General features: G+C 66.8%; 82 protein-coding genes, 3 tRNA genes and 3 rRNA genes (1 of these 88 running past the window's edge). 56 read left to right on the forward strand and 32 right to left on the reverse strand.

What is annotated here, in order from left to right:
* The 3 genes in view from ACW18C_RS02425 to ACW18C_RS02435 are tightly spaced (at most 14 nt apart) and all read right to left on the reverse strand, a layout consistent with a single transcriptional unit that may run on beyond the window.
* Positions 1-111, reverse strand: the beginning of a protein-coding gene (locus ACW18C_RS02425; RefSeq protein ID WP_035307799.1) for a DUF1428 domain-containing protein. The gene continues 237 nt to the left of window position 1, outside the view; the window shows 111 of its 348 coding nt (coding positions 1-111); it begins with the start codon at positions 109-111; its stop codon lies beyond the left edge, outside the window.
* Between the two features lie 11 nt (positions 112-122).
* A complete protein-coding gene (locus tag ACW18C_RS02430; protein ID WP_492072623.1) occupies positions 123-581 on the reverse strand; it encodes an SRPBCC family protein in 459 nt (152 codons plus the stop codon).
* A 14-nt stretch (positions 582-595) separates the two neighbouring features.
* The gene (locus ACW18C_RS02435; RefSeq protein ID WP_492072625.1) at positions 596-1,042 is read right to left on the reverse strand and encodes a VOC family protein; all 447 of its coding nucleotides are present in this window, start codon (positions 1,040-1,042) and stop codon (positions 596-598) included.
* Between the two features lie 58 nt (positions 1,043-1,100).
* Here ACW18C_RS02435 and ACW18C_RS02440 point away from each other — a divergent pair, with 58 nt between their 5' ends.
* Both ACW18C_RS02440 and ACW18C_RS02445 read left to right on the forward strand, forming a co-directional pair.
* A complete protein-coding gene (locus ACW18C_RS02440; protein ID WP_492072627.1) occupies positions 1,101-1,808 on the forward strand; it encodes a winged helix-turn-helix transcriptional regulator in 708 nt (235 codons plus the stop codon).
* Positions 1,809-1,880: 72 nt separating this feature from the next.
* Positions 1,881-3,767: a methyl-accepting chemotaxis protein gene (locus ACW18C_RS02445; protein WP_492073958.1), complete on the forward strand. Its 1,887-nt coding sequence runs from the start codon at positions 1,881-1,883 to the stop codon at positions 3,765-3,767.
* A gap of 25 nt (positions 3,768-3,792) precedes the next feature.
* On the opposite strand, the gene ACW18C_RS02450 is transcribed toward ACW18C_RS02445, so the two are convergent.
* The gene (locus tag ACW18C_RS02450) at positions 3,793-4,002 is read right to left on the reverse strand and encodes a flagellar basal body rod C-terminal domain-containing protein (RefSeq protein WP_035306812.1); all 210 of its coding nucleotides are present in this window, start codon (positions 4,000-4,002) and stop codon (positions 3,793-3,795) included.
* A gap of 148 nt (positions 4,003-4,150) precedes the next feature.
* Between ACW18C_RS02450 and ACW18C_RS02455 the strand changes: the two genes are divergently transcribed.
* The 4 genes from ACW18C_RS02455 (at position 4,151) to ACW18C_RS02470 (ending at position 8,321) form a co-directional block, all read left to right on the forward strand.
* Positions 4,151-4,912 (forward strand): SDR family NAD(P)-dependent oxidoreductase, encoded by a 762-nt coding sequence (locus ACW18C_RS02455; RefSeq protein ID WP_492072629.1) that lies wholly within the window; start codon positions 4,151-4,153, stop codon positions 4,910-4,912.
* Positions 4,913-5,074: 162 nt separating this feature from the next.
* The gene (locus ACW18C_RS02460) at positions 5,075-6,979 is read left to right on the forward strand and encodes a DEAD/DEAH box helicase (protein WP_492072631.1); all 1,905 of its coding nucleotides are present in this window, start codon (positions 5,075-5,077) and stop codon (positions 6,977-6,979) included.
* A gap of 38 nt (positions 6,980-7,017) precedes the next feature.
* Complete coding sequence (locus tag ACW18C_RS02465) at positions 7,018-7,341, forward strand: Mpo1-like protein (RefSeq protein ID WP_008260771.1); 324 nt, start codon at positions 7,018-7,020, stop codon at positions 7,339-7,341.
* Positions 7,342-7,430: 89 nt separating this feature from the next.
* The gene (locus ACW18C_RS02470) at positions 7,431-8,321 is read left to right on the forward strand and encodes a hypothetical protein (RefSeq protein WP_492072632.1); all 891 of its coding nucleotides are present in this window, start codon (positions 7,431-7,433) and stop codon (positions 8,319-8,321) included.
* A gap of 74 nt (positions 8,322-8,395) precedes the next feature.
* On the opposite strand, the gene ACW18C_RS02475 is transcribed toward ACW18C_RS02470, so the two are convergent.
* The 3 genes from ACW18C_RS02475 to ACW18C_RS02485 form a co-directional block, all read right to left on the reverse strand.
* Positions 8,396-8,965: a 3D domain-containing protein gene (locus tag ACW18C_RS02475; RefSeq protein WP_008260580.1), complete on the reverse strand. Its 570-nt coding sequence runs from the start codon at positions 8,963-8,965 to the stop codon at positions 8,396-8,398.
* A 155-nt stretch (positions 8,966-9,120) separates the two neighbouring features.
* On the reverse strand, positions 9,121-10,137 hold the full coding sequence (gene dusA, locus ACW18C_RS02480; protein ID WP_492072634.1) for a tRNA dihydrouridine(20/20a) synthase DusA: 1,017 nt from the start codon (positions 10,135-10,137) through the stop codon (positions 9,121-9,123).
* 253 nt (positions 10,138-10,390) lie between these two features.
* Positions 10,391-11,494: a glycoside hydrolase family 5 protein gene (locus ACW18C_RS02485; protein ID WP_492072636.1), complete on the reverse strand. Its 1,104-nt coding sequence runs from the start codon at positions 11,492-11,494 to the stop codon at positions 10,391-10,393.
* Positions 11,495-11,755: 261 nt separating this feature from the next.
* Here ACW18C_RS02485 and ACW18C_RS02490 point away from each other — a divergent pair, with 261 nt between their 5' ends.
* Together ACW18C_RS02490 and ACW18C_RS02495 are read left to right on the forward strand one after the other, a co-directional pair.
* Positions 11,756-12,814, forward strand: coding sequence for a LacI family DNA-binding transcriptional regulator (locus ACW18C_RS02490; RefSeq protein WP_154725651.1), 1,059 nt, complete (start codon positions 11,756-11,758; stop codon positions 12,812-12,814).
* 250 nt (positions 12,815-13,064) lie between these two features.
* Complete coding sequence (locus tag ACW18C_RS02495) at positions 13,065-15,572, forward strand: glycoside hydrolase family 3 protein (protein WP_492072637.1); 2,508 nt, start codon at positions 13,065-13,067, stop codon at positions 15,570-15,572.
* 1 nt (position 15,573) lies between these two features.
* Here ACW18C_RS02495 and ACW18C_RS02500 read toward each other — a convergent pair whose 3' ends face one another.
* Positions 15,574-17,100 (reverse strand): tryptophan halogenase family protein, encoded by a 1,527-nt coding sequence (locus tag ACW18C_RS02500; RefSeq protein WP_492072638.1) that lies wholly within the window; start codon positions 17,098-17,100, stop codon positions 15,574-15,576.
* 130 nt (positions 17,101-17,230) lie between these two features.
* Between ACW18C_RS02500 and ACW18C_RS02505 the strand changes: the two genes are divergently transcribed.
* Positions 17,231-20,296, forward strand: a complete 3,066-nt coding sequence (locus ACW18C_RS02505; RefSeq protein WP_492072639.1) for a TonB-dependent receptor — start codon at positions 17,231-17,233, stop codon at positions 20,294-20,296.
* A gap of 67 nt (positions 20,297-20,363) precedes the next feature.
* On the opposite strand, the gene ACW18C_RS02510 is transcribed toward ACW18C_RS02505, so the two are convergent.
* A complete protein-coding gene (locus ACW18C_RS02510; RefSeq protein WP_492072640.1) occupies positions 20,364-22,091 on the reverse strand; it encodes a glycoside hydrolase family 9 protein in 1,728 nt (575 codons plus the stop codon).
* Positions 22,092-22,451: 360 nt separating this feature from the next.
* Here ACW18C_RS02510 and ACW18C_RS02515 point away from each other — a divergent pair, with 360 nt between their 5' ends.
* From ACW18C_RS02515 to ACW18C_RS02530, 4 genes are all read left to right on the forward strand, one after another.
* Positions 22,452-23,906 (forward strand): tryptophan halogenase family protein, encoded by a 1,455-nt coding sequence (locus ACW18C_RS02515; protein ID WP_492073959.1) that lies wholly within the window; start codon positions 22,452-22,454, stop codon positions 23,904-23,906.
* Between the two features lie 442 nt (positions 23,907-24,348).
* A complete protein-coding gene (locus tag ACW18C_RS02520; RefSeq protein WP_492072642.1) occupies positions 24,349-27,297 on the forward strand; it encodes a TonB-dependent receptor domain-containing protein in 2,949 nt (982 codons plus the stop codon).
* Positions 27,298-27,423: 126 nt separating this feature from the next.
* Positions 27,424-28,098: a response regulator transcription factor gene (locus ACW18C_RS02525; protein ID WP_008262845.1), complete on the forward strand. Its 675-nt coding sequence runs from the start codon at positions 27,424-27,426 to the stop codon at positions 28,096-28,098.
* A gap of 86 nt (positions 28,099-28,184) precedes the next feature.
* On the forward strand, positions 28,185-29,201 hold the full coding sequence (locus tag ACW18C_RS02530; RefSeq protein ID WP_035306791.1) for an AAA family ATPase: 1,017 nt from the start codon (positions 28,185-28,187) through the stop codon (positions 29,199-29,201).
* Positions 29,202-29,290: 89 nt separating this feature from the next.
* On the opposite strand, the gene ACW18C_RS02535 is transcribed toward ACW18C_RS02530, so the two are convergent.
* Positions 29,291-32,041: a M16 family metallopeptidase gene (locus ACW18C_RS02535; protein ID WP_492072645.1), complete on the reverse strand. Its 2,751-nt coding sequence runs from the start codon at positions 32,039-32,041 to the stop codon at positions 29,291-29,293.
* 187 nt (positions 32,042-32,228) lie between these two features.
* Here ACW18C_RS02535 and ACW18C_RS02540 point away from each other — a divergent pair, with 187 nt between their 5' ends.
* The 12 genes from ACW18C_RS02540 to arsH all read left to right on the forward strand — a co-directional run bounded on the left by ACW18C_RS02540 (position 32,229) and on the right by arsH (position 50,165).
* Positions 32,229-33,695 carry a hypothetical protein gene (locus ACW18C_RS02540; RefSeq protein WP_492072647.1) on the forward strand — a complete coding sequence of 489 codons (1,467 nt, stop codon included), beginning with the start codon at positions 32,229-32,231 and terminating at the stop codon, positions 33,693-33,695.
* Positions 33,692-34,657, forward strand: coding sequence for a DUF58 domain-containing protein (locus ACW18C_RS02545; protein ID WP_492072648.1), 966 nt, complete (start codon positions 33,692-33,694; stop codon positions 34,655-34,657). Before ACW18C_RS02540 ends, ACW18C_RS02545 begins: the two co-directional genes overlap by 4 nt.
* A complete protein-coding gene (locus ACW18C_RS02550) occupies positions 34,654-36,363 on the forward strand; it encodes a hypothetical protein (protein WP_492072650.1) in 1,710 nt (569 codons plus the stop codon). The genes ACW18C_RS02545 and ACW18C_RS02550 overlap by 4 nt, the downstream gene beginning before the upstream one ends.
* A 10-nt stretch (positions 36,364-36,373) precedes the next feature.
* Positions 36,374-38,848: a VWA domain-containing protein gene (locus ACW18C_RS02555; protein WP_492072652.1), complete on the forward strand. Its 2,475-nt coding sequence runs from the start codon at positions 36,374-36,376 to the stop codon at positions 38,846-38,848.
* 10 nt (positions 38,849-38,858) lie between these two features.
* Positions 38,859-44,372, forward strand: a complete 5,514-nt coding sequence (locus tag ACW18C_RS02560) for a hypothetical protein (RefSeq protein WP_492072653.1) — start codon at positions 38,859-38,861, stop codon at positions 44,370-44,372.
* A gap of 123 nt (positions 44,373-44,495) precedes the next feature.
* A complete protein-coding gene (locus ACW18C_RS02565; protein ID WP_492072655.1) occupies positions 44,496-45,884 on the forward strand; it encodes a sensor histidine kinase in 1,389 nt (462 codons plus the stop codon).
* A gap of 108 nt (positions 45,885-45,992) precedes the next feature.
* Positions 45,993-46,925 carry an aspartyl protease family protein gene (locus ACW18C_RS02570; RefSeq protein ID WP_008263158.1) on the forward strand — a complete coding sequence of 311 codons (933 nt, stop codon included), beginning with the start codon at positions 45,993-45,995 and terminating at the stop codon, positions 46,923-46,925.
* Positions 46,926-47,140: 215 nt separating this feature from the next.
* Positions 47,141-47,476 carry an ArsR/SmtB family transcription factor gene (locus tag ACW18C_RS02575; RefSeq protein WP_008263976.1) on the forward strand — a complete coding sequence of 112 codons (336 nt, stop codon included), beginning with the start codon at positions 47,141-47,143 and terminating at the stop codon, positions 47,474-47,476.
* Positions 47,477-47,483: 7 nt separating this feature from the next.
* Positions 47,484-47,906: an arsenate reductase (glutaredoxin) gene (gene arsC / locus ACW18C_RS02580; RefSeq protein WP_492072657.1), complete on the forward strand. Its 423-nt coding sequence runs from the start codon at positions 47,484-47,486 to the stop codon at positions 47,904-47,906.
* On the forward strand, positions 47,906-48,997 hold the full coding sequence (gene arsB / locus ACW18C_RS02585; protein ID WP_492072658.1) for an ACR3 family arsenite efflux transporter: 1,092 nt from the start codon (positions 47,906-47,908) through the stop codon (positions 48,995-48,997). The genes arsC and arsB overlap by 1 nt, the downstream gene beginning before the upstream one ends.
* Positions 48,997-49,416 carry an arsenic resistance N-acetyltransferase ArsN2 gene (arsN2, locus tag ACW18C_RS02590; protein WP_492072660.1) on the forward strand — a complete coding sequence of 140 codons (420 nt, stop codon included), beginning with the start codon at positions 48,997-48,999 and terminating at the stop codon, positions 49,414-49,416. Before arsB ends, arsN2 begins: the two co-directional genes overlap by 1 nt.
* Positions 49,413-50,165, forward strand: coding sequence for an arsenical resistance protein ArsH (arsH, locus tag ACW18C_RS02595; protein ID WP_492072661.1), 753 nt, complete (start codon positions 49,413-49,415; stop codon positions 50,163-50,165). The genes arsN2 and arsH overlap by 4 nt, the downstream gene beginning before the upstream one ends.
* A 166-nt stretch (positions 50,166-50,331) precedes the next feature.
* Here arsH and ACW18C_RS02600 read toward each other — a convergent pair whose 3' ends face one another.
* Positions 50,332-50,739, reverse strand: coding sequence for a response regulator (locus ACW18C_RS02600; RefSeq protein ID WP_492072662.1), 408 nt, complete (start codon positions 50,737-50,739; stop codon positions 50,332-50,334).
* A 699-nt stretch (positions 50,740-51,438) separates the two neighbouring features.
* Here ACW18C_RS02600 and ACW18C_RS02605 point away from each other — a divergent pair.
* The 13 genes from ACW18C_RS02605 (at position 51,439) to ACW18C_RS02665 (ending at position 65,808) form a co-directional block, all read left to right on the forward strand.
* Positions 51,439-52,899: ribosomal RNA gene (locus ACW18C_RS02605) — 16S ribosomal RNA — on the forward strand.
* A gap of 207 nt (positions 52,900-53,106) precedes the next feature.
* Positions 53,107-53,183 (forward strand) — tRNA-Ile (locus ACW18C_RS02610).
* Between the two features lie 88 nt (positions 53,184-53,271).
* A tRNA-Ala gene (locus ACW18C_RS02615) sits at positions 53,272-53,347 on the forward strand.
* A 200-nt stretch (positions 53,348-53,547) separates the two neighbouring features.
* Positions 53,548-56,334 (forward strand): 23S ribosomal RNA (locus tag ACW18C_RS02620).
* A gap of 89 nt (positions 56,335-56,423) precedes the next feature.
* Positions 56,424-56,538, forward strand: a 5S ribosomal RNA gene (gene rrf / locus ACW18C_RS02625).
* Together the 16S, 23S and 5S rRNA genes with 3 tRNA genes alongside form the textbook arrangement of a ribosomal RNA operon.
* Before the next feature lie 103 nt (positions 56,539-56,641).
* A tRNA-Met gene (locus tag ACW18C_RS02630) sits at positions 56,642-56,718 on the forward strand.
* 475 nt (positions 56,719-57,193) lie between these two features.
* Positions 57,194-57,277, forward strand: a complete 84-nt coding sequence (locus ACW18C_RS02635) for a potassium-transporting ATPase subunit F (protein WP_081836166.1) — start codon at positions 57,194-57,196, stop codon at positions 57,275-57,277.
* A gap of 18 nt (positions 57,278-57,295) precedes the next feature.
* Positions 57,296-59,005 (forward strand): potassium-transporting ATPase subunit KdpA, encoded by a 1,710-nt coding sequence (gene kdpA, locus ACW18C_RS02640; RefSeq protein ID WP_492072664.1) that lies wholly within the window; start codon positions 57,296-57,298, stop codon positions 59,003-59,005.
* A gap of 18 nt (positions 59,006-59,023) precedes the next feature.
* Complete coding sequence (gene kdpB, locus ACW18C_RS02645; protein ID WP_492072666.1) at positions 59,024-61,090, forward strand: potassium-transporting ATPase subunit KdpB; 2,067 nt, start codon at positions 59,024-59,026, stop codon at positions 61,088-61,090.
* A gap of 23 nt (positions 61,091-61,113) precedes the next feature.
* Positions 61,114-61,830: a TorF family putative porin gene (locus tag ACW18C_RS02650; RefSeq protein ID WP_492072667.1), complete on the forward strand. Its 717-nt coding sequence runs from the start codon at positions 61,114-61,116 to the stop codon at positions 61,828-61,830.
* Positions 61,831-61,840: 10 nt separating this feature from the next.
* Complete coding sequence (gene kdpC / locus ACW18C_RS02655; RefSeq protein WP_492072668.1) at positions 61,841-62,419, forward strand: potassium-transporting ATPase subunit KdpC; 579 nt, start codon at positions 61,841-61,843, stop codon at positions 62,417-62,419.
* The gene (locus ACW18C_RS02660; protein ID WP_492072670.1) at positions 62,420-65,119 is read left to right on the forward strand and encodes a DUF4118 domain-containing protein; all 2,700 of its coding nucleotides are present in this window, start codon (positions 62,420-62,422) and stop codon (positions 65,117-65,119) included.
* Positions 65,119-65,808 (forward strand): response regulator, encoded by a 690-nt coding sequence (locus ACW18C_RS02665; RefSeq protein ID WP_035307971.1) that lies wholly within the window; start codon positions 65,119-65,121, stop codon positions 65,806-65,808. The genes ACW18C_RS02660 and ACW18C_RS02665 overlap by 1 nt, the downstream gene beginning before the upstream one ends.
* Positions 65,809-65,835: 27 nt before the next feature.
* On the opposite strand, the gene ACW18C_RS02670 is transcribed toward ACW18C_RS02665, so the two are convergent.
* Both ACW18C_RS02670 and ACW18C_RS02675 read right to left on the reverse strand, forming a co-directional pair.
* Positions 65,836-68,226 (reverse strand): PAS domain-containing sensor histidine kinase, encoded by a 2,391-nt coding sequence (locus ACW18C_RS02670; protein ID WP_492072672.1) that lies wholly within the window; start codon positions 68,224-68,226, stop codon positions 65,836-65,838.
* Between the two features lie 148 nt (positions 68,227-68,374).
* The gene (locus tag ACW18C_RS02675) at positions 68,375-68,797 is read right to left on the reverse strand and encodes a winged helix-turn-helix transcriptional regulator (protein WP_492072673.1); all 423 of its coding nucleotides are present in this window, start codon (positions 68,795-68,797) and stop codon (positions 68,375-68,377) included.
* Positions 68,798-68,852: 55 nt separating this feature from the next.
* Between ACW18C_RS02675 and ACW18C_RS02680 the strand changes: the two genes are divergently transcribed.
* Positions 68,853-69,182 carry a nuclear transport factor 2 family protein gene (locus tag ACW18C_RS02680; protein WP_492072675.1) on the forward strand — a complete coding sequence of 110 codons (330 nt, stop codon included), beginning with the start codon at positions 68,853-68,855 and terminating at the stop codon, positions 69,180-69,182.
* A gap of 2 nt (positions 69,183-69,184) precedes the next feature.
* Positions 69,185-69,967, forward strand: coding sequence for an SDR family oxidoreductase (locus ACW18C_RS02685; RefSeq protein WP_492073960.1), 783 nt, complete (start codon positions 69,185-69,187; stop codon positions 69,965-69,967).
* 103 nt (positions 69,968-70,070) lie between these two features.
* Here ACW18C_RS02685 and ACW18C_RS02690 read toward each other — a convergent pair whose 3' ends face one another.
* Genes ACW18C_RS02690 through ACW18C_RS02700 form a run of 3 tightly spaced genes read right to left on the reverse strand, consistent with a single transcriptional unit; the run spans position 70,071 to position 72,551 of the window.
* On the reverse strand, positions 70,071-70,769 hold the full coding sequence (locus tag ACW18C_RS02690; RefSeq protein WP_292147267.1) for a VIT1/CCC1 transporter family protein: 699 nt from the start codon (positions 70,767-70,769) through the stop codon (positions 70,071-70,073).
* Between the two features lie 10 nt (positions 70,770-70,779).
* Positions 70,780-71,499 (reverse strand): alternative oxidase, encoded by a 720-nt coding sequence (locus ACW18C_RS02695; protein WP_291752877.1) that lies wholly within the window; start codon positions 71,497-71,499, stop codon positions 70,780-70,782.
* Positions 71,500-71,510: 11 nt separating this feature from the next.
* Entirely contained in the window at positions 71,511-72,551 is a 1,041-nt protein-coding gene (locus ACW18C_RS02700) for a sensor histidine kinase (RefSeq protein ID WP_492072676.1), read from the reverse strand.
* A gap of 165 nt (positions 72,552-72,716) precedes the next feature.
* Between ACW18C_RS02700 and ACW18C_RS02705 the strand changes: the two genes are divergently transcribed.
* The gene (locus ACW18C_RS02705; RefSeq protein ID WP_492072677.1) at positions 72,717-73,034 is read left to right on the forward strand and encodes a hypothetical protein; all 318 of its coding nucleotides are present in this window, start codon (positions 72,717-72,719) and stop codon (positions 73,032-73,034) included.
* Between the two features lie 49 nt (positions 73,035-73,083).
* Here ACW18C_RS02705 and ACW18C_RS02710 read toward each other — a convergent pair whose 3' ends face one another.
* On the reverse strand, positions 73,084-74,469 hold the full coding sequence (locus tag ACW18C_RS02710; protein ID WP_492072679.1) for a metallophosphoesterase: 1,386 nt from the start codon (positions 74,467-74,469) through the stop codon (positions 73,084-73,086).
* 250 nt (positions 74,470-74,719) lie between these two features.
* On the opposite strand from ACW18C_RS02710, the gene ACW18C_RS02715 reads away from it, so the two are divergent.
* From ACW18C_RS02715 to ligD, 4 genes are all read left to right on the forward strand, one after another.
* A complete protein-coding gene (locus ACW18C_RS02715) occupies positions 74,720-76,957 on the forward strand; it encodes a TonB-dependent receptor (RefSeq protein ID WP_492072680.1) in 2,238 nt (745 codons plus the stop codon).
* Positions 76,958-77,097: 140 nt separating this feature from the next.
* On the forward strand, positions 77,098-77,529 hold the full coding sequence (locus tag ACW18C_RS02720; protein WP_008262701.1) for a DUF2231 domain-containing protein: 432 nt from the start codon (positions 77,098-77,100) through the stop codon (positions 77,527-77,529).
* A complete protein-coding gene (locus tag ACW18C_RS02725; RefSeq protein WP_492072681.1) occupies positions 77,529-78,821 on the forward strand; it encodes a PQQ-dependent sugar dehydrogenase in 1,293 nt (430 codons plus the stop codon). The genes ACW18C_RS02720 and ACW18C_RS02725 overlap by 1 nt, the downstream gene beginning before the upstream one ends.
* A 22-nt stretch (positions 78,822-78,843) precedes the next feature.
* Positions 78,844-81,399: a DNA ligase D gene (gene ligD, locus ACW18C_RS02730; protein WP_492072683.1), complete on the forward strand. Its 2,556-nt coding sequence runs from the start codon at positions 78,844-78,846 to the stop codon at positions 81,397-81,399.
* A gap of 9 nt (positions 81,400-81,408) precedes the next feature.
* Here the strand turns inward: ligD and ku are convergent, their stop codons facing one another.
* The 5 genes from ku to ACW18C_RS02755 all read right to left on the reverse strand — a co-directional run bounded on the left by ku (position 81,409) and on the right by ACW18C_RS02755 (position 86,974).
* On the reverse strand, positions 81,409-82,266 hold the full coding sequence (gene ku, locus ACW18C_RS02735; RefSeq protein ID WP_492072685.1) for a non-homologous end joining protein Ku: 858 nt from the start codon (positions 82,264-82,266) through the stop codon (positions 81,409-81,411).
* Between the two features lie 85 nt (positions 82,267-82,351).
* Positions 82,352-82,723, reverse strand: a complete 372-nt coding sequence (locus ACW18C_RS02740) for a hypothetical protein (RefSeq protein WP_492072686.1) — start codon at positions 82,721-82,723, stop codon at positions 82,352-82,354.
* Positions 82,724-82,726: 3 nt separating this feature from the next.
* Positions 82,727-83,554 carry a TIGR02587 family membrane protein gene (locus tag ACW18C_RS02745; RefSeq protein ID WP_492072688.1) on the reverse strand — a complete coding sequence of 276 codons (828 nt, stop codon included), beginning with the start codon at positions 83,552-83,554 and terminating at the stop codon, positions 82,727-82,729.
* Positions 83,555-83,561: 7 nt separating this feature from the next.
* Positions 83,562-85,709 (reverse strand): amylo-alpha-1,6-glucosidase, encoded by a 2,148-nt coding sequence (locus ACW18C_RS02750; RefSeq protein ID WP_492072690.1) that lies wholly within the window; start codon positions 85,707-85,709, stop codon positions 83,562-83,564.
* 149 nt (positions 85,710-85,858) lie between these two features.
* Positions 85,859-86,974, reverse strand: coding sequence for a glycosyltransferase family 4 protein (locus tag ACW18C_RS02755; protein WP_492072692.1), 1,116 nt, complete (start codon positions 86,972-86,974; stop codon positions 85,859-85,861).
* A 343-nt stretch (positions 86,975-87,317) separates the two neighbouring features.
* Here ACW18C_RS02755 and ACW18C_RS02760 point away from each other — a divergent pair, with 343 nt between their 5' ends.
* Positions 87,318-89,954 (forward strand): PAS domain-containing protein, encoded by a 2,637-nt coding sequence (locus ACW18C_RS02760; RefSeq protein ID WP_492072693.1) that lies wholly within the window; start codon positions 87,318-87,320, stop codon positions 89,952-89,954.
* 30 nt (positions 89,955-89,984) lie between these two features.
* On the opposite strand, the gene ACW18C_RS02765 is transcribed toward ACW18C_RS02760, so the two are convergent.
* From ACW18C_RS02765 to ACW18C_RS02775, 3 genes are all read right to left on the reverse strand, one after another.
* The gene (locus ACW18C_RS02765; RefSeq protein WP_492072694.1) at positions 89,985-91,580 is read right to left on the reverse strand and encodes a methyl-accepting chemotaxis protein; all 1,596 of its coding nucleotides are present in this window, start codon (positions 91,578-91,580) and stop codon (positions 89,985-89,987) included.
* 110 nt (positions 91,581-91,690) lie between these two features.
* Positions 91,691-92,086 carry a MarR family winged helix-turn-helix transcriptional regulator gene (locus ACW18C_RS02770; protein WP_492072696.1) on the reverse strand — a complete coding sequence of 132 codons (396 nt, stop codon included), beginning with the start codon at positions 92,084-92,086 and terminating at the stop codon, positions 91,691-91,693.
* 256 nt (positions 92,087-92,342) lie between these two features.
* Entirely contained in the window at positions 92,343-93,545 is a 1,203-nt protein-coding gene (locus ACW18C_RS02775) for a sensor histidine kinase (RefSeq protein ID WP_492072698.1), read from the reverse strand.
* Between the two features lie 403 nt (positions 93,546-93,948).
* Between ACW18C_RS02775 and ACW18C_RS02780 the strand changes: the two genes are divergently transcribed.
* The 9 genes from ACW18C_RS02780 to ACW18C_RS02820 all read left to right on the forward strand — a co-directional run bounded on the left by ACW18C_RS02780 (position 93,949) and on the right by ACW18C_RS02820 (position 101,955).
* The gene (locus ACW18C_RS02780; RefSeq protein WP_492072699.1) at positions 93,949-95,454 is read left to right on the forward strand and encodes a CoA-acylating methylmalonate-semialdehyde dehydrogenase; all 1,506 of its coding nucleotides are present in this window, start codon (positions 93,949-93,951) and stop codon (positions 95,452-95,454) included.
* A gap of 5 nt (positions 95,455-95,459) precedes the next feature.
* Entirely contained in the window at positions 95,460-95,780 is a 321-nt protein-coding gene (locus ACW18C_RS02785; RefSeq protein WP_492072700.1) for a hypothetical protein, read from the forward strand.
* A 6-nt stretch (positions 95,781-95,786) separates the two neighbouring features.
* Positions 95,787-96,926 (forward strand): acyl-CoA dehydrogenase family protein, encoded by a 1,140-nt coding sequence (locus tag ACW18C_RS02790; RefSeq protein WP_492072702.1) that lies wholly within the window; start codon positions 95,787-95,789, stop codon positions 96,924-96,926.
* 57 nt (positions 96,927-96,983) lie between these two features.
* A complete protein-coding gene (locus ACW18C_RS02795; protein ID WP_035306346.1) occupies positions 96,984-97,253 on the forward strand; it encodes a type II toxin-antitoxin system Phd/YefM family antitoxin in 270 nt (89 codons plus the stop codon).
* Complete coding sequence (locus ACW18C_RS02800) at positions 97,234-97,662, forward strand: type II toxin-antitoxin system VapC family toxin (RefSeq protein ID WP_492072704.1); 429 nt, start codon at positions 97,234-97,236, stop codon at positions 97,660-97,662. Before ACW18C_RS02795 ends, ACW18C_RS02800 begins: the two co-directional genes overlap by 20 nt.
* The gene (locus ACW18C_RS02805; RefSeq protein WP_492072706.1) at positions 97,659-98,714 is read left to right on the forward strand and encodes an enoyl-CoA hydratase/isomerase family protein; all 1,056 of its coding nucleotides are present in this window, start codon (positions 97,659-97,661) and stop codon (positions 98,712-98,714) included. The genes ACW18C_RS02800 and ACW18C_RS02805 overlap by 4 nt, the downstream gene beginning before the upstream one ends.
* A 28-nt stretch (positions 98,715-98,742) precedes the next feature.
* Entirely contained in the window at positions 98,743-99,645 is a 903-nt protein-coding gene (gene mmsB / locus ACW18C_RS02810; protein WP_492072707.1) for a 3-hydroxyisobutyrate dehydrogenase, read from the forward strand.
* A 94-nt stretch (positions 99,646-99,739) separates the two neighbouring features.
* Complete coding sequence (locus ACW18C_RS02815; RefSeq protein WP_008264121.1) at positions 99,740-100,696, forward strand: flavin reductase family protein; 957 nt, start codon at positions 99,740-99,742, stop codon at positions 100,694-100,696.
* Between the two features lie 74 nt (positions 100,697-100,770).
* Entirely contained in the window at positions 100,771-101,955 is a 1,185-nt protein-coding gene (locus ACW18C_RS02820; RefSeq protein WP_183196225.1) for an acetyl-CoA C-acyltransferase, read from the forward strand.
* Here the strand turns inward: ACW18C_RS02820 and gyrB are convergent.
* The 5 genes from gyrB to rpsT all read right to left on the reverse strand — a co-directional run bounded on the left by gyrB (position 101,952) and on the right by rpsT (position 109,198).
* Positions 101,952-104,378 carry a DNA topoisomerase (ATP-hydrolyzing) subunit B gene (gene gyrB / locus ACW18C_RS02825; RefSeq protein ID WP_154726870.1) on the reverse strand — a complete coding sequence of 809 codons (2,427 nt, stop codon included), beginning with the start codon at positions 104,376-104,378 and terminating at the stop codon, positions 101,952-101,954. The genes ACW18C_RS02820 and gyrB overlap by 4 nt on opposite strands.
* 144 nt (positions 104,379-104,522) lie before the next feature.
* Positions 104,523-105,656 carry a DNA replication/repair protein RecF gene (recF, locus tag ACW18C_RS02830; protein ID WP_492072708.1) on the reverse strand — a complete coding sequence of 378 codons (1,134 nt, stop codon included), beginning with the start codon at positions 105,654-105,656 and terminating at the stop codon, positions 104,523-104,525.
* An 85-nt stretch (positions 105,657-105,741) separates the two neighbouring features.
* Complete coding sequence (dnaN, locus tag ACW18C_RS02835) at positions 105,742-106,860, reverse strand: DNA polymerase III subunit beta (RefSeq protein WP_154726893.1); 1,119 nt, start codon at positions 106,858-106,860, stop codon at positions 105,742-105,744.
* 151 nt (positions 106,861-107,011) lie between these two features.
* The gene (gene dnaA / locus ACW18C_RS02840; RefSeq protein ID WP_008258751.1) at positions 107,012-108,451 is read right to left on the reverse strand and encodes a chromosomal replication initiator protein DnaA; all 1,440 of its coding nucleotides are present in this window, start codon (positions 108,449-108,451) and stop codon (positions 107,012-107,014) included.
* Positions 108,452-108,928: 477 nt separating this feature from the next.
* Positions 108,929-109,198, reverse strand: a complete 270-nt coding sequence (gene rpsT, locus ACW18C_RS02845; RefSeq protein ID WP_008262250.1) for a 30S ribosomal protein S20 — start codon at positions 109,196-109,198, stop codon at positions 108,929-108,931.
* A 196-nt stretch (positions 109,199-109,394) separates the two neighbouring features.
* On the opposite strand from rpsT, the gene ACW18C_RS02850 reads away from it, so the two are divergent.
* The gene (locus ACW18C_RS02850; protein WP_492072710.1) at positions 109,395-111,911 is read left to right on the forward strand and encodes an ATP-binding protein; all 2,517 of its coding nucleotides are present in this window, start codon (positions 109,395-109,397) and stop codon (positions 111,909-111,911) included.
* 32 nt (positions 111,912-111,943) lie between these two features.
* Here ACW18C_RS02850 and ACW18C_RS02855 read toward each other — a convergent pair whose 3' ends face one another.
* Together ACW18C_RS02855 and ACW18C_RS02860 are read right to left on the reverse strand one after the other, a co-directional pair.
* The gene (locus tag ACW18C_RS02855; RefSeq protein ID WP_035310247.1) at positions 111,944-113,278 is read right to left on the reverse strand and encodes a sigma-54-dependent transcriptional regulator; all 1,335 of its coding nucleotides are present in this window, start codon (positions 113,276-113,278) and stop codon (positions 111,944-111,946) included.
* Positions 113,278-115,119 carry a sensor histidine kinase gene (locus ACW18C_RS02860; RefSeq protein WP_492072711.1) on the reverse strand — a complete coding sequence of 614 codons (1,842 nt, stop codon included), beginning with the start codon at positions 115,117-115,119 and terminating at the stop codon, positions 113,278-113,280. Before ACW18C_RS02860 ends, ACW18C_RS02855 begins: the two co-directional genes overlap by 1 nt.
* Positions 115,120-115,343 lie beyond the last annotated feature (224 nt).

Genomic DNA, 115,343 nt, shown 5'->3' on the forward strand with positions numbered 1-115,343 from the left:
GGCCAGGGCGCCGAACTCCTTGAAGATGGGCGCGGCGGCCTGGGCGCACCTCAGATAGGCGTCCTTGTCCGCCGTCTTCACCGGGGTCACGAAGCCGGTCACATAGGTCATGGTCGTTCTCCTCAGTTGTTGGTTTCGGCCAGTTCGGCCAGTTGGTCGGCGACGGCGCCCCAGCCCTGTTCGAAGCCCATGGCGCGGTGGGTCTGCATCGCCTTTTCGTCCCAATGGCGGGCGACGGCTGTGTAGCGGGTGGCGTCGCCCTCGGGTTCGAAGGTGTCGATACGGACGAAGTTCATCTCGCCCGCCTGCGGAAGCCAGCCCTCGGTCAGCGCGCCGGTCGAGACCAGCCGACGGCCGGGGACCACCTCCAGGAAGACGCCGGAATAGGCGTGTCGCTCGCCCTCGGGCGACTGCATCTCCACATTGGCGCGGCCGCCGGGGCGAAGGTCCCAATCGACGACGGGCGTGGTCCAGGGCCGGGGGCAGAACCATTCCCCTGTCCGCTCGACATAGATCTTCCACACGGCTTCGGGCGAGGCCTGGATCAGGCGGGTGACGCTGAGTTCGAAGTGGTCGGACATGTCAGGTCTCCCGCTCAGACCGGCGTCAGTTCGTGGGCGGCGAAGGCTTCGGGGCCGGCGGCGATGGCGGCGGGGTCCATCCACATGGTCTCCCAGATATGGCCGTCCGGGTCCGCATAGCTGCGGCCATACATGAAGCCATAGTCCTGAGGTTTGTTGGGGTCCGCCGTTCCGCCGGCCGCCCCGGCCTGGGCAACCACCGCATCGACCGCCTCGCGGCTGTCGCGCGACAGGCACAACAGCATCTGGGCCGAGGCGTGGGCGTCGGGGATCGCCCGATCGGTGAAAGTGCGCCATTTGTCGTGGGTCAGCAGCATGACGTGGATCACGTCCGACAGGACCATGCAGGCTGCGGTATCGTCGCTGAACATCGGGTTCTTCGTGGCGCCGACGGCTTCATAGAAGGCGATGGACCGGTTCAGGTCGGCGACGGGCAGATTGATGAAAATCAGCTGGGTCATACGTCTCTCCTCTCCCTATGTTTGCTAACCGTGCCGCGTGAGATTAGAACAGTCAACCATGAAGTTAGAAAAAGTAACTACCAAGTCGGGTCGGCGGTATCACGACGCGTGCGGCGCCGCGCACGGGCTGGATCTGGTGGGCGAGCGTTGGGCGCTTCTGGTGGTGCGTGAACTGATGATGGGTCCGCGTCGGTTCGGTGATCTGAGAAAGGATCTCTGCGGCCTGTCCGCCAATGTGCTGACGCAGCGGCTGGAGGGACTGGAGGCGGCGGGCGTGGTGCGTCGTCGCAAGCTGCCGCCGCCGGCCTCGGTGCAGGTCTATGAGCTGACGGACTGGGGGTATGAGATCGAACCGGTCTTTTTGGTTCTGGGCCGCTGGGCCGCACGGTCGCCGGCGCATGATCCGACGCTGCCGATCAGCGCCGTCTCGATCATGCTGTCGTTCAAGACGATGTTCGACGCCGGTCGGGCCGGGAAGGCCGCCATGGCGCTCGGCATCATCTTCGACGACGAGAGTTTCCAGGTGACGGTGTCCGAAGGTCGTCTTCAGGCGCAGCGCGGCCGGATCGCGGGCGCGGACGTGACGGTGACGACCCGGCCGCCGCTGCTCGCCGCCGCCGTCTACGGCAAGGTTCCGCTCTCGACCCTGGCGGCGGACATGACGATTGACGGAGACCAGGGGGTGTTCGAGCGGTTCATCGACTTCTTCCACCTCCCGGAAAAAGCGACGGAAAGCGTGGCCTTAGCAAGGTTTGGTAACACCTGAGCCTTAGCACAAGCTTCTCAGGTTGCTTTGGAGGCGGACGTGCTCAAGTCCTTGTCTATTTCCATCAAACTCATGATCGCCCTGGGCGCCATGATGAGCGCCTGCGGTGTGGCCACCCTGGTGGTCCTGTTCAGCCTGGTCTCCCTGCAGCGATCTGACGACGCCGAACGATCGGCCACCCAGATCAGCCGGGCCGCCGACCGGACCCTGGCCGCCGCCGTGGAACAGCAGAACGCCATGCGCTCCTATGTGGCGACGGGCGAGGCGGAATCCCTGACGAAATACGCTGAATCGAAGACGGCCTTCGGTCAGGCTGTCCAGTCTCTGAAGACAAGCGACGCCGACGGCGTCGACGCCGGTCGGTTCAATGCGATGACGGCGGCGGCCGCCGCCTTCAACCAGCAGTCCCAGGCCCTGATGGACCTGGCCCGCGATCCGGCCCAGCGGCCGCAGGCGGTGTCGCAACTGACCACAACAGCCCGCCTGACCGATGTCCGCGCCGCCGTGAAGTCGATCGACGATCAGACGCAGGGCGTGCTGACCCGCAAGAACGCCGAGAAGCGCACGGCCTTCAACAGCGGCTACGCCGCCCTGGTGATCGGCGGGGTGCTGGCCCTGCTGGTGGCGGGGGCCATGACCCTGTGGCTCGTGCGGGCGCTCAGCCAGCCTATCGTGGCCATGACACGCGCCATGGATCAACTGGCCGCCGGCGACCTGAAGGTCGTCATTCCCGCCCAGGGGCGTGGCGACGAGATCGGCCGCATGGCCGCCTCGGTCGGCACCTTCCGCGACAATGCGGCCGAGAAGATCCGGCTGGAGGCCGAGACCCAGTCTCAGCGTTCCATCAACGAGGCCGAACATCGCGCCAACGAAGCCGAGAAGGCGCGCATCGCCGAAGAGGATCGTGTCGCCCTGACGGCTCTGGGCCAGGGGCTTGCGGCCATGTCCAACGGCGACCTGACCCACCGGTTCACCGCAGAGGTCGCCCCGCGCGCCGAACAGCTGAAGTCCGACTTCAACGCCGCCATCGCCCAACTGCAGCAGGCCGTGTCGGTCGTGGTCGGCAATGTGGCCAGCATCCGCTCGGGCGCCGGCGAGATCTCGCAGGCCGCCGACGACCTGTCGCGCCGCACCGAACAACAGGCCGCCAGCCTGGAGGAAACGGCCGCCGCCCTGGACGAGATCACCGCCACGGTGAAGAAGACCGCCTCGGGCGCGCGTCAGGCCTCGGACGTGGTTCAGGCCGCCAAGGGCGACGCCGAAACCTCGGGCGTCATCGTCCGCGACGCGGTTTCGGCCATGCAGGCGATCGAAGGCTCCTCCGAGCAGATCAGCCAGATCATCGGCGTCATCGACGAGATCGCCTTCCAGACCAATCTGCTGGCCCTGAACGCCGGGGTCGAGGCGGCGCGCGCCGGCGAAGCCGGTCGCGGCTTCGCGGTCGTGGCGTCGGAAGTCCGGGCCCTGGCCCAGCGTTCGGCCGACGCTGCCAAGGAGATCAAGACCCTGATCTCGACCTCGACCAACCAGGTCGGCTCGGGCGTCAGACTGGTCGGTCAGACCGGCGAGGCCCTGCAACGGATCGTGGATCGGGTGGCCGAAATCGACGCCCTGGTCACGGAAATCTCGGCCTCGGCTCAGGAGCAGGCCCTGGGTCTGGCCGAGGTCAACACGGCCGTGAACCAGATGGACCAGGTCACCCAGCAGAACGCTGCGATGGTTGAGCAGTCAACCGCCGCCAGCCAGTCTCTGGCCCAGGACGCCGAGGCGCTGCAGGCGTCGGTGGCGCAATTCCAGGTCGGCGCCCCGGCGGCGCGCGCATCGACGCCGCCTCAGGCTCAGGCCTCAGCGCCAGCGCGGGCGCCCCATATGGCGGCGGCGTTGAAGACCCTTGGGCGCGGCGGCGCGGCGCCCAAGGCGCAGGCGGCGCCGTCAGCGGACGGCTGGGAAGAATTCTAGACCGGGGGACCGCCGCCGGCGACCGTCAGGCCAGCATGTCCAGCAGGGTTCCGCTCATATCGTCCGCGGTGCGGATCACGGCGGCGTTGGCGGTAAAGGCGGTCTTGGCCTGAATACGCTCGACCGCCTCGACGGCGAGGTTGTCGAGAGGCGCGGTCGCGGTGCGACGCGCACTGGCTACGAAGCGGGACTGGGCGTTCATCATTCCGCCGGCGGCGATGGGCATAACCTGCATCACGGTCTCCTTCAGCCCTGCAGTCTGAAGGCTCTCCGTCAACGCCCGGGAAACAAACAGGGTGAACGACGAAATCTCGCGGATCGGGTTTCATCCCGGCCCGGCGCCTCCATATCCGGTGTCCTGTATATTGAAGGAGACCCTCGCCATGGAACTGAAGGATCAAGCCCTGATCGTCACGGGCGGAGCCAGCGGCATCGGGCGAGCGGCCTGTCTGGCCCTGGCCGAGAAGGGGGCGAACCTGATCGTCGCCGACTTCAACCTGGACGGCGCCGAGGCCGTGGCGAAAGAGGTCGAGGCCCTGACACAGGACCGCGGCGGCAAGGCCTTCGCCTACAAGGTCGATGTCTCCAAGGCGGAGGAGGTCGAAGCCCTGGTCGAGTTCGCGGTCGAGAAACTGGGCACGCTGAACGGCATGTTCAACAATGCGGGCATCGGCCTGGTGAAGCCTTTCCTGGAGATGGACCCCGCCTCTTATCTGAAGGTGATCGAGGTCGATCAGCACAGCGTCTATTATGGTCTGTATTACGGGGCTAGGAAGATGGTCGCGCTAGGCGCCAAGGGCGCCTTCGTGAACACGGCCTCGATCTACGGCTCCATCGCCGCGCGCGGCAGCTTCAACTATAACGCCGCCAAGGCCGCCGTGGTGTCAATGAGCCGATCAGGCGCGCTGGAACTGGCCGAATACGGCATCCGGGTCGTCGGCGTGGCGCCGGGCTTCATCGACACCCCGATCCTGGGCGACGACCCGGCGGCCAAGGTCCCCCTGGCCGCCCAACATATGCACAATCGACTGATTCAGCCCGAAAAGGTCGCCAGCGTGGTGGCCTTCCTGTTCAGCGACGCGGCCTCGGCCATCAATGGCTCGACGGTGGCGGTGGACGACGGTTTCCTGTCGTTCAAGGTCTGATCCGGGGTCGTTCTTGAGCGGGGCGTCGTGGTGAACGGCGTTTTTCGCCCCGCTCGCGCCTTTATCCGTGTATAGAGCGGCATTACTCGCCCGGCCTGAGGACTGTCCTCGGCCGGGCGCGGTCGTTTCGATGACCGCCTTGTCCGTTGTCCCAGGTAGCCGATGCCCTTTCCCGCCGTCCATCCCGCGCTCGACCGCGCTCTCGTCAACAAGGGCTATGCCGAGCCGACCCCGGTTCAGGCCGCTGTCCTGGAAGGCGAATACGCCGAACGCGACCTGCTGGTCTCGGCCCAGACCGGTTCGGGCAAGACGGTCGCCTTTGGTCTGGCCGCGGCCCCGACCCTGCTGGGCGACAAGCCGATCTTCGGTCCGGGCGGCGCCCCCCTGTGCCTGGCCATCGCCCCGACGCGCGAACTGGCCATGCAGGTCGCGGCCGAGCTGCAATGGCTGTACGCCGACTCCGGCGCCAAGATCGCCACCTGCGTCGGCGGCATGGATGCGCGGCGTGAAGCCCGCGCCCTGGGCTTCGGCGTCCATATCGTCGTCGGCACGCCGGGCCGCCTGAAGGACCATATCGACCGGGGCAATCTGGACCTGTCCGAGCTCAAGGTCGCCGTCCTCGACGAGGCCGACGAGATGCTGGACATGGGCTTCCGCGAGGACCTGGAGTTCATCCTGGACCATGCGCCGGCCGAACGCCGCACCCTGTTGTTCTCGGCCACCATCGCGCGCGAGATCGTCACTCTGGCCAAGCGATACCAGAAGGACGCGGTGCGCATCGACGCGACGGACAAGTCGCGTCAGCACGCCGACATCGAATACCGCGCCTATCGCATCGCCCCCAACGAGATCGAACACGCAGTGGTCAACACCCTGCGCTGGTACGAGGCGCCGCGCGCCATGGTGTTCTGTTCGACGCGGGATTCCGTGCGCCATCTCCAGGCCTCTCTGCTGGAACGCGGCTTCTCGACCGTGTCCCTGTCGGGCGAGATGGGTCAGCGCGAACGCACCGACGCGCTTCAGGCGCTGCGTGACGGCCGGGCCCGCGTCTGCGTCGCCACCGACGTGGCCGCGCGCGGTCTGGACCTGCCCGACCTGGGCCTGGTCATCCACGCCGAGTTGCCGATGAACCGCGCCGGCCTGCTGCACCGTTCGGGCCGGACGGGCCGGGCGGGCAAGAAGGGCGTCTCCGTCATGCTGGTGCCGCACTCGCGCCGCCGCAAGGCCGAGCGTCTGATGGACGAGGCTGGCATTGACGCCGTCTGGTCCGGCGCCCCGACCTTCGACGAGATCCGCAAGGCCGATGAAGGCCGTCTGCTGTCGCCCGAGTTCTTTGAGGCCGACGTGTCCGATGAGGACATGATCGTCGCCAAGCGGATGATCGCCGAACGCACGCCCGAGGAGATCGCCGCCGCCCTGGTGCGGTTGCTGCGCAAGGAACAGCCTGCGCCGGAAGAACTGTCTGATCCGGGCTCGGATCGCAGCCCCGTCAAGCGCGAGCGCACCGTGCGCAACGAAGACGGCACGGCCGCCCAGCCCTGGCCGGGCGACCGCCTTGGCGCGGACGACGTGGTCTGGTTCCGCCTGGACGTGGGCCGCAACAAGAACGCCGACCCCAAATGGCTGATCCCGCTGATCTGCCGTATCGGCGGCATCTCCAAACCCCAGATCGGCGCCATCCGCACCTTCCCGGAAGAGACGCGGTTCGAGATCGCCAAGACCCACGAGAAGGCCTTCCGCGAGGCCGTCGCCGCCTCGAACGACGAGGTCAAGATCACGGCGTCGGAAGCCCCGACCCCCGGCTCGATGAAGGCAGGCAAGTTCGCCGGCGCCGGCAAGCCGCGTCGTGAAGACGGCGACCGCCCGTTCAAGAAGACGCCTTACAAGCGCGCCGACGGCGGCGAGGGCGACGCCCGGCCGCCGTTCAAGAAGAAACCCTGGGCGCCCAAGGCCGACGCCGGCGGCGAGAACCCGCGCTCGAACGCGGCCGGCGACAAGCCGTTCGCCAAGAAGCCGTTCAAGGCCAAGCCGGGCTTCAAGAAGGCCGGATTCAAGCCCAAGGCCTAGGGCTTGCCTGATCATGGGCGGAGGCGCACCCTCCGCCCATGAACGCGCCGCCCGAACCCCAGGGTCGATACGCCTCGTTCGAGGCCTTCTATCCCTATTACATCCACGAACATTCCAACCGGACCTGCCGGCGGATCCATGTGGTCGGCACCGGTCTGGTGATCCTGGCCTTCGTCGGCTTCCTGCTGACGCTGAATCCCTGGTGGCTGCTGGCCATGCCGCTGATCGGCTACGGCTTCGCCTGGGTCGGGCATTTCTTCTTCGAGAAGAACCGTCCCGCGACCTTCCAATATCCGCTGTGGAGCCTGATGGGCGACTTCCGCCTGTTCTTCGAGACGGTCACGGGCAGGCGTCGTTTTTAGCGATCCCTGAGATTTGAAGCTGTGCCGTGGCCGGGAAGCGGATATGTTCGCTCCGCGGCGGGAGGCCGCAGGGCAGGGACATCGACCCCATGAAGATCATCGCCATCGTCGCCGGCGCCGCGCTCGCGTTCGCGCCCGGCGTCAGCCTCGCACAGAAGAGCGGCGCCAAGCCGGACTTCACCCTCGATCCGAACTATGGCGAGGTCACGCTGCAGACGGGCTTCACGCCGGATCCCTGGACCAAGTCCATTCTGGCCGGCGGCTCCGTGCCCGCCTCGGCCGCCCAGTCGGGATGCGAGGGGTCGGTCAGCGCCGCGCCGGATCTGCAACTGAACTTCGAGGCCGGCGATCTGGATCTGACCGTCCGCGCGGTCGCGTCCGAGGACACGACGCTTCTGGTCAATACGCCCAGCGGACAGTGGCTGTGCGACGACGACAGCGGCGGCGACCTGAATCCGAAGGTGCTGATCTCGAACCCGCAAAGCGGGCGGTACGACATCTGGCTGGGCACCTATAACGACGGGATGGTCCAGTCGACGCTGGAGATCAGCGAACTGGGCGGGTCGGAGACGAGCGCCGCAGGGGCGCCGGATGCGGACCTGGAGCCCAATTTCGGCTCGGTGAGGCTGCGTTCGGGCTTTACGCCCGATCCCCATGAGAAGGCGATCCTGGCGGGCGGGTCGATCCCGGCCTCTGCGGCCAAGTCGGGGTGCGAGGGCAAGGTCAGCGCGGCGGCGGACTATCAGGTCTTCTTCGAGCCCGGCGATCTGGACCTGACCTTCCTGGTCGAGGCGTCCGAGGACACCACGCTTCTGATCAATACGCCGAACGGACGCTGGTATTGCGATGACGACAGCGGCGGCGGCGTGAACCCCAAGGTCCTGATCACCAATCCCCAGGCCGGACGCTACGACGTCTGGGTCGGGACCTATGGCGACGACATGGTGCAGTCGACGCTGAAGGTCAGCGAACTGCAATAGGGTCAGCCCGAACCGCAGACACGAAGACGCCGGCGGCCGCGAGGTGCGCCGGCGTTTTTCGTCGCGGCTGCGATTTAGTTGGAGGCGTTTTCCCAGGCCGGGGGGCAGCCGTCGAAACGGCCCGCGTCGGCGATGGTCAGGGTCTGCATGTTCAGGCGACGGGCCTGGGCCATCGAGCCCCGGCCATGACCGGTGTAGAGGTCGATCTTCTGGCCCTTGATCGCGCCGCCGGTGTCGGAGGCGTACCAGTAGCCGTCGTGGATCGAACCGTCGGCCAAGCGCAGGCCGACCGTCTCGCGGATGAACAGTTTGGTGCGGCGGGGAATGACGCGCGGATCGACCGCGACGGTGCGCATGGCGATGGGGCGGCAACCCAGGGAATCATTGCCCGTCGCCCCGCCGCCGCCTGCGTGATAGAGGCGGGCCGAAGCGCGCCAGTCCGGATCGCCGGCCATCAGCTCGGCCTGGACGGCGTCCAGATCAGAGGCGATTTCGGGCGAGGCGTCGGTGGAACCGATCTCGGGCGCCGGGGTTTCAACCCTGGCTGCATCCGCCGCGACAGCGACATTGTAAGGGACCGGTCCGCTCGAAAGCGAGGACATGGCGGCCCACATCATGGCGAAGGCAGCGGAAGCGCCGATCATCCGGTTTGCTCATTGAAGCGCCGGCTCCCAACGCCGCCGGCGCCGGGTTTCTCGCGTTAACTTGTGGCTAGAAAGGGGCGCGGCGCTCCATGCGGTCGCCCCAGCGCGCCGCCGAGTCTCCAACTACAGGAAAACACGACGCCTTTTATCGACCTTCAGGCGGCCTCTTCGCGACGCGCCTCGGCCTCGCGCACCGCCTCTGCGGCCCTGTCCAGCACCTCAAGCCCCGCGTCCGCCCGGATCGACTCGACCGTCAGGATGCGGCGGAAGGCTCGCGCGCCGGGACGGCCGTGCATCAGGCCCAGCATATGCCGGGTGATGGCGGGCAGGCGCACTCCCTCCTCAAGCCGGGCGGCGATATAGGGCCGGTAGCGGTCGAGGGCCGCGAAGGCGTCCACGTCCGCCGTGTCGGCGCCGTACAGTCGGCGGTCGGCCTGACCCAGGATGGCCGGCTCGTGATAGGCCGCGCGGCCCAGCATGACCCCGTCCAGCCGCACCCCGTCCGTCTCGGCCAGATGGGCCTCGGCCTCGTCCAGATTGGCGATCCCGCCGTTGATGGAGATGTTCAGATGGGGCCGTTCGCGCTTGAGCCGGCGCACCAGATCATAATCCAGCGGCGGCACGTCCCGGTTTTCCTTGGGCGACAGACCCTGCAGCCAGGCCTTGCGCGCATGGACGATGAAGACCTCGATCCCCACGGCGGCGCAGGCGTCCACCGTGGCGAACAGGCTGACCTCCGGCTCCTGATCATCGACGCCGATCCGGCATTTGACCGTGGCCGGGATCGACACCGCCGATCGGATCGCCGCCATACAGTCGGCCACCAGCTCCGGCTCGCGCATCAGGCAGGCGCCGAACTTGCCGGACTGGACCCGATCCGACGGACAGCCGACGTTCAGATTGATCTCGTCATACCCATAGGCCTCGCCCACCTTGGCCGCCTCGGCCAGTTCCGTCGGGTTTGAACCGCCCAGTTGCAGGGCGACCGGATGCTCGACCGCATCGAAGCCCAGCAGATAATCCCGATCGCCATGCAGGACGGCCGGCGCAGTGACCATCTCCGTATAGAGCAGGGCGCGCGCCGTCAGGACGCGATGGAAGGCCCGGCAATGACGGTCGGTCCAGTCCATCATCGGGGCCACGGACAGCCGACGTGATTGATTTATCGACATTTTGTGTGGTTTCAGGTGGTCTGTAGACGTTGGTCGCCGACGTTTCTACGCGTTTTTCGACGGTTTGGCCTCTTAACGACCTCTCACTGCACTCTTTTTGCACCCAAAAGATGGCTTCGATCCGCAAACTTCGGCGGCGCGTTCACGTCGGTGCAAAGGTGAGTTCATCGCCCTTCACATCGACGATGAATCCGTTGGGAAGGCGCCGCGCCGCTCAACGGTCGCGCCGCTGGACGCTCTAGGCGCCTAGGGATCATGCGCAATCCGCGTTGAAACGGTCGGATCCCGTCCAGCGACACTGGCCGTCGATGCAGTCGATGAGATTGCTGCTGAAGGCCTCCTTCTCGTGGTCGTAGAGCTGGAACCAGCCTCCATCGTCCCACACCGCGGTAGGCATGCCGAGCGGGGCCGCGTGGTGCGCGTTGAACCGGGCGTACCACAGCCGGATGTTGTTGCAGTCCATGGCGGCCAATCGGCTGTGCCAGCCGACGCCCCATTCGCCGATGAACACGGGCATGCCTTGTCCGGTCGAACCTGCCCATTCGGCCATGACCTGCATCGGTCCATGAATGTCGGCTTCGGTCCAGGGATCGGCGTAGTCGCCCTGATTGTCGCCGTTGAAGGTCCAGGGATTATAGTGATGGAAGGTCGCCATCAGGTAGGGGTCTCGCCCTCCGCCGACCTCCTCGAGATCGGGCCAGGTCTTGGCCATTTCGTCGGCGCCGAACCACTGATTTCCACCGATGAGGATCACACGTTCGGGGTCGTTCGCCCGGATTCGCCTGTAGGCGCGCCCGGTCATTTCCCTCAGACGGTCCGCAGGCATCGCGTCGTGATTGCTGAAATGGGGCTCGTTGAGGATTTCGAAGACCAGCCTGTGGTCCCGGTCGCGGTACAGGCTGGCGATATCCGACCAGAGTCGCTCGAGGACGTCGGCGCGCATGCCGTCCTTCAGCCGGGTTTCGTGGTGAGCGTTGATCACGACGTAGAGGCCGGGTTTGGCGAGCGCGTAGTCGATGACCGCTGTCAGCGCCGCAAGTCGTTCGGCGTCCCGATCAATGGCGCCGGTGTCCGGGGCCGCCAGGGTCCCGCCGTCGACGACTTCCGTCCAGGTCACGGGGATCCGGACGACGCGGAAGCCGCGGTCATAGTAGGCGTCGATCTTGCCCCGGGCGGCCTCCAGCGTCGGCGGGTGTTGGCCGGCGTCGAACATCTGGCCCAGATTGAATCCCTTGCCCATCTCATCCGCCGCTCGGCGAGCGGTAGGCGCCTGCGACGATGCGGACGCGAGCGCCGGACCACTGATCGCAAGAATGACGAGGCAGCACGCCATCACGGCCGCGATGAAACAGATCACCTGTGAAGCAGGACTTGGGCGGGACATCGGTATCCATTCGCGAAAGATCGTCGATACGTATCAAACAGCTTTGACAGCGCTGTCGTCAACAATTTGGACTCCGCCCCCCCTAAATCGTCGGCCACGGGAGCGATCCGGCGATGCGATTGCGGCGGACGCCCGAGAGCGGTTGCGAAAGGGGCCGTCTCGGGATTAGGGATGCGGTGACGCCCGAGCGCAGTGATCTGTCTGGTCAGGGAGGCTCGCGCGATGGGGAGCGGCATGGCGAGAGCCACCATCTATGACGTGGCGGCCGCAGCGGGCGCCTCGATCAAGTCCGTGTCTCGGGTCCTGAACGGCGAGGCCAACGTCACCCCCGGTCTGCGCGATCGTGTGATGGCTGCGGTCGAGAGCCTGGGTTATCGGCGCAGTCTGTCGGCCCGCAGCCTCGCGGGCGCCTCCTCATCGATCATCGCGGCGCTGGTGGACGCCGAGCTGACGATCGAGCATTGGCGGAGCGGCCGGGGCAATGATTACCTCAGCCGGCTCGAAATGGGCGCCCTTATGGAGGTGCGACGCACAGACCACCACCTGATGATCGAACTGGTGGATTATGCGTCCGAAAGCCTCGGCAGGGATCTTTCGGCCCTGCTGACCTCGATCCGACCTCAAGGGGTCATCCTGACGCCGCCGAACTCGGATCACCCCGTTGTGCTGGATGTGCTCGACGAAGCCGGCGTCGCCTATGCGCGCATCGGACCCGAGCGTGACCTCCAGCGGGGGGTCTGCATCGCCATGGATGAACGGCAGGCGGCCTACGACATGACGGCGCACCTTATCGCCTTGGGCCACCGTCGGATCGGTTTCGTCACCGGCCCCGTCGCCTATGTCGCCAGCCGGCGTCGCCTCGACGGCTTTCTGTCCGCGATGGCGGACAACGGCCTGTCCGTCGCGGACGGCGCAGTCGCGTACGGCGATTTCACCTTCCAGTCCGGCGTCTCGGCGATCAACGCCTTCCTGGGCGCCGGCCTCGGGCTGACAGCGATCTTCGCCAGCAACGACGACACCGCGCTCGGCGTGCTGCAAGGCGCTGCGGCGCGTGGCGTTCGGGCGCCTGAGGATATCTCCGTGGCCGGGTTCGACGATACGCCGGCCGCCATGTTCGGTACGACGGCGCTGACCACCATCCGCCAGCCCGTTTCCGAGATGGCCGCAATCGCGGCGCGGCATTTGATGCCGGTGATCTCGGGTGTCCAGGACGAGACGCTGAAGCAGTCCCTGGAGGGATGCCTGATCGTTCCCTACGAACTTATCGTGCGGAGATCGACGGGCGCGGTCTAGGCCGGGAAGATTCCGGCGCGAGCGGAGCGCCACATATCCATCCCTGTCTTGACAGCGCTGTCAAATCCATGGACCCTTTCTTCGAGACGGACGAGAGCGCCGGGGAGACCTCTGGATTCAGCCGACCTCCCTCAAGCGGTGGTGCGTATGATCCGCGCCGATCGATGTCTCGACCGAAAACCTTGAAGCCTGTTGCGCGGCAATCCTGTTGGGCTCGCGGCGGGCGCTCTCTTCCTCTGTGGGCCTCACCATGCGCAACGCCGCCTCCCTGATCACGCTTGTCCTTGCGGTTCCTATGCTCGCCTGCAGCCCACTGGCGGCCTTGGCTCAGGAAAAGAATGCAGTCGCCCTTGAGGCGCACGCCGATCCCGCGCTCTGGCCGCACGCGGCGTCGCCCGCCGCCATGACCGACGCGGCGACTGAGGCCTTTGTCGCCGATCTGCTGGGGCGGATGACGGTCGAGGAGAAGGTCGGGCAGATGATTCAGGCCGACATTGCTTCGATCAAGCCGGAGGACCTGCTGATCTATCCGCTGGGGTCGATCCTGGCGGGAGGGAACTCTTCCCCGGGGGGCGACGAGCGCGCCTCGGCCGGGAAATGGGTCGACCTGGCGCAGGCGTTCCGGGCGGCCAACGCCCAACGCAAGGGCACGGTCGTACCCTTGATTTACGGCATCGACGCCGTTCATGGGCATAACAATGTCGTCGGCGCCACCATCTTTCCGCACAATATCGGCCTGGGCGCGGCGCGGGATCCGGACCTGATCCGCCGGATCGGCCAGGCCACGGCGCTGGAAGTCGCCGTGACCGGCGCGGACTGGACCTTCGGGCCGACCCTGGCCGTGCCGCGCGATGATCGCTGGGGGCGGGCCTATGAGGGCTACGCGGAAAATCCGGAAATTCAGCGCGCCTATGCGGCGCCGATGACGCTGGGTCTGCAGGGCGATCTTTCCGCAGACCGGCCCCTGGCTGCGGGCCATATCGCCGGATCGGCCAAGCATTTCCTGGCCGACGGCGGCACCTTCGAGGGCAAGGACCAGGGCGATTTCCAGGGGCATGAGCGGGAGATGATCGACGTCCATCTCGGCGGCTATCCCCAGGCCATCGACGCCGGCGTCCTGTCGATCATGGCCAGCTTCTCCAGCTGGAACGGCGTCAAACACTCCGGCAACGAGACGATCCTGACCGACGTCCTGCGCGGGCCGCTGGGCTTTGACGGCTTCGTCGTGTCCGACTGGAACGCTCATGGGCAACTGCCCGGCTGTTCGAACGAGAGCTGCGCTCTGGCCGTCAACGCCGGCATCGACATGCTTATGGCGCCGGATAGCTGGAAGCCTCTGTATCAGAACACCCTGGCTCAGGTGCGGTCCGGCGAGATTCCGACGGCGCGTCTGGACGAGGCCGTGCGGCGCATTCTTCGGGTCAAGGTCAAGACCGGCCTGTTCAGCGACGAACGCCCTGTGGAAGGCCGTTTGAACGAGCTCGGCTCCCCGGCCCACCGCGCCGTCGCCCGCGAGGCGGTGCGCAAGTCGCTGGTGCTGCTGAAGAACGAAGGCGCCGTCCTGCCGATCCGCTCGGGTGCGCGGGTCCTGGTCGCCGGCCATGCCGACGACATCGGCCAGGCTTCGGGCGGCTGGACCCTGACCTGGCAGGGGACCGGGAACACCAACGCCGACTTCCCCAACGGTCAGTCGATCTGGGGCGGTATCCAGGAGGCGGTCGCCGCCGGCGGCGGTCAGGCGACGCTCAGCCCTGACGGCGGCTTCACCCAAAAGCCAGACGTGGCGATCGTCGTCTTCGGCGAGACCCCCTATGCCGAGTTCCAGGGCGACGTCGACACGCTGGACTTCCTGCCGACCGAACCGCTGGAGACGCTGAAGCGCCTGAACGCAGCGGGGATTCCCACCGTCTCGGTCTTCCTGTCCGGGCGTCCCATGTGGACCAATCCCGAGATCAACGCCTCGGACGCCTTTGTCGCCGCCTGGCTGCCGGGGACGGAAGGCGGGGGCGTAGCCGACGTCCTGATCGGAGATGCCGCGGGCAAGCCGCGCACCGACTTCAACGGCAAGCTGTCGTTCAGCTGGCCCAAGGACGCGAGGGGCGAACCCCTGAACGTCGGCCAGCCCGGCTATGATCCCCAGTTCGCCTATGGCTACGGCCTGACCTATGCGCAGGGCGGTCGGGTCGGCGTCCTGTCGGAAGAGAGCGGCGTCGTGGGCGAGATCGGCAGTGTCGACCGCTATTTCGTCGACGGCCGCTATGTCGCGCCCTGGGCCTTGATGCTTGCGGACGCCGGCGGCCAGAACAAGCCTGGTTCTGTACAGGCGGCGACCAGCCCGCGAGACGCCGTTTCGGTCCGCCCCGTCGATGACCTGGCGCAGGAGAGCGGCCAGCAGTTCGCCTTTTCCGGCGCCGGCGCGGGCAGCGCCAAGATTTGGGGCACGCCGATCGATGTCAGCCGTCAGGCCAACGGCGAGATGGCCCTGTCCTTTCGCTACCGGGTGGACGCCGCACCTGCTTCTTCGGTCGCGCTGTCTGTCGGCCAGGGGCGCGTGGACATGTCCGCAATCCTCGGCGCTGCGCCCCTGGGCGAATGGCGCAGCCTCAAGGTTCGCCTGAGTTGCTTCCGTGACGCCGGCGCGGATCTGACCGCCGTCGATACCCCGTTCCAGATCGAGACCGCCGGCGCCCTGACCCTGTCGGTGTCCGAAATCCGTCTGGCGGCCAATGAAGGCGACGCGATCTGCCCGGCCGGCTAGATCAGGCGGAGGGCTGACAACAGCGTGCGATGAAGGCCTCGTGGGTCGGCATCGCCTCGGCCGTCTTTCGGATAATGCCGCGCAGGCCTGCGAGCTTGCGGGCCATGGCGGCGTAGGGAACGCCGTCGGCGAGCGGGTCGTGATCTTGCGGCAGGATATGCTGGCCGGTGAAGACCGCGACCCAGCTCGCCTCGCTGAAGAGTTCGTCGCCGTCGCGCATGAAGCGTCCGCCGGCCCTGAAAAGCGCGATGCGGCGCTCGAGGGACTCGGGCGCGTCCATGGCTGCGACATGCCGCCAGAAGTCCGTGTCGTCTCGCTGGGTCGCCTTGTAATGCAGGATGATGAAGTCCCGCACCTGCTCGAACTGGGTCTGGGACAGGCGGTTGAATTGGTCGATCAGGACGGGATCGAACCGCCGGGTCGGGAACAGGGCCATCAGCCTGGATATCCCGCTCTGGATCAGATGGATGCTGGTGGATTCCAGCGGCTCGAGAAAGCCCGATGACAGGCCCAGGGAGACGCAGTTCCTGACCCACTGGCGACGGCGGCGTCCTGTCGTGAAACGCAGGGGGCGCGGCTCTGCGAGCGGCTCGCCCTCCAGCCCGGCGAGCAGCGACGCCCGGGCGTCCTCGTCGGTCGTAAACGCGCTGGCGTAGACATGACCGTTGCCGGTGCGCTGCTGGAGCGGGATGCGCCAGCGCCAGCCGGCGCGATCCGCAGTGGCGCGGGTGAAGGGGGTAAGCGGGCCCGTATTCGCCGAAGGAACGGCCAGGGCGCGATCACAGGGCAGCCAATGGCTCCAGTCCTCGTATCCGGCGGCGAGCGCCTCCTCGATCAGGAGGCCCCGGAAGCCGCTGCAGTCGATGAACAGGTCCGCCTCCAGTCGCCGGCCGTCCGCAAGGCGGACCGACTCGATGAAGCCGTCGGAATCCCGAAGACTGACGCCGACGACCTTGCCTTCGATACGCTCCACGCCGCGCGCTTCGGAGAAGCGACGCAGGAACCCGGCGTAAAGGGCCGCGTCGAAATGATAGGCGTGCCGCAGGCTGGCCAGCACCGTCCGGGGATCGCTGCTGGCGGGCGTGAAGCGTCCCAGGCGTGCGGCGACGGCCGAAAGGCAATAGTCCTCAATGGGGGTCGGGTCGCCGCCCTGCGCCTGTCGCAGCCAGTGTTGGTGGAACTTCACCCCCTCCATATCCATCCCGACCTCGCCGAACGGATGCATGTACCGATCGCCCTTTCGGCCCCAATCGACGAATTCGATGCCGAGCTTGAACGTGCCCTGGGTCGCCTTGATGAAGCTCGCTTCGTCGATGCCGAGCATGGCGTTGAAGGTGACAAGGGGGGGAATGGTGGCTTCCCCGACGCCGACCGGTCCGATCTCCTCGGACTCGACCAGACGAACACGTATCCCGGCCGGCAGACGCGTCATTGCGGCTGCGGTCATCCATCCCGCCGTGCCGCCGCCGACGATCAGAACCTCACGTATTGCGTCCGGGTGGAGCGGCGCGGAGGCGAGCAGTGTCATGGGCGTCTTTCGGTTTTGGGCAGGTCAGGACGTGTTGATTACATTGACGATACAGAGGGCTCATGCTAGTCGCTTTCGTTGACAGCGCTGTCATCGCGTCCAAAAAAACATGTCTCTTAGGGGGAGTTCAATGATCCAGACCACCACGGCGACGCCTGTCGTCCTGCATTCTCGTCGGCTGATGCATGGCGCCTCGGCGCTCGCTTTCGGCGCGCTGCTGCTGGCCGGGCCGGCCGTGGCCCAGACCGCCGCTCCCGCCGCTGACGCCAGCGCGGGCCAGGACGTCACAGTGTCCGACGGAACGGCCCAGGAAGTCGAAGAGGTCGTTGTCACGGGGATACGCGCCAGCTTGCGCAGCGCGCAGCGCATCAAGGAAAGCTCGGACGTCTTCGTCGACGCCGTGACGGCCGATGACATCGGCGCCCTTCCAGACCGCTCGGTGACCGAAGCCCTGCAACGGGTGCCCGGGGTTTCGATCAACCGTTTCGCGGGGGCGAACGACCCGGACCACTTCTCGGTCGAAGGATCGGGCGTGGTGATCCGCGGCCTCAACTTCGTGCGATCGGAACTGAACGGACGCGACACCTTCTCGGCCAACAACGGCCGGGACCTTTCGTTCGCCGACGTGCCCTCCGAGCTTCTGGGCAGTGTCGAGGTCTTCAAGAACACGTCCGCCGAGATGATTGAGGGCGGCATCGGCGGCACCGTCAATCTCAACACAAGAAAGCCCTTTGACGCGCCCGGCAGCATGGTGGCCTTCACCACCGAGGTCAGCTGGGGCGACATGCGCAACAATCTGGCGCCGACCGTTTCGCTGCTCGCCAGCGATCGCTGGGAAACGCCGATGGGCGAGTTCGGCCTGCTGCTGAGCGGGGTTCATTCGGAACTCGATTCCCGCGCCGAGGGCCTGCAATCCCTCAACTATCGCCTGTCGACCGTGGACGGCGAGGACCGCTGGACGCCGTCGGGCCTGGCGTTCCGCACCCAGGAGTTCGACCGCCGTCGCGACGGCATCGCCGCAGCCGGCCAATGGCGCTCCAATGATCGCAAGATGATCGCCACGCTCCAGTATCTGCGCTCGGATTCACAGCAGGCCTGGCTCGAGAGCGCCATCGAGTCCGTCGTTGACGATTCCGGCAACCGCCGGCCCTTCGCCGGAACCAACTGGACCTACAACGAGGATGGGATATTCACCGGCGGCGCGATCACTTCGATCGCCGACTGGCGTTCGGCCGATCCCTCCGTGCCGCTGAACGGGATTCAGCACCTGTTCGTGAAACGGGGCGTGGTCCAGGATTATGTGACGAGCGACTACGGCTTCAACTTCAAGTGGACGCCGACGGACCGCCTGCGCTTCAACTTCGACGCCCAGTATGTCGACTCGACCGTGGACGCGGTCGATTTCCAGCTGACGAACTCCTTCTTCGCCGTCGATGTTCTCGATCTGACGGGCGACCTTCCGTCGCTCAGCCTGCTGGCGCCCGACGGCAGCCCGATCGATCCTTACCTGGCGGATCCGGCCAACTATTTCTGGCGCAACGCCATGGATCACATCGAGCAAAGCGAAGGGGACGAATACGCCTTCAAGGCCGATGCCGAATATGATCTGGACGCGGGCTGGCTTGAATCGGTCAAGGTCGGCGGCCGGTTCGCCGAACGCGACCAGACCACCCGCAACTCCGCCTATAACTGGGGGGTGACGTCGGAGATCTGGAACGGCGCGACCGGTCCGGTCTGGCTCGATCAGGGCGGTGTCGCGACGCCGCGCTTCACCGGCGGCCTCGACCATGCTTCGCCCTACAGCTTCGCCGGCATGGGCGTTCCCGTGACCGCCTTCGGCTATGCGGGCAACCCGGCCCGCTCCTATGCCGAGACCACTGCGTTCGTCCAGTCGATGAACGCCATCTGGGGCGGCAACGGCTGGGTTCCTCTGGCGGCCCGATCCAATGTCGTGCCCGGCACGCCGTTCACGCCCGGCGAGATTAACTCGACCAACGAGCAAACCGCCGCCGCCTATCTGATGGTCAAGTTCAACAACGGCGCCGAGCCGGTGTGGGGACAGAGCGTCGCGATCACCGGCAACCTGGGTGTCCGCTATGTGGAGACCAAGATTTCGGCGGAAGGCGCGCTGAGTTTCCCCACGGCGAACCAGGTCTTCAGCGGGACCTGCGCTGCGCCGGTCGGCGGCGGCGAACTGCCGGCCTTCTGCAAGCTGACGCCGGAACTGCAGGCCGCGGCCCTGGCCTTCGCCACCGGCGCCTCGATCCCCGAGACGGCGGAACACAGCTACGGCAACTGGCTTCCCAGCCTGAACGTCAAGTTCGGCCTGACGCCGGAGTTCCTGATGCGCTTCGGCTATTCGGAAGCGATCCGCCGGTCCGACCTGGGCTTGACCCGCGATCAGGTGCCGATCCTGCCGCGCGTCGTGGACAATGATTTCCTCGGCTTTGAAGCGCAGGCGGGCAATACCTTCCTTGACCCGATCAAGTCGCGACAGTTCGACCTGTCGGGCGAATGGTATTTCGCGCCGACCGGATCCCTGACCCTGTCGCTGTTCCACAAGACCCTGGAAGACGTGATCACCAACGGCTTCTACGAGCGCTCGGTGACCAACAACGGTCAGACGTTCGACGTCTATGTCCGGGGGCCGATGAACAGCTCGGACGAAGGGACCGTCCAGGGTCTGGAACTGGCCTACCAGCAGTTCTACGACTTCCTGCCTGGCTGGCTGTCGGGCTTCGGCATACAGGCCAACTACACCTATATCGACAGCTCGGGGGTCCCGCAGGAGAACCTTGACGCGGGTAAAGCCAATCCCGGCGGCAGCGAGACGGCGATCGACACCAGCCAACTCTCTCTGGAAGGCTTGTCGCAGCACAACGCCAACTTCACGGCCATCTACGAGAACGCCAAGATCTCGGCGCGCCTGGCCTACAGCTGGCGCTCGGAGTTCCTGCTGACGACGCGCGACGAGATCGTTCCCTTCTCGCCGATCATGTCCGATGCGACCGGCCAGCTGGACGGCTCGCTGTTCTATTCGATCAACGATCGGATCAAGGTCGGCGTCCAGGCGGTGAACCTGACGAACGAAACGACCAAGACCCTTCAGGTGCTGGACAACAGCCTGCAGGAGGCGCCGCGGTCGTGGTTCCGCAATGACCGTCGCTTCTCCTTCGTCGTCCGCGGGACTTTCTAAAGCCTCTCCCCGATCGCTTCCTGAGCGAACCTGGCGCGCCGTCTCCGGACGGCGCGCCTTTTTTTGCTCAGTGGTCGTCGAGGAAGGCGGCGGTCCAGACCAGAGGCGCGTTCCAGTTGATTGCGACTTCGTTCAGGGCGTAGGCGCGGATGTCGTCGACCCAGCAGGTCTGGGCCCGGCAACGTCCGATGAGGGTCTTGGCGACCTCGTCCGTCATGGACTGGTTGTTAGGGCCGCCTGACAGGGCGCCCGCAGGCGGCGCCGGATAGGCGGGATCGGCCGCATGCGCCCAGAACCTGTGATGCGGGTTCTGCAGCGGCCGGGCTCCGTACCCGCTGACATAGGATTGATCGAGGGGGTTGCGCCCCAGGACATAATCGAGCGCCTGGATGACGCCGTTGCGGTAGTTCCAGTCGCCGGTGAAGTCGAAGGCGAGGCCCAGGACGACGGTGCGGCTCAGGATGGCGCCGTTGGAACCCCAGGGATAATCGGCCCCGCCGAAAGGCACGCCATAGCCTGACTGCCAGCCTTCCTCGACATAGGCCCGCGCGCTCGCCGCCAGATTGGCTCGAACCCTGACGCGGTCCTCCTCGGGCAGGGGGGAGGGGACCAGGGCCAGGGTCATGGATCCCAGGCTGGCGACGGAAGACCAGCTGGGATCGCCCGTGGCGGTCGAGCCAGACCGGGGAGCGCCCAGGTAATAGGGCGAGGTCTTCAGGGCGGTGAGATAGGCGGCGGCGCCGGTCGAGGCGTAAAGTTCCGCCGTGGCCCAGTAGAACTCGTCCGATACATCCTCGTCGCCATAGCCGCCGCCGCCCGGGAAGCGATCCTGCGCGAAGACCGACCTGTTGCGCAGCGCGGCCCGATAGGCGCGCTGCGATGCGGTCGCGCAGCGTCGAGCGAATCCAAGATCGATCGAGCGCCAGATCCGGGCGCACTGTGCGCTGACCGCCGCGAGATTGAGGGTGGCGGCCGTGCTGGGCGGATAGAGGAGGCGGCGTTCCCGGTCGTCGGCAGGCGCGGTCGGCAGCGCCGTCCAGGACGCGTCGTGGACCTTGTGGTGGGCCATGCCCCCGGCGTCGATCTCGGTCAGCTGAAGCGGATGATCGCGCCGTTGCGGGCCGACAGGGACCATCGCCCTGGTTCCTTCCGGTATCTGCATCCTCAGCAGGAACTCGATCTCGTAACGCGCCTCGTCGAGCAGATCGTCGACGCCGTTGCCTGCTTCCGGAATATTCGCCCTTCCGTCCGCGAAGGCGACCGCGCCCTGGCCGCCCTTGACCTGCGCTCTCTCATAGGCGTTCAGCAGCATCCACACGGCTATGCCGCCGTTCACCACATATTTTCCGTGATCCCCGGCGTCGTACCAACCGCCTTTGACGTCGAGGCTGTAGTCGCACCCGGGCCACGCCGTGCCCAACTGGTCTGTTCCGGAAAAGCAGGTGGCGGTCTCCGTCTCATGTCCGGCCGGCCGAGCGAGATCGGGGCGGGCGACATGCTTGACGTCGATCGGGACGCCGGCGCGGTTCTGATAGAAATAGGAGAGGGCGTCGTATTGCAGCGACCGGTACGGATGATCGGAGATCGCGAACGGCCGGCTTTCGTGATCGCCTACGACAAGTCGGTAGGCGGATCCGGGCGTGCGGATGTCGGAAAAGAGGACGGTGTGGACGTGCTCGCCGGATGCGGCGTCCTCTCCGAAGACACTGGTCCGGCCTTCGGCGACCTGTCGGCCGGCTTCGTCCAGCACACGCCAGTCAAGCGGCTGGCGCGAAGGATTCGGCACGGTCGCCATCTTGGGGCCGTGGGTTTCGAAGCCCGCCTGATTCAATCGAATGACGTTGAGGTTTTGAGCCGTCGCAGTCGCGGGGGGCAAGCAGGCAAGCGCGGCGGCCGCCGCTAACAGACGCGTTTTGGATGTCATGGTTTCCTCCGAGGCGAGCGGCTCGATCCGCTCCGCATTAGAGCGGCGAGTCTATCACTTGACAGCGCTGTCACAACGGGGGTGTTGTCGCGGCCTTCCGGTCGGGCCATCGTGCCGGACCTCAAGATGCGGCGCGTTTGCGCCTGAAACGAGCGGGCGATGACGACTGCAATCCCATCCGCAACAGCCGTACGACGGGTCGTGATCGTTGGCGGCGGAACAGCCGGTTGGATGACGGCGGCGGCGCTCGCGCGGCTAGTGGCGCCTTCGGGCGTCCAGATCACCCTGGTGGAGTCCGAGGCGATCGGGACGGTCGGCGTCGGGGAGTCCACCTTGCCGCACATCCGCGCCTTTAACGAACGCCTAGGCATCGACGAAGCGGCGTTCATGAAGGCCACGAGGGCGACGTTCAAACTGGGCATCCAGTTCGAGAATTGGGGCCAGATAGGGGGCAGCTACATCCACCCCTTCGGCGACTATGGCGCGCCGGGCGGGGAGGCGCCTTTTCATCACTACTGGCTGCGGGGACGCGAGCTGGGGGACGTCGGGCCGATCGACGACTATTCGCTGCCGGTCGTGGCGGCGCGGGAGGGTCGGTTCGCCCCGCCGTCCGATGATCCCCGCTCGCTGTTGTCGACGTACCGCTACGCCTATCAGTTCGACGCCACCCTGTACGCCCGTTTCCTGCGGGGCATGGCCGAGACGGAGGGCGTGCGCCGGATCGAGGGGCGCATCCAGAATGTGGCGCAGGACGGCGAGAGCGGGGCGATCACCAAGGTGACGCTGGATGATGGACGTCAGATCGAGGGCGACCTGTTCGTCGACTGTTCCGGATTCCGGGCGCTGCTGATCGAACAGACATTGAAGGCCGGTTTTACTGACTGGTCGCACTGGCTGCCGTGCGATCGGGCGGTGGCCCTGCCGTGCGAGAGTGATCAGCCGACCGTCCCCTATACCCGCGCCACGGCGCTGGAAGCGGGCTGGCAGTTCCGCATTCCGCTGCAGCACCGGGTCGGCAACGGCTATGTCTATTCGAGCGCCTTCATCGACGATGCTGCGGCGCTGGATCGACTGGTCGGACGCCTTGAGGGCAAGCCGCTCAAGGCGCCGAACGTCCTGAAGTTCACGGCGGGTCAGAGGACGCGGAACTGGGCGGCCAACTGCGTCTCCGTGGGACTATCCTCGGGTTTTATCGAACCGCTGGAATCGACCAGCATCTATCTGATCCAGATCGCCATCACCAAGCTGATCGAACTCTGGCCAACCGCCGTGATCGACCCGGCGACGGAGGCGGAGTTCAATCGCCAGATGGATCTCGAATACATCCGGATCCGCGATTTCATAATCCTGCACTATTGCGCGACCGCCCGGAACGACACGCCCTTCTGGGATTATGTCCGCACCATGCCGCTGCCGGATACGCTCTCGGAGAAGATCGAGCTATTCCGCGCGCGCGGGATCGTTCAAGATTATCGAGAAGGTCTGTTCCTGCATCCGAGCTGGGTCGCGGTCTATCTGGGGCAGGACATCCTGCCTCGACGCCATCACCCGCTCGTCGACGCAGTGAGCGCGACCCAACTGATGTCGAGCCTGGAGCGGCTGCGCAGGATGGTGCGCGAAGCGTCGTCCAGGCTTCCCTCTCAGGACGACTATATTGCCCGATATTGCGCGCACCTGCCCCTCTAGATCGGTCTCCCGTCCGCGGGGGGCGTCCCGGATGACTTGAGAGGCGGTCGTCTCCGCTGAAGACCCGTCCGGCCTCCAACGGACACAGCGCCTCCGTCGGAACGGGCGTAGGAAATCCGCCCGCCCGTGGTGTTCCCATTGCCCTGTCGGAAGGAAGGGATTGCCGGTATGGGTCGATCCTGTGCTCGATCATGCACGGGCTGTGTCTCTGTCGTCACTCTGGGCAATATTATTGCTTGCGGGTGTTGAAATCGGCGAATTCAGCAGAACGCCGTTGGTGCTGCCAGTTTGGTGCAAGCTTGGCGACGTAACCATGACGGTGTTGCAACGTGCTGCGGAATTTCTGCCGGTCACTGAACACCGCGTCATTCCTTTCACCGTGCAACGGAGGTGGAAATTGCGCCGGCATAGCCGGCAGGGGGAGAGACTTATGACAAGGACGATGAGCACTTCGATGTTGGCTTTGATGCTCTGTGCATCGGCCGGCGGCGCCTGGGCGCAATCGGCGGCGCCGCAAAAGACGGATGAGGAACGCGCGCGCGCCGAGCAGGCGGCCATCGACACCGCCGGCGAGGCCGCCGTCGTGGACTCGGTCGAGGTTACGGGCAGCCGACTGGGGAGCGGGGATCCGACCTCGCGCGTCATCGTCATCTCCAAGGAGGAGATTCAGGCGCGCGGCGTGACCAGCGTCGAGCAGTTGATCCGGACCCTGCCGCAGAACGTCGCCACCATCGGCGCGATCACCAATGAGCGGGCGCGGGGTCCGCTGTCCAATCGCGACAAGGTCAGTGTCTCCCAGATCGGCTCGCTCGGCGTGTCGGCGGCGAACCTTGGCGGCATGGGTGCGGGCAACACCCTGATCCTGGTCAATGGTCGACGGGTCGCGGGCGCCGCCGGCATCGAGGACGGGTTCGCCAATCTGAACGGGATTCCGCTCAGCGCCGTCGAGCGCGTGGAAATCTCGTTCGGCGGGGCCTCGGCTGTCTACGGCGCTGACGCCATCGGCGGCGTCATCAACTTCATCCTGCGCAAGGACTTCGTCGGATCGACGCTGACGGTCCAGCACGAGGTGTCGAGCAATGACGCCGACAACAGCCGCATCAGTCTGTTCTCCGGCTATTCCTGGGGCTCGGGAAACATCTCGGGAACGCTGGACTTCAGTCGCCGCAAACCGGTCAACAACCACAAGAGCGGATTCGTCACCGAAAACTACTCCAGCTATTATGGCGGAGATACCGCCTTCGATACGCGGTCCTTCAGTCGGGGACTGCAGCCCGGCGTTATTGACCGCGGTTACTATGCGTTCGAACCCCCCACCTACGACGCCCGCTATGTCGCTCAGGGCCTCACCGTGCGACCCGGCTTCGTCGGCCGCCCGAGTCTGACCGACCTCATCACTGTCGGCGCGGAAGCCTTGCCTGATTTCGTGCCCGAGTTCGCCGGACCGGAGTCGGAAAGCACCAGCGCTACGCTGAACTTCGAGCAGAAGATCACGGACAAGCTGACGTTCTTCGGGGATGCGCTCTACACGCGTTCCGAGAGCGAACAGGACATTCGCTATTCGGAGGGGCTGAGAGTTCAGCTGGCGCCGGGGCAGGCCTATAATCCATTCCCCGCCTATCCGTTCGACAGGTTCACCCCGGGGCCGATCGTCGCCTACAATCCTCAGGCGGAGGTCGAGGCTGGACAACTGCCGTCCGGGCGGATTTCGAACACCGCGACCCAGTGGAACATCAATGCTGGCCTGAGCTACCAGTTCAACGCGGACACCAAGATCGAGCTTCTCTATTCGCGATCCGAGGCCGAGACCTCCGGTCAGAGCCCGAACCTGGGTTCAGTCGTGGATTTCCAAGCGGATGCGACCTCGCCGAACGGGGTGAAGTGCTACAATCGCGATCTGGCGGAAAATCGCGTCACCGGCGCCGACCGCGACTATCTTCAAGGCGTGTTTGATCGCCAGTGCCTGGCCCTGACCAGCAGCGATCCGACCCTCGCCTTCAATCCATGGAAGTCTACCGCCGACGGCGGCGGGTCCAGCGCCGCTGACTTCTATTATATCCCGGTGAGGGAGGCGCGCACGTCTGGCACCCAGAACTGGGAAGCACGTATGAACGGCGTCCTGTGGACGCTGCCGGCCGGCAAGCTGTTCTATGCGGTCGGCGCCGAGATGACGGCCGACGACACCGACAGTCAGGAAGTGCGGATTCGCACCGTCAATCCGGTCACCCGAGATCGACATGCCTATTTCGCCGAGTTGAGGGTTCCGATCTTCGGCGAGAACTTCAACTACACCGGTATGCGATCGCTTCTGCTCAGCCTCGCCGCCCGTCGTGACAGCTATACGACAGAAGGACCGATCGGGACGGTGAACAACGTGCCGTATTCGCTGGGCGGAGAACTGCTCTACGATTCCAGCACCTTCGCCAACACCACGCCGGCCGTCGGCCTGCGTTGGGAGCCTTTCGAGGGCCTGGCCGTGCGCGCGCGCTGGACGGAAGGTTTCCAGGCGCCGCCCTATACCCAGCTGTTCAATCCGGTCGCGACACGCAACACGACGACCATCTCCAACGACCCGCTGTACAAGTGCACGACGGACTGTTCGCGGCCTGGAAGCTATGTGGTGCCGCTGGTCGTTACGTCGAACCCGGACCTTGAGCCTCAGAAATCCACCCAGGTGAGCTATGGCCTGACGTGGCGTCCGCAGGGGATGCTGGACGGATTGACGTTCGATGTTGCGTATAATTCGACCAAGATCGACAGCGAATATGCGAACCCGAGGGACCTCCAGACCTTCCTGCGTCAGGATGAAATCCTTCGCCTGACGCAATTCTATCCGCGCGACGCCAACGGAAAGATCATCGAGGCGCGCCAGATGACATTCAACATCGTCGGGTCGGAGTATGAGTCGATCAACTACGAACTGAGTTATCTGTGGAACACGAAATGGGGGACGTTCGAACCCAAGATCAATGTGCTCGACAACATCAAGGCGGAACGTCAGGCCTTCACCGAACGCGAGCCGCTGTCCGCCTTGGGCCTTCTGCAGGGAACGGACGACTACAAGGTGGTGGGGTCGCTCGGCTGGTATTATCACGACTTCAACGCGTCTCTCTGGGCCTATTACACGCCTGAATACACCAACGACTACGACATCTTCCGCGCGGCTGGCGTCAACCAGGAGGAAGACCGTCTGATCCCGGTCGATGACATGCTGATCATGGATCTGACGGCGGCCTGGCGGATCAACAACGACATTCGTCTGAACTTCGCCGGCCGGAATATTCTGGACGAAGCTCCGCCGTTCGTCGTGGTTCAGGGTCGTCCATACGATACGGCGCGCTACAATGCGGCGGGTCGAACCTTCTCCCTCGAACTTCAGTATTCGTTCTGAAGGGGTCGGGGCGCGTCACGACGCGACGCGCCCCGACGCTGGCGCCCATGCCGTCAGGTTCGCTAAAGGAGAAGCGTGCGGCATTGCCGACGGGGTCGACGCCTTCGATCCAGCGAGGTGTTTCTGATGCGTCTGTTGTTGGTCGAAGACGATGCGGATGTCGCCGAGACCCTCGTCATCTACCTGGAACGCCAGGGGTTCGTCGTCGATGTCGCGCCGTCCCTGGCCATTGCGCGCAGCGCCGTGGACGCCAATGAATTCGATCTGGTCTTGCTGGATCGGGGACTGCCGGATGGCGACGGCGTCTCGCTGATCGCCTATTCCGCCCATCGCAACCGGCGTCAGCGCTACATCATCCTCACGGCCATGGCGACGCCGGACCATCGGGTCGAAGGCCTGGAGTCCGGCGCCGACGACTATATCGCCAAGCCGTTCGAGCCCCGCGAGCTTCTGGCCCGAATCCGCATCGCCCTGCGCCGCTCTCTCGAGGTTCGGCGCGAGACCCGTCAGTTCGGACCGCTGCTGTATGATCTCGAGAGCGGCGTCTTCTTCATCGACGAGGCTCCGCTGACGTTGCGCCGGACGGAGGCCCTGGTGCTCGAGGCGCTCATGGCCCGACCCGGCGCGGTGATCCAGCGCGAGACGCTGGAGGCGCGGGTCTACGGCTACGACAAGGTCGTCAACGCCAACTCGCTCGAGTCGCAGATTTCAAGGCTGCGCACCAATCTGGCGCGGCGCACGGACCGGGTGCGTATCCGTGCGGTGAGGGGGCTGGGCTATTGTCTGGCCGACGAAGGCTGACGCCGCGTCATTCGAAAGCCTGCCAGACTGGTGCAAGCCTTATGTGTCATACCCTGTCTGACTGAATCTAAGTGTGCGGATTTTCAATGGTTTCGACTGACGACGTAGAACTGGCCCGCCAGAGCGCGGCCGCGTTCAAGGAAACCTTCATCAAGATCCGCGCCGAGGTCGGGCGGATGATCGTGGGGCAGGCCGACGTCGTCGACGGCGTGCTGACGGCGCTGATGGCCGGCGGCCACGTCCTGCTCGAAGGCGTGCCGGGATTGGGCAAGACCATGCTGGTCTCCTCGATCAGTCGGGCCATCGACCTGCCGTTCTCGCGTATCCAGTTCACGCCCGACATGATGCCCGCCGACATCGTCGGCACCACCGTTCTGACCGAAGCCGAGGGCGGCGGCCATGAACTGACCTTCCAGCAGGGGCCGATCGTCTCGAACCTGGTCCTGGCCGACGAGATCAACCGCGCGACGCCCAAGACCCAGTCCGCGCTTCTGGAGGTGATGCAGGAACGACAGGTGACGGTGGGCCGCCGCACCATCAAGATGCCCGAACCGTTCTGCGTCATGGCGACCCAGAACCCGGTGGACCAGGAAGGCACCTATCCGCTGCCGGAGGCCCAGCTGGACCGTTTCCTGTTCAAGCTGGTGGTCGGCTATCCTTCAGAGGCCGATTATCACGCCATCATCGACCGCACGACGAGCGGCCACGACGTGGTGCTGAACGCCGTCACCAACGCCGAGACCCTGCAGCATATGCGCGCGGTCGTGCGGCAGGTCCCGGTGACCGAGGCGGCCAAGGCCTACGCCATTCGTCTGGTCATGGGGACCCAGCCGGGCAGCGACTATGCGCCGGACAGCATCAACCGCAGTGTGGCGCTGGGCGCCTCGCCGCGCGGCGTGCAAAGCCTGATGCTGGCCGCCAAGGTCCAGGCCCTGCTGGACGACCGTTTCGCGGTCTCGACCAATGATGTGGCGGCTGTGGTCATGCCGGTGCTGCGCCACCGCCTGGTGCTGAACTACCACGCCCAGGCCAACGCCCTTTCGGCCGACGATCTCCTGGGAGACGTTCTGGCCCATGTGAAGCGGCCCTACGCGACGGACTAGTCCCCAATCTGGGCCGTTTGCGAGGGTGCTTGAGGGCGCCGCGGGATCCTGCATGGCCCGCGGCGCCCTTTTCTGTTTCCGGCGCGCGCTTAGCGGACCTTGTGGCCGTAGATGTCCCAGACCTCGACAGGGCCGAAGTTCAGCGCGCGGACGGGGGCTTCGATCCTGGAGAGATCGCCCACCACCACCCAGGTCAGGCGCGTCGGATCGTAGGTCGTGCGCGACACGGCCTGAACCTGATCCAGCGACACCGCCGCCAACCGCGCGCCGGACGTGGCCGCGCGGTCATAGGGCTGGCCATAGGCGGCGGCGCCTGTGATCGCCGAGAGGAAGGCGGCGTTGCCGGCGAAGGCCGAGGGCAGGGCCCGCATGCGCGAGGTGCGGGCCCGCTCCAGCTCTTCGAGAGTCGCGGGCCGGTCGGCGACATAGTCGGCGATCTCTCTGCGGACCTCCCTCATGGCGTCGGCGGTGCGGTCAGTCTCGACCGTGCCTGACGCCGTGAAGGTGCGCGGTCCTACCGGCGTGTCCGCGACGCCGCCGGTGAAGCCATAGGTCCAGCCCTTCTCTTCTCGCAGATTCATGTTCAGGCGGCTGTTGAAGGCTGCGCCCAGGATTCCATCCGCAAGATCGCCGGCGGCCGCCTGGTCCGCGTCGAACGCGGTCGTGAGCTCGCCGACCGTCAGACTGGTCTGGGCCGCGCCGGGGGCGTCCACCAGAATGATGCGGCCCGGCGTCGCGGTCGCCGCCCCTCGCTCTTTCACAGGCGTCGGCGTGACGCGGCGCCAGTCGCCGAAGTGGGCCTGGGCCAGGGCCTTGGCGTGGTCGATCGTGATGTCGCCGACCAGATAGAGGGTCGCGTTGTTCGGCCCGATCTCGCGATCGTGGAAGGCCTGGATCGCGTCGCGCGATATGGCGTTGGCGTCCTCGCGCGTGCCGATCCGCCCCAGAGGATGGTCCTCGCCCCAGATCGCCCGCCCATAGACGGGGCCGGCCGACTGCAGGGGATTGCGTTCATAGGCGTCGAACTGCGGCCCGACTCGCTCCAGCGCCTTGTCGATCTCCGCCTGGGGATAGGTGGGATGGCGCACCATCTCCGAGGCGAAGCTGAAACCGTCGTCGAGACGGCTGCTCAGCATGGTCCACATCACAGCGCTTTCACGCGCCTGGGCGGCGGCGGCGATGTTGACGCCGGCCCTCGTCGCCTGGCGCTTGAGCTGTTCGGCGTCGTAGCGGCGCGTGCCGCTGGTCAGCATGGCGAAGGCGCGGCTCGCCGTGCCTCGTCCATAGGCGTCCTCCGCCAGAGAGCCGGTCGAGAACTGCAGGCTGGCGCTGACGATGGGCAGAGTGGGGCGATGGGCGACGACGATCTTCAAGCCGTTGGCGAGAACCGCTTCCGAGACGCTGGGGAAGGCGATCGCCGCGTCCGCGGGGCCGGGATCGGGCATGCGGGTCGGGTCCGCCAGGCCCGTCGGCGCCGCGGCCGGAACGGGCGTGGGAAGCTGGACGAGTTCATAATAGGGGCGCGACAGGGCGGCCTGGATCAACTGCGTCACGGCCCTGGCGTCGACGTCGCCGATCCATTCCCGCTGCTTCAGGAAATAGACCGGGTCGTCGTGGGTGACGGCGCCGCTGGCCAGCCAGGCGCCGATCGCGGCGCTGCTTTCCATCGTCTGCAACAGCGAGATGTCGCTCGCCGTGACGATCTCTTCCAGGCGGTCCCTGTCAGGGCCGGTCTGGAAAAACTTCGCCAGTTCGCGATCGATGGCCGCATTGGCGGCCTCGGGCGTCACGCCCGGCTTCAGGGCGACCGAGAGATTGAAGGCGCTGGTCAGCTGGCTCTCGCTGACGCCAGCCGACACGCCGTCGGCGATCTTGAGATTCTCGACCAGCGCGTCATGGAGCGGCGTGCCTCGCCCCCGCGCCATCGCCTTGGCGGCGAGTTGAAGCATCGTGTTGTCGCGTGGCGATCCGTTGTTCAACGGCCAGGTGCGGGAGATTACGGCGGCCGGGAGGTTCTCGTAGACGATGTCGCGTCGGATGTCCGCAAACGAGGGCGTCCAGCGGTCGGGGCGGCTGATCGGCTCGCCCTGGCGGACGCCGCCGAAATAGAAGGCCGTCTTCTCACGCGCCGTCTGGACATCGATGTCGCCGGACAGGACGAGCACCGCGTTCGATGCGCCGTAGTGGGCGTCGAACCAGGCCTTGACGTCCTCCAGGGTCGCGGCGTCGATGTCCTCCATGGAGCCGATGGTCGTGTGGCCATAGGGATGGCCGGCCGGATAATAGCCCTTCAGGAACTGGGCTTCCGCCGAACGGCCGGGGCCGAGTTCATTCTGGCGCTTCTCGTTCTTGACCACGGCCCGCTGTTCGTCGAGCAGGGCCTGGGTCATGCCGTCCGTCAGGTGGCCCATGCGGTCGGCTTCCATCCAGAGCGCCCGGTCGAGGGCGTTGGCAGGCACCGTCTGGAAGTAGTTGGTGTAGTCGGCGGTGGTGCTGCCGTTGATGCCGGTGGCGCCGACGGCCTCCAGCGGGGGGAAGTACTCCGTCGGCCGATTGACCGTCGGCTGGAACATCAGGTGTTCGAACAGATGGGCGAAGCCCGTCTTGCCGACAGGCTCGTCCTTGGACCCGACCTTGTACCAGACGCCGACGAAGATCGTGGGAACGGTGTGGTCGGTATAGACCAGGGTCGTCAGGCCGTTGGGCAGGGTGAAGGTTTCGTAGGGGATGCGGACCTGGCCCAATTCCGGCCTTGCCTGCGCCAAAGCGAGGTTCGAGGCGCCGCAGGTCAGAAGGACAGCCAGAACGGCGCCGACGATAGGTTTTCCGAAGGTCGTCAAGGTCGGTCCTCACAAGCCGATGTCGCTTGTCGCCCACCAATCACATGAAGCTTGCCCCAGCCTGACGCGCTCAGCTTCTCTATTGGAACGCAAGGCGAAATAGCGGGGCAAGGAAACAAGGACACTGTAAGGTTGGTGCAAGCCACCGGTCCTATGTGACAGTTCTGATGAGTTTGCGCGGGTCGAAATGGAACGGATGATCCAGGGCGTCGATGATGGGTTGCGTCGTCGCCTCGATCGCCTCGAGACGCGCGGACGGCATGCCCTTTTGACGACGACGCGCCGACGTGCGGTGCGGCAGGCCCTGGCCTGGGCGGCTCCCGCCTCGGCGGCCGGTCCGCTCCTTCTCGCCCTGTCCGCGCCGTTCGTCGCCCCGACTGTCGCGGGCGTCCTCATCGCCGCTGTCGGCGCGCCCCTGGCGGCAGGGGCGTTCGGCTATATGCGGGCTCGCCAAGCGACCAGCCGCACCCGGACCGCCGCTCTTGCGCTGCTCGATCATCGGTTGCGCCTGAACGACCGGTTGCAGACGTCCGACGAGTTCGAACGACTGGATCGCCGAACGGCCTTCCACGACGCCGCCCTGCAGGAGGCTGCGCCCTGGGTGGCGCGGGCGCAGGACAGCGACGTGGGCGTCGACGACGGCGCGCTGAGGTTGGGCCGCTCGCGGCTGTGGCTATGGCCGGCTGCGGGGATTCTGTGCCTAGCGGCGGCCTTCGCCGTTCCTCAGTTCTGGCCCGAAGCGGCCGCACCGGCGAATCCGGCGGCGGCTGCGATATCGCCGCGATCGGCGGCCGTCGCCGCGCCAGAGGCGCGTTCCGAAAACGCGACGCCGATCGCAGGCGCTGCGTCCCCGACCGCGCCGGGTCGTGATGTCGAGGTGACGACGCGCCCGGGCCTGGACAAGCCCGGCGCCGGATTGGCCGCCGCCTTCCAAAGGTTGATGGCGCGCCTTTCGCCGTCGCGCAGCGCCGCGGCCTCCGCACAGGACGCCGCCGCCCGCGCGGGCGCGCCGTCCCAATCCGCTGCGGGCCAGGGAGAGGGCCGGGGGCGTGGCGGTCAGGGCGCGGCCGGCAACAGCGCCTCGTCCAGCGGGGCGGGTCAGGATCGCGAGGCCAGACAGCCGCAGGATGACGGGCAAACGCCCGGCGAGGCGATGGCTCAGGACAAGACCGACGCCCCTGCGTCCCAGGCGCCCGGCGGTCAGTCCTCCGGCGCCCGGCAGAACGCCCCGTCCGCCGCCCGGCCCCAACCTCAAGACTCCGGCTCCGGCCAATCCCAGAGCGGGGAGGGCCAGCAGCCGGGGCGCAGTCGTCGCGGAGACCAGAACCAGTCCGGCCGCGAGCAGGGCGGAGGCCAGGGCGAGAACGGCGGTCAGAGCGGCCCCGAGACGGGGCTGAAGAAGGGGCGCGGCGTGTCCAGCCTGATGCTGGCGACCCCGATGCAGGACCGTCTTGCCGGGATGGCCAGCCCGGGCCGCATCCGCACGACCACGCGGGACGGGGCGCCGCAGCCTCTGCCGGCGAACGGCGTCCGGGCGCAGGATCGTGGCACGGCGAGAGGCGAGGCGGCGCGGACGGCGCCCCTGGCCGCCAGCGCTCAGGAACAGCGTGCGACCCGCGACTATTTCAACGCGCGGAACGGGGGCGGTCGATGATGCTGTTTCGTCGCCGTCCGCGCGTCGCCGCCGCCCCTGCCGCCGTTTCCGGTCTGGCCGATCCGTTGACGTTCGAGGCCCTGTTCGATCCGACCTTCCTGGCGGCGCTGCGACCCTTTTCGCTGCGGATTTCGCGCGCCCAAAAGGGCGGCCGCCTGGCCGAGCAGAGGACGAACGCGCGCGGCCAGGGCGCGGAGTTCGCCGATTTCAAACCCTATGTGGAGGGCGACGACCTGCGCGCCATCGACTGGAACGTCTATCGCCGTCTCGGCCGCCTGTTCGTGCGGGTGTTCGAGGAAAGCCAGGACATGCCGGTCTATTTCCTGGTCGACCGGTCGCGCAGCCTGTTCGTCGAACGGCCGCCCCGCATCCATGCCGCGCAGGAAGCGACCCTGGCCCTGGCGGCCGTGGCCTTGGACCAGCACGACTCCGTGGGTCTGTTTCCGTTTTCCGACACCCTTGAAATCGAGTTCCGCGCGGTCTCGGGCAAGGGCAATCTGGCGCGTGTGGCGCACAGCCTGGCGGGATATTCGGCGCTGCAGGGCACCGGGCTGGCGGCGGCTCTGGCTCACCTGGCCGGCCTTCGCCTGCGCCAGGGTCTGGTGATCGTGGTGTCGGACTTCTTCGACGAGGCCGGCATAGAATCCGTGGTGCGAGGGCTGGAGCAACTGCCGCATCGGCTTCTGCTGGTGCAGATCGTCAAAGCCTACGATGCGGACCCCGAACGCCATCCCGATCTCAGCGGGGACATCCTGCTGGAAGACGGCGAACACGCCCAACCGACTTCGGTCACGATCACGCCCGACCTCATGGCGCGCTACAAGGCCGCCTACCGCCGCTTCACCGACGCTCTGTCGGAGTTCGCGCGGACCCGCGGCGCGGGCCTCGTGCAGATCGACGCCGACAAGCCGGTGCGTGACCAACTGTCGGCGCTGTTCGGCGATGGCGCGGTCAAGCTGTGAGTTTCCTGTCGCTTCCGCTCTGGGCCGTCATCGCCGGCGCCGTTTGCCTCGCCGCCCTCCTGTTCGGGCTTCAGGTTCTGAAGGCGCGTCAGAAGCATGTGCGGATCGCCGCCGCCGGTCTCTGGGCGCAGGCCGCCAGGGTCACGCCCTTGCGCGTCTTCCGCCAGCGGTTCCAGCGCTGGTTGGCCTATCTGCTGATCCTGGCGATCGGCCTGCTGCTCTGGGCGGCCGGCGCGCGACCTGAAATCACGCCGAGCCGGGACGCCGTCGATCACATTTTCTATCTGGACGCCTCCGCCGGCCTGACGGGACGCGACGACCTGGCCCAGGCGCGCCGCGCCTTGATGGCCGATGTCCGAAACACCGATCCCGCCCGTCGCACCGTCTATCTGGACGGCGCCGTCGCGGCGCCCCTCCTGCAGCCGGGTGAAAATCCGGCCTTGCTGAGCCGGCGCCTGGACGGGGTTCGCGCCCGTCTTGCGCCCTCGAGCTTCGCGCACGCTGTCGCCAATCAAGAGCTGGCGGGCGTGTCGGCGTCGGGGCGCCCTACGGTCGTCCACTATTACGGCGCATGGTCGGGCGCCCGGGACGTCGCGTCCACGGCCGGTCAGCGTCTTGTCTATGGGTACCTGGCCAGGCCGACGCTCGACAATCGCGGCGTGGTCGCCCTGGGCGCCTCGCCTGCGGCCTCGGGCGACGCCGGGCGAGCGGATATTCTCGTAGAGGCGATCGGCGCCGACGGCCGGCCCGTGCCGACCGACGCTCTGCGCTTCAGCCGAGACGGACGCGATGTCGTGGTCGAGATCCTGGCCCGTCCCGACGGGAAACTGATCGTGCGGGACGCGGTCGCGGACGGCGGTTTGTTCGCCGTGCGGCTGGCGCGATCCGACGCCTTTCCCGCCGACGATCAGGCCAGCCTGCGACTGCCGGACCGGCGTCCAGTGCGCGTGGCCCTGTCGTCCGGCGCGCCGGCCGCCGTCGCCCGCGCCGTTCGGCTCAACCCCGCCTTCGCCGTCACCGCGCCGAAGGACGCCCAGGTCGTGGTTCGGCGAGCCGGCGAGCGGTTCGGCGAGGACCGGCCGGCCCTGGTCGTGACCCAGGCCGGCGAGCAGAGCGCCTTCGTGTTCACCTATGGCGCCGACGAGGCCGAGCCGGACCTGTCTGCGGCCCTGGCGTCCCTCGGGATATCGGCGGTGGAGACCCAGACCCTGGCCCGCACCACCCGGCGCGAGGTGTCTGCGGAAACCCGTCCGGGCCAGCAGCGCGGCGTGGCCGTCTGGTCGGCCCTGTTCGACGAGAGAGGCGGGTTCCCGGCGGCGTCGGGATTCCCCGTCTTTGTGTCGCGCACCCTGTCCTGGTTGGCGGATACGCCGCCCTGGATTCCGTATGCCCAGGCCGGGACCGATCTGACCGACCAGTCGGACCTCTATGGTCTGGCGGCCGACCGCCGGATCGCCGACCGCGCATTGAACGGCGACCTGTTCCTGGATCAGGCGGGCGAGACCCGGATCAGCGACCTGCGTATGGCCGTCTCCCTGACCGACCGCACCCTGACCCTGGACGCCGCCCGGGCCGTGCCGGCCGACGTCATCGTGACCCCGGTGCAAGGCCCGAGCGTCGATCTTCTTTTCATCCTGCTCGTCGTGATCGCCGGCCTGCTGTTGCTGCTCGAATGGCGGCTGCAGCAGCGCGGGGCGATGGCTTGAGGACCGCGTCGTGCACCTGACCTTTCTTCATCCCGAAGCCGGCTGGCTCCTGCTCCTGATCCCCGGCTTCCTGTGGTGGGCGCGCAAGGCCGCCAGGGTGCGGGTCGCGCTTCGCACCGCCGTCTTCCTGGCGCTCGTGGAGGCCCTGGCGCAACCCAGTCTGGTCGTGCGTCGGGGCGGCCCGACGTCGGTGATCATCGTGGATCAGGGCGATGCTCTGTCGCCTGTCTCGCGCGCCCAGGCCGCCTCGGCCGCAAAGGCGGTCCTGACGCGTGCGGAGCGGAACGGTCCCGTGGTGGTCATCCAACGCGGCGGCGTCCCCCTGGCTCTAAAGGCGACGCGGCGAATCACCCTGCCGGACGCCGGTCAGGCCGCCGCCATGCCTCACGCCCTCGATCTGGCGCTGGCCGCCTTTCCATTGGGGGCGGAGGGGCGAGTCACCGTGATCGGAGACGGCCTGGGCGCTGACCGGGCCTGGGGCCGGGCGGTCGACGCCTTGGTGGCGCGTGGCGTCGTCATCGACGCCGTCCCGATCCGCGCCGGACGGAACGAGGCCTTCGTCGCCGACGTCTCGCTACCGACGGCCCGCGCCGGCGAGCATGTCTCGGCGCGAATAGGGCTGGACGGGGTCGGGCAGGATCTGTCGCTGGCGGTGTTCAGCGGTGATCGGCGCATCGGTGGGGCGGGTCCCCTCGATCTGGACGGCCCGGCCGCCGTGTCGGTCGAGATCCCGGTCAATCGTCCCGGCTATATGCCCATCCGTGTCGAACTGGCGCGAGGCGGCTCCGTCGTCAGCCGGTTTGACACGGCGGCGGCCGTGCAGGATCCGCTGGCCGTCCTCTATGTGAACGGGCGTCAGGCCGGAGGGGCGAGCGTGCTTCAGCGGCTGGCGGGTCGAGGCCTGCGCATCGACGGCCGGGCGCCGGCGGACCTGGCCGGCGTCGATCTGTCGGCCTATCGCGCCGTCCTGCTGGACGACGTGCCGGCCTCGGCGCTGGCGGCCCCGACGCAGCGGCGATTGATGGAGGCGGTTCGTTCGAACGGATTGGGTCTGATGGTGTCCGGCGGAGAGAGCGCCTTTGCGGCCGGAGGCTACGCCGGATCGCCGCTCGCCGCCGCTCTGCCGGTGACCCTTCGTCAGGAAGAGCAGACCGAGGATCCCAGCGTGGCGCTGGCCATCGTCATCGACACCTCGGGCTCGATGCTGGGCGCGCCGCTTGATCTGGGCAAACAGGTCGCGCGCCTGGCCGTGCGCAAGCTGACGCCGGCCGACAGCGTGGGCGTGGTCGAGTTCTACGGCGGGCGGCAATGGGTCACGCCGATGCAGCCGGCGCGGGACATTCCGGAGGTCGAGCGCGCCATCGGTCGCGTTCAGGCCCAGGGCGGCAGCGAACATCTCTTCGGCGCCCTGCAGGAGGCCTATTACGGGCTGCAGAACACCCAGGCCCGCTATCGCCATATCCTGGTGATCTCGGACGCCGGGGTGGAGGCGGATCGCTATCCTCAGCTGATCCGCCATATCGCCGACGACCAGGTGACGGTTTCCACGGTTCTGGTCGGCGGCAGCACCGAGGGCGAGGCCCGCATGGCGCAGTGGGCCCGGCTCGGTCGCGGGCGCTTCTATGTCGTCGGCGACGAGTTCAGCCTGGTGGAGATCAATCTCAAACAGCCCCAGCAGAAGCCCCAGCCCGGGATCAAGCGCGGCGGCTTCGCCCTGGCCCCGTCGGCGTCGTCCTTCGGATGGGGCGATCTGGCGGCGGCGCCGCCCCGACGGCTGGACGGTTATGCCCAGGCGGGCGTTAAGCCGCTCGCCGAGACCCTGATCCGCACCGCGACGGGCGAGCCGATTCTGGCCTCCTGGCAATGGGGCGCCGGTCGGGTGACGGCGCTGATGACAGAGCCTGTCGGCGAGGGAACAGCCAACTGGCGCAACTGGGCCGGTTACGGGGATTGGATGCAGCGGCTGGTCGCCCGCACGGCCGATCCGCGCCCCGAGTGGGTCGTGCGCCTCGGCCGCGTCGGCGGCCGGGTCAAGGTGGTGGCCCAGCGCATTCGCGGGGCCGCCGGCGGTCCGCCGCAAATCCGGGTGCTGAACGCCGCCGGCCAGGCCGGGCCCGCCCTGACGGCGGTCGAACGGGCGCCGGGTCTGTTCACGGCCGAAGGCGCGGCGTCGATGGACGCGCCGGTGCGGGTCGAGGTTCACGACGGTCGCGGCGTGACCCGCGCGGCCCTGCCGGCGCTCGGGGGCGGGCAAGCGGACCGTCCGGTCTCTCGGGCTGACGGACTCCCCCTGGATCAACTGGCCCGCCTGACGGGCGGGGTGGTGATCGAGACTCCCTCCCGCGCCGGCGCCGCCCCCCTTCCGCAGGGACGATCTCCGGCGACGGCTCTGGACCTGTGGGGCTGGCTCTGCTGGCTGGCCCTGGTCCTTTACGTCGCCGATATCGTCTATCGTCGCTGGCCGCCCCGGCGGCTGGCCGTTTGAGATCGAGATCATGACTTTGCGATCACGCTCCCTGTTTCTGGCGCTCGGCCTCAGCCTCGGCGTGTCGGTCGCCCCGTCCGTGACGGCGCAGGCGGCGTCGCCTGCCGGCGAGGTCTCGAACACGCCGACACGGACCGACGCCAGCGCACGCGCCTTGATCGACGCCGTCCTGTCCGGCGCGCGTCTCGACTTTGCTGCGGCGGATCGGCTGTACGCCCAGGCCGTGCTCGCCGACGACCTGAGCGGCGTCTATGGCCGGCTGGACGAACTGTCGGCCGGGGCCGATCCCGATCGCGCCTGTCGAGTGGCCGTTCTGAAAGCCGTGCTGGAATGGCGCGACGGCGATGTCGATGCGGCGACCGACACGGTTTCCGCCGCCCTCGACCGCTGCCGAACGACGGACGCCATGCTGCTGCGCGGGCGGCTGCTCGACATCCAGAATCAGGCCGGGGCGGCGTCCGTCTGGTACGAACGCGCGCGGGCGCAGTCGGACGATGCGCAAGAGCGCGCCCTGCTGGACCGTCGCCTGGCGATCATCGGCGTGACGGGTCGAAGGCCCGACGCCCTGTCTCAACTGGCCGGCTCGGGTGATGCGGCCGTGGCGAACCGGGCGGCGGCCGTGCTCGGTCTCCTGGGGAGGCCGGGGGACGCCGCCGCCCTGTATCGTCCTCGAAACGACGCCGCCGTGCGCTACAGCGACGCCGTGCGGCTGGCGGACTGGGCTATCGGCCAGGGTTCGCCGGACGCGGCTGCATCCTCAGCCTGGCGCGCGGTCGAGGCCGCCGCGACGACGGAAGATCGGCTCTACGCCCTCGCCCTGGTCGTGGAGGCCTATCGGACAGCCGATCAGCTGGCGGGTGCGGAGGCGTTCCTGGCGCATAAGCCGCGCGGGCCGGAGGTGGATCAGGCGCGGCTGGACGTCCTGCTGGAGTTGCGGCGTTACGACGACGCCGTGGCCATGGTTCAACAGGCCGGGGACGCCGCGCTGCGCGAGCGACTTCTGGGCGTGCTTCGCGCCGCCGGTCGAACGACGGAAGTCGAGGCCGAATATCGGCGCCTGATCCGCGCCCAGCCGGCCGATCCGCGCTGGGCCGATGGTCTGGCGGCCCTCTATCTCGAGCAGGGCAGGTCGGATGAGGCGGTGGCGGTCTATCGCAGCCTGGCCGTCGCCAACCGCGCCAGGCCGGACGTGCAGATCGAGACGGCGCGCAAGATGATCGCCATGGGGATGGGCGACCAGGCCTCCCGGATATTGGGCGATGCAGCCTCGACGCCCGCCGTCGCTGTCGCGATTCGGCGTTTCGAGGTCGAAACCGCCATCGACCAGGGCCGGGAGGCGGACGCAGAGGCGGGCCTGCGCGCTCTTTCGGCGGCGGCGCAGGGCGACACGGCGACCTTCGTCACCGTCGCCGAAAACTACGAACGTCTGGGCCGGCAGGATCTGGCCCTCGAAACCCTGCTGGGCGTCCAGGCGCGCGGCGGGGTTCTGGACGACGACCAGCAGGCCCATATCGCAGATCTCGCCTTCGCTGCGGGTCGGCCGGCGGAGGCGTTGACCCGTTGGCGGGCTCTTTGGGCGGGAACTCGGCTTCCGGCGCGCAAGGCCTTCCTGCAACGGCAGATCATTCGCGCCGCGCAACAGACGGGTCAGATGGAGCCTATCGCCGCTGAACTGGAGGCGCGGATCGCTTCGGGCGCGGCCGATCAGGGCGAAGTCAGTCTTCTGGTCGAAATCCGTATCGCGCAGCAGGACGGCGCCGGCGCTGAACGCGCGGTGCGCCGCTATGCCGAGCGTTCACGTTCGGGCGAGGTGCGAACCTTGGAGCAACTGGCGGCCGTCCAGGCCCGGCTCAGGAACTACGCCGGTCTTAACGCGAGCCTGGCCCGGTTGGCCCAGGTCGACCCGGCCAACGCCGACGCCTATCTGCGCCGCCTGATCATCAATGTGCTTCGCTTCCCCGATCCGGCCGAAAGCGATGCGGATCGCAATCGCCGGGTCGACGCCCTGATGGCGCAGATGCGGGCGGCCGGAAAACTCGACGATGTCGAGGCCGCGCGTTTCGCGGCCTCCATCTATGCGTCCGGCTATCGAAACGCCGAAGCGCTTGTCCAGCATCGACGCGCTCTGGCCCTGGCCCCGACGGATGTCGATGCGCTGCTGGAATATGCCGGAGGGCTGAAAGCGGAAGGGCGGGTCGCGGAGGCCGCCAGTCTGTTGCAGTTCAAGGCCGAGACGGCGCCGAGCGGCGCGGCCTTTGTCGCCGCCTTGAACGGGCTTCTGGACGTGCTGGCCGCCGGAGACGCCAACAGCGTGGGGGTTCCGGCCGATCTGTCCCAGGCGAGGCTGGGATGGGCGAGGCGCGCCGCCCTGGAGCGTATTCTGCAGGACGGGGATGATGTGCGGCTGTCGTCCCTGGTCGGCGACATCGGCCAGGATCGCGGGGATCCGGAGCTGCAGCTGCGCGCGCTCCAGGCGTCGCTCGCGGTGGCGGGCGACCAGAAGCCGGCGGTTCTGCGCCAACTGATCAGTCTGACCTCCGCCAGCGAGACCGGCGCGGGCGATCCCGTCCGAAAGGCGATCTACGGCCGCCGGCTGGTGGCGATGCGCAAACCCTATCCGCCGGAAGTCTATGCGGATATCGCCCAGACCTTGCTGAAGGCGGGCGATGTCGCCGGCGCCGAGCGGGCCTTCGCGCTGATGGGCGACATCGGGGGACTGGTGAACGTCGACGCCTTGCGGGGCCAGGCCTACGCCGAGGCCGGAATGACGCGAGAGGCCTTGGCCCGTTACCGCGTGGCCCTGCTGCAGGATCAGGACGATCTTGATCTGATCGCGCACACGGCGGTTCTGATGGAACAGTCGGGGCAGGCGTCCGAGGCCGGCGCCCTCTATTGGAAGGGCCTCAACAGCCTTGTGCAGCGCCAGCCCACGCAACAGGCCAGCGACGCCCTGAAGGCGCTCGATGCGGCGCAGTACGCCCCCACCCTGATCGAGGGCGCCTTGTTGACCTGGCCCGAAGGCGAGACCCAGGCGCGGATCGCGCTCTGGCGTCAAACGGCGCTGTCCGCGGCGCAGAGGTCGCAGACCGTCGGGGCCGCCCCGGCGACCAGGCTGGCGGACTTTCCGCGCCTGGCCCTTGTGGTCGCCATCAATCAGCGGCTTGCGACCTTCCTGAACGACGATGAGCTGGAAACGACGCAAGACGCCCTTCTGGCGCCTTTCCGCGACGCCCCCGAGGCCCGACGCGCTTTGGCCGACGTGCATGCGCCCGCCGGCCTGACGACGGGGGCGGGCCAGGATTGGCCGATCGTGGATCTGGGCCGTCAAGCCGCGACAAACGCCGACTTCGATCTCGCGCTCGCCCTGGCCTTCGAGACCGGCGACCGCGCGCGTATTCGCGCCCTGGCCGACCAGGCCATTGCGGCGGATGCTCCGTGGCGGGCCGGACGCGAAAAGGGCGTGACCCAGAATCAACCGCCCATGCTGGTGTCCTTGTTGCTCAAGGCGGCGGACCTGGGGCGTCCCGAGGTCGTGCGTGAGGACATACTCGCGCCTCTGGCCGACACCTCGTTCGACGCCCTGGCGCTGTATGACGTCTATCGCGTCGATCCTGCACGGTTTGCGAAGCTGGAGGCCGCCGCCGGCCGTCGTCTGTTGTCCGATGACGTCCTGATCCCGCTGCTCGTCTCGCGCGGCAATGACCCGCTCCCGGTGGCGGGGGCGGCGGGGCGGGCGCGAGGCGGACCGACGCCGCTGCAGCTGCTGACTCAAAGGTTCGATCCCGATCGCCTCGTGGACCTGTACGAAGCTCTGGTCGAGCGGATGGAGCGGACCGGATCGGCCTCGGGTCTGCAGGAGGCCATCGCCGCTCATCTGCTGGATTCACCTCTGAGCGACGCGCAACGTGATCGTCTCCAGGCCGTGCTGATCCGTGACATCGGGGCTGAACGTTCGCAGTCGGACAACAGCGGCGGCGTTTTCGCATCCCTGCTGTTACGGTTCGACGCACCCGCAGCGAACCGTGAAGTCCTGCTGGCCGCGTCACGGGTCCTGGCCGCTCGGTATGCAGACAGCGCACGAACGCCTGAGGTGCTGACGGCCTGGTTCGCCGACGACCGCGCAGGCGCCTTCGAGGCGCTGACCGCAATGACCGAAGCGATGGCGCAGCCCCCGTTGAGCCTCGGCACGCTGCTGGCTCAGCGCTTTGGGGCTGAGCGCGAGGCTGCGTTCGACGCGTTCCTGGCGACCTCCCGGCCGAACCGGGAGGAGACGGCCCGTTTCGAGAGACGCTTCCTGCGCGGCGAAGCGACCAAGGCGTCGGTCGATCCCAGGATCGTCGCGGCCTACGCCAAGCTTGTCTCCGTCGAACCCGACAACGTCGCCTATGTCGCGGCTCTGTTGCTGATCCAGGCCAAGGCTGGCGATTTTCCCGCCTTCGTCGCGACCGCCGCCCCGTTCGCGACGACGCGGGCTGACGATCAGGTGCTGGGGACCCTGCTCGGTCTGGCCTATCGACTGACGGGCGATCCGGACGCTGCGGCGCGGACGGCCGAAGCCGCGAGCGTGGATCTGGACGACCCCGAGTGGATCCGCCAGCTCACAAGCCGAGCGATGGCGACGCGGGCCGGCGAGGTCGACATGCCGAGCGCGTTCGCACCGATATGGTCCGCCTACCAAAAACGGTTTCCCCAGGCGCCGGCCGTACTGGCTCTGGCTGTGCAGGACCCGGAGTTTACGCCGGTGACGGTCGCGAGGCCCCTGGATCGCCTGGCCGCCGACGACACGCCGGGCGTCGCTCGAGGCGATATTCTCCGGGGGCTATGGCGTGCGACCGTTCCGCAAGGCCGTCAGGACGGCGACGCCAGCAACCGTCAAATGCTGATCGACAGCCTCGCGGACCCGGCGGCGGCCGGTTACGGCGCGCCTGTCGTCGCAATCGTCACGCGCGACCCTGCCGTCATCAAGGAGCTTGAAGACGAGCTTTCGAGCCTCTCCGGGGCGATGCAGGGCCGACAGATGCGGCTCTATGACCGGGTCGCCGAGGCGCAGTGGAGCCAGGGGGGCGGACAGGCGCGCCTGGACGCCCTGTCCGCCGATCTTGGCGGTCCGCCCGTCAGGCTGCACGACCTGGCCCTCTTCCTCGCCCTGGAGCAGGGCGCGCCTGTCGCGCTCGATGCACAGCAGTTGGCCGGTCTGACGCGGCAGCTTCGTTTCGTCATGTCGCCGTCAGCGGGGATGAGGCTGGCCGCCGCACGCGCCTATGGGAGGGCGGGCGAAAGCGCCACCGCCGGCGCCTTGCTTCAGGCCGCCCTGCTGCAAAGCCTTTATCCGACCCGCCGCGACTATGCCGATCCCGGGGATCCGGCTCCTGACGCCGCCGCGTTCCTGACCGTTTTGGCGGCCTTCCCGGATCAGGGGGCGGCGCGACGGATACGCGGCGATCTGGCGCGCCTGGCCCAACGGCAGGCCGCCAGCCCTGCCGTGATGGCTCCTTTCGCAGCATTGGCCTCCGCCGCCGACTGACCTTGCGGACCAAGGCCCGATGTGCGGCTTCGACGCGGCGCGCGCATCGGCTAGGGTGGGGCAGGGACGCCTTGGGGCGAGGAGGATGGATTGGGCCTGAAGCTAAGAAGCCTGCACCGATCCATGTTCGCGCAACTGGCGATCATCACCATCCTGTTCGTCGGATTCGGCGTCTATTTCTTCACCCTGCGTCCTTTGCTGTCGGTCGAGCCGACCGGCGTCGCTGATCCTCTGGAGGTCACCGCAGCCAGCGCATCCGAGGTCTTAAGCCGCTTCGCCTTCGCTGAACGCGAGCAGGCGGGAGCCGGCGGCGACCTGGACGCCGATCCGGTCTTGCGGGACATCAGGGCGCACAATCCCAAGTTCCGCTATTTTGTTCGGGTGCAGGGGCGGGAGTTTCGCTCCGGAGAGGGAACGCCCTTCTTCATCCGCCTGGCGTTCGACCGGCTGCAGAGCCAGAATCTGACGAAGGTCTATTCAGGCCTCTGCCTCACCAACACCAACAGCGATCCCGGCGGCCCAGGTCGCAGTTTCCTCGCCTATTCGGACTGCGGCGGACAGGCGAGCTATTATGAATACGCCGGGATCGAACACGCCACGACCAATGCCGCCGCAGGCTCGGCCCGGCTCTATGGCAAGTTCATATGGAGCTACGGCGGGATATTCCTGTTTACCGTAGGGGCGGCCTTCGTCGTCTTCACCATAATCCTGTTGGCGAACGTGTTGCGGATCCGGCGGGTCGCCGCCATGGCGCGCGATCTCGATCCCGACAATCTGAGCGAGCTGTTTCCGGAAAAGGGTCTGCCGCTGGAAGTGGCGCCGCTCGTGTCGGCGCTGAACCAGATGATCGTGCGCGTCGACGAGGCCCAGAAGCGTCAGCGCTTTTTCCTGTCCGCCGCTGCGCATGAAATGCGCACGCCTCTGACGGTGCTCAGAACGCGGCTGGAAATCATGGACGACGGGCAGTTGAAGGACAAGCTGATCTCCGACGTCCGGCGACTGACGAATCTCGCCAATCAGCTGCTCAAACTGATGACCATCGGCGAGGCTCCGGAGCCGCTGAAGGAATCGGATCTCGTGACCTTGACCGGCAGGGCGGTGGGCGAGCGGGAGGTCGTCGCGGCTCGTCGCGGTCTCGATCTCGTCTTCGAGCGGGAGGTGACCCGCTATGGGCTCTGGGCCGACCCCAGCCTCGTCGAGACCGCGATCGGCAACGTCATCGACAACGCCCTGTCGTTTTCGGCGCAGGGCCAGCGTGTCGTCGTTCGACTGGACAAGGACGGCTGGGTTCGGGTTTGCGACCAGGGGCCGGGCATACCCAGTGAACAGATCAAGACGCTGTTTGAGCCCTTCACCCGGTTCTCCACCGGACGCAGCGGCTATGGGCTGGGTCTGGCCATCGTCAAGGCGGTGGTTGATCGCCACGAGGGCGCGGTGGTGATCGGCGAGGTCGCCGGCGGTGGAGCAGAGGTGGCGCTGCGTTTCGATCCGAACATTCCGGCCCGGCCCTGAGGCTCGGCCCTGAGAAAGGGTCACGCAACGCATCCGGTCCTGGGCAGACGGCGCCAGCTTCCGATCAGCTTGGTCCGGTACAGAGGTCGATCTGTCCTGGAGCCCTTCATGCACGCGTTGATCCTGATCGCCAGTCTGGCCCTGAGCACGCAGGCCCCCGCCGGGGAGCCGCAGCTGCCGCCCGCGCAGGCCGAGGCGGCGCCCGCCGTGTCGAGGGTCGCGGTCCTGACCCGCGACACGCGCGGTCGGCCGACCCTAGACGCCGAGATCAACGGCAAGGGGCCGTTCCGCATGGTGGTCGACACCGCCGCCCAGACCAGTCTCGTCACCCTGCCCCTGGTCGACGAACTGAAACTGCCCGCCATAGGCGAGATGAATATCGGCGGCGTCGCAGGCCAGCAGCAAGCCGGCCTGTACGGTGTTGATCGCTTCAAGACCCCCCTGTTCGACGTCGAGAGCGTCGGGATGCTCGCCCTTCCGAACGCCGGCGTCACCGAGGCGCGCGGCATTATCGGCATGGAGAGGTTCACTGGAGATCGTCTTCTGTTTGATCACGCCGCCAACCGCCTGAGCCTCGAACGCTCCGGTGCGGCGGCCGACGGCTTCGTGGCCGTGGCGGGTCGTCTGGATGACAGCGGCCTCCTGACGGTGCCGGTCGAGATCGACGGGGTGACCTTCACCGCCCTCGTCGATACCGGCGCGGCCGTCTCCGTGGCGTCGGGCGGAGCCCTTCGTGCGCTGGGCTGGGCGGAAACCGATCCGCGGCTCACGCCGGCGGGTGAGATCCGGGGAGCGACGCAGCATGGGACGGTCGTCCTGAAAGGGGTCGTCGGCCGCATCAGATTGGGTCCGGTGAATTTCCGCGATGCGCCCTTGATATTCATCGCGGGCGAGGCGGACGACGCTGGGGCGGAAGGCGGTCCCAGCCTGATCCTCGGCGCCGATCTGCTGAACAACCTCGACGCCTACGCCCTCGACTTCCCACGCAGCGAACTGCAGATTCGTATCCCGCAGCAGCCAAACGGTCCTGATCCCCGCTGAGCCGGCCGCCCGGGGGCTAAATCCGTCTGCGGAGCTTTCAACGTCATCTGCTGCGCACGCATCCGCCTTTGTTCGCGGGTGGGCTGGAATCACCGCCGTCGGGTTCGGAGGCCCGGCGTCAGCATGGCCGGAACGAGCAGGACGACCACGCCGATCGGCAACATCGCCAGGCCTCGGTCGCTTGTCCGTCCTAATATTTCCATTATAGTGGAAATGTGGAATCCGAGATCGCCATTTTCGCCCTGGCCGCGCTCGCCCAGAACACGCGTCTGGAGACGTTCCGGCTTCTGGTGCGGCATGAGCCGGAGGGACTGGCCGCCGGCGACATCGCCAATCGGCTGGCGATCCCGGCCAACACCATGTCGGCCCATCTGGGCGTGCTGTCGCGGGCCGGACTGATCACGGCCGAGCGGCGCAGCCGGTCCATCATCTATCGCGCCGATCTGAGCCGACTGCGCGACCTGACCGTCTTCCTGCTGGAGGACTGCTGCCAGGGTCGCGCCGATCTTTGCGAGCCCAGGCTCGCCGAACTCGCGCCCTGCCGCGACTGAGGACCCCATGGACGTCATCATCTATCACAACCCCGCCTGCGGGACGTCGCGCAACACCCTGGCGCTGATCCGGCACGTGGGAATCGAGCCGCATGTGATCGAATATCTGAAGACGCCGCCCAGCCGCGCCCTGATCCAGGACCTGGCCGCGCGGACGGGCGCGCCGCTGCGCGATCTCCTGCGCGAGAAGGGCACGCCCTTCGCCGAACTGGGTCTGGGCGACCCGGCCGTCAGCGACGACCAGTTGCTGGACGCCATCGAGGCCCATCCGGTGCTGCTGAACCGCCCGATCGTGGTGACGCCGCGCGGCGTGCGCCTGTGCCGGCCGTCCGAGGTGGTGCTGGATCTGTTGCCCGAGGACGGGCTCAAACCGTTCGTCAAGGAAGACGGCGAAGTGGTGATCGACGCCGAGGGGCGGAGGGTTCGCTGATGGTCGATACGCCGGTCGCCCCAGCCTCTGCGGCCGCGCCCCGGCGGCTGTCCTTCCTCGACCGTTGGCTGACCCTGTGGATCTTCGTCGCCATGGGGCTGGGTGTGGCGCTGGGCGCCCTGGTTCCCGGCCTGCCGGCCTGGCTCGACGGGCTGTCGGTCGGCACGACCAATATCCCCATCGCCATTGGCCTGATCCTGATGATGTATCCGCCCCTGGCCAAGGTGCGCTACGAGGCCCTGCCGCAGGTGTTTGCGGACAGGCGGGTGCTGCTGCTGTCCCTGTTCCAGAACTGGGTGCTGGGGCCGGTGCTGATGTTCGCCCTGGCGGTGATCTTCCTGAGGGATCAGCCGGAATATATGACCGGGGTCATCCTGATCGGCCTGGCCCGCTGCATCGCCATGGTCCTGGTCTGGAACCAACTGGCGCGCGGCGACAACCAGTATGTGGCCGGCCTGGTCGCCTTCAACTCCATCTTCCAGATCCTGTTCTTCAGCCTGTACGCCTGGTTCTTCCCGTCGGTCCTGCCGCCGCTGTTCGGGCTCGAGGGCAGCGTGATCGCGATCCGTTTCTGGACCATAGCCGGGGCGGTGCTGATCTATCTGGGCGTGCCGTTCCTGGCGGGTTTCCTGACCCGCCTGGTCCTGATCCGGCGCAAGGGCGAAACCTGGTACGAGACCCGGTTCCTGCCGCGCATCGGACCGATGACCCTGGTCGCCCTGCTGTTCACCATCGTCGCCATGTTCAGCCTGAAGGGTGGCGAGGTGGTGGCCCTGCCGCTGGATGCGCTGCGCATCGCCGTGCCGCTGACCATCTATTTCCTGGTGATGTTCGTCGTCAGCTTCCTGATAGGCAAGCTGATCGAGGCGGATTATCCGCGCACCACGGCCCTGGCCTTCACCGCCGCCTCGAACAATTTCGAACTGGCCATCGCCGTCGCCATCGCCGCCTTCGGCCTGACGTCGCCTGTCGCCTTCGCTGCGGTGATCGGCCCCCTGGTCGAGGTGCCGGTGCTGATCCTGCTGGTGTCGGTCGCCCTGTGGATGGGGCGGCGCTGGTTCGCCGACACGGCCCCGCCGGCGGACGCCTGATGGTCGCCCTGCGTGTGGTTGACGCCAGCGATCACGGCCTGATCGCAGCCCTGGCTGAGGCCGGCCTGCCCGAGCCTGGCGCCGGCCGCTATTTCGGCGCGACCCAATACGGCGCCCTGGTCGGCTACGCTGGGCTGGAAGGCAAGGGCCGGCATCTGCTGTTGCGGTCGCTGGTCGTTCTTCCCGATCATCGGGCGCGGGGCGCAGGCGCGCGCCTCCTGACCGCCGCAGAAGACGTGGCCAGGGATCTGGGGGCGGAGACCCTGCACCTGCTGACGACTACGGCGGAGGCCTTCTTCGCTCGCCGAGGATTTGTGCGCGGCGCGCGTGAGGCGGCCCCCGAGGCCATCCTTCGGACGCGCGAGTTCGCGGCGCTCTGCCCGGCGTCCGCCGCCTATATGACCAAGGCCATTTCATGAGTTTCGACCGTCTGCGGCCCCTGCCGGACCCCGATCATCTGCCCGCCCTGGACCCGGCCTATCTGGCGCGCGATCCGGCGGCGGGGCTGGGGCCGAACGATTCGCCGCCGCGGATACTGCTGCTCTACGGATCGCTCCGGGACCGGTCCTATTCGCGCCTGTGCGTCGAGGAGGCGGCGCGGCTGTTGCAATGGATGGGGTGCGAAACCCGGATCTTCGATCCGCGCGATCTGCCGCTGACCGACCAGCATGTCGCGGACGACCATCCGGCGGTTCATGAACTGCGCGAACACGCCCTTTGGAGCGAGGGAATGGTCTGGTGCAGCCCGGAACGGCACGGTCAGGTCTCGGGAATCATGAAGCTACAGATCGACCATCTGCCGCTCAGCCTGGGCGGGATGCGGCCGACCCAGGGCCGCACCCTGGCGGTGATGCAGGTCTCGGGCGGGTCGCAGAGCTTCAACGCCGTCAACACCCTGCGCCTGCTCGGGCGATGGATGCGGATGTTCACCATCCCCAACCAGTCCAGCGTGGCCATGGCCTTCAACGAGTTCGACGACGACGGCCGGATGAAGCCCTCCAGCTATTACGACCGGATCGTCGATGTGATGGAGGAGCTGGTGCGCTTCACGATCCTGCTGCGCCCCCACGCGGCCCAGTTGGTCGACCGCTATTCCGAGCGCAAGGCTGCGGGCGTCCCTCTGGACCCACAGACCGATCTTTCCGCCATCGCCATTAAGCCACAGTGATTCCGCCCAGGGTCCGCACGGAGGGTGTTGCACGGACGCGCCGTCCAGGCGCACGGCCTCGATCCGGGCGGACAGGGCCGACCTCGATCGGCGGGGCATGCAAGGACTATCGTCGCGAGAAGGCCAGAGCCGTCGCCGAGGCTGAATGCGCCGGAAGGCCGATCTGCTAGGCGGCGGCTGCGAGCGCCGTCCTCATGGCGACGACCAGAACCTCAAGGTCGAAGGGCTTCGGCAGGAAACCGGCGGCGCCGCCCGCATAGGCGGTCTCGGGCTCGAGGTGGCCGGAGGACACGAGCACGGGAATCCTCGGCTGACCAAGTTGTGCGTAGGCCAGAAGCCCGAGGCCGTCGATCGACCCCGGCATGCGTACGTCCGTGAAGATCAGGTCGATAGGAGCGCCCGAGTTCAGAATCGCGACCGCCTCGTCGGCGTTGAAGGCCTCGATGACGACGAAACCCACATCACGAAGGTGGTCGGAGACCAGCATTCGGATCAGAAACTCGTCTTCAACGACGAGAACATGCGGCGCGTCGGCCGCAGCCTCAGGGGGCGCAGGCATGGAGTTCAACAACATTGAGGCCCCGCTTCGGATCAAGAACGATCTGAAAGGAGTCCGGTTCCAGCGCCGCGCGGGCGGGCGCCCCTGCGGCAAGCGCGGCTGTTCGCCGATCGGGAGTTGGCGAGAATCTTCGCGGGAATGTCAGAATCCTGTTGCAGACGAAATGGCCCCTACGTATAGGACCGCCTCGCTCGGAAACGGGCCGGCCCTGAGGGCTTCGGAGCTTTGGTTTCGGGGGTTTTGAGGGGAAGAAAGAGTTGAGAAACTTCTTGCTTTCCTGGGTTGGTTTCAATAGGTTCCGCGCTCCAATCGAATCGCCGAACGGTTAAGAGGAAAGCCTCTGCGTTTTCCTCCGGTGGTTTTTGTGGTTTTGAGGCTTCGGTCTTGGGTCTGCAAAATCTCTGAAAAGAGCGATTGACACGAGGTTCGCGGTTCTCTAAATCGCCGCCTCCGCCGACGACACGGCGCTAAACAAGTCGGGCCGCCGAGGCGGTTCTAGGTCTTTGACATTGTTGATATGGAAAGAGAAACGCAGGCGGCGGTGTTCTAGCGATGACCTTACGGTCATTATACGACACTGACTATCTGCGGTCTTTTTGAAAAGATACCATGCGTCGGTCTTCGGATCGATGACGTGGGAACTCGTCAATAAAATACGTAGAACTAATGCCAAGATCACTTCGGTGGTCTTCAAGCTTAGGTCAGAAGTCAACTCAACCTGAGAGTTTGATCCTGGCTCAGAGCGAACGCTGGCGGCAGGCCTAACACATGCAAGTCGAACGAACTCTTCGGAGTTAGTGGCGGACGGGTGAGTAACACGTGGGAACGTGCCTTTAGGTTCGGAATAACTCAGGGAAACTTGTGCTAATACCGAATGTGCCCTTCGGGGGAAAGATTTATCGCCTTTAGAGCGGCCCGCGTCTGATTAGCTAGTTGGTGAGGTAAAGGCTCACCAAGGCGACGATCAGTAGCTGGTCTGAGAGGATGATCAGCCACATTGGGACTGAGACACGGCCCAAACTCCTACGGGAGGCAGCAGTGGGGAATCTTGCGCAATGGGCGAAAGCCTGACGCAGCCATGCCGCGTGAATGATGAAGGTCTTAGGATTGTAAAATTCTTTCAGTAGGGACGATAATGACGGTACCTACAGAAGAAGCCCCGGCTAACTTCGTGCCAGCAGCCGCGGTAATACGAAGGGGGCTAGCGTTGCTCGGAATTACTGGGCGTAAAGGGAGCGTAGGCGGACATTTAAGTCAGGGGTGAAATCCCGGGGCTCAACCTCGGAATTGCCTTTGATACTGGGTGTCTTGAGTGTGAGAGAGGTATGTGGAACTCCGAGTGTAGAGGTGAAATTCGTAGATATTCGGAAGAACACCAGTGGCGAAGGCGACATACTGGCTCATTACTGACGCTGAGGCTCGAAAGCGTGGGGAGCAAACAGGATTAGATACCCTGGTAGTCCACGCCGTAAACGATGATTGCTAGTTGTCGGGATGCATGCATTTCGGTGACGCAGCTAACGCATTAAGCAATCCGCCTGGGGAGTACGGTCGCAAGATTAAAACTCAAAGGAATTGACGGGGGCCCGCACAAGCGGTGGAGCATGTGGTTTAATTCGAAGCAACGCGCAGAACCTTACCACCTTTTGACATGCCTGGACCGCCAGAGAGATCTGGCTTTCCCTTCGGGGACTAGGACACAGGTGCTGCATGGCTGTCGTCAGCTCGTGTCGTGAGATGTTGGGTTAAGTCCCGCAACGAGCGCAACCCTCGCCATTAGTTGCCATCATTTAGTTGGGAACTCTAATGGGACTGCCGGTGCTAAGCCGGAGGAAGGTGGGGATGACGTCAAGTCCTCATGGCCCTTACAGGGTGGGCTACACACGTGCTACAATGGCGACTACAGAGGGTTAATCCTTAAAAGTCGTCTCAGTTCGGATTGTCCTCTGCAACTCGAGGGCATGAAGTTGGAATCGCTAGTAATCGCGGATCAGCATGCCGCGGTGAATACGTTCCCGGGCCTTGTACACACCGCCCGTCACACCATGGGAGTTGGTTCTACCCGAAGGCGCTGCGCTGACCGCAAGGGGGCAGGCGACCACGGTAGGGTCAGCGACTGGGGTGAAGTCGTAACAAGGTAGCCGTAGGGGAACCTGCGGCTGGATCACCTCCTTTCTAAGGATGCTTCTCCAGGCCGTCTCTCACGAGGCTGTCTATTGAGGCTCCGATTTAGCGGAGCGCTTCACAGCGCCGAGCACTATGCGGAATGCCGCCGTCTCCGTTTCTCTTTCCACTTTCGTCATCGACGCATCGACCATACGGGTTGATGTATTGGTGACGCGATCGCGAGCCTGGGTCTCTTGACCTGGCTGTCGCTGCCATAGGCCCGTAGCTCAGGTGGTTAGAGCGTACGCCTGATAAGCGTAAGGTCGGCAGTTCGAGTCTGCCCGGGCCTACCAGCTGATGCTGGTTGCTGGGGTTGGCCTCCAGCCCACAGGCAGTATCGTATGACAGCTCTCCTGGGCTTTGCACCATTCCTGTTGGAATGGGGCCATAGCTCAGTTGGTAGAGCGCCTGCTTTGCAAGCAGGATGTCGTCGGTTCGACTCCGTCTGGCTCCACCAGGATCTTGTGATCGCATTCAAGTTTGCCGTTGGCCGTAAGGCCGGCGTGCATTGAAATCGTAAAGGAAGAACGTGACCGGCTCCCCTGAGCTTGTAGGTCTTGTTCGAGAAGAAGACATTGTCTGACAAAAATCAGGCTCGGTCCCCCGGCGACTTTCCAGTCGGGCGGAATAAACCGAGCATGAGTTTTGCTGAGAAACGATCAAACGTTGAAGGGCTTCTGACGGATGCCTTGGCGTAGAGAGGCGATGAAGGACGTGGCAAGCTGCGATAAGAACCGGGGAGGCGCTAGCACCCTTTGATCCGGTTATTTCCGAATGGGGAAACCCACCTTTACAGTCTTCCAACTCTGCTTCGGTTTCGGCCGGAGCGGCGATTGGCGGATTGTTGAAAGGTATAATGAGCTGAATACATAGGCTTCATTAAGCGAACCCGGGGAACTGAAACATCTCAGTACCCGGAGGAAAGGACATCAACCGAGACTCCCGTAGTAGTGGCGAGCGAACCGGGACCAGGCCAGTGCTCTTGTGAAATAAAGACGAACGATCTGGAAAGGTCGGCCATAGTGGGTGAAAGCCCCGTAGTCATCAAACAGCAAGAGACTCGAGTAGGGCGGGACACGTGAAATCCTGTCTGAACATGGGGGGACCACCCTCCAAGCCTAAGTACTCCTCTACGACCGATAGTGAACAAGTACCGTGAGGGAAAGGTGAAAAGCACCCCGACAAGGGGAGTGAAACAGATCCTGAAATCGGAAGCCTACAAGCAGTCGGAGCCCCCAAGCGGGGTGACGGCGTACCTTTTGTATAATGGGTCAGCGACTTCATGTGTCGAGCAAGCTTAAGCCGTTAGGTGTAGGCGCAGCGAAAGCGAGTCTGAATAGGGCGCTAAGTTCGACGTATGACGACCCGAAACCAGGTGATCTATCCATGAGCAGGTTGAAGGTTGGGTAACACCAACTGGAGGACCGAACCCGTGAATGTTGAAAAATTCTGGGATGACTTGTGGATAGGGGTGAAAGGCCAATCAAACCTGGACATAGCTGGTTCTCCGCGAAATCTATTTAGGTAGAGCGTCCGACGAATTCCTTGGGGGGTAGAGCACTGGATGGTTGCGGGCTGCGCGAGCGGTACCAATACTAACCAAACTCCGAATACCCAAGAGAACTATCGGGCAGACACACGGCGGGTGCTAACGTCCGTCGTGAAAAGGGAAACAACCCTAACCATCATCTAAGGCCCCCAAGTCACGGCTAAGTGGGAAACGATGTGGGATTGCTTTGACAATCAGGAGGTTGGCTTAGAAGCAGCCATCCTTTAAAGAAAGCGTAACAGCTCACTGATCAAGCGATCCTGCGCGGAAAATGTAACGGGGCTCAAGCCGTGCGCCGAAGATATGGGTTTGCAGTTTACTGCAAGCGGTAGCGGAGCGTTCCGTAGGCCGGTGAAGGTCAGGCGTGAGCCTGGCTGGAGGTATCGGAAGTGAGAATGCTGACATGAGTAACGATAAGAGTGTGAGAGACACTCTCGCCGAAAGACCAAGGGTTCCTGCGTAAAGCTAATCTGCGCAGGGTTAGTCGGCCCCTAAGGCGAGGCTGAAAAGCGTAGTCGATGGGAAGCAGGTAAATATTCCTGCACCAGCTGGAAGTGACGGATGGCTTAACTCGTACCCACTTATTGGATTGTGTGTGCGGGGGCGTTGTCCCAGGAAATAACTCCAGCAGAGACCGTACCCGAAACCGACACAGGTGGTCAGGTAGAGCATACCAAGGCGTTTGAGAGAACTATGCTGAAGGAACTCGGCAAATTGCACGCGTAACTTCGGAATAAGCGTGACTCACCCTGGGCAACCAGGACTGAGTGGCACAAGCCAGGGGGTAGCGACTGTTTAGCAAAAACACAGGGCTCTGCGAAGCAGCAATGCGACGTATAGGGTCTGACGCCTGCCCGGTGCCTGAAGGTTAAAGGGAGTTGTGAAAGCGACGAACTGAAGCCCAGGTAAACGGCGGCCGTAACTATAACGGTCCTAAGGTAGCGAAATTCCTTGTCGGGTAAGTTCCGACCTGCACGAATGGCGTAACGACTTCCCCACTGTCTCCAGCATAGGCTCAGTGAAATTGAATTCCCCGTGAAGATGCGGGGTTCCCGCGGTCAGACGGAAAGACCCTATGAACCTTTACTATAGCTTCGCCTTGGCGTTAGCGACCGTATGTGTAGGATAGGTGGGAGACTATGAAACCGGGGCGCCAGCTCTGGTGGAGTCGTCCTTGAAATACCACCCTTACTGTCGTTGACGTCTAACCGAGGGCCGTTATCCGGTCCCGGGACATGGCGTGGTGGGTAGTTTGACTGGGGCGGTCGCCTCCTAAAGTGTAACGGAGGCGCGCGATGGTGAGCTCAGAGCGGTCGGAAATCGCTCGTCGAGTGCAATGGCATAAGCTCGCCTGACTGCGAGACTGACAAGTCGAGCAGAGACGAAAGTCGGCCATAGTGATCCGGTGGTCCCGAGTGGAAGGGCCATCGCTCAACGGATAAAAGGTACTCTAGGGATAACAGGCTGATTTTGCCCAAGAGTCCATATCGACGGCAAAGTTTGGCACCTCGATGTCGGCTCATCACATCCTGGGGCTGGAGCAGGTCCCAAGGGTATGGCTGTTCGCCATTTAAAGTGGTACGTGAGCTGGGTTCAGAACGTCGTGAGACAGTTTGGTCCCTATCTGCCGTGGGTGTTCGAAGCTTGAGAGGATCTGTCCCTAGTACGAGAGGACCGGGATGGACATACCTCTGGTGTACCTGTCATGGCGCCAGCTGTGCAGCAGGGTAGCTAAGTATGGAATAGATAACCGCTGAAAGCATCTAAGCGGGAAACTAACCTCAAAACAAGGCTTCGCTGAGGATCGTGGAAGACTACCACGTTGATAGGCCAGGTGTGGAAGTGGGGCGACCCATGAAGCTTACTGGTACTAATAATCCGATCGGTTTGATCGTTTCTCAGCAAAACTCATTCGATGATCATCCTTGACCCGATGATCGTCACGACAATGTCTTCTTCGCAATCTCTCTGTCCGCCCCGTTGACCCGGTGGCTATGTCGGAGGTTCCCCACCCGATCCCATTCCGAACTCGGTCGTTAAGCCCTCCAGAGCCAATGGTACTTCGTCTCAAGGCGCGGGAGAGTAGGTCGCCGCCGGGTCTACCGGGCGGACAGAGTGATTGCTAAATACTTGGACTATCGCGCTTCGCGCTACTTCAGCCCAGGCTTCTCGAACCGTTCTTCCTTCACGACTACCGCTTGCCGCGGGATGGAGCAGCCCGGTAGCTCGTCAGGCTCATAACCTGAAGGTCGTAGGTTCAAATCCTACTCCCGCACCCAAACAAAACAGCCGCTGAGCACTACGCTCAGCGGCTTTTTGCTGGCCGAAGTCCGACGCCTCGAAAATCCACCGTCGAAGCCACGTAAAAGCTCAGCGGGGGGGGCAATACCGTTCTGCTGTGCGCCGCAGCGCAAGGCGCCGCATAGGCCGCCTGCGGCGGGGTGCGGCGGCGAGTGAGCGCGGCCCGCTCTACCGGGCAATGAAGGACAGGCGAAGGAAAGCAGAGCTCGCCTGGATCCCCTGTGACGTGGGGCCGATTGCGGTGGTGAGGCAGACCGTCTTCTCTTTCGCATTATGAATTCATTACGCCGAACGTCGGGATTCACATCGCGCCTTTACGCCCCGCCGTGGTCCTTGCCGGCTCTGATTTGAGCATGAGGAGGCCGGCATGGCCGACGTGATTTTTCTGGCGGTCGGGGCCGGGGCGTTCATCGCCTTCGCCGCGCTGGCCGCAGCGTTGAGACGGGTGTGACGATGATCGCCATGCTCTGGGGTGCGGGGGCGGTCGTCGTCGCCGTCTACATGGTCGCGGCTCTGCTGCGGCCCGAGCGGTTCTGAAGGACCGGGACTGAAATCATGAACATTCAAGGATGGGGCGAGATCGCCCTGACCCTTGGGCTGGCCGTTCTGCTCGGCTGGCCCATCGGCGTCTACATGTCACGCGTCTGGAACGGCGAGCGGACCTGGCTGGATCCGGTGCTGAAGCCGGTCGAGGCCGTCTTCTATCGGGCGGCCGGAGTCGATCCAAAGCGCAGCCAGGGCTGGCTGGGCTATGCCGGCGCCCTGCTGGCCTTCAATGCGGCGGGCTTCGTCCTGCTGTACGCCATCCTGCGTCTGCAAGGCGTGCTGCCGATGAACCCGCAAGGCTTCGTCGGCGTGTCGCCGCACCTGGCCTTCAACACCGCCGTCAGCTTCGTCACCAACACCAACTGGCAGAGCTATGGCGGCGAGACGACCTTGTCGACCTTCACCCAGATGGTGGGTCTGACGGTTCAGAACTTCGTCTCGGCCGCGACCGGCGCCACCATCGCCGCCGCCCTGGCGCGCGCCTTCGTCGCCAATCGCGGCGAAGGGGTCGGCAATTTCTGGGCCGATCTGACGCGGACCACCCTCTATGTGCTGCTGCCCGCCGCCTTCGTGCTGGCGGTCGTGCTGGCCGGGCTGGGCATTGTGCAGAGCCTGGCCGCCAGCGTCCATGCGACGACGGTCGAGGGCGGGTCCCAGACCCTGCCGCTGTTTCCGGCCGCCAGCCAGGTGGCCATCAAGCAGTTAGGCATCAACGGCGGCGGCGTCTTCAACGTCAACGGCGCCCATCCGTTCGAGAACCCTTCGCCCCTGACCAATCTGATCACCGCCGTGGCGATCAACCTCATGGGCTGGGCGGCCTTCTTCGCCTTCGGCCGTTCGGCCATGGCGGGGCGCGACATCCGCGCCCTGGTCGCCTCGGCCCTGATCATCCTGAGCGTCTCCAGCGCGGCCATGTATGTGATCGAGACCCAGCCGGCCCCGGCCCTGGTCGCCGCCCACGTCGATGCTGCGGCGAACATGGAGGGCAAGGAGGTTCGCTTCGGGGCGCCGGCCTCGACCGTCTGGTCGGTCGTGACGACCGGCGCCTCGAACGGTTCGGTCAACTCGATGCACGCCAGCTATATGCCGCTGGGCGGGGCCTTGCAGATGTTCCTGATGCAGCTGGGCGAGATCCTGCCGGGCGGGATCGGGTCGGGCATCGCCATCATGGTGGTGATGGCCCTGCTGTCGGTCTTCGTCGCGGGCCTGATGGTCGGTCGGACACCGGAATATCTGGGCAAGAAGATCGAGGCGCGCGAGATTCAGTTCGCCATGATCGCGGTGCTGGTTCTGCCGCTGGCCATCCTGGGCTTCTCGGCTGTAGCGGCGGTGTTCCCGACGGCCCTGGCAGGCCTGCTGAACGACGGGCCGCACGGTCTGTCGGAGATCCTGTACGCCTACACCTCGGCGGCGGCGAACAACGGCTCGGCTTTTGCGGGGCTGACGGCCAATGCGCCTTGGTGGAACGCGACCCTGGGCCTGGGCATGTTGTTCGGACGGTTCGTTCCGGCCGTCGCCGTCCTGGCCATCGCCGGCAGCCTGGTGGTCAAGCCCAAGCTGGCGGCGTCCACCGGCACCCTGCCCACCGACAACGGCCTGTTCATCGGCCTGTTGATCGGCGTGATCCTCATCCTCGGCGGCCTGCAGTTCCTGCCCGCCCTCGCCCTGGGACCGATCGTCGAGCACTTCCAGGTGCTCGCGGCCGTCGCCGGCGCCTGATCCTCCGGACATCCTGACATGACACAAATCACATTAGACCCACGCGAGGGCGGCCGTTCGTCGCCCCTCGCGGGCGGCCTCTCGGGACAGATGATCGGCCGGGCCGTGGGCGAGGCCTTCGTCAAGCTGAACCCCGTCAAACTGATCAAGAACCCGGTCATCTTCACCACCTGGATCGTGGCGCTGTTGTCCACGATCTCGGCGGTCGCGGCGGTCACGGGCGGCCAGTCGGCGGGCTTTGCAGTGCAGCTGGCCCTGTGGCTATGGGCCACGGTCCTGTTCGCCAATATCGCCGAAAGCGTCGCCGAAGGGCGCGGCAAGGCGGCGGCCGATTCCTTGCGCGCTACCCGCGTCACGACCAAGGCCAAGCTGATCGTCGATCCTGAGACCGGCCTGGTGGTTCCGACCAGCGCGTCGGATCTGGAGGTCGGGTCGATCATCCTGGTCGAGGCTGGCGACGTGATCGCTTCGGACGGCGAGATCATTGAGGGCGTGGCCTCGGTCAACGAGGCCGCCATTACCGGCGAGAGCGCGCCGGTGATCCGCGAAAGCGGGGGCGACCGTTCGGCCGTGACCGGCGGCACCACCGTGGTGTCCGACTGGATCAAGGTGCGGATCACGGCCAGGCCGGGTTCGACCTTCCTCGACCGGATGATCGCCATGGTCGAGGGTGCGGACCGTCGCAAGACGCCGAACGAACTGGCCCTGGCCGTGCTCCTGGCCGGGCTGACCCTGATCTTCCTGATCGCGGTCGTGACCCTGGTCGGTCTCGGCGCCTATTCGGGCGTCCGTATCGATCCGCTGGTGCTGGGCGCCCTGTTCATCACCCTGATCCCGACCACGATCGGGGGCCTGTTGTCCGCCGTCGGCATCGCCGGCATGGACCGGTTGCTGAAGGTCAATGTGCTGGCCACCTCGGGCCGTGCGGTGGAGGCGGCAGGCGATGTCGACACCCTGCTGCTCGACAAGACCGGCACCATCACCTTCGGCAACCGCATGGCGACCGAGGTCATCCCGGTTCCGGGCGTGCGTCCGGAAGCCGCCCTGGCCGCCGCCGTCATGGCGTCCCTAGCCGACGAGACGCCCGAGGGCCGCTCGATTGTCGAACTGGGTCGCAACGCCGGGATTTCGGTCGAACAGCCAGCCGGCGCCGTCGCCATCCCCTTCACCGCCGTCACCCGCCAGTCGGGCCTGGACGTCGGCAAGGACAGTTGGCGCAAGGGCGCGGTCGATGCGGTGCTGAGGGATCTGGGTCTGTCCGACGGTGCGGCTCCGGCCGAGTTCCGTCAGGCCGTGGACCGGATCGCCCGCTCGGGCGGCACGCCTCTGGCAGTCACCCAGAACGGCGTCCTGGTGGGCGTCATCCACCTGAAGGACGTGGTCAAGCCGGGGGTGAAGGCGCGCTTCGCCGACCTGCGCCGCATGGGCCTGCGCACCGTCATGATCACCGGCGACAATCCGGTGACGGCGGCGGCCATCGCCTCGGAGGCCGGGGTGGACGACTATCTCGCCGAGGCCACGCCCGAGGACAAGATGCGGCTGATCAAGGCCGAACAGGCCAAGGGCCGTCTGGTCGCCATGTGCGGCGACGGCGCCAATGATGCGCCTGCGCTGGCCCAGGCCGACGTCGGCGTGGCCATGCAGACCGGCGCCCAGGCCGCCCGCGAGGCCGGCAATATGGTCGATCTGGACAGCGACCCGACCAAGGTCATCGAGATCGTCGAGGTCGGCAAGCAACTGCTGATCACACGCGGCGCCCTGACGACCTTCTCGGTCGCCAACGACGTGGCCAAGTATTTCGCCATCATCCCGGCGATGTTCGTGGTCTCCTTGCCGGCCCTGGGCGCGCTGAACGTCATGCGTCTGCACAGCCCCGAGAGCGCCATCCTGTCGGCGGTGATCTTCAACGCCCTGGTCATCGTCGCCCTGATCCCGCTGGCGCTGAAGGGGGTGAAGTACCGGGCCATCGGCGCGGGCGCCCTCCTGGGTCGCAACCTGCTGATCTACGGCCTGGGCGGCCTGATCGCGCCGTTCGTCGGCATCAAGCTGATCGATCTCGTCATTTCCACGCTCGGCCTGGCCTGATGCGTGTGTCCAAGGACATCTCCATGCGTAATCGTCTCAACAAGGCGTCCGGGCGCAACGACGCCTGGTTCGCCGCCGCCTGCATCCTGGGCATCGCGGGCCTAGGCCTGTGCAGCGAAGCCAGGGCCCAGGACGTCTCGGCGAACTTCGCCCTGACCTCCGACTATGTCTTCCGCGGCGTCAGCCAGACTCAGGAAGATCCGGCCATCTCGGCCGGGGTCGATCTGACGAAGAACGGCTTCTACGCCGGCGGCTGGGCCTCCAACGTCGATTTCGGCGACGACACCGACGCCGAGGTCGATCTCTACGCCGGCTATCGGCCCGAGGTGGCGGGCTACGCGCTGGATTTCGGCGTGGTCGGTTACCTCTACGCCGGCCAGCCGGACGGCGCAGACTACGACTATGTCGAGCTGAAAGCGGCCGCCTCGCGCGCCGTCGGCCCCGCGACCCTGGGCGCCGCAGTCTATTATTCGCCCGACTTCTTCGGCGCGTCGGAAGACGAGGCGACATACACCGAGGTCAACGGCGCCGTCAGCCCGGCCGACAAATGGACCGTGTCGGGCGCCGTTGGGCGTCAGTGGGTGTCTTCGGACCTCGACTACACCACCTGGAACCTTGGCGCGGCCTATCAGCTGACCGACACCCTGGCGGTCGACCTGCGCTATCACGACACCGATCAACACGACTTCGGCGACATCTACGGCGCGCGCGCCGTGGCGACGCTGAAAGCCAGCTTCTGAGGCGAGGACCATGGTCAATTCGTTCCGTCCTGCCATCGTGATGATGGCCTTGTTCACCCTCCTGCTGGGGCTGGCCTATCCGCTGGCGGTGACGGGGATCGCCCAGGCCGCCTTCCCCGGGCAGGCCAACGGCAGCCTGGTGCGCGACGCCGGCGGTCGGGTCGTCGGCTCGGCCCTGATCGGCCAGCCGTTCGCGGGCGCGACCTATCTGCACCCGCGCCCCTCGGCGGCGGGCGACGGCTATGACGCCGCCGCCTCGTCGGGCTCGAACATGGGGCCGTTGAACCCGGACCTGGCGGGGCGGGTCGCCGAAAGCGCCAAGGCCATCCGCGCCGAGGACGGTGCCGGCGTCATCCCCGCCGATGCGGTGACGACCTCGGGTTCGGGCCTCGACCCGGACGTGTCACCGGCCTACGCTCGGCTTCAGGCCGCGCGGATCGCCCGAGCCAGAGGCGTTCCCGTGCAGCAGGTCCAGACCATCATCGACGGCCAGACCAAGGGGGCTCTGCTGGGCTTCGTCGGCCAGCCGCGCGTCAATGTCCTGCTGACCAATCGCGCGCTGGACGCCCGCTTCGGCGCGGAGGGCTGATTGCCCGAGACGGCGCCCGAAACGCCCGCGACTTCAGCCGTTCCGCGCCGCAAGCGCGGGCGGCTGAAGGTGTTTCTGGGCATGTCGCCCGGCGTGGGCAAGACCTATGAGATGTTGCGCGCGGCCCGCCGTCGAAAGGCCGAGGGCATGGATGTCGTCGTGGGGGTGGTCGAGACCCACGGCCGCAAGGAGACGATGAGCCTGCTGCGCGGGCTGGACGTCATGCCCCGCGCCCCGATCGACCATCGCGGGCGGTCGCTGATGGAGTTCGATCTGGATGGGGCGCTGGCGCGCCGTCCCGGCCTGTTGCTGGTCGACGAATACGCCCATTCCAACGTCCCCGGTTCGCGCCACCCCAAACGCTGGCAGGATGTTGAGGAGCTTCGCGACGCCGGGATCGACGTCTGGACGACGCTGAACATCCAGCATCTGGAGAGCCTGTCCGACGTCATCCTGCGTATCACCGGCGTGCGGCAGAGGGAGGCCGTGCCCGACAGCGCGCTGAGCGAGGCCGACGACATCGAGGTGGTGGACATCACGCCCGAGGATCTTCGCGCCCGCCTGGCCGAGGGCAAGGTCTATGTGCCCGAGACGGCGCGGGTGGCGTCCGAGAACTTCTTCAAGCTGGAAAACCTGACGGCCCTGCGCGAACTGGCCCTGCGCCGCGCGGCCCAGACGGTGGACGACCAACTGCTGTCGCATCTCCGCGAGCGCGGCGTGTCGGGGCCGTGGGCGGCCGGCGAGCGGATCCTGGTCCTGGTCGGAGGCGACGCCATGACCGCCTCGCTGGTGCGCACCGGCCGGCGCATGTCGGACGTGATGATGGACGCCCCCTGGTCGGTGGCCCACGTCGAGCGGCCGTCAGGTTCGCGTTCCGACGCGCGCTCCGCCGGCCGTCTGTCCGAAGCCTTCAAACTGGCCGAGCAACTGGGCGGCCGACCGGTGACGCTGAGCGGCGACGACGTCGTGCGCACCGTCCTGGATCACGCCCACCGCAACAACGTCACCCAGATCGTCATCGGCAAGACGCGGGGCGGCCGCCTAGCCGAATGGACCGGTCGGGCGCTGGCCACCGAACTGCTGCGCAAGGCCCAGGGCGTGGCCGTCCATGTCGTGACCGAAGGCGATGGGTCGGCGCCCGAGCCGACGATCAGGCCCGGTCTCCGGCCTGGTCTGGACTGGCGTCCCTATTCCGCCGGCGCGGGTTTCGTCGGGGCCGCGACCGGCGTCGCCCTGTTGCTGGACACGCGGTTCGAGCGGGTCGATCTGGGCGTCATCTATCTGGCCGCCGTTGTGGCGGCGGGGGTGCTGAACGGGCTGCGGCCCGCTCTCGTAGCGGCGACCCTGGCCTTCCTGACCTACAACTTCCTGTTCCTTCAGCCGCGCTACAGTTTCCTGATCGGTTCGCCGACGGACTTCCTCACGCTGTTGCTGTTCTGGGCCGTCGCACTGGGCACGGGGGCCCTGGCCGGGCGGGTGCGCGAACAGGCCCGCGCGGCCCAGCGTCGCGCCGCCGCCGTCTCTGCCCTGCTGGCCGCCAGCCAGACCCTGTCGGCGGCCCAGGATCGTGCGACGACCGCCCGAAGCCTGGCCGAACAGGCCTCGGCCGCCGCCGGGGCCGGGGCGGTGGTCCTGCTGCCGGACGGCGACGACATCGTCCTGACGGCCGCCAGCCCCGAGGGCGTGGTCCTGGGCGCCGACGCCATGGCCGCGGCCCGCTGGGCCTGGACCCACGGCGAGGTCACGGGTCACGGCACCGGCACCCTGCCGCAGACCCGCTGGCGGTTTCAGCCCCTGCACGGCGTGCGCGGTCGCGCCGGCGTGGCGGGGATCGACGCCTCGGCCGTGGCGGCGGGGTCGGACGAGGAGCGGCTGGCCCTGGCCCTGCTGGACCAGGGCGCCGTGGCGCTGGAGCGGGCTGATCTGGCCGGACAGGCTTTGGAAAGCGAGACCCTGCGTCGCGCCGACCGGTTCCGCGCCGCCCTGATGAACTCGGTCAGCCACGATCTGCGCACGCCTCTGTCGACCGTGCTGGGCTCGGCCACCACCCTGATCGACTATGGGGCGACCCTGAAGCCCGAGGTCCGCGACGACCTGCTGCTCAGCATCCGCGAGGAGGCCGAACGCCTGTCGCGCTATGTCGGCGACCTGCTGGACATGACCCGGCTGGAGGGCGGCGGGCTGAACGTCCGCACCGACTGGACTGATGTGCGCGACGCCCTGAACGCCGCCGCCGACCGGGTGTCGCGCCGCCTGGGGCGACGTCGGATCACCCGCGACTTCCCGCCCCAGCTCAGCATGGTGGAGGCCGATCCCGGTCTGCTGGAACAGGCGGTGGTCAATATTCTTGAGAACGCCATCGCCTATAGCCCCGACGGGACGACCATCGAACTGGCGGCCTATGAGGACCGGGGCTCCGTCGTCATCTCCATCGAGGACGAGGGGCGCGGCATACCCACGGCCGAGCTGGAACGGGTGTTCGACAAGTTCCGCCGCATGGAGGAGTCGACCGACCGCGCCCCCGACAGAGTCCAGGGGGCCGGCCTGGGTCTGGCTATCGCCAAGGGCTTCGTCGAGGCCATGCGCGGCCGTATCGCCGCCGCCAGCCCGATCCACGACGGACCGGACGGCGGCAAGCGGGGCACGCGCATCCTGATCAGCCTGCCCAAGTCCATCGCCACCCATCCGGATCTGCTGTGATGCCTGCCGTCCGCCCCCAGGTCCTCGTCATCGACGACGAGCCCCAGATCCACCGCTTCCTGTCGCCCGCCCTGGACGCCGCCGGTTACGAACCCCGCCGCGCCGACAGCGGGCAGGAGGGGCTGAGGGCCATCGCATTGTGGAGCCCCGACGCCGTGGTGCTGGACCTGGGCCTGCCCGACATGGACGGCAAGGACGTGCTGAGACGGGCGCGGGAATTCTACCAGGGGCCGATCATCATCCTGTCGGCCCGCGATCGCGAGGCCGAGAAGATCGCGGCCCTGGACCTGGGCGCCAACGACTATGTCGAAAAGCCGTTCGGGGTCGGCGAACTGCTGGCGCGCATCCGGGCCGGGCTGCGCCAGGGGGCCTTGGCGCCGGTGGCGGGCGGCGTGGTCACGGTCGGAGAGGTGGTCATCGACCTGGACCGTCGCATCGTCACCCGCGCCGGCGAGCGGGTGAAGCTGCGCCCCAAGGAATACGAAGTCCTGGCCTGTCTGGCCCGCAACGCCGGCAAGGTGCTGGGCCACGCCGACCTGCTGAAGACCGTCTGGGGCGCGGGCCACGCCGCCGATGTCCAGTATCTGCGCGTCGTGATCGGCCAACTGCGCCACAAGCTGGAGGCCGACCCCGCCGAACCGGCCCTGGTCGTTACGGAGCCGAGCGTGGGATACCGGCTCGAACTCTGATCGCTCGCCCCCGGCGGCTCAGGCGGCTCAGGCGGCGAAGGCGGCCTTCATGGGCTGGACGGTCTGGACGGGACGTCGCGTCGGCAGATCGAAACTGACCACCGTGCCCACCCCGGGCTCGCTTTCTATGTTCAGCCGGCCGCCATGCATCTCGATCAGCGACTTGGTCAGGGCCAGGCCCAGGCCGGTGCCCTGGGTGGTCTTGGAATGCTGGCCTTCGACCTGTTCGAAGGGCCGCGCCAGACGGACCATATGTTCAGGCGCGATGCCGATGCCGGTGTCGGCGCAGGCGACCCGGACGCGATCCTCGCCGGCCGCCCCCTTGAACGGCGTCAGCGACAGGGTGACGGTCCCGCCTTCGGGCGTGAACTTAACGGCGTTGGAGATCAGGTTCAGCATCACCTGTTTCACGCCGCGGTGGTCCGCCTCGATGTCCGGCAGGTCGCCCGCTTCGATCTCCAGGGTCAGGCCGGACTCCAGAACCTTGCCGCGCATCAGCCGGGCGGCGTCCTCGCACACGTCCCGCAGCGAGACGGGCTCATAGTGCAGAGTCATCTTGCCGGCCTCGATCTTGGCCATGTCCAGGATGTCGTTGATCAGGCTGAGCAGATGCTGGCCCGACTTGAGGATGTCGCCGGCGTAGCCCTTGTACTTCTCGCCTATGGGGCCGAACAGCTCGGCGGCCATGATCTCCGAGAAGCCGTTGATGGCGTTCAGGGGGGTACGCAGTTCGTGGCTCATATTGGCCAGGAATTCGGACTTGGCCTGGTTTGCGGCCTCGGCCCGGGTCATGGCGATCTCGTATTTCCGGGCCAGTTGCGACAGCATCTGCTGGCTGGCTTCGAGCTGGGCCACGGTGCGGCTCAGGTCCTCGACGGCGCGGCGGCGTTCGGTCTCTTCGCGCTTGATGGCGGTGATGTCGGCGGCGGTGACCACCGAGCCGCCCTCCGAGGTGAAGCGTTCGGACAACTGCAGCCAGCGGCCGTCGTGCAGTTCGACCTCGCGAAGGCCCGCCCGCCCGTCCGTCGGCGCATGTTCGGCCTTGATGGCCAGGGCGGCGATGCGGTTCAATTCCTCCTTCGCCGCGCCGCGCCGCACGACGCCGGACTGGAAGTCGAAAGCGTCCTCGAACGCCTGGTTCCAGAGGATGAGGCGGCCTTGGCGATCAAACAGGACGAAGGCGTCCGAGATGCTCTCGACCCCGTCGCGCAGACGGCTTTCGGCGGACTGGGCGGCGGCCTTGGCCCGGCGGGCCTCGGTGATGTCCAGGGCGACGCCCAGGATGGCGGAGAAGCCGGCCTCGCCCCGCGCCCCTCGCGCCTGACCGCGCGCATCGATCCAGCGGGTCCGGCCGCCGTCGCCCGGGACGGGGAAGGTGACTTCGAAGGCGCCATAGGCCGAGGCCTGGCGCAACGCGTGCTGCACCTGGTCGCGGTAACGGGGATGGATGCGGGCCATCACGGTCTCGGCCGGTACGACGCCGCCGGTCTCGAAGCCCAGCAGGGTCGCCATATAGTCGGACAGGGTCACTTCGGCGCCGTCCAGATCCCATTCCCATACGCCGCAGCGCGCCGCCTCCACCGCGATGCGGAAGCGTTTTTCCGACGAGGCCCATTCCCGGCTGGCGCGCGCACGGCGCAGGCCCTGGAACAGGAACAGCGCCAGGACGCCGAGGCCCAGCAGCACGGGGGCCGCCAGAACCCAGGCCTCGCCCAGCAGACCCGCCGCACCCGCGGGCGGTCCGCTCTGCAAGGCGACCACATAGGGACCGTCGGGCGTGATCGGCGCCGCCACGACCGACGCCCTGCCCCCCGGCGTGGCGACGGGCGTGGTCAGGGACGCCAGGTCGCCGGCCTGGACGCCGATCAGCGGCGTTGCGGACCGGCCGACCTCGGCGGCGTTCGGCGAGGCCAGGATGACCCCCGTCTTCGACACGATCCGGACCGCGCCGGAGGCGGGCAGGGACGGGAGAATGCGCGCTTCAAGCCGACGCCCCCCGGCTTGCGGCCCCGTCAGGGCGAGGACGCCGGGCGACTGCACCGGCCCCTGGCTGGCCAGGATCGCGCCGTCGGCGCCGATCACCGAAAAGCCCGCGTTCGGCGCGACGCCGCGCGCCCTCTCGACGGCGGCCATCGGGAGCGCGTCGTCCAGCAGTGCGGCTGTCCCGACGTCGATCCCGGTCTGGGCGGCCTGCATCAGGGCGGCGGTCCGGCTGGCGGCGAGCTGGGCGCTCAACGTCAGGTTCTCGTTCTGGAGGCGATGGGCTTCGCGGGCAGGGCGTGTCGCGTCTCGCGACATCAACAGCACGTATCCGGTGGAGCCGAGGGCGAGGACCAGCACGCCGATGCGCATCCAGGCCGGGGCGCTGGGGGCCCTGTCGGTGGCGCGTCGGCCTCGCTTGTCTTGCCGCCGCTCCATGCCCCGCAAGGCGCTCTCCCGACCAAATCAGCTACAGGGGGAATCTAGGCTGCGTCGCGGATTCCTGTCGAGGCTTGGTTAATGCTTTCTGAATCCGCAGGCGCGAGATCAGACGCCGACATCGACGCACTGGCCGCCTGTCCTGAACTCAGCCCTGTGCGTTCGCCGCTGGTCGATCGCTTTCGATCAGCCGGTCACGCACATCGGCGGGGGCGGCTTCGGCCCAGCTCAGGAGCTTGTCGAGAACCGGACAGAGGGACTGTCCCCATTCGGTCAGATGATATTCCACCTTGGGCGGGACCTGGGGGTGGACGATGCGGGCCACGACTCCATCGGCTTCAAGCTGTCGAAGCTGCTGGATCAGCATCTTCTGCGACACGCCGGGAATAGCTTTTTCGAGTTCGGAGAACCGCCGCACGTTCGACCCGAACAGCTGGAACAGGATCACCAGCTTCCAGCGTCCTTCGAGAACACGGATGACATTCTGCGCGCTCAAGGCCGCAGTCTGGGGGGTGTAGTCGAAGGGCTTACCTTCGGGTGCGTACCTAACTTTTTCGTCGGTTCTTGCCATTGTGGGAGCGTACTTGCAGTTTGGATGGAACGCAAGAATCCGAACGGGAGACCCAATGATCGCCGACCTTCCCAAACCCATCGCTGACTATGTCGCGGCCAATGCGCGCCTCGACCTTGCCGGCATGCTGCAGCCCTTTGCGCCTGACGCTGTCGTGAAGGACGACGGCGGGCGCCATCAGGGCCATGCGGCGCTCCGACGGTGGATGCTCGAGGCCACGATCGCGAGCAAGGCGATCTTCACGCCGGATACGATGCGCCACGAGGGGGGCCAGGTCGTCCTGGAGGGACCCACGGCCGGCGACTTCAAGGGCAGCCCCCTTCGGTTCACGCTTCGCTTCACTCTGGGCGACGACGCCATCCGTGCGCTCGAGATCTCGCTGTGACGATGCGCCCCGATCCCACAGAGTTCGAAGGTCGGCGGATTCTCGTCACCGCCGGCACCAAGGGCGCCGGCCGCGCGACCGTCCAGCGTTTTCTCGCCGGCGGCGCCCGGGTGATCACGGCCGCGCGGGCGGCCCCCGAGACCTCGACCGGCGCTGAGTTCGTCCAGGCCGATCTCATGACGCTGGAAGGGTGCGAGGCCTTGGCCCAGGCCGCGATGGACCGGTTTGGCGGCGTTGATGTTCTGGTGCATGTCGTCGGCGGCTCGTCGGCGCCGGCTGGAGGCTTCGCCGCCCTGACCGACGCGCATTGGCGCACCGAACTTGATCTGAACCTGATGCCTGCGGTTCGCCTGGATCGCCTGCTCGCGCCGCAGATGATCGGGCGGGGATCCGGCGCCATCATCCACGTCTCGTCTATCCAGCGGACATTGCCTTTACCGGAATCCACCACCGCCTACGCCGCCGCCAAAGCGGCCCTGTCCACCTACAGCAAGGCCCTGTCCAAGGAACTGGGGCCCAGGGGCGTGCGGGTCAATGTGGTGTCGCCCGGCTGGATATCCACGGAAGCCTCGGACGCCTTGCTGGAACGGATCGCCGCAGGCTCGGGCGGGACGTTGGAAGACGCGCGGCAAAGCGTCCTGAACGCGCTCGGCGGGATCCCCCTGGGGCGGGCGGCGAAACCGGAGGAGGTCGCCGAGTTGATCGCATTCCTCGCCTCCGACCGCGCCGCAGCCATTCACGGCGGCGAGTATGTGATCGATGGGGGCACGATCCCTACCGTCTAGGCGGAGATGAGGATCGAGGGACGATGGGGCGCCGCGCGCCGGAAACGGTTGCTGGCGCCCATCCTGCGTCGGTCAGAGAGGCGGGGATGAGGCCGCCGCCCGGTCACATGACCGCGCCGAAAATTCTGCCGACTCCGGCGGTGATCGCCAAGGCCAGAACACCCCAAAGGGTGACGCGCAGCACGGCCTTCGGCATGGCGGCGCCGCCGATTTTGGCCCCCACCGCGCCTAGGAGGGCCAGGCTGATGACGGCCGCCACGGTCACCGAAACGGCGGTCAGGGCCGGGGGGAAGACGATGGCGATGATCAGAGGCACGGCGGCTCCGATCGAAAAGGCGCCGGCCGAAGCCAGGGCCGCCTGGATCGGGCGAGCGGTGGTGATCGCGGAGATCCCCAGCTCATCCTGCGCATGGGCGCCCAGCGCATCAGCCGCAGTCAACTGGACGGCGACCTGGTCCGCCAGGTCCTGTGTCAGGCCGCGCGCGGTATAGAACCCCGCCAGTTCCTTCAGTTCGGCCTCCGGCGCCGCCGCCAGTTCGCTCCGTTCCCGGTCCAGGTCGGCCTTTTCGGCGTCGGCCTGAGAGCTGACCGAGACATATTCCCCGGCCGCCATCGACATGGCGCCGGCGACCAGTCCGGCGACCCCCGCCGCCAGTATGCCGCTGCGGCTGGCCTCGGCCGCAGCGACGCCGACAATCAGGCTCGCCGTCGAGACGATCCCGTCATTGGCCCCCAGGACGGCGGCCCTCAGCCAGCCGACTCGACCGACAAGATGGCGTTCGAGGTGCGGGCTTCGGGACATCGGCGTGGTCTCAGGCGCGGATTTCGGCCGCGTGGGCGGGGTAGGGGGCGGCGAGGCCGTGATCGATGACTTCGCCGTTCAGCGAGCTGGCGAAGCCGTGGTTGACGTCGCGATGGTGGGCCTCATCGGCTCGGACGACAAGTACGACGTCACGCAGCGTCGCGTCAGGCGCCATCTTCCAATAGTGTTTGGCGATCTCAGGGGCCGGGACATTGGGCGAGCGGCCCTCGTCGATCTCCTTGAGATAGAGGGTGTAGCTGATCACGGCCTCTTCCTCGAAATAGCCGACGACCCGGTGGGCGGTGCGGGCCGACACGAGATAGAGCAGGAAGAAGCCCACATAGAAGACGGCCTGGGCGATCTGGATCACCAGTCGCTCGAAATAGGTCGGCTTGGCCACCTCGATGAAGGTCATCAGGTGCATGCGCTCGTTTTCGGCCTCTTCCATCAGGGTGCGGATCCAGCCGTCGTCGTCCTTCATCCGGCGCAGGCAGGTCAGGTGCTGGATCGTCGCCCCGACCATGCCGGGCACGGCCGCGACCGTCTCCAGCACGATGGCGCGGTGGCCGTAGCGTTTGGCGAAGAAGGTGTCGGCCGAGAAGCGCAGCAGCTTGGTGAAGCCCAGGGCGAACCTGTCGGAGAAACCGTGCGGTTCATGATGGACGTCCGGCGCCGCCAGCCGTTCTTCCGCCAGGCCCTGGCGGTCTGGGGATAGGATCTTGTTGACCATGAGATGTCCTTTCAGGACGTGTGAAGGGGGGGAGGCGCGCAGACGATCGACACCCGCACGCCGGGTTCGGCGTCCGTGATGACGATGACCGCGCCGAGTTGTTGAGCCAGGGCCCGGATGATGCCGGCGCCCAGGCCGGGCTTGGCGATCGAAGGGTCCGGCGGCAGGCCGACGCCGTCGTCGCGGACCGTCAGGGTCCAGCCCTCGCCCTGCGCGCGATAATCCAGGGTGATCCGCCCTGGCCGCTGCCTGGGGAAGGCGTGTTTGATCGCATTGATCAGGAGTTCGGTGACGATCAGCCCCAGGCTGACGGCCTTGCCGGATGAAACGAGGGTGTCGTCGATCGTGGCCGACAGCGTCAGCCGGTCATGGTCGCGGATCATCGAGTCGCCGATGCTGCGGCACAGATCGGTCAGATAATCCCGCAGATCGACGTCGCCCAGTTCGGCGCCCGAGAGCTGACGCTGGACGGCGGCGACAGACATGATCCGCTGATGGGCGTCGCGCAGATAGTCCCGGCTCTCGTCGGAACTGAGCTTGCGCACCCCCTGAAGCAGTATGCTGGCGATGATCTGCAGGCTGTTGGCGATCCGGTGGCGCATTTCCTCGATCAGGACCGCCTTGTCCCGGATCAGGTCGTTATTCTGCTGCGCACGGTCGCGCTGTTCCGTGACGTCCTGGATGGACAGAAGCAATCGAACGCCCTGGCCGTCTCCGTAAACCAGGCGCTGGGCGTTCAGGACCAGACGCCGGGATCCCGAAGGCGACGCCAGATCCATCTCGTAGGCCGGGATCGCGGCCTGCCCATAGGCTGTGGCCTTGAGCAGGGCCCAGAGCGGGGGCGTGTTCCACTCGCCGCCGCCCAGATCGGCCATCTTCACGCCGGCGACCCGGTCGGTTCCGATGTCGAAGGTTTCGAGGAAGCTCTGGCTGGCGGCCACGATGGACAGGTCGCCGTCCAGCAACAACACCGCCGCGACCGACGCGGAGATGAGCGAAAGCGCCAGGTTCAGCGCGATGTCCGAAGATGTGGCGAGCGGGGTCGTCGACATGGAGGCCCTCTCCAAAGGGGGCCTGGCGCCGGTCCGACCCAGCGGGTCCGATCTCTTGGCTGCATTTGCATACTAGGCCGGCTTGACGCCGTCCACCTTGATCCAGATCACCGACGTCGTCCGCAGAACAGGCTCTAATGGCGCATACACCCAAGGAGCCTCCCCATGCCGAAGTCCGCCTTCAAGACCCTGAGCGAGGACCTTCAGGCCCTCGCCGACGAAGCCAGCGATCACCTCAAGGACGCAGCCCTGAAGACCGGCGCGGACGCGACCGAGGCCGTGACCCGATCGAAGCACGCCGTCGCCCGGGCGGCCGCCCGTCTGCGCGAGGAAGCCGAAGCGGCGGCCGAAATGAGCCGTGACAAGATTGTCGATACTGTCGAGGCGCATCCCGCCGCCGCCAGCGTCATCGTCAGCATGGTCACCAGCGCGGTCGTCGCCCTGGCGGCGACCTTCGCCCTGATTCGGCTTTCGCAGTCCTGAGCCCCGGCGCCATCGGCCGCTCCAGGATTGGTCTGTCGCTGGTCAGACTCTAGCCTGGAGTCGATGGGGTTTCGATGAGGGCGGACAGGGCGACCGGCTTGACCTTCAGGTCCGTCACCTGCGTGAACGCCAGCGACGTCGTCCCGAAATATTCCGCCTGATTGGTCGCGCACCAGTCGGTCGTGACGATACGCGCCGTGGCCCCCTGTGAACCGGCGGCGACCGCCCCGTACAGGAAGTCGCCGGTGCGCTGCTCCAGCGGGATGGGGCGGTCCTGGTTGGCGCGGGCCATGAAGCCGGCCAACTGGGCGCGCGACACCTCGGCCGTCATCAGCCGGCCGTCGAACCGGACGATGGAATCGAACATGTATCGGGTGATCGGCCCCGCCGGTGCGCCCGTGCCCAGGGTGGTGTGGCCGATGAAGCCGGCGTCGGCGTCGGCCGCCTGGGCGAAACCGGCGGCGATGCGGCGGCCGGTGTCGCCCAGCGACAGGGCCTCGACCCCTTGTCCCAGAACGGCCCGGTCCTCGTCCGTCAGGGTCTCCGCCAGGGTCGCGTCGATCAGGGCCTGCAGCCGGGACGACGACGGGGCGTCGGCGGCGATGGGATGGGACGCGACGCTGACCGATCCGTCCGCATGGAAGTCCGCCGCCGTATAGGCGTTGGTCCAGGAGCCGGTGTGGGCGTAGGCGCTGCGTCCCTGGCGATGCTGGAACAGCAGATGGTCATGCCCGCCGATCATCAGGGATCCGTCCGGCAGCAGGGGCAGGATGCTGCGGTCGGCGACGACCCCGGCGTGGCTCAGCACCAGCACCGGATCGGCGCCGCGCGTCAGATCGGCCAGACGGGCGTTCGCCCATTCGGCCGGCGCTGGAATGGACAACTGGTCGCGCGACGCCTTGGGATAGGTGTTCAGCGCATTGGTCGCCAGGCCGACGATCCGCAGCGTGCGGCTCCCGAACGGCGCCGTCGCCGTCGGGGGGGCATAGCCGGCGCCGGTCCGCGCATCGACGATGTTGCTGACCACGATCACGCCCAGGCCGCGCAACCGGCCGACGACCTCGGCCAGGTCCGGCGTCAGGTCGTTGTCGTGATTGCCCAGATTGACCACGGTCGGCGCGATCCGGACCGCCTCGGCCAGAAAGGCCCAGTCGACGGCGCCGCCCGACCGCACGGACACGACGTTGCCGTGTTCGAAGATGTCGCCGTCGATGGCGATCACATGCGGAACCGGCTGGGACCGGACCTCGGCCTCGAACGCGGCCAGAAGTCGGGCGGTCCGTTCATAGGCGGAGTGCATGTCCGCTATGGCCAGCACCCGACCGACGACGGGGCTTCGGGGCGCGGCCGACAGACCGGACGCCAGGCTGGACGTCAGGGCCGCCGCTCCAGCGAGGTGAAGCAGCCGGCGACGGGAGGGCGTGACGAAGGACATGGGGGGATACTAACGGTGTCGATACGGTTGCGGAACCGAGTCACGCACGCCTTCATTTTCGCACCGACCGCCAAGCTGCACAATGGCGAGTTCGGCCAGATGCGTCGTTCGGGACACGATTGTCACGCTCCTGTGTCCGCGTCGTCAAAGGTTCAAGATTCAGGCGCAGGTCTCGACTGGCGCCGCGCCTTCGGAGGCCTTACGGGCTCGCGCGACATCTTCCTCCCCATGTCGCCAAGGATACACGCGCATGCTTCGCCAAGCCCTCCTCGCCGCCACCGTCAGCGGCCTCGCCCTGCTGACCGCAGGCGCCGCCTTCGCCCAAACCGCTGACGTCGCCGCTGAAGCGACCGGCGTCGACGACATCATCGTCACCGCCCAGCGCCGCAGCGAGAACATCCGCGACGTGCCCTTCGCCGTCACGGCCCTGACGCCCCAGACGCTGCAGGACATTTCGGCCGGCGGCGCCGACATCCTGTCGCTGTCGGGCCGCGTGCCCAGCCTTCAGGTCGAAAGCTCGAACGGCCGTTACGCTCCGCGCTTCTATATCCGCGGCCTGGGCAACGTGGACTTCGACTTCACCGCCTCGCAGCCGGTCTCGGTGGTGCTGGACGACGTGGTGCTGGAAAGCGTCTATCTGAAGGGCTTCCCCCTGTTCGACGTGCAGCAGCTGGAAGTGCTGCGCGGGCCCCAGGGCACCCTGTTCGGTCGCAACACCCCGGCCGGCGTGATCAAGATCGACACCGTCAAGCCGTCGGACGAATTCACCGGCTTCGGTTCGCTGACCTACGGCAACCTGGGTTCGACCCGCACCGAGGCGGCCGTCACCCTGCCGGCCTCCGAGACCCTGCAGGTGCGCGGCGCCGTCCTGTGGAACCACCGCGACGACTGGGTCAACAACGCCTACAACCCGTCCTTCGCCGATGCGAACGGTGACGACCTGGGCGGGTTCGACGACGTCGCCGCCCGCGTCCACGTCGCCTGGCAGCCCACCGACCGCCTGTCGACCCTGCTGACCCTGCAGGCCCGCGACTATGACGGCACGGGCACGATGAACCGCGCCAACGCCCTGACCAAGGGCTCGAACGAACTGAACGGCAACTTCGACCGCGACACCGTCTATTACGACGGCGGCCGCAACAACTTCCAGAAGCAGAAGACCACTTCCGAGTCGCTTCAGGTCGCCTATGACTTCGGTCCCGCCACCCTGACCGGCATCGTCGGCGCCTATCAGGGTTCGTCCCAGGGCGACGGCGACATCGACGGCGGCGTGGCCAGCGCCGCGGCGACGGCCTCCTACAAGACGCCGTTCAATTCCGAGACCGGCACCCTGTCCAGCGACCTGCGCCAGAACACCTATGAACTGCGCCTCTCCTCGAACGGCGACGCCCGCCTCGGCTGGCAGGTCGGCGCCTTCTACTGGGATGAGCGCATCAACCTGGTCTCGGGCACCTTCAACGGCGTCGGCGGTCTTCAGCCGACCAAGGTCACCGACATCACCCAGAAGTCCGACTCCTGGTCGGTGTTCGGTCAGGCGCACTATCAGGTGACCGAGGCCCTGAAGGTGACGGGCGGCCTGCGCTATACCGACGACAGCCGCGACTATCAGGGCCGGATCGTCACCGGCGCGGGCGCGGGCGGCACCGGCGCCGTTTCGGTCGGCGACGAGCAGGTCAGCTGGGACGTCAGCGCCCTGTACGACGTCAATGACAGCCTCAACCTGTTCGCCCGCGTGGCCAAGGGTTATCGCGGCCCGTCGATCCAGGGCCGCAACCTGCCGGTCCTGACCACGGCCGAGTCCGAGACGGTCATGTCCTATGAGACGGGCCTGAAGGCCCGCCTGTGGGAAGGTCGCGCCCGCTTCAACGCCACGGCCTACTATTACGAAGTCAGCGACATGCAGTTCACCGCCATCGGCGGCGCGGACAACTCCAACCGCCTGATCAACGCCGACAAGGGTGAAGGCTACGGTCTGGAGCTGGACGGCGACATCGATCTGGGCGCGGGCTTCAGCCTGTCGGCCGGCGCCGCCTGGAACCACACCGAGATCAAGGACAGCAACCTGCTGGTCGCCATCTGCGGCTCGAACTGCACCGTCACCGACCCCATCGTCACCGTGGGCACGACCCGTCGCGCCAATGTCGACGGCAACCCCTTCCCGCAGGCGCCGGAATACACCGCCAACCTGACGCTGAACTATGTCCTGCCTCTGGGCGACGACACCGAGTTCTTCGCCTCGACCGACTGGGCCATGCAGAAGGACTTCAACCTGTTCCTGTATGAATCGGTCGAGTTCAAGGTGGACACCAACTTCGAAGGCGGCCTGCGCGCCGGCTGGCGTGATCTGAACAAGGGGCTGGAAGCGGCCGCCTATGTTCGCAACATCACCGACGAAGAGAATGTCATCGGCGCCATCGACTTCAACAACCTGACCGCCTTCGTCAACGAACCCCGCACCTACGGCGTTCAACTGACCAAGCGCTTCTAAGACGATGACAGGCCGCCGGCGTTCTCACCGGCGGCCTGTTCTTCTGCTCCCCGGTCGCACCTGATCGGATGAACCAAAGACCGGGCCGCGTGTTGGGTTCGACGTCGCCGTATCGTGGCGACGCCGCAGGAAACCCTCACATGCCCGCTGTCGCCGCCTTCCGTGAGAGGTTGAATCCGTTCCGCGGAATTCTGATGGCCTTTCCCATCGCCCTGTTCAGTTCCGCCCTGATCAGCGACATCGCCTATCTGAAGACGGCCCAGATGCAGTGGTCGAACTTCTCGGCCTGGCTGATCGTCGGGGCCCTGGTGTTCGGCGGCCTGGCCGGTCTGTGGGCTCTCATCGACCTGGCCCTGTCCTGGCGCACCCCGGCGCGACGGGCCGCCGTGATCCATCTGGCCGCCCTGGCCCTGGCCTGGGTCTTGGGCCTGATCAACGCCTTCAAGCACAGCCAGGACGCCTGGAGCTCCGTCGGCGCCTTCGGCCTGACCCTGTCGATCCTGTCGACCGTCCTGATCCTGATCGCCGGCTGGCTGGCCTATTCCAACTCGACCGTGCGGGAGATCGCGTGATGATCAACAAGCTCCTTTGCACGACCGCCGTCGTCCTGGCCCTGGCCGGGTGCAGCCGCAGCGACCCCAACCTGAACCAGACCGGCGCCAATCCCGACCTTCCCGGCCTGAACCAGACCCTGGTGCCGCCGATGAAGATCGCCACGCCGATCGGCTGGGACGGCGAAACGCCCACCGTGCCGGACGGCTTCGTCGTCACCCCGATGGCCACCGATCTGCAGATCCCGCGTCAGATCCTGGTGCTGCCAAACGGCGACATCCTGATCGCCGAGGGCTCGGGCGGCCACGCCCCCAAGCTGCGGCCCAAGGACATCATCGCCGGCGTCATCAAGGCCAAGGGCAAGACGTCCGTTAAGGGCGGCAACCGCATCACCCTGTTGCGCGACGCCAACGGCGACGGTCAGCCCGAGGTGCGCACCACCTTCATCGATAATCTGGACGCGCCCTACGGCATGGCCTTCGTGGACGGCGCCCTCTATGTCGCCGAACAGGGCACCCTGGTGCGGTTCGACTATCAGCCGGGCCAGACGCGGATCACCGCGTCGCGCCAGGAAGTGACCAAGCTGCCGTCGGCGATCAACCACCACTGGACCAAGTCGCTGACCGCCAGCGCGGACGGCCAGACCCTGTATGTCGGCATCGGCTCGAACAGCAATATCGGCGAGCGCGGCCTGGCCGTGGAGCAGGACCGCGCCGTCGTCTGGGCCATCGACCGCCAGACCGGCGCGCACCGCACCTTCGCCACCGGCATTCGCAATCCGACCGCCCTGGCCATCGAACCAACCACCAGCGCCCTGTGGGCCGTCGTCAACGAACGCGACGAACTGGGGCCGCAACTGGTGCCCGACTATCTGACCTCGGTCCGCGAAGGGGCCTTCTACGGATGGCCCTACAGCTACTGGGGCCAGAACATCGATCCGCGCGTCCGTCCGCAAAACCCGGATCTGGTCCAGAGCGCCATCGCCCCGGACTATGCGCTGGGCTCGCACGTCGCCGCCCTGGGTCTCAGCTTCGCGACGGCCGGCGGCTTCGGCGGCGGCTTCAGCCAGGGCGCCTTCATCGGCGAACACGGCAGTTGGAACCGTCAGGACCTGTCGGGCTACAAGGTCGCCTGGGTGCCCTTCTCAGGCGGTCGTCCCGCCGGTCCGCCGGTCGATTTCGTCACCGGCTTCATCAAGGACGGCGAGGCGCGCGGGCGCCCGGTCGGCGTGACTTTCGACGCCCAGCGGCGCATCCTGCTGGTCGCGGACGACCTGTCCAATACAGTCTGGCGGATCGCGCCGCGCCGCTGATCGGGTGTCGAACGAGGGCGGCATGGCGAACGGACTGGAGACCTATAAGGCCAAGCGGGACTTCACCCGCACGCCGGAACCTGCGGGCGCCGCCACGGCGGCGCGCAAGGGCCGGCTGACCTATCTGATCCAGCGGCACGCCGCGACACGGCTGCACTACGACTTCCGCATCGAGCATGACGGAGTGCTGAAGTCGTGGGCCGTGACAAAGGCCCCCTCGCGCGATCCGGCCGTCAAGCGCCTGGCGGTCGAGGTCGAGGATCACCCGCTCGACTATGGAAGCTTCGAGGGGACCATTCCGTCCGGCAACTATGGCGCGGGCACGGTGCAGCTGTGGGATCGCGGCGAATGGGAGCCGCAGGAGCCGGATGTCGAGGCGGCGCTGAAGCGCGGCTCGCTGAAGATGACCCTGCACGGCGAACGGCTGAGGGGCGGCTGGGCCCTGGTGCGGCTGAAGTCGGATCGCGGCAAGCCGTCCAAACGCAACAACTGGCTGTTGATCAAGGAGAAGGACGAGGCGGCCGTGCCGGGCGAGGGCGACGCCAATATGGAGATCGACGCCTCCATCGCCACGGGCCGCAGCCTGGCGGAGATATCCGAGGGGAAGAAGGAATGGACCGCCTCTCGTCCCGTCGCGCGCAAGGGACCGGCCAAGCCCAAGGCCAAACCCGGCGAGGCGACCCTGGACAAACCCTCGGCCTTCATCCCGATCCAGCTGTGCAAGGTCGCCGACCATCCGCCGAGCGGCGCCGGCTGGGTGCATGAGATCAAGTTCGACGGCTACCGCATCCAGGTGGCGACCGGGGGCGGGGAGGCGCGGCTCTACACCCGTCGCGGCCATGACTGGACCGACCGTTTTCCGGAACTGGCGGCGGATGCGGCGACCTGGCCCGACGGGGTGATTGACGGTGAACTGTGCGCCATGAGAGAGGATCACACCCCCGACTTCTCCGCCCTTCAGGCGGCCATATCGGACGGCAAGACCGCCGACCTGGTCTATTTCGCCTTCGACCTGCTGCGCGAGGGTGAGGACGATCTGCGGGACTTGCCCCTGTCGCACCGCAAGGCGCGGCTTCAGGCTCACATCGACCGCGTTCCGGCCAAGGCGCGCAAACGGCTGCGCTATGTCGATCACTTCGCCTCGACCGGCCAGGCGGTGCTGGACAGCGCCTGTCGCATGGACCTGGAAGGCGTGATCTCCAAGAAGCTGGACGCCCCCTATCGGGCCGGTCGGTCCTCAACCTGGGTCAAGTCCAAATGCCGGGGCCGCGACGAGGTGGTGATCGGCGGCTGGTCGTCCGAAGGCGGGACGCGGTTCCGCTCGCTGTTGGTCGGCGTGGCCGAGGACGACGGGCTGCGCTACCTCGGCCGGGTCGGCACGGGCTACGCCGCCCCCTTGCTGAAGACCCTGCTGCCGGCCCTGAAGGATGCGGCGGCCGACGCCTCTCCCTTCATCGGCAAGGGGGCGCCGCGCGGCGGCAAGGAGATCCACTGGGTCAAGCCCGTTCTGGTCGCCGAGCTGGAACACGGCGGGATGACGGAGGGCGGTTCGTTGCGCCACGCGGCCTTCAAGGGGCTGCGCGAGGACAAGTCGGCGCGTGATGTCACGGACGATCCGCAAGCGCCTGTGCCCGCCAAGCCCGCCGCTCGCAAGACGACCGGCTCAGGCAGCGCGTCGGGCAAGGTGGTCGTCGCTGGCGTCACCCTGTCCCATCCCGACAAGATCCTGTGGCCGGCGCACGAGGGTCGCCCCGCCATCACCAAGGCGGATCTGGCGCGCTATTACGAGGCGGCGGCCGAGCGGATATTGCCCCATATCGCCGACCGCCCCGTCTCGATCATCCGCGCTCCGGACGGCATCGGCGGCGAGACCTTCTTTCAGCGCCACGCGATGGCGGGGTCCAATCCGCGCCTCAAGCTGATCGATGTGAAGGCGCGCCATCCCTATGTGGCCGTGACCGATGTCGGCGGCCTGGTCGCCGTGGCCCAGTCGGGGGGACTGGAACTGCACCCCTGGGGCTGTCGACCGGGCGATCCCGAGACGCCGGAGCAGGTCACCTTCGACCTCGATCCCGACGAGGGTCTGGATTTCGCGGCCGTCATCGCAGCGGCCAAGACCGTCAAGGCACAGCTGGAAAAACGGGGCCTGCATCCCTTCGTCAAGACGACGGGGGGCAAGGGGCTGCATGTCGTCGTGCCGATCCGTTCCGACGGCCGCAGCCGCATCGAATGGGACCAGTGCAAGGCCTTCGCCAAGGCGATCGCGGAAGAGGTGCGCCGCGCCGAGCCCGACCGGTTCACCACCACCCTGGCCAAGAAGGCGCGGGGCGGGAAGATCTTCATCGACTATCTGCGCAACGGCCGCATGGCCACGGCGGTGGCCCCCTGGTCCGTGCGCGCCCGGCCCGGCGCGGGGATCGCCTTTCCCCTGTCCTGGGGCCAGGTCCGGGCGGGGCTGGACCGCAAGGCCTTCACTTTGCACGACGCGCCCGCCCTGCTGAAGAAGCCCGACCCGTGGAAGGATTTCCGCGCCGGCGAGGTCAGCCTGCGCCCGGTGCTGAAGGCGATGGGGCTGTAGGCGGCCCCGTCAGGCGGCCTTCTTGCGCGAGGCCGGCTTCTTCTTCGCCGGCGCCTTGGCGGTCTTCTTCGCCGCCGGCTTGGTCCCGCCCGCCGCGCCCTTCAGGCTGTTGCGCAGGGCCTCCATCAGATCGATCACATTGGTGTCGTCGGGTTCGGGCGCCTCGATCACGTCCTTGCCGCCCTTCTGCTTGGCCTGGATCATCTCGCGCAGGGCGTCGTCGTAGCGGTCCTTGAAGGTGGTCGGATCGAAGTCGGTCTGTTTCTGGGCGATGATCCGGCTGGCGATATCGACCATGTCCTTGTCGGGCTTCACCGCCGGGATGTCGTCGAAATAGTCGTCGGCGTCGCGCACCTCGTCATGCGCCCGCAGCGAATAGGCCACCAGCCCCTTGCCCCGCACCTCCAGCGCCAGCTGGCGCTCACGACCCCGCAGAACCAGGGTTCCGATGGCGATCTTGCCGGCGGCCTTCATGGCGTTGCGGATGACGGCGAAGGCCTCGGCCCCGACGCCCTTCTCGGGGACCACATAGAAGGGATCATCCCAGTACAGACGATCGATCTCGTCCTCGTCCACGAAGCTGTCGATGCAGATGGTCCGGGTCGTCTCCAGCTTGACCTTGTCGAAGTCGGCGTCGTCGAACAGGACATATTCGTCCTTGGACACCTCATAGCCCTTGACCAGGTCCGAGCGTTCGATGGGGCCGGTGTCCGGGTCGGTGGCGACCATGCGGATGCGGTTGTTGGTGTCCGGATTGATCAGGTGGAAACTGACATGGGCGCTGGACGAGGTGGCGGTGTAGAGGGCGACCGGGCAGGTCACCAGCGACAGTTTCAGATGTCCCTGCCAGGTGGGGCGTGCGGCCATGGTCGTCTCCCTGTGTCGTTTCGTTGGGCCTAACGCCGCACGGTCGCTACAGTTTCCCGGCCAGGGCGGCCCGGACGCGATCTTGCTAGGGGGCGGACCAGCCCTGGACCCTGACGACGGCCGTGCGGGGGTTCGCGTCGAAACGAAAATAGGCCTTGGCCTCGCCGTGGCCGGGCACATAGTCCAACGTCGCCGTGGCGGTCTGATCGCCCAGCACCGCCTCGATTTTCACGGCTGCGGCGGTCTCGTCTCCGTCGTTCGTCACCTGGACCATGGCGACATGGCCCGCCGCCGTGGCCTCGATCTCGACGATGCGAGCCCTGAGCATGGGCGGCGCGCTGGGCTGCAAACCCTCCCAGACCATGATGCTGATGGCCGCAACCGTCACGGCTCCGCCCAGGGCGGCCATGCCCCACTGCAACACGGGTCGCTTCGGGTGGGTCGAATTCGCGTTCATGGCTCAGACCAACAGGCGGGCCGCAGCCGCGCCGATGGAGGCTGGAAAGCCCAGGACGATCATGATGTGCAGAACGCCGCCGAGCGCGTGTCCGTCCGTTCGGCCAAAGACGAACAGGACAAACAGACTGACCCCCAGGGCGACCGCGTAGCCGGGCAGGGTGAAATACAGGAAGGCCTCGACGGGGCGATCCGCTTCTTCCTGTCCCGCGAAACCGGCCTTGAAGACGATCAGGTGCAGCAGCAGGACGGACAGGGCGATCAGGCCCAGCGCATGGACGGTGGTGGTCTTGTAGGCGATCAGGATCATCTCTTCGGTCGGCGCGACATTGAGGGCGAAGAACAAGGCCCCTGCCGCCATCAGGAACAGTTCGCCGACATAGGAGGCCTGCGCCTCCTTCGTATCGCCCTTTCCGTCGCCACTGAGTTGCTTGCGGGCCAGGAGGGCGCCCATGGCGCCCGGCAGGGCCTGGAGCGTGACCATGCCCAGGGCTTCGCGCGGCGATGCGTTCCAGTCCGCCACGCCGAACAGGATCAAAAGCACCGAGGCGGTGATGAAACCAACCGCCAGGGCGACGGCCGTGTCCAGCAGGTCGTTGCGCAGCCCCCGCCGGTCTGAAAAACCGGCGTAGTGGGCCAGGCCGTAAAGCAGCGGCAGTCCGGCGCCGACGAACAGCAGCAGTCGCCACCGGTCCATCGCTGTCCCCGCCTCCCACATCTCCATCGTCATCAGCAGGGGAATGCTGAACACGAGGGCCCCGGCGAACGCCCGTCCGAGGTCCCGGAGGTAGTGGCGCTCGAGACCGGGATTGATGAGGGCGGCGAGGATCATCGGACGGTCAACGCAGGGTCCGGACGGCGAGCCTGCCCTGGCGGTGGTTGGGGATGACCACGGCGCGGCCGTCGATATGCCGGATCGAAAGATCGACCAGGGCGTCGCCGACCTTCAACCCGGTGATCTTCAACCGTTCAAGCCCCGTGGGCAGGAAGGGGTCCGCAATGTCTATGGTTCCGGTCCAGGCGTCGATGGACAGACCCAGCGAGGCCTGAAGCATCAGGAAGACCGATCCCGCCGCCCAGGCCTGGGGCAGACAGGCCACCGGATAGGCGATGGGCGGTTCGCCCGGCTCACGCGGGAAGCCGCAGAACAGTTCCGGCAGGCGCAGATGGAAATGGGCGGCGGCGGCGTAGATTTCGGCCAGGATCTGGGCGACCGCCTCGCGCTCTCCGTAATTGGCCATGCCGGCGGCGGCCATGGCGGTGTCGTGCGGCCAGACCGAACCGTTGTGATAGCTCATCGGATTGAACCGGGCCTGGCCCAGCTCCAGGGTGCGGATGCCCCAGCCGGTGCGGAACTCGGTCGACAACAGGCGTTTCGTCACCCGTCGCGCCCGCTCGACCGACGGCAGGCCGGTGAACAGCAGATGCCCGGCGTTCGAGGCGATGGCGCGGCACTGTTCCCCGTCGCCGTCCAGGGCGACGGCGTAGAAGCCCTCGTCCTCCATCCAGTACTTGTCCTCGACCAGGGCGCGGACCTGTTCGGCCCGGTCACGCCATTCGGGGGCGCGATCGTCGCCTAGCCGTTCGCCCAGATCGCCCAGGGCGCGCCAGGCGGCGAAGGCGTAACCCTGGACCTCCAGCAGGGCGATGGGGCCCTTGGGGAAACGGCCGTCGGCGTGGAAGATGGCGTCCTCGGAATCCTTCCAGCCCTGGTTCGACAGGCCGGTCTCGGCCCCGCGCTGATAGTCGATCAGCCCGTCGTCATTGCTGTCGCCATAGTCGCGCATCCAGTCGGCGGCGGCGATCAGGTTCGGCCACAGCGCGCGGATCAGATCCAGGTCGCCGGTGCGGCTGGCGTAGGCGCCGGCCAGGGCGATGAACAGGCAGGTCGTATCGACGCCGCCGTAATAGAGGCCGAACGGCACCTCGTGCAGGGCGCTCATCTCGCCACCGCGCGTCTCGTGCATGATCTTGCCGGGCTGGCTGTCCTGGAACAGCGAGGTCTCGGTCGCCTGGCGCGAGGCCAGATAGGTCAGCACCCCCTTGGCCAGGGACGGGTCCAGCCACAACATCTGCCAGGCGGCGATGATGCCGTCGCGACCGAACGGGGTCGAGAACCAGGGCGTGCCGGCATAGGGATAGGGGCCGGTCGGCAGGTCGGTGGTCAACAGGGCCATGTCCGCGCGCGACTGGTCCAGCCAGTCATTGAACCGCGGGCTGCGCGGCCCCCGCACCGAGGCGCCGCGCCGACGTTTGGCGCGCATGGCCAGACGGGCCTGGACGGCGTTCTCGCGCCAGCGCCGCGCGTCCGGGGTCTCGCAGGAATCGACGCCGCACTCGATGAACAGGTCCATGGACCGCCCCTTGGGCAGGCTGAACATGAACTCGGCGCGCTGGTGAGTCAGGCGGGCCGGCGGCTCGGAAAAGGCCAGGCAGCTGGAGCGTTCGACCTTGTCCAGGCCGACATAGCGGAAGGTTACGCGACGGCCGTCGGTGGTCGGGGTGTGGACGGTCCCGCGTTTGGCCCGGTGCGTGCCGCGCACCTGGAAGATGTCGTGGAAATCCGCGCCGAAGTCGAAGGCCAGCGGCAGCAGGATGTCTTCGATCCCGTGATTGACCATCCGGATGCGTTCGAACATTCGCCGCCCCCACAGGAAGCGGCGCCGTTCGATGTGCAGCACCCCGGCCGGCGCCGAACGCCCGCCCATCGGGGGCAGGGGGCGGTTGGTGGTGTGGCAGGAGAAGAAGACATTGTCCTGACTGACGCCGGAAGACAGTCGCGACGGCTTCAGCAGCCCGACCGTCATGGTCCAGCGCGACAGGACGCGGGTGTCTCCTGCGAACAGGCCGTCGGCTCCGCCCCTCATGTCGCCCCACCCGTCGGCGACCAGGAAGGTGTCACCTTCCTTGAGCGCCATCAACTGTTCGAGACCGGAAGCCTCGACGGAATCGCCCGCCGTCAGCTGGGTGGTGTAGGCGTCGTCCATACAGTCTCTTCCCCGTCCGTTCGTGAGGCTTGTCCCGAACCTATCCTGCCCGAATGCGGCCTTGAGGAGCCGCTTGCAGGATCAAATGGCGCAGACGGCGGAGGGTTCACCTCCGCCGCCCTGTTTCCTCGGAAATCAGTGGAGCGCTTTCAGGCGAGGGCGGCGAAACTGCGATCTTCTCCAAGCGGCCGCAGCGGCTTCATCGCGTCGTTGGAGGCGGCCTCGGCGAAGGGACGGCGCGCCAGAAGGTCGCCGTAGACGTCCAGATAGCGGCGCGCCATTGCCGTGGCCGAGAAGCGCAGGTCGAACCGCGCCCGCACGGTTTCGCGGTCCAGCAGATGCGCCCGGCCGGCGGCTGAGACGGCCTGTTCCAGGGTGTCCACCAGGAAGCCGGTCGCCCCGTCCTCGATGATCTCGGGCGTCGAGCCGCAGCGGAAGGCGACGACGGGCGTGCCGCAGGCCATGGCCTCGATCATCACCAGGCCGAAGGGTTCGGGCCAGTCGATGGGGAACAGCAGGGCGTCGGCTCCGCCCAGGAAGGCGGACTTCTGATGGTCGCCGATCTCGCCGATGAATTCGATCAGGGGATTGCCCTCGATCAGCGGGCGGATGGTCTCTTCCCAGTACCGCTTGTCCGCGGCGTCCACCTTGGCGGCCATCTTCAGGCGCTTGCCCAGTCGGGTCGCGATCTCGATGGCGCGGTCCGGCCGCTTCTCGGGCGAGATGCGGCCCAGGAAGGCCAGATAGCCCTCGGACTTCGGCGAGAACAGATACTGCTCACCCGGCATGCCGTGGTGGACCGTGGCCGTCCAGTTGGCGAACTGGAGCGGTTTGCGCTGGTCGTCCGATATCGAAATCAGGCCGAACTCGCTCCACCGCGCATAGACGCCGGGCAGATCCTTCATGTCCAGACGCCCGTGCAGGGTGGTCACGGTCTTGTCTGCATAGGGCCGGAACAGCGGAAAATGGATCATGTCGGTGTGGAAGTGGATGACGTCGAACTCGTCCACCCGGTCCAGCACTTCGCCCAGCATGGACAGGTGGGCGGCGAGGTCGGATTTCAGGGGCGCGGGGTCCAGGCGGATGGCCTGGTCGCGCACCGGCACCAGTCGCGCCTTGGTCTGGGCGTCGGCGCTGGCGAACAGGGTGACGTCGTGGCCCAGGTCCACAAGGGCGTCGGTCAGATGCGCCACGACGCGCTCGGTTCCGCCGTAGAGCTTCGGAGGAACGGCCTCGTAAAGCGGGGTGACCTGCGCGATCTTCATGATGTTTGCTCCGACCCGTTCAGCCGGGCCGAACACATCAATGTTCCGAGAAGGTTCCAGTTCCTTTCCTGGATGGAAATTCTTCAGAGGTTCCGGTGGCTTATGATCAGGAGGCGGGCCTGGTTATGTACGAATTCGCTCAGTTGCGCCGCCTGTCCGCGCGGCCATCCAGATCCAATCCCCATCTGCGGGTTTCGTCACCGGCAGCGCGCCTTTATAGCGGGGGCGCGACGGCCTTTCGTGTCGCTGGCGGCGGCTCTGCGAAGCGTCCCCCTCGGCGATGAACCGTAAAGCGGCTCGCGTGTTGATTACGCCGCCCCCAAGGTCGGGAGGCAGGAAAGGTATGCGATTGACTGGATCAGGATCCGACGGCGCGCATCGCCCTGATCGGGGCCCTGATCGGGTCAGCCTGGACGCCGAGCGGATCGAGGCGGAGGTCCTGGGGCTCGACGACAGCACCGATCCCTTCGTCAATGCGGTCCGCGCGACCCGCATGCCCATGGTCATCACCAATCCGCGCCGGCCCGACAATCCGGTCGTGTTTGCGAACGAGGCCTTCTGCCGGCTGACCGGCTACGCCCGCGAGGAAATCCTCGGACGCAACTGCCGCTTCCTGCAGGGGCCGGAGACCGATCCCGAAGCGGTCAGCCGCATTCGCGCCGCCGTCGATGCGGTCCGGCCGATCGAGATCGACATCCGCAATCACCGCAAGGACGGCGCGCCGTTCTGGAACCGCCTGCTGATGGCGCCGGTGTTCGACGGGAACGGCGTGCTGGCCTATTTCTTCGCCAGCCAGGTCGATGTCACGATCGAGCGCGAGCGGCTCGCAGGACTTCAGACGGACAAGGCTGCGCTGAAGGCCGAACTGGATGCGCGCGAGCGCGTGGATCATGAGCGGGATCGCGAACTGGATCTGGCCATGCGGGCCGGCGGGCTGGGGGCCTGGAGCGTCGATGTCCGAACCCGGACCCTGATGGCCTCCGACGCCTACAAGACCCTGATGGGCTGGCCTGTCGAGACGCCCTTCACCTACGAAGACCGCCAGAAGATGATCCATCCCGACGACCGGGAGGCGGTGCGCGCGCAGAGCGATGCGACGATCCAGGACGGCGCGGACTATCATATCACCCACCGCGTCATCACGCCCTTGGGCGGCGTGCGCTGGATGGAGGCCCGGGGGATACTGGTGTCGGACGCCGAGGGCGCTCCGCTGCGCATCTCGGGGGTCACGACCGACATCACCGATCGGGTGCGGTCCGAACGCCTGAGTTCGGCGATGGTGGAGCTGTCGGACGTCCTGCGCGATCTCGAGGATCCCGAGGACATCACCTATGCCGCCGCCGAAATCCTGGGGCGGACCCTCGAGGTCAGCCGCGCCGGCTTCGGCATTGTGGACCAGGACGGGGAAACCATCACCATAAGCCGCGACTGGAACGCGCCGGGCGTCGAGACCATCGCGGGCGTCCTGAGCTTCCGGGACTATGGTTCCTACGTCGAGGATCTGAAGCGCGGCGACACCGTCGCCTTCGCCGACGCGCGCGAGGATCCGCGCACACGCGAGACTGCGGCCGTGCTGGAAACCCTCGCCGCCCGCGCCGTTATCAACATGCCCCTGACGGAACAGGGGGGGATGGTCGCCCTGGCCTATCTGAACCACGCCTCCGTGCGCGCCTGGCAGGAGGACGAGATCCGGTTCCTCCGGGACGTCGGCGAACGCACCCTGGCGGCGCGGGAGCGTCGTCGGGCCGAGCGGCATCTCGCCAGTCTTGCGGCGTCGCTGGAGCGGACGGTGGAGCAGCGCACCGCCGAACTGATGGCCAGCGAGGCCGCGCTTCGCCAGTCGCAGAAAATGGAGGCCGTCGGCCAGCTGACCGGCGGCATAGCCCACGACTTCAACAACCTGCTGACCGGCGTCAGCGGCAGTCTGGAGATCGTGGCCAAGCGTCTGGCCGAGGGGCGCGCCTCCGAGGTAGGACGGTTCATCGCGGCGGCCCAGGCGGCCGCCCAGCGGGCGACAGCCCTGACCCATCGCCTCCTGGCCTTTTCACGGCGTCAGACGCTGGAGCCCAAGGCCACGGACGTCGAGACCCTGGCGCGCGGCATGGAGGATCTGATCCGACAGACCATGGGCCCGGCCATTCGGCTGGAAACCCGATATGAGGCCGTGACATGGCCGGTGCTGGTCGATCCGGGACAGCTGGAGAATGCGCTTCTCAACCTGTGCATCAACGCCCGCGACGCCATGCCCGACGGAGGGCGGCTGACCATAGAGACGGACAATGTCGTGCTGGATCGCGAGGAGGCGGGGGACTTCGGCCTGCCCAGCGGAGACTATGTCCGCCTCAGCGTCACCGATACCGGCGTCGGCATGAACGAGGAGGTCATCGCCCGGGCCTTCGATCCCTTCTTCACCACCAAGCCGATCGGTCAGGGCACGGGCCTGGGGCTGTCGATGATCTATGGCTTCGTCCAGCAGTCCGGCGGCCAGGTCCGGATTCGGTCCGCGCCGGGGCAGGGCGCCGCCATCGGCCTGTATCTGCCGCGCCACCACGGCCAGGTCGAACTCGGTCAGACCGTCGACGAACCCGCGCCGTCGGGCGCGCCGCGACGGCGCTACACCGTGCTGATCGTCGATGACGAGGCCACGATCCGCATGCTGGTGTCGGAAGGCCTGTCCGAACTCGGCTATGACTTCATCGAAGCCGAGGACGCGCGGGCGGGACTGGCGGTCCTGGGTTCGGGGCGGGTGATCGATCTCCTGATCACCGACGTCGGCTTGCCGGGCGGGATGAACGGCCGCCAGCTCGCGGACGCCGCGCGGGCGCGGCAGCCGGGGCTCAAGGTGTTGTTCATCACCGGCTATGCCGAGACGTCGGTCCTCAGCGGAGGCGATCTGGAGGCCGGCATGCGGATCCTGACCAAGCCGTTCGAACTGAAGCAACTGGCGCAGCGCGTGGAGACGATCCTCTCGGAGGACTGACCCGCGCGGGACGCGGCATGGTCCCTTGCGTCAGAATTCTTCCCATTCGTTCGCCGGGGCCGAAGTCGCCAGGGCGGCTGAACCGACCTGACGGAAGGCGCGTGCCGGGGCGCGGGGTGCGGGACGTTCCACCCGGCTTTCCGTCTGCTCCGTTCTCCGGCCGCCGTCCTGCGTGACCCGGAACCGGGTGACCAGAGACGCCAGCCTTTGCCCTTCCTGGGTCAGATTGTGGCTGGCGGCCGTCGACTCCTCGACCATGGCCGCGTTCTGTTGCGTGACCTGGTCCATCTGATTCACCGCCGTATTGACCTGGTGAAGGGCGGTCGATTGCTCCTGGGTGGAGGCTGTGATCTCGACCATCAGTTGGTCGATCTCCATCACGCGGCTGACGATGGAAGACAGGGCGTCGCCCGTCTCGCCGACCAGATCGACCCCGGACTTCACCTGGACCGAGGAGGCGGTGATCAGGGACTTGATCTCCTTGGCCGCGTCCGCAGAACGCTGGGCCAGGGCGCGCACTTCCGAAGCGACGACCGCAAAGCCGCGACCGGCCTCCCCGGCGCGGGCGGCCTCGACGCCGGCGTTCAGGGCCAGAAGATTGGTCTGGAAGGCGATCTCGTCGATCACGCCGATGATCAGGCTGATCTTTTCGGCGGAGGTTTCGATCGCGCTCATGGCTTTGACGGCGCGTTCGACGATGTCCTTCGACTTTTCCGCGGCGACCCGCGAGGTCTCGACGACGGTCGCCGCCTGGGTCGCGCCCTCGGCGGTCTTCTTCACCGTGGCGGTTATCTGATCCAGGGCGGCCGCGGTTTCTTCCAGAGTGGCCGCCTGCTGCTCGGTGCGGCGAGACAGGTCGTCGGCGGCCTCGCTGATCTCTCCGGCGCCGGCCTGCATGGCTTCGGTATTGCCGGAAATCTCCGCCATGGCTGCGTCCAGTTGCGTCATGGCCGTATTGAAGTCGGCCTTCAGCCGGGCGTAGCTGCCGGGGAAATCCGCATGGATGCGGGTCGTCAGATCCCCCTCGGCCAGGGCGGTCAGGGCCTCGGCGGTGGCCTGAACGACCCGGGTCTGTTCGGCCTCGGCCAGGGCGCGTTTCTCGTCCGCCTCCCGCCGTCCGTCCTCGGCGGCCTCGAGGTAAAGCGAGATGACGAAATCCATGTCCAGCAGGGCCGCCTTGACCACGCTGGCCAGGGCGGCGCCCAGGGCGTCGCCTTTGTCCTTGCGGCCGAACAGGCTGCGCTTTCCGGCATCCGCCTTGACGATGGCCTTGATCAGCCCCTCCAGCACCAGGGCGTAGCCGCCGATGTACCAGCGCGGCTCCAGGCCGATCCGGGCGTGGGTCCGGCCGATTCGTCGGACGCCCTCGACATAGTCAGGGGTGAAGTCCCCCGATGCGATCAGGGACCAGTGTTTGGCCTGGGCGCTCTTGGCCCCGGAGATATGGGTCTCGCTGTTGAAGAAATGCGCGACATCGGGCGTCGCGCGCACCTGATCGTAGAAGGCGTCGAGGGTCTGGGACAGGGCGGCCTCAACGACCGGACGCGTGTCGGCCAAAGCGGCGCGCGCCTCATCATCCAGCTTCAGGAACGCAAGCCGTTCCTGAAGATCCATATTTTCCGACATCTTGGTACTCCAGACCTGGGAGCACAGTCTTGCATTAACCCTAAGCCATGGTTGAACATTGTTGGGGGTTGGAACAGTTCCGCGCTGCAACAACAACCCCTGCGGGACGCTTAGGCAGCCTTTGATTTTGCGGATCGGGCGAGGGTTTCAGCTATGACGTCGAGGAGCGGGTTTACGACCCGCAGGGCTTCGGCGGCCTGGGGCGTGAGGGCTTCGGCGAGCCGGCCGTAATCCGCCCGCCGACGGTCCAGTCGTCGGCCGCCCGCCGCCGTCAGCGCCAGCATTGTCACGCGCCGATCGGTCGGGTGCGGCCTCCGGCTGACCAGATCACCTTTGACGAGTGTGTCGACCAGGCGCGAGACCGTGCCCGCCGGCAGGCTGACCGACTCGGCCAGAGCGCATTGCCGCAACCCTCGACGTCCGGCGGCCTCGACGATCTGCAGCGCCTGAACAGCCGGTCCGGCCAGGTCGTCGTCGCTCAGAAGACGATCAAGCATCTGGTCCATCTGCTGGATTCGGGCGTCCAGACCGATCAGTGCGACTGCGTTCTCATCGACCGTCGTCAAACGTTCCGCTGTGATGATTCCACGATGGCCCATGGATTTGTTCTAATCCTGCTGATCCAACTTTCAATAGGACTGAAAGTCCCTATTGCGGCGCACGCTCTGAGATTGAATGGCGCTCCCACGAATACCGAAGATTTCTGAAAATCTGTGTGTTCAGATCGTCGTGTGATCGAGCCTTGCACGGGGTTTGATACGATCAACCGCGATGTCGATTGGCCTCTAGACTGTCGCATCCGTATTCATCCGCGTTGACGAACTGAGCGCGGACTCTGTCCCAGTCGTCAGTTTCGGCGACGCCCGGGTTCAACTTGGGGCGTTTGCGCGCCCCGGACGCGTCGCCTTGCGTGGAAAGGTCGTGGACATTGGCGTTCAGTGTGAACGCGAAGCCCGCGCCCCCAAGCGCGCTCGGGAGAAGCTCTATCACTCCGCCATGCGCCTCTACGATCGTGCGGCAGATCGAGAGGCCCAATCCCATTCCGCCGGACTTGCTGCTGACGAGGGGATCGAAAAGCTTGCCGGCCATGTCCGCCGGCACGCCGGGACCGTTGTCGCTGACGAGAATCTGATAGCCCTGCGGCGTCTGCCGTCCTGAGATCTCCACCCTGCGCGGGACGCCGTTCGGGGGCGCCTCCATGGCGTTTCGGGCCAGATTGAGGATGACTTGCTGAAGCTGAACGCGGTCGCAGTAGGTGTAGGCGGCCGGGTTGATCCGGCAGGAGATTTCCGCCTTCGTTTCGCGGGCATGGCTGACGAGAATGGGCATGATCTCCTCGATCACCCCGGCGACCCGCTCGCGCGCCTGATAACGCTTCTCGTGGATCATCAATGCGCGAAGACGCAGGATGATGTCGGCCGCGCGTTTCACCTGGGCTCGCGCCGCCGCCATGAGTTCGGGGGCGTTCGCCGTGTTCGGACCTGGCTTTTTCACGGCCGTCTCTGCGGCGGCCAGATAGTTGATGGCCGCAGAGAGGGGCTGATTGACCTCGTGCGCCACCATGGAGGCCATTTCCCCCAACGAACTCAGTCGCCAGTTGTGAATGATCTGGAGCCTCACTTCCAGAAGTGCGGTTTCCGCCGTGACGGCGGTGGTCATGTCCTGAATGAAGAGAGTCACGAACTTGCCGTTGCGGGCTGAGAACCGCGCGGCCTGGACGTCGACGAAGGCGTGAACGCCGTCATGCCGCCGCGCCCGCCACAAGGGGTCCTCCCCGGCGTTTCGGGCGCGCGCATTGAGGTCTTCGACCCATGTCGGGGACTGCAGAGCCGCCCTGTCGAAACCCTCGATCAGATCGCTGATGGCCGCCGCGTTCGGCGGGGTCAGAGGGCGACCGAAGAACCGATCCGCCGTCGCGTTCGCGCAACAGACTAAACCCGCCTCGTCCAGCGCGATGATCGCCATGGGCGCATCCGACAATATGCTCTCAGCAAAGGCCTCCACTGGTCGTCTCCCACCCCGTTCGCCGTTGACGCCTCGCCTCTGTGGGGAGTTTCACGTCTCTTGTGGCGAATTTGACATAATTAAGTCTACTCAAATTGGCCAGGGAAAGCAAAAATAAGACCTTAGTATTAGCCTGAGCTGATGACTTGACAGTCAATAGCACTGCGACGGGCGTGGTTGTTATTATGTACAACCTGATTTCGATTATTAATGACTGTGTCCGGATTCGAACATTTCGGGTCCCGCAGCGGTGAGGCTGGGGTGGCGCCGTCAAGGGCTTTCATTTCGTCTTTGGGGCTGCAAGAGGCCGATCCTGCCTGCTATGACGGGGGCAATAGCAATAAGCACATAGGGAATCTCAGGTATGGTGCGCGACATTCGCCACTTCATCGACGGCGTGGCCTTCGATGGGGCCTCCGGCCGTTTCGGCGACGTCTTCGACCCCAATACGGGGCAGGTTCAGGCCCGCGTCCAACTGGCCACGACGGCCGAGGTCGATCGCGCCGTCCAGGCCGCTCAGAACGCCTTCGACGGCTGGGCCAGCACCAATCCCCAGCGCCGCGCCCGCGTCATGTTCGACTTCAAACGCCTGGTCGAGGCGCGGATGGACGAACTGGCCGAACTGCTGTCCAGCGAACACGGCAAGGTCATCGCCGACTCCAGGGGCGACATCCAGCGCGGGCTGGAGGTGATCGAGTTCGCCTGCGGCATCCCCCACGCGCTGAAGGGCGAATACACCCAAGGGGCCGGCCCCGGCATCGACGTCTATTCGATGCGCCAGCCGCTCGGCGTGGTGGCGGGCATCACGCCGTTCAACTTCCCCGGCATGATCCCGATGTGGATGTTCGGGGTGGCCATCGCGGTCGGCAACACCTTCGTGCTGAAGCCGTCGGAACGGGATCCGTCCCTGCCGGTACGTCTGGCCGAACTGATGCTGGAGGCCGGGGCGCCCAACGGCGTGCTGAACGTGGTGCATGGCGACAAGACGGCGGTCGACGCCATCCTGACCCATCCGCTGGTCCACGCCGTCAGCTTCGTCGGCTCGTCCGACATCGCCCACTATGTCTATCAGACCGGCGCCGCCAACCATAAGCGGGTCCAGGCCATGGGCGGGGCCAAGAACCACGGCATCGTCCTGCCCGACGCCGACATGGCCCAGGTGGTCAAGGACCTGACCGGGGCCGCCTTCGGCTCGGCTGGCGAACGGTGCATGGCCCTGCCGGTGGTCGTGCCGGTCGGCAAGAAGACCGCCGACGAACTGCGCGAGCGACTGGTCGCCGAAATCCCCAGCCTGAAGGTCGGCGTCTCCACCGATAGCGAGGCCCACTACGGTCCCGTCGTCACCCAGACCCACAAGGACCGCGTTCTGGGCTGGATCGAGAAGGGCGTGCAGGAAGGCGCCGAACTGGTCGTCGATGGCCGCGACTTCAGCCTGCAGGGGCACGAGAAGGGCTATTTCATCGGCCCGTCGCTGTTCGACCATGTGAAGCCCGAGATGTCCTCCTATCAGGAGGAGATCTTCGGGCCCGTGCTGCAGATCGTCCGCGCCGAGACCTTCGAGGAGGCGCTGGCCCTGCCGTCGAACCACCAGTACGGCAACGGCGTCGCCATCTTCACCCAGAACGGCCGTGCGGCCCGCGACTTCGCCGCCCGGGTCAATGTCGGCATGGTCGGCATCAACGTGCCCATCCCGGTGCCGGTCGCCTATCACACCTTCGGCGGCTGGAAGCGTTCGGCCTTCGGCGACATCAACCAGCACGGCATGGAGGGCGTCCGCTTCTGGACCAAGACCAAGACCGTGACGGCGCGGTGGCCCGACAGCGCGCTGGAGCATTCGGACAACTCGTTCGTCATTCCGACGATGCGCTGACGCAGATGATCGCCACGGTGCTTAAACGAGATTGGTGGCTTCTCGCGCTGAATGCTTTGGCGATGGTCGTTTACAGTTGGGCAGATTCACCAGGGATATATGAAGCCGCCGCGCGCTCATTCGACGTGGAATACGCCTTGTTGGGCTATCTGAGAGTCAGGTCTGTTCTGCCGTTCTTGGTTCTTGTTGGCCTGATCGACGTGGTGTGGATTGCTCTTCACCTACGTCGAATCCGTCGAGGCGAATCCCAGGCATTTGCTGTCAGTTTACTCGCCCTCAGCGGCGGCTGGATCGCCACTTACGTCATCAACCGAATCCTTGGCTAGACGATTATGGACTTCGCCCTTACCGACGACCAACGCGCCATGCAGGACGCGGCGCGCGCCTTCGCCGACGCCGAGCTGGCGCCCCACTCCGCCCGCTGGGACGAGGAGAAGCACTTCCCCGTCGATGTGATGAAACAGGCGGCCGAGATGGGCTTCTGCGGCATCTACACCGGCGAGGAACACGGCGGCATGGCGCTGGGCCGGGTCGAGGCGGCCGTGATCTTCGAGGAGCTGTCGCGCGGCGACGTGGCGACGGCGGCCTTCATCTCGATCCACAATATGGCGACCTGGATGATCGACCGGTTCGGATCGGACGCTCTGCGCGCCCGGTTCGTGCCCGATCTGGTCGGCATGGAAAAGATCGCCAGCTACTGCCTGACCGAGCCGGGCTCCGGCTCCGACGCGGCGGCGCTGCGGACCACGGCGGTGCGCGACGGCGACCACTATGTGCTGAACGGCTCCAAGGCCTTCATTTCCGGTGCGGGGACCAGCGACCTCTATGTCGTCATGGTCCGCACGGGCGGGGAGGGGGCAAAGGGTGTTTCCGCCCTTGTCGTCGAGGCCGGGACGCCCGGCCTGTCCTTCGGCGCCCAGGAGCGGAAAATGGGCTGGAACGCCCAGCCGACCGCCATCGTCCAGTTCGACGACTGCCGCGTGCCGGCCGCCAATCTGCTGGGCGAAGAGGGGGCGGGCTTCCGCTATGCGATGGCTGGGCTGGACGGCGGGCGGCTGAACATTGCGGCCTGTTCGCTGGGCGGCGCGCGTCTGGCGCTGGAGACGGCTCAGGATTACGTCGCCACCCGCAAACAGTTCGGCAAGCCGTTGGGCGAGTTCCAGGCGCTCCAGTTCCGCCTGGCCGACATGGCGACCGATCTGGAGGCGGCGCGTCTGATGGTGCTGCGTGGCGCCTGGGCCATCGACACGGATCATCCGCAAAAGACCCAGTGGTGCGCCATGGCCAAGCGCCTGGCCACCGACGCCTGTTTCCATATCGCCGACGAGGCCCTGCAGCTGCACGGCGGCTACGGCTATCTGAAGGATTACCCGCTGGAACGGATCGTGCGCGACCTGCGGGTCCACCGCATCCTGGAGGGGACCAACGAGATCATGCGGGTGATCATCGCGCGGGAGATGGCGCGGGGATGATGGCGGTCGGCGCCGCGATCTGTTATTCTGACCAGAATTCTGATCAGGATTTCGGCCATGCGTTCCATCGGAGTTCTCGAAGCCAAGACGTCGCTGTCGTCCTTGCTGGACGAGGTCCAGACCTCGGGCGAGACCATCGTCATCACCCGGCACGGGCGACCGGTGGCGCGTCTGACGCCCGAGCCGCGTCGTCGCCGACTGTCCGGCGCCGAACTGGCCGCACGGTCTCAGGCCTTTATGGCCGGGCAGGCGGCGGATGCCGATTGGGCGCGAATGAGCTGGGACGAGCTGAAGGCGATTGCGCGCGATGAAGACCCTGGTCGTTGACGCCTCGGCGGCGGCGTCCTGGCTGCTGGCCAGCCAATCCACGGCTCCCGCGCGTCGTCTGTTGGCGGCGCTCGACGACTATGAACTGATCGCGCCCGATGTCTTCCAGTGGGAGGTGGCCAATCTGTTGGTGCGCCAGGCGCGACGCGACGCGGGTTTCAACCTGTCTGAAGCTTTTGTGCGGCTGGACGAATACGAGATCGGTCTGGCGCCGACCCTGTCCGCTCGCGAGGTGCGTCGGATCGCCCTTCTGGCCCAGGGGCGGGGTTTGAGCCTGTTCGACGCGGCCTATCTGTGGCTGACGCTCGAAAGGGACGCCGGCCTGGCGTCGCGCGACGCCGATCTGCTGAAGGCTGCAGGGGCCGCCGGGCAGGATGTTGTTGATCTCAGGGAGAAGGACCTTTCATGACCGAACCCGAAATCATCGCCCGCGTCGAAAACGGCGTCGGCCGTATGAGCCTGAACCGGCCCAAGGCGATACACGCCCTGAACCGGGCGATGTGCGAGGCGATGACCGAGGCCCTGCTGGCCTGGCGTGAGGACGCTGCGGTGCAGTCGGTGCTGATCGACCATGCGGGCGAGCGCGGCTTCTGCGCTGGGGGCGACATCCGCATGATCGCCGAGAGCGGGGCGGGGGACGCGTCCGAGGCCAAGGCCTTCTTCCTGGCGGAATACCGGCTGAACCACTTGATGTTCGACTATCCCAAGCCGATCACGGCCATCGTCGATGGGATCGTCATGGGCGGCGGCGTCGGGATCTCGGAGCCGGCCGCCATTCGCATCGCCACGGAGCGGACGACCTACGCCATGCCGGAGACGGGCATCGGCCTATTCCCGGATGTCGGCGGCGGCTGGTTCCTGCCGCGCCTGCCGGGCCAGACCGGCGTCTGGCTGGCGCTGACGGGCGCGCGGTTGAAGGCGGTCGATACGGTGGCGCTGGGGATCCACACCCACTACGTTCCGGCCATCGACATCGAGGGCTTCAAGGAAGCGCTGCTGGCGAACCCGGGGGACCCGCTGGACGAGGCGAACCGCTGGGTCTGCCCAACCGAGCCGGAAGAGGCGCCGCTGACCCCCCATCGCGACGCCATCGACCGGCTGTTCGCCTTCGACACGGTCGAGGAAATTTCTGCGGCGCTGGAGGCCGACGGTTCGGACTGGGCGTTGGCGCAAATGGCGACGTTGAAGACGAAGTCGCCGCAGTCGCTGAAGGTCACGCTGCGCCAGTTGCGCGCCGGCGCCGCCCTGACGTCCTTCGCCGACAATATGGCGGTGGAATACGCCCTGAGCGGTCGGGTGGTGCGGACCCACGACTTCCAGGAAGGGGTGCGGGCCGTGATTGTCGACAAGGATAATGCGCCCCAATGGTCCCCCGCGGACCTGTCAGGCGTTACGGAGGCGACGCTGGACGCGCTGTTCGCGCCGCTGCCGGACAATGAAAAATGGACGCCGCTGCTCTGACAGCGACGCCGACACTGGGAGAGAGACCATGACCAAGATCGCCTTCATCGGCCTAGGCAATATGGGGGGCGGCATGGCCGCCAATCAGGCCAAGGCCGGCCACGCAGTCGCCGCCTTCGATCTGAGCGCCGCAGCGCTGGAGCGGGCGTCTGCGGCGGGCTGCGCGCCCTCGACCTCGGTCGCCGAGGCGGTGCGCGACGCCGAGGTGGTGATCACCATGCTTCCCGCCGGCCCCCATGTGCATAAGGTCTATGCCGAACAGATCATCGGCGCGGCGCCGTCCAGCGCCCTGCTGCTGGACTGTTCGACCATCGACGTGGAGACGGCGCGCAAGGTGGCGGGTCTGGCGCGTGACGCCGGCTACGCCTTTGCCGACGCCCCGGTATCGGGCGGGACGGCGGCGGCCGATGCCGGAACCCTGGCCTTCATGGTCGGTTGCGACGAAATCGACTTCGCGCGCGTCGAAGCGGCGCTGGAACCCATGAGCCGCATCACCATCCGCGCGGGCGACCACGGGGCGGGGCAGGCGGCCAAGATCTGCAACAACATGCTGCTGGGCGTCTCCATGCTGGGCACGTGCGAGGCGATCGCCCTGGCTGAGAAACTGGGTCTGGAGCCGGAGCGTTTCTTCGAGATCGCGTCCAAATCCTCGGGCCAGTGCTGGAGTGTGACCAGCTATTACCCCTGGCCCGGCCCGGTGCCGACGGCGCCGTCGAACCGCGACTATCAGGGCGGCTTCGCCACGGCCATGATGCTGAAGGACCTGAAACTGGCCCAGGAGGCGGCGGCCAAATCGGGCGCCTCCACCCCTCTGGGGGCCCAGGCCGAGGCGATGTACGCGCTGTTCGACGGTCTGGGCCACGGGGGCCGGGACTTTTCCGCCATGCTCCAGATGCTGCGCGGACGGCTGGCGGATCTGGACGCCGGATGATCCGACGCCGCCCCGAGATCGTAAGCCATGGTCTCAATGGGCGGACTTCCTCTATGAGACGCCTCTTCCCCTCCGCACTGGACCGTCCCGCCTCATGATCGCATCGCCGCCCCGGATCGGAGGTCTGGACGTCCAGAGCTGGGGCGATCCCCAGGATCCGGTCGTCCTGCTGATCGGCGCGCCCCAGGGGCTCTCGCCCGATTGGCGGCGGTGGGTGCGGGCCCTGGTCGAGGCCGGGCGGCACGTCCTGCTGGCCGACGCTCTGGAAGCGGGCGACGAAGCGGCCGGCCTGCGCCGCCTGCTGACCGACATCTCGTCGCGGCCCGCCATCCTGTGTTCGGCCCAGACCCTGGCCGCCGTCGTCCCGGCTCTGGTCGTCACCGGCCCGGCCCTGGCCAGTTGCCTGATCGTGGCGGGCGAGGCGCCGGTCGAGGCGACCGCGCCGCTGGACGGCCTGCCGATCCTGACGCTGGATCCCGACGCCCCCGCCGATCCGGGCGAGACGGCCGACGCCGTCATCCTGGCCTTCCTGGAACGCCAGGCCCCGCGCGAGGCCCTGTATTACCAGGCCGGTTCCGATCCCCGCACCCTGCGCGACGCCCTGGGCTGTTTCGCCACCGGGGTGACGGTGGTGACGACCCTGGACGAGGCGGGGCAGCCGGTGGGCCTGACGGCCAACTCCTTCTCCTCGGTGTCGCTCGATCCGCCGCTGATCCTGTTCTGCCTGGCCCGCAGTTCGTCCAATCTGGAGCGGTTCCAGCGGGCGGCGCATTTCGCCATCAATGTGCTGCACATCGGCCAGCAGCCGATGTCGGGCGCCTTCGCCCGGTCCTCGGCCGAACGGTTCGACGGCGTGGCCTGGGAGACCTGGGACACGGGCGCTCCCATCTTGTCCGGGTCGCTGGCCAGTTTCGAATGCGCGACCCATCAGGTGGTCGAGGCCGGGGACCATCTGGTCTTCATCGGCCGGGTCACGCGCGCCCGGTTCGAGCCGCGCCGCGACCCGCTGCTCTATTTCCGGGGCCGCTACCGTCGACTTCACTTCGCCTGATTGCAGCAGGGCGCCCGGTTCACATTGGGCGGTCGGATCGCTATCTCAGAGCCCAAAGCAAGAGGAAACCCGCCATGTCCGCCGATCCCGTCGTCATCGTCTCCTACGCCCGCACGCCGATGGGCGGTTTCCAGGGCGCGCTGTCCGACGCCAAGTCCACCGACCTGGGCGCGACGGCGGTGAAGGCGGCGCTCGAGCGAGCCGGCCTGGACCCCAACAAGGTCGAACAGATCATCATGGGCTGCGTCCTGCCCGCCGGCCTGGGCCAGGCGCCGGCGCGTCAGGCCGGGATGGGCGCGGGCCTGCCGATCTCGACCGAGGCGACCACCATCAACAAGATGTGCGGCTCGGGCATGCAGGCCGCGATGATGGCGCATGACGCCCTGCTGGCCGGTTCGGCCGAGGTGATCGTGGCGGGCGGCATGGAGTCGATGACCAATGCGCCCTATCTGATGCAGAAGCACCGGGGCGGCGCCCGGATCGGCCATGACGTCATTTCCGACAGCATGTATCTGGACGGGCTGGAAGACGCCTATGAGCCCGGCAAGCTGATGGGGCAGTTCGCCGAAGACACGGCCAAGGCCTATCAGTTCACCCGCGAGCAGCAGGACGCCTATGCGACCGAAAGCGCCGGTCGCGCCAAACGCGCCCAGGACAGCGGCGCCTTCGACGCCGAGATCACGCCGGTCGAGGTGAAGACCCGCAAGGGCGTGGTTGTGGTTGATCGCGACGAACAGCCGACCAAGTCCGACCCGTCCAAGATCCCCAATCTGAAGCCCGCCTTCGGCAAGGACGGCACGATCACCGCCGCCTCGGCCGCCTCGATCTCGGACGGCGCCGCCGCCTTGGTCATGATGCGCCAATCGACGGCCCAGGCCCTGGGCCTTACGCCGGTCGCCCGGGTCGTCAGCCAGGCCGCCCACGCCCATGAACCCAGCCTGTTCACCACCGCACCGGTCTTCGCCCTGAAGAAGGCTCTGGCCAAGGCGGGCTGGACCGCCGACGACGTCGATCTGTGGGAGGTCAACGAGGCCTTCGCCATCGTGCCGATGATCGCCATGCAGGAACTGGGCGTCCCCCATGACAAGATCAACGTCAACGGCGGCGCCTGCGCCCTGGGACACCCGCTGGGCGCCTCGGGCGCGCGGGTCCTGACGACCCTGCTGTCGGCGCTCAAGGCGCGCGGCAAGACGCGTGGCATGGCCGCCCTGTGCATCGGCGGTGGCGAGGCCACCGCCATGGGCGTCGAACTGGTTTAGACGTCGACCGCCGCGTCCAGGGCGTTTTCCTGGATGAATTCGCGGCGGGGCTCGACCACGTCGCCCATCAGTTTGGCGAACAGGTCGTTGGCGTCTTCCTCGTGTTCGACCGAGACCTGCAGCAGGGTGCGGGCGTTGGAGTCCAGGGTGGTCTCCCACAGCTGTTCCGGGTTCATTTCGCCCAGACCCTTGTAGCGCTGGATGGCCAGGCCCTTCTTGCCGGCGTCCAGCACGGCGTTCAGCAGGTCCAGCGGCCCGCGGATGGTGGTGGACTTTTCCTTGCGGCGATAGGTGGCCGGAGCGGAGAAGACGCCGTCGAAGGCGGCGGCGCGCTCGGCCAGACGACGCGCGTCCAGCGAACGCAGCAGGGTTTCTTCCAGCACGATGGTTTCCTGCACCGCGCGCCGGGTGCGGGTGAAGACGACCGCGCCCTGTTCGCCCGGCGCGCCGGTCCAGTCGCCGTCGCCTTCTTCGGCATAGAGATTCAGACGCACGGCGGCGGCGGCCGAGGCCTGGGTCATGTCGGCGTTTTCGGCGAACAGGCCGGCCAGGGCCGCCTGTTCGATGGCGAAGGCGGGGGCGCGCTGGCTGAGGCGATCGACGCCGCCCTTGAAGGCCTTGGCCTCGCGCACCAGGGCCTGCAGGTCCAGACCCAGGCGGCGTTCGCCGGTGGACAGGTCCAACTCGGCCTCGGACGAGCCCTCCTCGATCAGATAGGCGTCCATCTCGGCCTGGTCTTTCAGGTAGCGCGACTGCTTGCCCTTGGAGACCTTATAGAGGGGCGGCTGGGCGATATAGACGTGGCCGCGCGTGATCAGCTCCGGCATCTGCCGATAGAAGAAGGTCAGCAGCAGGGTGCGGATGTGGGCGCCGTCGACGTCGGCGTCCGCCATCAGGATGATCTTGTGATAGCGCAGCTTGTCGGCGTTGAAGTCGTCGCGGCCGATGCCGGTGCCGAGCGCCAGGATCAGGGTGCCGATCAGGTCTGACGACAGCATCCGGTCGAACCGCGCCCGCTCGACGTTCAGGATCTTGCCGCGCAGCGGCAGGACGGCCTGGTTCTCGCGGTTGCGCGCCTGTTTGGCCGAGCCGCCGGCGGAATCGCCCTCGACGATGAACAGTTCGGACTTGGCGGGATCCCGCTCCTGGCAGTCGGCCAGCTTGCCCGGCAGGCTGCTGATCTCCAGCGCCGACTTGCGGCGGGTCAGGTCGCGGGCCTTGCGCGCGGCTTCACGCGCGGACGCCGCCTCGATGATCTTGGCGACCACCTGTTTGGCCTCGACCGGGTGTTCTTCGAACCACTGGGCCAGCCCCTCGGAGCACAGGGCCTCGACGGCCGGGCGCACTTCCGACGAGACCAGCTTGTCCTTGGTCTGGCTGCTGAACTTGGGATCCGGCACCTTGACCGACAGGACGCAGGTCAGGCCTTCGCGGGCGTCCTCGCCGGTGACGGAGACCTTCTCCTTCTTGCCGGCGCCCGAGCTCTCGATATAGCCGCCCATGACGCGGGTCAGGCTGGCGCGGAAGGCCGACAGGTGGGTGCCCCCATCCCGCTGGGGGATGTTGTTGGTGAAGCACAGCATGGTCTCGTGGTAGGAGTCGTTCCACCACAGGGCGAGATCCAGCTCGATCCCTTCCTTCTTGCCGCGAATGACGATGACGTCCTTCAGGATCGGCGCCTTGGACTTGTCCAGGTGGCGCACGAAGGCCTCGACCCCGCCCTCGTAGTGCAGGATGGTTTCGGTCGGCTCGGCGCTGCGCTGGTCGGCCAGTTTGATGACCACGCCCGAGTTCAGGAAGGCCAGTTCGCGCAGCCGGTGTTCCAGGGTCTTGAGATCGAAGTCGATGTGGCTGAAGGTCGTGACCGACGGATAGAAGGTGACTTCGGTGCCGCTCAGCGGCTTGCCGGTGTCCTCGCGGATCGGGGCGTCGCCGGTGATCACCAGCGACTTGACCGTGTCGCCGCGCTCGAACCGCATCTGGTGCGCCTTGCCGTCGCGATAGATCTTCAGCTCCAGCCAGTCGGACAGGGCGTTGACCACCGATACGCCCACGCCGTGCAGGCCGCCCGAGACCTTGTAGGAGTTCTGGTCGAACTTACCGCCGGCGTGGAGCTGGGTCATGATGACCTCGGCCGCCGAAACGCCTTCGCCTTCGTGAATTCCGGTCGGAATGCCGCGGCCGTTGTCGGTCACCGTGACCGATCCATCGGCGTTCAGGATGACCTGGACCAGGTCGGCGTGGCCGGCCAGGGCCTCGTCGATGGCGTTGTCCACCACCTCATAGACCATGTGGTGCAGGCCGGAGCCGTCGTCCGTATCGCCGATATACATGCCAGGACGTTTGCGCACCGCGTCCAGGCCTTTGAGAACCTTGATGGAATCGGCGCCGTATTCGGGCATTTCGGCAATCGGATCGGTCATGAAATCTGTAGCTCTGAAGTCCCGACCGGGACGGGGATTGAGCGCCGCGTGGGGCGCTCGAATCGACGACGGGATCGCACCGCATCGAAGCCCGCAACATATAGGAATTTCCGACGAAAAAGCGAGGAATTCCGTGCCGGAATCCTAGTCGCTCTCCAGCGCTCCGCCGGCGACGCGCACGAACTGCGCGCGGCCGTCCAGACCGGCGAACAGGCTGCGTTCGGTGCCGGTCATGAAGGCCTGGAGGTTCAGGGCGACGATCTCGTCGAACAGGGCGACGCGACGGGCTTCGTCCAGGTGGGCGGGGGCCTCGTCCAGCAGCAGGACGGGGCGGGCGGCCCCGGCGGCGTCATGGTGCGCGAGGCGGCTGATCTGGGCCAGGATCAGGTTCAGGACCAGGGCCTTCTGCTCGCCGGACGAGCCCTCGGCGGCGGGCCGGTTCTTCTCGCGGTGCAGGGCGGTCAGGTCGGTGCGGTGCGGGCCGAACAGGGAGCGGCCGGCGGCCCCGTCGCGGGCGCGGGCGCGGGCCAGGCCCTCGCGGATGGCGGCGGCGATCTCGTCTTCTTCGGCCCCATCCTCGGCCATCTGTTCGGCGGGGCCGTCCAGGCCGAGGTCGGCCTGGGGGAAGAGGCGGTCGCTGCGAGCGTCGATGGCGGCCTGGAGGGCGTGCAGGGCGGCGACGCGGGCGAGGGCGGCGCGCGCGCCCGCCTCACCCAGCCGGGCCTCCAGGGCGTCCAGCCAGACGGGGTCGGCCTCGCGCCCGTCCTGTGCGTCGTTCAGCAGCCGCAAGCGTTCGCGCAGGGCTTTCTCATAGGTGGAGACGGCGGCGGCATGGTCGGGATCGGCGGCGAAGACCAGCCGGTCGAAGAATTTCAGCCGCTCGGCCCGGGCGTCGGAGAACAGCCGGTCTTGCTCGGGCGTGGCCCAGACGGGTCGCAGATAGTCCAGCAGCCGCCCCGGCGGGGCCGTCTCGCCGTCGATGCGGACGATGCGCCGCGCCGCGCCCGCCGTCTGGACGCCGGTGCCCAGACGCGTCTCGTCGTCCAGTTCCACCATGACGGCCCAGGGGCGGCCGACCGCCTCGCCGGGCTCGCGCCGCCCCATCTCGGCGGCGGTCGCGCCCCGCAGCCCCTTGCCGGGGGTCAGCAGGCTGACGGCCTCCAGCAGATTGGTCTTTCCCGCTCCGTTCGGGCCGTGAAGCACCACCGGGCCGGAGGCGAGCTCCAGCCGTGCGCTCGCATAGGAGCGGAAGTCGGTGAGGGTGAGGGAGGTGATCAAGGAAGTGACGAGTGGCGAGTGGCGAGTGGCGAGGAAAGCAGGGCGAGGTGTGCTCGCCACTCATCACTCGCCACTCGCCACTCGATCACACGCGCAGCGGCATCAGCACATACTGCACGCCCGGATCGCCGGGATCGAGCACCAGCGTGGGGCTGGCCGGATCGGCGAAGCGGAAGGCGGCGTTTTCGCCGGTGATCTGGCCGGCGACGTCCAGCAGATAGCGGGCGTTGAAGCCGATCTCGAACGGCTCGTCGGAATAGCCGATCTCGACCTCTTCCTCGGCCTGGCCGGCCTCCATGTTGCGGACGGTCAGCTTCACCCGGTCGTTGTCGAAGGCCAGTTTCACCGAACGGCTCTTCTCGGCCGAAATGGTGGCGACCCGGTCCACGGCCTTGGCGAACAGGGCGTTGTCGATGTCGGCCTGTTTGTCATTGCCCTTGGGAATGACGCGCAGATAGTCGGGGAAGGCGCCGTCGATGACCTTGGACGTCAGGGACGCCTCGCCCATCTGGAAGCGGATCTTCTGGGCCGAGACGGTGATCTCGACCGGGCCGGCGGCGTCGTCCAGCAGGCGGCGGACCTGATCCACCGTCTTGCGCGGCACGATGACGCCGGGGCCGCCGGCCGCGCCCTCGGGCGCCGGGGTCTCGGCCAGGGCCAGGCGGTGGCCGTCGGTGGCCACGGCGCGCAGCAGGGCGACGCCGGCCTCGGCCACCGTGTGCAGGTACAGGCCGTTCAGATAATAGCGGGTCTCTTCGGTCGAAACGGCGAACCGGGTCTTGTCGATCAGCCGCGCCAGGTCTTCCTTGGGCATGACATAGGAGGCGCCGGCGCTGTCGGTGGACATGATGGGGAAGTCGCCCGCCGGCAGGACCGGCAGGTTGAAGCGCGACCGCCCGGCCGAAACCACCAGACGGGGATCGTCGCCCGAATAGAGCAGCGACACCTCGGCGCCTTCCGGCAGCTTGCGCACGATTTCGTACAGGGTATGGGCGGGGGCGGTGATCTGGCCCTCGACGTTCACCGTCGCCTCGGCCTCGTCCACCATCTCCATGTCCAGGTCGGTGGCGGCGAAGGCCAGCCGGTCCCGGCCCGCGCTGAGCAGGACGTTGGACAGGATCGGGATGGTGTTTCGGCGTTCGACGACGCTCTGCACATGGCCCAGGGCCTTCAGGAGCGCGGATCGTTCGATGGTCAGTTGCATGTCGTCTCGCCCGGAAGCGGCGACTCAGGCTGGAGCGCCGCGATAGAGGGCCTTGGACACTAGCGGATTGGGCGCAAGGAGCAAGGAAGGCGACGGAAGCCGTTCACAGATTTCTGTTTCTCCCGCCCCCTTCATGGGGGAGGGAGATTTTTCAGCCGCGCAGCTTGCGGGTCAGGGCCTCGACGTCGCGGGCGATCTGGTCGTCCTGGGCCATCAGCTCCTCGATCTTGCGCACGCCGTGCAGGACGGTGGTGTGATCGCGACCGCCGAAGCGACGGCCGATGTCGGGATAGGAGCGGGTCGTGTGCTGCTTGCACAGATACATGGCCATCTGGCGCGGGCGGGCCACCGAACGGGTGCGGCGCTCGCTCAGCAGGTCGGCCTGTTTCAGGTTGAAGTGGTCGGCCACCGTCTTCTGGATCTCGTCCACGGTGATCCGGCGCTCGGGGCCACCGCGCAGGGCGGCGCCCAGCAGGATCGAGGCCTCGTCCACCGAGACGGTCGCCAGACGCGAACCGGCGGCGGCGGCCAGGGTGTTCACGGCGCCCTCAAGCTCGCGCATCGACCCCGGCGTGCGATCCACCAGCTGGGCCAGCACCTCGGGCGCAGCCTCGCCCTGGACGACGCCCAGGGCCGACAGGGCCTTCAGACGGTTCTGGGCCACGGCGATCTTCAGCTCGCGGTCGCCCGCCTCGACCGGGCAGGTCAGGCCGGCGGCCAGGTGGCTGCGCAGGCGCGGCTCGACCTCGGTCAGGGCCATGGGCGCGCGGTCGGCCGAGAAGACGATCCGTTTGCCGTCCTCGATCAGGGCGGTCAGGGTCGACAGCAGTTCTTCCTGGGTCGAGGTCTTGCCGCCGACGAACTGGACGTCGTCCAGCAGCAGCATGTCGGCCGAGCGCAGGCTTTCCTTGAAGGCGGCGGTCGAACGGTCCTGCATCGCCTTGACGAAGGTCGACAGGAAGCGTTCGGCGGTCAGATAGACCACCTTGGCCTCGGGTCGCAGACGCTGGGCCTCCCAGGCGATGGCGTTCAGCAGGTGGGTCTTGCCGTAGCCGTAGGGGCCGCAGAAGAAGACCGGGTTGAAGTGGCCGTCGGCCCAGCTGGCCACCTGTTTGGCGATGGCCAGGGCGAAGGCGTTGCCCTGACCCTCCACGAAGCTGTCGAAGGTCAGGCGGTCCTGAAGGCCGGCGGCGCGCACGGCGCGGGCGCCGTCGGCGATGGGGGGCACGGTCGGGCTGGCGAAGGCCGCCAGACGCGGGGTGGCGTCCAGGACATTGCCCGCGATCACGGCCGAGGCCGGAGGGGCCGAGCCCACCTCGGCGCGGCAGCGCACGTCCAGGCGGCGGTTCAGGCCGTCCAGGCCCAGCCACAGCTCGTTCATGCGACGCAGGGCGTTCTTGCGGACCCAGTCTCGGGCATAGGCGGTGGGGGTGACCAGGATCAGCTGGCCGGAGGAATCCACGCGAACGGCGGAAGGGGCGATGTAGGACGAGAAGGGACCGTCGCCGATCTCGGCGCGCAGGCGCACCGAGGCCTCATTCCAGATGCGATCCGGATCCGTCATGTTCGATCCGTTCACGCCGCCCGCCATCGCCGTCGCACCCCCAACCATTGTTCAGCCACCCGCTTCAAAAAACCATTCCGACCTTCGGCACTTCAGGGCGACGGTTCAGGGACGACTTCTCCTGCCCCGAAAAGCGATGCTTTTCGGGCGGGGCCGAGCTCCTGGACAGACATCTCCCGCCAACGCGAAACTATCGTCCCGCGCCGTCTTCATCCGTGTTGGGATGGAAGTGCGTTAGAGGCCAAAACTTACGCTGCGAGCCGGTTGGGTCAACGCTGATTCGTTGGTCGATTCGCAGTTAAATTGTTTGACTCCGTCAAACGCTAATCCTGCTTGAGAAATTCGCCTTCCAGGCGCCCCGAAGTCCGTATTCCTGCGTAGAGAGGGTTAACGGCCAAACGCAAAACGGCGAAGGAGCATATGCCCCTTCGCCGTTGAAAAGTCTGCAAAATCCCGTAACGGAACAGCGACAGCCGTTCCGTGTCCGGGAAATCCATAAAGGATTTAGGCGGCCGACAGCTTCTTCAGCTGGGCGGCCAGACGCGACACCTTGCGCGAGCCGGTGTTCTTGTGAACGACGCCCTTGGAGACGGCGCGCATCAGCTCGGATTGGGCTTCCACGAAGGCGGTCTTGGCGGCCGTGGCGTCGCCGCCGGCCAGAGCTTCTTGGAACTTGCGCAGATAGGTGCGGACGCGCGAGCGGCGCGCCTTGTTCACTTCGGTCCGCGCTTCGATCTTGCGGATCGCCTTGCGGGCGCCGGGGTTGTTAGCCATTTCAAACCTTCGAACGGAAAACGCCGCGGAGCACACGTCCACGGCGCGGAAATCTCAAGAGGGCGGGCCTATAGCCGAAAGCCCGGGGGTGGTCAACGCGCAGTTCCGACAAAGGTCAGGTGAGGTGCAACCCGCACCGGGTCGATAAACCTTATTCAACCAAAACATGGCAGCTTCCAATCAGATCGGAAGCCGTATGCCTAAAAAAGCCGCAGCCTTTGCCCTCGCCCTCGTCCTGTCGGCGTTTTTCGTACAGGACGTCTCAGCTCAGCCTGCGGCGCAATCGCGGACGCCCCTTCAACTGGCAGAGGCTGTCGAACGGAGGGCCGGGACGACGGATTTCAGGGCGCTCGAGGCGTTCGGCCGCGAGGCGATACGCCGTAACGACCGCGAAGGTCTGCAACGCCTCTATCATGTCGCCTGGATATTTCTGAACCAGGGCGAGTTCGACACGGCCAGGATCTGGAACGACCGGCTCATGGAAGGCGCGCGTCACCAGGGCTCCCACCGCTACATCCAGATCGCCCGGCTGAACGCCCTGGCCCTGCGGTACGACGAGGGCGAGACGGCCGCCGCCGACGAGATGCGCCGGCTCGCGTCGATGGAGCCCGACTGGTTCGCGCGCACGCACGCCACCCGACTGTGGGCGCTGGCCCTGATGGATCGCGATCAGATCGGCGAAGGGCTGAAGCTGCTGACCGACGCCGACGCCTTGATCCCCGAGGGCGACGCCTATGCGCGGATTGCGCAGGCCGGCCTGTGGGAAATGACCGGCATCGGCCTGATGAGGCTGAACGACATCGATGGGGCCACCGCCGCCTTCGGGCGGTTCGAGATCGACTTGGCCAATCCGGACTATCCCCGGCCGGACTTCGACGCCGTCTACAATCTGGCCCGGCTATCGACCCAATTGGGCGATGTCGAACAGGCGAAGCGCCTGTATCAGGTTCATCACCGGCTGACGCTGCGCGCAGGCCTGCCCAGCCTGGGGGTCTATGACGCCCGCCTGTGCGCCATGGTGGCCCAGGCCGCAGAGGCGCCGCAGGACGTGCTGCGATGTCTGGCGCCCTATGGCGAGAACCTGGGGGACGCCTCCTTCCTGTCGACGCAATTGCTGCCGGCTCGCGCCATCGCCCGCGCCCAGACCGGACAGATCGAGTCCGCGCGGCGCGACCTTGCGCAAATCCGCCGTCGCATCACCGTAGACCGCTACCGAGAGGAAGCGCGGCTGGAGGTGGCGCATGTCGAGGCCGAGATCCTGTTCGCCGAGGGCCGGGCTGCGGAAGCCTACGTCAAGCTTCGCGCCTACAACAGCGCCGAGCGCGTCGCCGAAGCCCGCGTCTTCAGCGGAGGGATCCGCCAGGTCACCGGCGACATGCAGCACAAGCTGACCGAACGTCGCGCCCAGTTGGAGACCGCGCGCTCGAACACAAGATTGCAGGGCTTGATCCTGACCATCGCCGCAATCTTCATCCTGTCGGCCTTGGCCGCCCTGTTGTGGATGGGAAGCCAGGCCCGGGATCTGCGCATCGCCCGTCGCCGCGCGGAAGAAGCCAGCCGGTCCAAGTCGGAATTCCTGGCGAATATGAGCCACGAGATCCGCACGCCCCTGAACGGGGTCGTGGCCATGGCCGACGCCTTGTCGCGCGCCGGGCTGGAGCCGCGTGAACGCGAGATGGTCGAAGTGATCCGGTCCTCGGCCGTGACCCTGGAACGGCTGCTGTCCGACATTCTGGACACGTCCAAGATCGAGGCGGGCCAGATCGTTCTGGAACGGTCGGTCTTTGATCTGGGCGACACGGTGCGCGGCGCGGCGGCCCTCTACCGGCCGCGCGCCGATGAAAAGGGCGTCGCCCTGCGGGTTGAGGTCGAGCCGACCATCGAAGGCGCCGTCGAAGGCGACGTGGTCCGGGTGCGCCAGGTCCTGTCGAACCTGATCTCCAACGCCTTGAAGTTCACCGAAACGGGATCCGTCGTCGTCGCCGCCGTCGCCGTGGATGAAGATCGGGTCCGGTTCACGGTGAGCGACACCGGCTGCGGCTTTGATGCGGGCCAGAAGGGGCGGATCTTCAATCGCTTCCAGCAGGCCGACGGCTCCATTACCCGCCGGTTCGGCGGCACGGGCCTGGGCCTGGCCATTTCGCGAGACCTGGTCGCGCTGATGGGCGGCGTGCTGGATTGCGACGGCCGGCCGGACGAGGGCGCCGACTTCTGGTTCGAAATCCCACTGACCAGGGCGGGGGGCGTCCAGTCGCCATCCGCGCCCTTCGGACCGAGCGACGCCGGCGAGACTGACGCGCGCGCCTTCCCTGCACGGATACTGCTGGCCGACGATCATCCGGCGAACCGCAAGGTCGTCGAGATCATGCTGGCCGACATGCCGACCGAACTGGTGGCGGTCGAGGACGGGCGGCAGGCCGTGGAGGCTTTCCGAAAGGGCGGCTTCGACATGGTGCTGATGGACATGCAGATGCCGGTGATGGACGGCCTCACGGCCACCGCCGCCATTCGCGCCCTGGAGGCCGGGGAGAACCGCGCGCGCACGCCGATCATCATGCTGACCGCCAACGCCCTGCCCGACCATGTGGAAGCGGGGCGGGTCGCGGGCGCGGACGGCCATCTGTCCAAGCCGATCACCCTGGTCGGCCTGCTCGACGGCGTGGCGGCGGCCCTGGCTGCGGCTGAACGGCGGGAAAACCCCGTCGCTGCTTGAGGGGGGCTGCTTGAGGGGGCGCCGCTTGAGGGTCAGGCGCGGAAGTCGGCGGGTTTCAGTCCGTGGCGCTGCAGCTTGTCGTACAGGGTCTTGCGCGGAATTCGCATCTCCTCCAGCACCGAGACGATGTCGCCCCTATGGGTCTGCAGCGCGCCGCGCAGCAGTTCGCCCTCGAAACGATGCATCCGGTCCGGCAGGCTCAGATCGGCCTCGGCGCCGCCGGACCCCTCGTCCAAGCCCAGGACGACGCGTTCGGCGAAATGGGCCAGTTCGCGGATATTGCCGGGCCAGTCCTCTTCCAGCAGACGACGGCGGACGCCGTCGGTCACGCTCGGCGGCTCGACGCCGTGGCGGTCTGCGGCGCGACGCAGGAAATGGGCGAACAGCAGGGGGATGTCCTCGCGCCGCTCGCGCAGCGGCGGCACGCGCAGCCGCACCACGTTCAGGCGATAATAGAGATCTTCGCGGAAATCGCCGCGCCGCGCCGCCTCGCTGAGGTCGATCTTGGCCGAGGCGAGGATGCGCAGGTCCAGCACCCGGGGCTCATTGGCGCCGATCGGATGGATCTCCCGCTCCTCCAGCACCCGCAGCATCTTGACCTGGACCGCCAGGGGCATGCTCTCGACCTCGTCGAGAAACAGCGAGCCGTTGTGGGCGCGCTCCACATGTCCCACCCGTCGCCGCATGGCCCCGGCGAAGGCGCCCAGTTCATGCCCGAACAGTTCGCTCTCGATCAGGCCGTCGGGCAGGGCGCCGCAGTTGACGGCGACGAAGGGCGCCAGCCGGCGCCGGCCTCCATTGTGCAGGGCGCGCGCGACCGCCTCCTTGCCGACCCCGGTCTCGCCTTCGATCAGCACGTCCATTCGGGCGTCGGCGATCTGGGCGATGGTGGCCCGCAGCGCCGTGATGGCGCGCGACGATCCGGCCAGCGGCAGTTCGTGCCCGCCTTCGGCGGCCATGGCGACCAGGCGGCGGTTCTCCAGCACCAGACTGCGCTTCTCCAGCGCCCGGTTCAGGCTGTCCTGCAGCCGCTCGAACGGAAAGGGCTTGGCGACGAAGTCATAGGCGCCGTCGTGCATGGCGGCCACGGCGTCGGCGATGTCGCCGTGGCCGGTGATCATGATGACCGGCAGACTCGGGTCCAGGGCCTGCAGCCGCGTCAGCAACTGGCGGCCGTCCATGCCCGGCATCCTCAGGTCGGTCACGACCACGCCCGGGAAGTCTGCGTCCAGCGCCTTCAGGGCGGGCTCGGCCGCCGTGAAGGCGCGCACCTCCAGTCCTTCAAGCGTCAGGCGTTCAACCAAGGCCTGGCGAAAGTCGGCGTCGTCCTCGATCAGGGCGACGGTCTGCGGCAGGGGCGGGCGCATCAGGCGGCCTTCAGGACGGCGACGAAGGTCGCGCCCCGTTCGGCGGGGACCAGATCCAACTCGCCCCCGAAACTGGCGACGATGTCGCGGCAGATGACCAGCCCCAGGCCCAGGCCGTTGGCGCGGGTGGTGACGAAGGGCGTGAACAGCTGGCGCGCCACATCGGGCGCCACGCCGGGCCCGTTGTCGGCGAAGATCAGCCGCACCCGCTCGCCGTCGCGCGCCACGGTCAGGGTCAGGCGGGCGTCGGTCTGACCTTCCATGGCCTCGGCGGCGTTCTTGATCAGATTGACGATGACCTGTTCCAGCCGGAACTGGTCGGCGCGGACCTGCACGTCGCCGTCGCCGATCCGCTCCAGTCTGACCCCGCGTTCCTCCACCCGCCCGCGCGTCAGTTCCAGCCCGCCCTGGATGGCGTCCTCCAGCCGGATGGCGTCGATGGTCGGCGTGGCCTTGCGTGAGAACAGCCGCAGGTCCTGGGTGATGGCGCCGATCCGTTTGGTCAGACCGCCGATGCGCTGAAGCACGTCTCCGACCTTGTCGGGCTGGTCGCGGCTCAGCAACAGTTTCGCGGTCTCTGCATAGGTCCGGATGGCGGCGACGGGCTGGTTGATCTCGTGCGCCACGCTGGCGACGATCTGGCCCAGGGCGGCCAGCTTGCTGGCCTGCACCAGTTCGTCGCGCAGCAGCTCCCGCGCGGCCTCGGCGCGGCGGCGCTCCTCGATCTGGCGGTTCAGGGCCAGATTGGCGTCGTGCAGTTCGCGCGTGCGTTCGTGGATGCGGCGCTCCAGCTCCAGCCGGCCTTCTTCCTCCGCCTGAGCCTTGGCGCGGGCCAGATGACGCCGGCGCAGCAGCACGGCCACGCCCAGGGCCAGAAGGCTGGTGATCAACAGGGCCAGGCCGCGCGCCCCCGCCACCGCCGCCCCGATCACCCCCCGTTCGGGCGTCAGCAGATGCAGGGTCCAGCCGGGCGCGGCCGTATCCGTCTCCGAATGCACCCATGTCTGCGGACGGCCCTCGCCGACGGCCGTCCGCACCAGCCGGGGCCGGTCGCCGTTCGGCGTCCGGAAGGGCATGGGGGACAGGGCGCCGGGGTGGAGGGTGAGGTCGGTCAGGCTGAGGCGACGCCGTCGCTCGTCCATCGGTTCGGTCGTGCGGAAGCGCCATTCCGGGATGCTGGTGACCAGGACGACGCCGCCGGGATCCGCCACCCAGGCGGGCTCGCCCGAGCCGCGCCATTCGGCCTCCAGGTCGTCGAACTCGACCTTCAGCACAACCACGCCCAGGGGCGCGCCGTCCGCTGAGTCCACGCGGCGCGACAGATAGAGGCCGGGTCTGCCGCTGCGGGTGCCCAGGGCGTAGAACTCGCCTTCGGCGTCGCGCATCGCATTGATGAAATAGGGCCGGAACTCGTAGCGCGAACCGACGAAACTGGTCGAGGCCCGCCAGTTGCTGGACGCCAGGGTCAGGCCCCGCGCGTCCAGCACATAGATGACGGCGGCGCGGGTCTGGGTCGCCAGCCGCTCCAGCTTGCGGTCCACCCCGTTCACGGCCTGGGCGCTGGGCGTGGTCAGCAGGTCGGCCACATCGGGATCGCCGGCCAGGACGATGGGGATGGCGCGCTGCTTGTCCAGTTCGCTGCGCAGCACTGCAGCGTGCAGGGCGGCGCCGGCCGTCGCCTGGCGTTCCAGTTCGCCGGTCGCATCACGCCGCGCGGCCTCGCCCGCGACGCCCGCCAGCACGGCGCTCGCCGCCAGCCAGCCAAGCGTCAGCAGGACCCAGGGCTGTCGAGCGATACTCGAAAGTCCTTCGATAGTCAGGGGCGGCGATGAACGAGTCATACGCCTATCTGTGCGACATTTCGCACGACTAGGCCATCACCTTGTGCGTCCAGCCGCACTGTCGATCCCGATTCTCGACGTATCGTGGGAAGATTATGCTGAGAAAACAGTTTTCTAGACTGTCTTTCGAAGGGGTTTGGAAGCGGCTTCACCCTGCCGGACACTGGACCTCGGAGCCTCGCCGCAGACGTGGGGCCCGTCGAGGAAACCGCGGGATGGTCCCG

The organism is Brevundimonas sp. FV1ye7S, from assembly GCF_058680995.1.

Excerpts from the sequence above, each read along its gene's own strand:
- ACW18C_RS02430 (WP_492072623.1), bottom strand. The coding sequence starts at position 581 with ATGTCCGACCACTTCGAACTCAGCGTCACCCGCCTGATCCAGGCCTCG.
- ACW18C_RS02435 (WP_492072625.1), bottom strand. The coding sequence starts at position 1,042 with ATGACCCAGCTGATTTTCATCAATCTGCCCGTCGCCGACCTGAACCGG.
- ACW18C_RS02440 (WP_492072627.1), top strand. The coding sequence starts at position 1,101 with ATGAAGTTAGAAAAAGTAACTACCAAGTCGGGTCGGCGGTATCACGAC.
- ACW18C_RS02445 (WP_492073958.1), top strand. The coding sequence starts at position 1,881 with ATGATCGCCCTGGGCGCCATGATGAGCGCCTGCGGTGTGGCCACCCTG.
- ACW18C_RS02450 (WP_035306812.1), bottom strand. The coding sequence starts at position 4,002 with ATGCAGGTTATGCCCATCGCCGCCGGCGGAATGATGAACGCCCAGTCC.
- ACW18C_RS02455 (WP_492072629.1), top strand. The coding sequence starts at position 4,151 with ATGGAACTGAAGGATCAAGCCCTGATCGTCACGGGCGGAGCCAGCGGC.
- ACW18C_RS02460 (WP_492072631.1), top strand. The coding sequence starts at position 5,075 with ATGCCCTTTCCCGCCGTCCATCCCGCGCTCGACCGCGCTCTCGTCAAC.
- ACW18C_RS02465 (WP_008260771.1), top strand. The coding sequence starts at position 7,018 with ATGAACGCGCCGCCCGAACCCCAGGGTCGATACGCCTCGTTCGAGGCC.
- ACW18C_RS02470 (WP_492072632.1), top strand. The coding sequence starts at position 7,431 with ATGAAGATCATCGCCATCGTCGCCGGCGCCGCGCTCGCGTTCGCGCCC.
- ACW18C_RS02475 (WP_008260580.1), bottom strand. The coding sequence starts at position 8,965 with ATGATCGGCGCTTCCGCTGCCTTCGCCATGATGTGGGCCGCCATGTCC.
- dusA (WP_492072634.1), bottom strand. The coding sequence starts at position 10,137 with ATGTCGATAAATCAATCACGTCGGCTGTCCGTGGCCCCGATGATGGAC.
- ACW18C_RS02490 (WP_154725651.1), top strand. The coding sequence starts at position 11,756 with ATGGCGAGAGCCACCATCTATGACGTGGCGGCCGCAGCGGGCGCCTCG.
- ACW18C_RS02495 (WP_492072637.1), top strand. The coding sequence starts at position 13,065 with ATGCGCAACGCCGCCTCCCTGATCACGCTTGTCCTTGCGGTTCCTATG.
- ACW18C_RS02500 (WP_492072638.1), bottom strand. The coding sequence starts at position 17,100 with ATGACACTGCTCGCCTCCGCGCCGCTCCACCCGGACGCAATACGTGAG.
- ACW18C_RS02505 (WP_492072639.1), top strand. The coding sequence starts at position 17,231 with ATGATCCAGACCACCACGGCGACGCCTGTCGTCCTGCATTCTCGTCGG.
- ACW18C_RS02510 (WP_492072640.1), bottom strand. The coding sequence starts at position 22,091 with ATGGCGACCGTGCCGAATCCTTCGCGCCAGCCGCTTGACTGGCGTGTG.
- ACW18C_RS02515 (WP_492073959.1), top strand. The coding sequence starts at position 22,452 with ATGACGGCGGCGGCGCTCGCGCGGCTAGTGGCGCCTTCGGGCGTCCAG.
- ACW18C_RS02520 (WP_492072642.1), top strand. The coding sequence starts at position 24,349 with ATGAGCACTTCGATGTTGGCTTTGATGCTCTGTGCATCGGCCGGCGGC.
- ACW18C_RS02525 (WP_008262845.1), top strand. The coding sequence starts at position 27,424 with ATGCGTCTGTTGTTGGTCGAAGACGATGCGGATGTCGCCGAGACCCTC.
- ACW18C_RS02530 (WP_035306791.1), top strand. The coding sequence starts at position 28,185 with ATGGTTTCGACTGACGACGTAGAACTGGCCCGCCAGAGCGCGGCCGCG.
- ACW18C_RS02540 (WP_492072647.1), top strand. The coding sequence starts at position 32,229 with ATGGAACGGATGATCCAGGGCGTCGATGATGGGTTGCGTCGTCGCCTC.
- ACW18C_RS02545 (WP_492072648.1), top strand. The coding sequence starts at position 33,692 with ATGATGCTGTTTCGTCGCCGTCCGCGCGTCGCCGCCGCCCCTGCCGCC.
- ACW18C_RS02560 (WP_492072653.1), top strand. The coding sequence starts at position 38,859 with ATGACTTTGCGATCACGCTCCCTGTTTCTGGCGCTCGGCCTCAGCCTC.
- ACW18C_RS02565 (WP_492072655.1), top strand. The coding sequence starts at position 44,496 with ATGTTCGCGCAACTGGCGATCATCACCATCCTGTTCGTCGGATTCGGC.
- ACW18C_RS02570 (WP_008263158.1), top strand. The coding sequence starts at position 45,993 with ATGCACGCGTTGATCCTGATCGCCAGTCTGGCCCTGAGCACGCAGGCC.
- arsC (WP_492072657.1), top strand. The coding sequence starts at position 47,484 with ATGGACGTCATCATCTATCACAACCCCGCCTGCGGGACGTCGCGCAAC.
- arsB (WP_492072658.1), top strand. The coding sequence starts at position 47,906 with ATGGTCGATACGCCGGTCGCCCCAGCCTCTGCGGCCGCGCCCCGGCGG.
- arsN2 (WP_492072660.1), top strand. The coding sequence starts at position 48,997 with ATGGTCGCCCTGCGTGTGGTTGACGCCAGCGATCACGGCCTGATCGCA.
- arsH (WP_492072661.1), top strand. The coding sequence starts at position 49,413 with ATGAGTTTCGACCGTCTGCGGCCCCTGCCGGACCCCGATCATCTGCCC.
- ACW18C_RS02600 (WP_492072662.1), bottom strand. The coding sequence starts at position 50,739 with ATGTTGTTGAACTCCATGCCTGCGCCCCCTGAGGCTGCGGCCGACGCG.
- ACW18C_RS02635 (WP_081836166.1), top strand. The coding sequence starts at position 57,194 with ATGATCGCCATGCTCTGGGGTGCGGGGGCGGTCGTCGTCGCCGTCTAC.
- kdpA (WP_492072664.1), top strand. The coding sequence starts at position 57,296 with ATGAACATTCAAGGATGGGGCGAGATCGCCCTGACCCTTGGGCTGGCC.
- kdpB (WP_492072666.1), top strand. The coding sequence starts at position 59,024 with ATGACACAAATCACATTAGACCCACGCGAGGGCGGCCGTTCGTCGCCC.
- ACW18C_RS02650 (WP_492072667.1), top strand. The coding sequence starts at position 61,114 with ATGCGTAATCGTCTCAACAAGGCGTCCGGGCGCAACGACGCCTGGTTC.
- kdpC (WP_492072668.1), top strand. The coding sequence starts at position 61,841 with ATGGTCAATTCGTTCCGTCCTGCCATCGTGATGATGGCCTTGTTCACC.
- ACW18C_RS02665 (WP_035307971.1), top strand. The coding sequence starts at position 65,119 with ATGCCTGCCGTCCGCCCCCAGGTCCTCGTCATCGACGACGAGCCCCAG.
- ACW18C_RS02670 (WP_492072672.1), bottom strand. The coding sequence starts at position 68,226 with ATGGAGCGGCGGCAAGACAAGCGAGGCCGACGCGCCACCGACAGGGCC.
- ACW18C_RS02675 (WP_492072673.1), bottom strand. The coding sequence starts at position 68,797 with ATGGCAAGAACCGACGAAAAAGTTAGGTACGCACCCGAAGGTAAGCCC.
- ACW18C_RS02680 (WP_492072675.1), top strand. The coding sequence starts at position 68,853 with ATGATCGCCGACCTTCCCAAACCCATCGCTGACTATGTCGCGGCCAAT.
- ACW18C_RS02685 (WP_492073960.1), top strand. The coding sequence starts at position 69,185 with ATGCGCCCCGATCCCACAGAGTTCGAAGGTCGGCGGATTCTCGTCACC.
- ACW18C_RS02690 (WP_292147267.1), bottom strand. The coding sequence starts at position 70,769 with ATGTCCCGAAGCCCGCACCTCGAACGCCATCTTGTCGGTCGAGTCGGC.
- ACW18C_RS02695 (WP_291752877.1), bottom strand. The coding sequence starts at position 71,499 with ATGGTCAACAAGATCCTATCCCCAGACCGCCAGGGCCTGGCGGAAGAA.
- ACW18C_RS02700 (WP_492072676.1), bottom strand. The coding sequence starts at position 72,551 with ATGTCGACGACCCCGCTCGCCACATCTTCGGACATCGCGCTGAACCTG.
- ACW18C_RS02705 (WP_492072677.1), top strand. The coding sequence starts at position 72,717 with ATGCCGAAGTCCGCCTTCAAGACCCTGAGCGAGGACCTTCAGGCCCTC.
- ACW18C_RS02710 (WP_492072679.1), bottom strand. The coding sequence starts at position 74,469 with ATGTCCTTCGTCACGCCCTCCCGTCGCCGGCTGCTTCACCTCGCTGGA.
- ACW18C_RS02715 (WP_492072680.1), top strand. The coding sequence starts at position 74,720 with ATGCTTCGCCAAGCCCTCCTCGCCGCCACCGTCAGCGGCCTCGCCCTG.
- ACW18C_RS02720 (WP_008262701.1), top strand. The coding sequence starts at position 77,098 with ATGCCCGCTGTCGCCGCCTTCCGTGAGAGGTTGAATCCGTTCCGCGGA.
- ACW18C_RS02725 (WP_492072681.1), top strand. The coding sequence starts at position 77,529 with ATGATCAACAAGCTCCTTTGCACGACCGCCGTCGTCCTGGCCCTGGCC.
- ligD (WP_492072683.1), top strand. The coding sequence starts at position 78,844 with ATGGCGAACGGACTGGAGACCTATAAGGCCAAGCGGGACTTCACCCGC.
- ku (WP_492072685.1), bottom strand. The coding sequence starts at position 82,266 with ATGGCCGCACGCCCCACCTGGCAGGGACATCTGAAACTGTCGCTGGTG.
- ACW18C_RS02740 (WP_492072686.1), bottom strand. The coding sequence starts at position 82,723 with ATGAACGCGAATTCGACCCACCCGAAGCGACCCGTGTTGCAGTGGGGC.
- ACW18C_RS02745 (WP_492072688.1), bottom strand. The coding sequence starts at position 83,554 with ATGATCCTCGCCGCCCTCATCAATCCCGGTCTCGAGCGCCACTACCTC.
- ACW18C_RS02750 (WP_492072690.1), bottom strand. The coding sequence starts at position 85,709 with ATGGACGACGCCTACACCACCCAGCTGACGGCGGGCGATTCCGTCGAG.
- ACW18C_RS02755 (WP_492072692.1), bottom strand. The coding sequence starts at position 86,974 with ATGAAGATCGCGCAGGTCACCCCGCTTTACGAGGCCGTTCCTCCGAAG.
- ACW18C_RS02760 (WP_492072693.1), top strand. The coding sequence starts at position 87,318 with ATGCGATTGACTGGATCAGGATCCGACGGCGCGCATCGCCCTGATCGG.
- ACW18C_RS02765 (WP_492072694.1), bottom strand. The coding sequence starts at position 91,580 with ATGTCGGAAAATATGGATCTTCAGGAACGGCTTGCGTTCCTGAAGCTG.
- ACW18C_RS02770 (WP_492072696.1), bottom strand. The coding sequence starts at position 92,086 with ATGGACCAGATGCTTGATCGTCTTCTGAGCGACGACGACCTGGCCGGA.
- ACW18C_RS02775 (WP_492072698.1), bottom strand. The coding sequence starts at position 93,545 with ATGGCGATCATCGCGCTGGACGAGGCGGGTTTAGTCTGTTGCGCGAAC.
- ACW18C_RS02780 (WP_492072699.1), top strand. The coding sequence starts at position 93,949 with ATGGTGCGCGACATTCGCCACTTCATCGACGGCGTGGCCTTCGATGGG.
- ACW18C_RS02785 (WP_492072700.1), top strand. The coding sequence starts at position 95,460 with ATGATCGCCACGGTGCTTAAACGAGATTGGTGGCTTCTCGCGCTGAAT.
- ACW18C_RS02790 (WP_492072702.1), top strand. The coding sequence starts at position 95,787 with ATGGACTTCGCCCTTACCGACGACCAACGCGCCATGCAGGACGCGGCG.
- ACW18C_RS02795 (WP_035306346.1), top strand. The coding sequence starts at position 96,984 with ATGCGTTCCATCGGAGTTCTCGAAGCCAAGACGTCGCTGTCGTCCTTG.
- ACW18C_RS02800 (WP_492072704.1), top strand. The coding sequence starts at position 97,234 with ATGAAGACCCTGGTCGTTGACGCCTCGGCGGCGGCGTCCTGGCTGCTG.
- ACW18C_RS02805 (WP_492072706.1), top strand. The coding sequence starts at position 97,659 with ATGACCGAACCCGAAATCATCGCCCGCGTCGAAAACGGCGTCGGCCGT.
- mmsB (WP_492072707.1), top strand. The coding sequence starts at position 98,743 with ATGACCAAGATCGCCTTCATCGGCCTAGGCAATATGGGGGGCGGCATG.
- ACW18C_RS02815 (WP_008264121.1), top strand. The coding sequence starts at position 99,740 with ATGATCGCATCGCCGCCCCGGATCGGAGGTCTGGACGTCCAGAGCTGG.
- ACW18C_RS02820 (WP_183196225.1), top strand. The coding sequence starts at position 100,771 with ATGTCCGCCGATCCCGTCGTCATCGTCTCCTACGCCCGCACGCCGATG.
- gyrB (WP_154726870.1), bottom strand. The coding sequence starts at position 104,378 with ATGACCGATCCGATTGCCGAAATGCCCGAATACGGCGCCGATTCCATC.
- dnaN (WP_154726893.1), bottom strand. The coding sequence starts at position 106,860 with ATGCAACTGACCATCGAACGATCCGCGCTCCTGAAGGCCCTGGGCCAT.
- dnaA (WP_008258751.1), bottom strand. The coding sequence starts at position 108,451 with ATGGCGGGCGGCGTGAACGGATCGAACATGACGGATCCGGATCGCATC.
- rpsT (WP_008262250.1), bottom strand. The coding sequence starts at position 109,198 with ATGGCTAACAACCCCGGCGCCCGCAAGGCGATCCGCAAGATCGAAGCG.
- ACW18C_RS02850 (WP_492072710.1), top strand. The coding sequence starts at position 109,395 with ATGCCTAAAAAAGCCGCAGCCTTTGCCCTCGCCCTCGTCCTGTCGGCG.
- ACW18C_RS02855 (WP_035310247.1), bottom strand. The coding sequence starts at position 113,278 with ATGCGCCCGCCCCTGCCGCAGACCGTCGCCCTGATCGAGGACGACGCC.
- ACW18C_RS02860 (WP_492072711.1), bottom strand. The coding sequence starts at position 115,119 with ATGACTCGTTCATCGCCGCCCCTGACTATCGAAGGACTTTCGAGTATC.